Annotated in this window: 87 protein-coding genes and 2 tRNA genes (1 of these 89 running past the window's edge); 33 read left to right on the top strand and 56 right to left on the bottom strand. The window is 52.8% G+C overall.

Features of this window, described 5'->3' with window-relative positions; genetic code table 11:
* Positions 1-501 precede the first annotated feature (501 nt).
* On the bottom strand, positions 502-1,791 hold the full coding sequence (gene tyrS, locus ACKC9G_RS08930) for a tyrosine--tRNA ligase (protein WP_411404598.1): 1,290 nt from the start codon (positions 1,789-1,791) through the stop codon (positions 502-504).
* A 148-nt stretch (positions 1,792-1,939) separates the two neighbouring features.
* Between tyrS and ACKC9G_RS08925 the strand changes: the two genes are divergently transcribed.
* Together ACKC9G_RS08925 and ACKC9G_RS08920 are read left to right on the top strand one after the other, a co-directional pair.
* Entirely contained in the window at positions 1,940-3,655 is a 1,716-nt protein-coding gene (locus ACKC9G_RS08925) for a peptidoglycan DD-metalloendopeptidase family protein (RefSeq protein WP_411404597.1), read from the top strand.
* Positions 3,645-4,760: an anhydro-N-acetylmuramic acid kinase gene (locus ACKC9G_RS08920; protein ID WP_411404596.1), complete on the top strand. Its 1,116-nt coding sequence runs from the start codon at positions 3,645-3,647 to the stop codon at positions 4,758-4,760. Before ACKC9G_RS08925 ends, ACKC9G_RS08920 begins: the two co-directional genes overlap by 11 nt.
* A 37-nt stretch (positions 4,761-4,797) precedes the next feature.
* Here the strand turns inward: ACKC9G_RS08920 and ACKC9G_RS08915 are convergent, their stop codons facing one another.
* The 3 genes from ACKC9G_RS08915 to argC form a co-directional block, all read right to left on the bottom strand.
* Complete coding sequence (locus ACKC9G_RS08915; protein WP_411404595.1) at positions 4,798-5,241, bottom strand: hypothetical protein; 444 nt, start codon at positions 5,239-5,241, stop codon at positions 4,798-4,800.
* Between the two features lie 19 nt (positions 5,242-5,260).
* Entirely contained in the window at positions 5,261-5,608 is a 348-nt protein-coding gene (gene erpA / locus ACKC9G_RS08910) for an iron-sulfur cluster insertion protein ErpA (protein WP_411404594.1), read from the bottom strand.
* 124 nt (positions 5,609-5,732) lie between these two features.
* The gene (argC, locus tag ACKC9G_RS08905) at positions 5,733-6,767 is read right to left on the bottom strand and encodes an N-acetyl-gamma-glutamyl-phosphate reductase (protein WP_411404593.1); all 1,035 of its coding nucleotides are present in this window, start codon (positions 6,765-6,767) and stop codon (positions 5,733-5,735) included.
* 192 nt (positions 6,768-6,959) lie between these two features.
* On the opposite strand from argC, the gene ACKC9G_RS08900 reads away from it, so the two are divergent.
* Genes ACKC9G_RS08900 through ACKC9G_RS08885 form a run of 4 tightly spaced genes read left to right on the top strand, consistent with a single transcriptional unit; the run spans position 6,960 to position 11,292 of the window.
* Positions 6,960-8,690, top strand: coding sequence for a chloride channel protein (locus tag ACKC9G_RS08900; RefSeq protein WP_411404592.1), 1,731 nt, complete (start codon positions 6,960-6,962; stop codon positions 8,688-8,690).
* Positions 8,687-9,343: a thiamine phosphate synthase gene (thiE, locus tag ACKC9G_RS08895; RefSeq protein ID WP_411404591.1), complete on the top strand. Its 657-nt coding sequence runs from the start codon at positions 8,687-8,689 to the stop codon at positions 9,341-9,343. Before ACKC9G_RS08900 ends, thiE begins: the two co-directional genes overlap by 4 nt.
* Before the next feature lie 51 nt (positions 9,344-9,394).
* A complete protein-coding gene (gene hemL / locus ACKC9G_RS08890) occupies positions 9,395-10,675 on the top strand; it encodes a glutamate-1-semialdehyde 2,1-aminomutase (protein WP_411404590.1) in 1,281 nt (426 codons plus the stop codon).
* Entirely contained in the window at positions 10,672-11,292 is a 621-nt protein-coding gene (locus ACKC9G_RS08885) for a hypothetical protein (protein WP_411404589.1), read from the top strand. Before hemL ends, ACKC9G_RS08885 begins: the two co-directional genes overlap by 4 nt.
* A gap of 83 nt (positions 11,293-11,375) precedes the next feature.
* Here the strand turns inward: ACKC9G_RS08885 and ACKC9G_RS08880 are convergent, their stop codons facing one another.
* Positions 11,376-12,014, bottom strand: a complete 639-nt coding sequence (locus ACKC9G_RS08880) for a tetratricopeptide repeat protein (protein WP_411404588.1) — start codon at positions 12,012-12,014, stop codon at positions 11,376-11,378.
* 5 nt (positions 12,015-12,019) lie between these two features.
* Positions 12,020-14,410, bottom strand: coding sequence for a penicillin-binding protein 1B (mrcB, locus tag ACKC9G_RS08875; protein ID WP_411404587.1), 2,391 nt, complete (start codon positions 14,408-14,410; stop codon positions 12,020-12,022).
* Here mrcB and ACKC9G_RS08870 point away from each other — a divergent pair.
* Positions 14,409-14,789, top strand: a complete 381-nt coding sequence (locus ACKC9G_RS08870; RefSeq protein ID WP_411404586.1) for a Rieske (2Fe-2S) protein — start codon at positions 14,409-14,411, stop codon at positions 14,787-14,789. The genes mrcB and ACKC9G_RS08870 overlap by 2 nt on opposite strands.
* Here the strand turns inward: ACKC9G_RS08870 and sfsA are convergent.
* Complete coding sequence (gene sfsA, locus ACKC9G_RS08865) at positions 14,786-15,493, bottom strand: DNA/RNA nuclease SfsA (protein WP_411404585.1); 708 nt, start codon at positions 15,491-15,493, stop codon at positions 14,786-14,788. The genes ACKC9G_RS08870 and sfsA overlap by 4 nt on opposite strands.
* Positions 15,493-16,665 carry a pyridoxal phosphate-dependent aminotransferase gene (locus ACKC9G_RS08860; protein ID WP_411404584.1) on the bottom strand — a complete coding sequence of 391 codons (1,173 nt, stop codon included), beginning with the start codon at positions 16,663-16,665 and terminating at the stop codon, positions 15,493-15,495. Before ACKC9G_RS08860 ends, sfsA begins: the two co-directional genes overlap by 1 nt.
* Before the next feature lie 262 nt (positions 16,666-16,927).
* Here ACKC9G_RS08860 and dksA point away from each other — a divergent pair, with 262 nt between their 5' ends.
* From dksA to ACKC9G_RS08815, 9 genes are all read left to right on the top strand, one after another.
* Entirely contained in the window at positions 16,928-17,359 is a 432-nt protein-coding gene (dksA, locus tag ACKC9G_RS08855) for an RNA polymerase-binding protein DksA (protein ID WP_411404583.1), read from the top strand.
* Between the two features lie 66 nt (positions 17,360-17,425).
* The gene (gluQRS, locus tag ACKC9G_RS08850) at positions 17,426-18,316 is read left to right on the top strand and encodes a tRNA glutamyl-Q(34) synthetase GluQRS (RefSeq protein WP_411404582.1); all 891 of its coding nucleotides are present in this window, start codon (positions 17,426-17,428) and stop codon (positions 18,314-18,316) included.
* Between the two features lie 27 nt (positions 18,317-18,343).
* On the top strand, positions 18,344-21,298 hold the full coding sequence (locus ACKC9G_RS08845) for a sensor histidine kinase (RefSeq protein ID WP_411404581.1): 2,955 nt from the start codon (positions 18,344-18,346) through the stop codon (positions 21,296-21,298).
* A 2-nt stretch (positions 21,299-21,300) separates the two neighbouring features.
* Positions 21,301-22,716 carry a sigma-54-dependent transcriptional regulator gene (locus tag ACKC9G_RS08840; RefSeq protein WP_411404580.1) on the top strand — a complete coding sequence of 472 codons (1,416 nt, stop codon included), beginning with the start codon at positions 21,301-21,303 and terminating at the stop codon, positions 22,714-22,716.
* Positions 22,717-23,407: 691 nt separating this feature from the next.
* A complete protein-coding gene (gene pcnB, locus ACKC9G_RS08835) occupies positions 23,408-24,856 on the top strand; it encodes a polynucleotide adenylyltransferase PcnB (RefSeq protein ID WP_411404579.1) in 1,449 nt (482 codons plus the stop codon).
* Positions 24,849-25,376 carry a 2-amino-4-hydroxy-6-hydroxymethyldihydropteridine diphosphokinase gene (gene folK, locus ACKC9G_RS08830; protein WP_411404578.1) on the top strand — a complete coding sequence of 176 codons (528 nt, stop codon included), beginning with the start codon at positions 24,849-24,851 and terminating at the stop codon, positions 25,374-25,376. The genes pcnB and folK overlap by 8 nt, the downstream gene beginning before the upstream one ends.
* 116 nt (positions 25,377-25,492) lie before the next feature.
* Positions 25,493-26,287: a 3-methyl-2-oxobutanoate hydroxymethyltransferase gene (gene panB, locus ACKC9G_RS08825; RefSeq protein WP_411404577.1), complete on the top strand. Its 795-nt coding sequence runs from the start codon at positions 25,493-25,495 to the stop codon at positions 26,285-26,287.
* Positions 26,287-27,135 (top strand): pantoate--beta-alanine ligase, encoded by an 849-nt coding sequence (gene panC, locus ACKC9G_RS08820; RefSeq protein ID WP_411404576.1) that lies wholly within the window; start codon positions 26,287-26,289, stop codon positions 27,133-27,135. Before panB ends, panC begins: the two co-directional genes overlap by 1 nt.
* Positions 27,136-27,284: 149 nt before the next feature.
* On the top strand, positions 27,285-28,463 hold the full coding sequence (locus ACKC9G_RS08815) for an acetyl-CoA C-acetyltransferase (RefSeq protein WP_411404575.1): 1,179 nt from the start codon (positions 27,285-27,287) through the stop codon (positions 28,461-28,463).
* A gap of 71 nt (positions 28,464-28,534) precedes the next feature.
* Here the strand turns inward: ACKC9G_RS08815 and ACKC9G_RS08810 are convergent, their stop codons facing one another.
* The 15 genes from ACKC9G_RS08810 to rlmE form a co-directional block, all read right to left on the bottom strand.
* On the bottom strand, positions 28,535-28,996 hold the full coding sequence (locus tag ACKC9G_RS08810) for a c-type cytochrome (protein WP_411404574.1): 462 nt from the start codon (positions 28,994-28,996) through the stop codon (positions 28,535-28,537).
* Positions 28,997-29,105: 109 nt separating this feature from the next.
* Complete coding sequence (gene pnp, locus ACKC9G_RS08805) at positions 29,106-31,199, bottom strand: polyribonucleotide nucleotidyltransferase (protein WP_411404573.1); 2,094 nt, start codon at positions 31,197-31,199, stop codon at positions 29,106-29,108.
* A 198-nt stretch (positions 31,200-31,397) separates the two neighbouring features.
* Positions 31,398-31,667, bottom strand: coding sequence for a 30S ribosomal protein S15 (rpsO, locus tag ACKC9G_RS08800; protein WP_411404572.1), 270 nt, complete (start codon positions 31,665-31,667; stop codon positions 31,398-31,400).
* A 69-nt stretch (positions 31,668-31,736) separates the two neighbouring features.
* Positions 31,737-32,669, bottom strand: a complete 933-nt coding sequence (gene truB / locus ACKC9G_RS08795; RefSeq protein ID WP_411404571.1) for a tRNA pseudouridine(55) synthase TruB — start codon at positions 32,667-32,669, stop codon at positions 31,737-31,739.
* Complete coding sequence (gene rbfA, locus ACKC9G_RS08790; protein WP_411404570.1) at positions 32,656-33,063, bottom strand: 30S ribosome-binding factor RbfA; 408 nt, start codon at positions 33,061-33,063, stop codon at positions 32,656-32,658. The genes truB and rbfA overlap by 14 nt, the downstream gene beginning before the upstream one ends.
* A 21-nt stretch (positions 33,064-33,084) precedes the next feature.
* The gene (gene infB / locus ACKC9G_RS08785) at positions 33,085-35,613 is read right to left on the bottom strand and encodes a translation initiation factor IF-2 (protein WP_411404569.1); all 2,529 of its coding nucleotides are present in this window, start codon (positions 35,611-35,613) and stop codon (positions 33,085-33,087) included.
* A 25-nt stretch (positions 35,614-35,638) separates the two neighbouring features.
* On the bottom strand, positions 35,639-37,123 hold the full coding sequence (gene nusA, locus ACKC9G_RS08780; protein ID WP_411404568.1) for a transcription termination factor NusA: 1,485 nt from the start codon (positions 37,121-37,123) through the stop codon (positions 35,639-35,641).
* 37 nt (positions 37,124-37,160) lie between these two features.
* Complete coding sequence (gene rimP / locus ACKC9G_RS08775) at positions 37,161-37,616, bottom strand: ribosome maturation factor RimP (RefSeq protein ID WP_411404567.1); 456 nt, start codon at positions 37,614-37,616, stop codon at positions 37,161-37,163.
* Positions 37,617-37,745: 129 nt separating this feature from the next.
* A tRNA-Met gene (locus ACKC9G_RS08770) sits at positions 37,746-37,822 on the bottom strand.
* Between the two features lie 62 nt (positions 37,823-37,884).
* Positions 37,885-37,970 (bottom strand) — tRNA-Leu (locus ACKC9G_RS08765).
* Positions 37,971-37,990: 20 nt separating this feature from the next.
* On the bottom strand, positions 37,991-38,359 hold the full coding sequence (secG, locus tag ACKC9G_RS08760) for a preprotein translocase subunit SecG (RefSeq protein WP_411404566.1): 369 nt from the start codon (positions 38,357-38,359) through the stop codon (positions 37,991-37,993).
* A 223-nt stretch (positions 38,360-38,582) separates the two neighbouring features.
* Positions 38,583-39,929, bottom strand: a complete 1,347-nt coding sequence (gene glmM / locus ACKC9G_RS08755) for a phosphoglucosamine mutase (protein WP_411404565.1) — start codon at positions 39,927-39,929, stop codon at positions 38,583-38,585.
* Positions 39,930-39,935: 6 nt separating this feature from the next.
* The gene (gene folP, locus ACKC9G_RS08750; RefSeq protein ID WP_411404564.1) at positions 39,936-40,760 is read right to left on the bottom strand and encodes a dihydropteroate synthase; all 825 of its coding nucleotides are present in this window, start codon (positions 40,758-40,760) and stop codon (positions 39,936-39,938) included.
* Positions 40,761-40,834: 74 nt separating this feature from the next.
* On the bottom strand, positions 40,835-42,796 hold the full coding sequence (ftsH, locus tag ACKC9G_RS08745) for an ATP-dependent zinc metalloprotease FtsH (protein ID WP_411404563.1): 1,962 nt from the start codon (positions 42,794-42,796) through the stop codon (positions 40,835-40,837).
* Positions 42,797-42,846: 50 nt separating this feature from the next.
* A complete protein-coding gene (gene rlmE, locus ACKC9G_RS08740; protein ID WP_411404562.1) occupies positions 42,847-43,467 on the bottom strand; it encodes a 23S rRNA (uridine(2552)-2'-O)-methyltransferase RlmE in 621 nt (206 codons plus the stop codon).
* A gap of 99 nt (positions 43,468-43,566) precedes the next feature.
* Between rlmE and yhbY the strand changes: the two genes are divergently transcribed.
* Positions 43,567-43,875: a ribosome assembly RNA-binding protein YhbY gene (gene yhbY, locus ACKC9G_RS08735; protein WP_411404561.1), complete on the top strand. Its 309-nt coding sequence runs from the start codon at positions 43,567-43,569 to the stop codon at positions 43,873-43,875.
* 82 nt (positions 43,876-43,957) lie between these two features.
* On the opposite strand, the gene greA is transcribed toward yhbY, so the two are convergent.
* The 3 genes from greA to carA all read right to left on the bottom strand — a co-directional run bounded on the left by greA (position 43,958) and on the right by carA (position 48,856).
* Positions 43,958-44,437: a transcription elongation factor GreA gene (gene greA, locus ACKC9G_RS08730; protein ID WP_411404560.1), complete on the bottom strand. Its 480-nt coding sequence runs from the start codon at positions 44,435-44,437 to the stop codon at positions 43,958-43,960.
* The gene (gene carB / locus ACKC9G_RS08725; RefSeq protein WP_411404559.1) at positions 44,434-47,655 is read right to left on the bottom strand and encodes a carbamoyl-phosphate synthase large subunit; all 3,222 of its coding nucleotides are present in this window, start codon (positions 47,653-47,655) and stop codon (positions 44,434-44,436) included. Before carB ends, greA begins: the two co-directional genes overlap by 4 nt.
* 64 nt (positions 47,656-47,719) lie before the next feature.
* Positions 47,720-48,856 (bottom strand): glutamine-hydrolyzing carbamoyl-phosphate synthase small subunit, encoded by a 1,137-nt coding sequence (gene carA / locus ACKC9G_RS08720; protein ID WP_411404558.1) that lies wholly within the window; start codon positions 48,854-48,856, stop codon positions 47,720-47,722.
* Positions 48,857-49,266: 410 nt separating this feature from the next.
* Between carA and smpB the strand changes: the two genes are divergently transcribed.
* The gene (gene smpB, locus ACKC9G_RS08715) at positions 49,267-49,740 is read left to right on the top strand and encodes an SsrA-binding protein SmpB (RefSeq protein ID WP_411404557.1); all 474 of its coding nucleotides are present in this window, start codon (positions 49,267-49,269) and stop codon (positions 49,738-49,740) included.
* Positions 49,741-49,855: 115 nt separating this feature from the next.
* Here smpB and ACKC9G_RS08710 read toward each other — a convergent pair whose 3' ends face one another.
* The 5 genes from ACKC9G_RS08710 to murJ form a co-directional block, all read right to left on the bottom strand.
* Positions 49,856-50,305 (bottom strand): FKBP-type peptidyl-prolyl cis-trans isomerase, encoded by a 450-nt coding sequence (locus ACKC9G_RS08710; protein ID WP_411404556.1) that lies wholly within the window; start codon positions 50,303-50,305, stop codon positions 49,856-49,858.
* 24 nt (positions 50,306-50,329) lie between these two features.
* Positions 50,330-50,848, bottom strand: coding sequence for a signal peptidase II (gene lspA / locus ACKC9G_RS08705; RefSeq protein WP_411404555.1), 519 nt, complete (start codon positions 50,846-50,848; stop codon positions 50,330-50,332).
* 104 nt (positions 50,849-50,952) lie between these two features.
* On the bottom strand, positions 50,953-53,781 hold the full coding sequence (gene ileS, locus ACKC9G_RS08700) for an isoleucine--tRNA ligase (RefSeq protein ID WP_411404554.1): 2,829 nt from the start codon (positions 53,779-53,781) through the stop codon (positions 50,953-50,955).
* Between the two features lie 25 nt (positions 53,782-53,806).
* Positions 53,807-54,745 (bottom strand): bifunctional riboflavin kinase/FAD synthetase, encoded by a 939-nt coding sequence (ribF, locus tag ACKC9G_RS08695; protein ID WP_411404553.1) that lies wholly within the window; start codon positions 54,743-54,745, stop codon positions 53,807-53,809.
* Positions 54,746-54,815: 70 nt separating this feature from the next.
* On the bottom strand, positions 54,816-56,387 hold the full coding sequence (gene murJ, locus ACKC9G_RS08690; RefSeq protein ID WP_411404552.1) for a murein biosynthesis integral membrane protein MurJ: 1,572 nt from the start codon (positions 56,385-56,387) through the stop codon (positions 54,816-54,818).
* 223 nt (positions 56,388-56,610) lie between these two features.
* Here murJ and rpsT point away from each other — a divergent pair, with 223 nt between their 5' ends.
* On the top strand, positions 56,611-56,883 hold the full coding sequence (gene rpsT / locus ACKC9G_RS08685) for a 30S ribosomal protein S20 (protein ID WP_411404551.1): 273 nt from the start codon (positions 56,611-56,613) through the stop codon (positions 56,881-56,883).
* Positions 56,884-57,021: 138 nt separating this feature from the next.
* Here rpsT and proB read toward each other — a convergent pair whose 3' ends face one another.
* The 4 genes from proB to rplU form a co-directional block, all read right to left on the bottom strand.
* Positions 57,022-58,146, bottom strand: coding sequence for a glutamate 5-kinase (gene proB, locus ACKC9G_RS08680; RefSeq protein WP_411404600.1), 1,125 nt, complete (start codon positions 58,144-58,146; stop codon positions 57,022-57,024).
* 6 nt (positions 58,147-58,152) lie between these two features.
* On the bottom strand, positions 58,153-59,349 hold the full coding sequence (gene cgtA / locus ACKC9G_RS08675) for an Obg family GTPase CgtA (RefSeq protein ID WP_411404550.1): 1,197 nt from the start codon (positions 59,347-59,349) through the stop codon (positions 58,153-58,155).
* A gap of 90 nt (positions 59,350-59,439) precedes the next feature.
* The gene (gene rpmA / locus ACKC9G_RS08670) at positions 59,440-59,697 is read right to left on the bottom strand and encodes a 50S ribosomal protein L27 (RefSeq protein WP_411404549.1); all 258 of its coding nucleotides are present in this window, start codon (positions 59,695-59,697) and stop codon (positions 59,440-59,442) included.
* 25 nt (positions 59,698-59,722) lie between these two features.
* Positions 59,723-60,034, bottom strand: coding sequence for a 50S ribosomal protein L21 (gene rplU / locus ACKC9G_RS08665; RefSeq protein ID WP_411404548.1), 312 nt, complete (start codon positions 60,032-60,034; stop codon positions 59,723-59,725).
* A gap of 237 nt (positions 60,035-60,271) precedes the next feature.
* Here rplU and ispB point away from each other — a divergent pair, with 237 nt between their 5' ends.
* The 3 genes from ispB (at position 60,272) to fabB (ending at position 63,198) form a co-directional block, all read left to right on the top strand.
* Complete coding sequence (ispB, locus tag ACKC9G_RS08660; protein ID WP_411404547.1) at positions 60,272-61,240, top strand: octaprenyl diphosphate synthase; 969 nt, start codon at positions 60,272-60,274, stop codon at positions 61,238-61,240.
* A gap of 168 nt (positions 61,241-61,408) precedes the next feature.
* On the top strand, positions 61,409-61,924 hold the full coding sequence (gene fabA / locus ACKC9G_RS08655; protein WP_411404546.1) for a 3-hydroxyacyl-[acyl-carrier-protein] dehydratase FabA: 516 nt from the start codon (positions 61,409-61,411) through the stop codon (positions 61,922-61,924).
* Positions 61,925-61,980: 56 nt separating this feature from the next.
* The gene (gene fabB, locus ACKC9G_RS08650; protein WP_411404545.1) at positions 61,981-63,198 is read left to right on the top strand and encodes a beta-ketoacyl-ACP synthase I; all 1,218 of its coding nucleotides are present in this window, start codon (positions 61,981-61,983) and stop codon (positions 63,196-63,198) included.
* A gap of 93 nt (positions 63,199-63,291) precedes the next feature.
* Here fabB and ACKC9G_RS08645 read toward each other — a convergent pair whose 3' ends face one another.
* The gene (locus ACKC9G_RS08645) at positions 63,292-64,026 is read right to left on the bottom strand and encodes a lysophospholipid acyltransferase family protein (protein WP_411404544.1); all 735 of its coding nucleotides are present in this window, start codon (positions 64,024-64,026) and stop codon (positions 63,292-63,294) included.
* The gene (locus ACKC9G_RS08640; RefSeq protein WP_411404543.1) at positions 64,026-65,174 is read right to left on the bottom strand and encodes a 1-acyl-sn-glycerol-3-phosphate acyltransferase; all 1,149 of its coding nucleotides are present in this window, start codon (positions 65,172-65,174) and stop codon (positions 64,026-64,028) included. Before ACKC9G_RS08640 ends, ACKC9G_RS08645 begins: the two co-directional genes overlap by 1 nt.
* 206 nt (positions 65,175-65,380) lie before the next feature.
* Here ACKC9G_RS08640 and ACKC9G_RS08635 point away from each other — a divergent pair, with 206 nt between their 5' ends.
* Positions 65,381-65,764, top strand: coding sequence for a SirB2 family protein (locus ACKC9G_RS08635; RefSeq protein ID WP_411404542.1), 384 nt, complete (start codon positions 65,381-65,383; stop codon positions 65,762-65,764).
* On the opposite strand, the gene ACKC9G_RS08630 is transcribed toward ACKC9G_RS08635, so the two are convergent.
* The 6 genes from ACKC9G_RS08630 to ACKC9G_RS08605 form a co-directional block, all read right to left on the bottom strand.
* Complete coding sequence (locus ACKC9G_RS08630; protein WP_411404541.1) at positions 65,765-66,652, bottom strand: SDR family oxidoreductase; 888 nt, start codon at positions 66,650-66,652, stop codon at positions 65,765-65,767.
* A 38-nt stretch (positions 66,653-66,690) separates the two neighbouring features.
* Positions 66,691-67,317: a helix-turn-helix domain-containing protein gene (locus tag ACKC9G_RS08625; protein WP_411404540.1), complete on the bottom strand. Its 627-nt coding sequence runs from the start codon at positions 67,315-67,317 to the stop codon at positions 66,691-66,693.
* Positions 67,318-67,362: 45 nt separating this feature from the next.
* Positions 67,363-68,928 (bottom strand): methyl-accepting chemotaxis protein, encoded by a 1,566-nt coding sequence (locus ACKC9G_RS08620; RefSeq protein WP_411404539.1) that lies wholly within the window; start codon positions 68,926-68,928, stop codon positions 67,363-67,365.
* Positions 68,929-69,149: 221 nt separating this feature from the next.
* On the bottom strand, positions 69,150-70,736 hold the full coding sequence (locus ACKC9G_RS08615) for a peptide chain release factor 3 (RefSeq protein ID WP_411404538.1): 1,587 nt from the start codon (positions 70,734-70,736) through the stop codon (positions 69,150-69,152).
* 120 nt (positions 70,737-70,856) lie between these two features.
* A complete protein-coding gene (gene guaD, locus ACKC9G_RS08610) occupies positions 70,857-72,164 on the bottom strand; it encodes a guanine deaminase (RefSeq protein WP_411404537.1) in 1,308 nt (435 codons plus the stop codon).
* 139 nt (positions 72,165-72,303) lie between these two features.
* Positions 72,304-73,494, bottom strand: coding sequence for an N-acetylmuramoyl-L-alanine amidase (locus tag ACKC9G_RS08605; RefSeq protein ID WP_411404536.1), 1,191 nt, complete (start codon positions 73,492-73,494; stop codon positions 72,304-72,306).
* A gap of 400 nt (positions 73,495-73,894) precedes the next feature.
* Between ACKC9G_RS08605 and ACKC9G_RS08600 the strand changes: the two genes are divergently transcribed.
* The 3 genes from ACKC9G_RS08600 to ACKC9G_RS08590 all read left to right on the top strand — a co-directional run bounded on the left by ACKC9G_RS08600 (position 73,895) and on the right by ACKC9G_RS08590 (position 77,335).
* Positions 73,895-75,139, top strand: a complete 1,245-nt coding sequence (locus ACKC9G_RS08600; RefSeq protein ID WP_411404535.1) for an ATP-binding protein — start codon at positions 73,895-73,897, stop codon at positions 75,137-75,139.
* Positions 75,136-75,666, top strand: a complete 531-nt coding sequence (locus ACKC9G_RS08595; protein WP_411404534.1) for a response regulator transcription factor — start codon at positions 75,136-75,138, stop codon at positions 75,664-75,666. The genes ACKC9G_RS08600 and ACKC9G_RS08595 overlap by 4 nt, the downstream gene beginning before the upstream one ends.
* A gap of 148 nt (positions 75,667-75,814) precedes the next feature.
* Positions 75,815-77,335 carry a SulP family inorganic anion transporter gene (locus ACKC9G_RS08590; protein WP_411404533.1) on the top strand — a complete coding sequence of 507 codons (1,521 nt, stop codon included), beginning with the start codon at positions 75,815-75,817 and terminating at the stop codon, positions 77,333-77,335.
* 97 nt (positions 77,336-77,432) lie between these two features.
* Here ACKC9G_RS08590 and parC read toward each other — a convergent pair whose 3' ends face one another.
* From parC to ACKC9G_RS08575, 3 genes are all read right to left on the bottom strand, one after another.
* A complete protein-coding gene (parC, locus tag ACKC9G_RS08585) occupies positions 77,433-79,700 on the bottom strand; it encodes a DNA topoisomerase IV subunit A (RefSeq protein WP_411404532.1) in 2,268 nt (755 codons plus the stop codon).
* Positions 79,701-79,769: 69 nt separating this feature from the next.
* Positions 79,770-80,849: a putative zinc-binding metallopeptidase gene (locus tag ACKC9G_RS08580; RefSeq protein ID WP_411404531.1), complete on the bottom strand. Its 1,080-nt coding sequence runs from the start codon at positions 80,847-80,849 to the stop codon at positions 79,770-79,772.
* 4 nt (positions 80,850-80,853) lie between these two features.
* Positions 80,854-83,292, bottom strand: coding sequence for a putative bifunctional diguanylate cyclase/phosphodiesterase (locus tag ACKC9G_RS08575; protein ID WP_411404530.1), 2,439 nt, complete (start codon positions 83,290-83,292; stop codon positions 80,854-80,856).
* 306 nt (positions 83,293-83,598) lie between these two features.
* Here ACKC9G_RS08575 and ACKC9G_RS08570 point away from each other — a divergent pair, with 306 nt between their 5' ends.
* The gene (locus ACKC9G_RS08570; protein WP_411404529.1) at positions 83,599-85,578 is read left to right on the top strand and encodes an ATP-binding protein; all 1,980 of its coding nucleotides are present in this window, start codon (positions 83,599-83,601) and stop codon (positions 85,576-85,578) included.
* Positions 85,579-85,721: 143 nt separating this feature from the next.
* Positions 85,722-86,117, top strand: a complete 396-nt coding sequence (locus ACKC9G_RS08565) for a response regulator (RefSeq protein WP_411404528.1) — start codon at positions 85,722-85,724, stop codon at positions 86,115-86,117.
* A gap of 103 nt (positions 86,118-86,220) precedes the next feature.
* On the opposite strand, the gene parE is transcribed toward ACKC9G_RS08565, so the two are convergent.
* From parE to hemG, 7 genes are all read right to left on the bottom strand, one after another.
* Positions 86,221-88,128 carry a DNA topoisomerase IV subunit B gene (gene parE / locus ACKC9G_RS08560; protein ID WP_411404527.1) on the bottom strand — a complete coding sequence of 636 codons (1,908 nt, stop codon included), beginning with the start codon at positions 88,126-88,128 and terminating at the stop codon, positions 86,221-86,223.
* Between the two features lie 59 nt (positions 88,129-88,187).
* On the bottom strand, positions 88,188-88,757 hold the full coding sequence (locus ACKC9G_RS08555; protein ID WP_411404526.1) for a YqiA/YcfP family alpha/beta fold hydrolase: 570 nt from the start codon (positions 88,755-88,757) through the stop codon (positions 88,188-88,190).
* Positions 88,757-89,542, bottom strand: a complete 786-nt coding sequence (locus ACKC9G_RS08550) for a metallophosphoesterase (protein ID WP_411404525.1) — start codon at positions 89,540-89,542, stop codon at positions 88,757-88,759. The genes ACKC9G_RS08555 and ACKC9G_RS08550 overlap by 1 nt, the downstream gene beginning before the upstream one ends.
* 18 nt (positions 89,543-89,560) lie before the next feature.
* On the bottom strand, positions 89,561-90,013 hold the full coding sequence (locus tag ACKC9G_RS08545) for a DUF1249 domain-containing protein (RefSeq protein ID WP_411404524.1): 453 nt from the start codon (positions 90,011-90,013) through the stop codon (positions 89,561-89,563).
* Between the two features lie 168 nt (positions 90,014-90,181).
* On the bottom strand, positions 90,182-90,862 hold the full coding sequence (locus tag ACKC9G_RS08540; protein WP_411404523.1) for an NUDIX domain-containing protein: 681 nt from the start codon (positions 90,860-90,862) through the stop codon (positions 90,182-90,184).
* Positions 90,863-90,945: 83 nt separating this feature from the next.
* Positions 90,946-92,718, bottom strand: a complete 1,773-nt coding sequence (locus ACKC9G_RS08535) for a GGDEF domain-containing protein (protein WP_411404522.1) — start codon at positions 92,716-92,718, stop codon at positions 90,946-90,948.
* A 149-nt stretch (positions 92,719-92,867) separates the two neighbouring features.
* Complete coding sequence (gene hemG / locus ACKC9G_RS08530; RefSeq protein ID WP_411404521.1) at positions 92,868-94,247, bottom strand: protoporphyrinogen oxidase; 1,380 nt, start codon at positions 94,245-94,247, stop codon at positions 92,868-92,870.
* A gap of 316 nt (positions 94,248-94,563) precedes the next feature.
* On the opposite strand from hemG, the gene ACKC9G_RS08525 reads away from it, so the two are divergent.
* The 5 genes from ACKC9G_RS08525 (at position 94,564) to ACKC9G_RS08505 (ending at position 99,663) form a co-directional block, all read left to right on the top strand.
* Positions 94,564-95,055 (top strand): hypothetical protein, encoded by a 492-nt coding sequence (locus ACKC9G_RS08525; RefSeq protein WP_411404520.1) that lies wholly within the window; start codon positions 94,564-94,566, stop codon positions 95,053-95,055.
* Between the two features lie 5 nt (positions 95,056-95,060).
* The gene (locus ACKC9G_RS08520) at positions 95,061-95,843 is read left to right on the top strand and encodes an alpha/beta hydrolase (protein WP_411404519.1); all 783 of its coding nucleotides are present in this window, start codon (positions 95,061-95,063) and stop codon (positions 95,841-95,843) included.
* A 200-nt stretch (positions 95,844-96,043) separates the two neighbouring features.
* On the top strand, positions 96,044-96,559 hold the full coding sequence (locus ACKC9G_RS08515; RefSeq protein WP_411404518.1) for a CesT family type III secretion system chaperone: 516 nt from the start codon (positions 96,044-96,046) through the stop codon (positions 96,557-96,559).
* Complete coding sequence (locus ACKC9G_RS08510; protein ID WP_411404517.1) at positions 96,559-98,319, top strand: hypothetical protein; 1,761 nt, start codon at positions 96,559-96,561, stop codon at positions 98,317-98,319. The genes ACKC9G_RS08515 and ACKC9G_RS08510 overlap by 1 nt, the downstream gene beginning before the upstream one ends.
* Positions 98,320-98,442: 123 nt before the next feature.
* The gene (locus ACKC9G_RS08505; protein ID WP_411404516.1) at positions 98,443-99,663 is read left to right on the top strand and encodes a hypothetical protein; all 1,221 of its coding nucleotides are present in this window, start codon (positions 98,443-98,445) and stop codon (positions 99,661-99,663) included.
* 38 nt (positions 99,664-99,701) lie between these two features.
* Here the strand turns inward: ACKC9G_RS08505 and rimI are convergent, their stop codons facing one another.
* From rimI to ACKC9G_RS08490, 3 genes are all read right to left on the bottom strand, one after another.
* Entirely contained in the window at positions 99,702-100,160 is a 459-nt protein-coding gene (gene rimI, locus ACKC9G_RS08500) for a ribosomal protein S18-alanine N-acetyltransferase (protein ID WP_411404515.1), read from the bottom strand.
* Complete coding sequence (locus ACKC9G_RS08495; RefSeq protein ID WP_411404514.1) at positions 100,157-101,077, bottom strand: hypothetical protein; 921 nt, start codon at positions 101,075-101,077, stop codon at positions 100,157-100,159. Before ACKC9G_RS08495 ends, rimI begins: the two co-directional genes overlap by 4 nt.
* Before the next feature lie 111 nt (positions 101,078-101,188).
* Positions 101,189-101,633, bottom strand: the 3' portion of a protein-coding gene (locus tag ACKC9G_RS08490; RefSeq protein WP_411404513.1) for a DNA-3-methyladenine glycosylase. 236 nt of this gene lie beyond the right edge of the window; only the last 445 of its 681 coding nucleotides appear in the window; the start codon falls outside the window, past its right edge; its stop codon occupies positions 101,189-101,191.

The raw sequence follows: 101,633 nt of genomic DNA, 5'->3' as shown, positions 1-101,633 counted from the left end.
AGGTCTTGTCTCTGACTATCTTGTCGATACCCAGTACAAGCACCCACACGAATTATCCGATTCATTTTTAAAGAGCAAGCCGATCCGCGTTGCGTCTCAGCGATCAAGAGGTGCGCATTCTACCGAACCGCTCAAGTTTGTCAAGGAGTCTTTTGCGTTAGCGTTTTGACTCATTGAAGTAACTACAAAACTCGGTGATCACTCACTTCACTTCCAAGCAGCTACTTGCTTGATTTTACTCTTGTTTTTCCCGACTTGGCGGTGCGCCTCGTCGTTCAGTGGGGGCGCATTATAGACCTTTGAATGAGTCCGTCAAGGGGTAAAACCAAGAAAAACCAATTTCAGGCTCATGACGCCCGAAAACGCTCCAACGGGGGCTGAGAGCATTCAAAGGATGAGCTTCGCCGAACTGCGCGAAGCCAATAACTAAAAGCACAAACAGCAGATATAAAAAAGCAGCGGCCAAGGGCCGCTGCTTTTCAGTACAGCATTTGGGAATGCTTAACGCACAAACAAGTGATGCTTCTTCTTACCCAGCTTCACGAGGAAATACTTTCCAAAAAGAGCATTCGCAGAGTCGAAAACCCCTGCAGCAGCCATATTAGAATCCAACCCAAGCTCAGAGCCATTTACAACAACAGCATTGCGTTGCAACGCATCCTTTACCTGTTTTCCATTGGAAGCGATCTCAGCTTCAACCAACAGGGTAGTAAGCGGTTTATCAGCGAGTTCCAAAGGTAACACTGAACTGGGAAGACCATCCTGAGCCAACTGTTGGTAATCTGCTTCAGACAAACTGGACACATCACCAGAAAACAGCGCCTCTGTGATTCGCACCGCTGCATCCATCCCTTGTTTACCGTGCACAAGCTCAGTTACAGCTCGTGCAAGCACACGCTGAGCTTCAGGTTTACCCTCGCGCGCTTTATCCTCAGCCTCCAACTGGTCGATTTCGCCAACACTGATGAAGGTAAAATATTTCAGGAAACGATAAACATCAGCATCAGGCGTCTGAAGCCAGAATTGATAGAACGCATAAGGTGAAGTTTTGTTAGCTGCAAGCCAAACAGCACCGCCTTCAGTCTTGCCAAATTTGGTTCCATCAGACTTTGTGATCAGAGGAAGTGTCAGACCAAAAGTCTGCTCGCCATTCATACGACGCGTCAGATCAATCCCACCAGTAATATTTCCCCACTGATCAGAGCCACCGATCTGCATAGTACAACCGTACATTTTATTGAGCTGCTGGAAGTCATAAGACTGGAGGATCTGGTATGTAAACTCTGTGAAGGAAATCCCTGAGTCTTCACGTTCAATACGCTGTTTAACCGACTCCTTAGCAATCATTTTATTTACAGTAAAGTGCTTACCGATGTCGCGTAAAAACGTCAGCACATCAACATTGCCTGTCCAGTCAAAATTGTTGACCAGTAACGCTCCATCTTTATCGTTAAAGTCGATAAAACGTGAGATTTGCTCTTTAAGCCTCTCGCCCCATACTTTAACGATATCACTTGTCTGCAACTGACGTTCCTGAGCTTTGAAACTAGGATCGCCGATCAGTCCTGTAGCCCCACCAACCAGGGCAATTGGACGATGCCCATGCTCCTGAAAACGTTTAAGCATGAGCAAAGGAACCAGGTGACCCAGATGAAGGCTATCTGCAGTGGGGTCAAAGCCGCAATAAAGCACCCGAGAACCTGACGTCAGATGTTGCTCCAGTTCCGCTTCTGAGGTCATTTGGGCAATCAGCCCTCTGTCCTTGAGTTCTTGTAAAAGTGCTTTGCTCATTAGGCTTTCCCGTTATCACAAACTTTGAACAGCAGTCTATCGACAAAACGTGACTGCCGCCGTTATCAGACATGGCCGGAAATTCTAGCGAGAATGGCGCCTGCGGGGAAGAAAAGAGCGTGAAAAGAGTTCAACTAATAGATCTTTGATGTTATTTTTGACCACAAATTTTTATGCTTTTTCAGTTTCATCAATTCTGTTTTCTGTGAGTCATCGTTTAATGGTTTTTTATAAGATTCTCAGTCGCCTCCCAAAACTACACGTTGCGGCCATTTTTATGGTTGGCACGGTTGTAGGCGCGCTAATTTTTGTCCCTTCTGAAAATGTCTCTGCAACCCGCTCCCCTGACGCTGAGAAGAATTCTATCTCGCTCAACCTGGGGCAATCCCCCTCTGATAGCAATGACTCTGTCGTCACCAGCTCCAGTGATAGCGACGCTGAACTTGGCAGCATCCCGCTCGAGATCAATATGAACACTCAGGTGGCGCAGTCAAATGACTCATCCGATGCATCCGAGTCGGCAGATCCGTCTGTAAACATGACACTTTTCACACCCGATCAGAATGTCGACGAAAGCCAGGATGATAGTAACGAAGATTACGGCAGCGACGCAGATGATTTATCCGCGGAAATTGCTAAAAGCCAAAATGACATCGAAGACCTGACGCCCCAGGAACAGAAAGCCCTTGAGAACGAAGGCAAGATTGAAGAACCCACTGCGACGGAAGTTGCCAGCGATGATGATATGTCTCTGGCCAAAGAAGGTAGCAAAGTAGTCACCGTCGAGTCAGGCGACAATCTGACATCCGTTTTCCAACGCGCAGGCTTCACCATAGCCAAGGCTATTGAAGTAGACAACGCATTCAAGAAAGAGCGCCCCTTCCGCAATCTGCACCCTGGTGATGTGTTTACTTTTGAATCAAATGACGGCAGTGATCTACAAAAACTGCAATACAAACGTGGCGTATTTAGTACGGTTGTAGTTGAACACACAGACAAGGGTTACACCCTCACTCAGGAAGTAACTGCGCCCACTATCAAAGAGCGCATGGTAAAAATGACAGTCAAGGACTCCCTCTTCAACGCATCTAAAGAAGCCGGGGTTCCTTATCGCCTAATTGCCAACATGTCGACACTTTTCACTAACGATATTGACTTCCGTAGTGACGTGCGCAAAGGCGATACCTTCACTCTGATCTTTGAAGAGAAATACATTAAAAACCGCCTAGTTGGGATGGGTGACATTCTTGCTGCGCGCTATACCAATGCCGGTAAATCTTTTTATGCCATCCGCTATGAAGACAAAACCGGAGACGTTCACTACTACGATGAAAACGGCGAAGGAAAACAGAAAGCCTTCGATAGAACACCGGTTCCGGGAGCACGCATTTCTTCTCCATTCAGCCCCCGTCGCTATCATCCAAAACTTCACCGTTGGCGCGCCCATGAAGGTGTCGACCTTGCCGCTCCTTATGGGACACCTATCCATGCCACTGGTTACGGCAAGGTGATCTTTAAAGGTGTAAAAGGAGGTTACGGCAACGTGGTAGTACTGGCCCACAGCAACGGTATCAGCACACTTTATGCACACATGAAGGGCTTTGCCGCTGGCCTAAACAAAGGCGACAAGGTGAAACGGGGCCAAGTGATTGGTTATATTGGCACCACTGGCCTGTCTACCGGCCCTCATGTGCACTACGAAGTTCGACTGAACAATGTGCACAAAGACCCAATGAAGGTAGCACTACCGAAGTCTGACAGTTTAACCGGCCGTGCAAAAACAGCATTCATGGGCAGCGCGAAGAAAATAGTAGCAGCGATGAATGGCAAAACACCGCTTAATGTCGCCCTGAATGACAAGTAATAACGAGTATTATATTGGCCTAATGTCTGGCACCAGCATGGACGGTATTGATGCCGTCCTCGCTGAGATCTCTTCCCCAAACAGCCCACTTGCAATAAGAACAGTTTCCACAGCCTCAGCCCCCTTCTCCGCAGAGCTTTACAAGACCCTCGATAGCTTATCCCGCTCAGGTGAAGATGAGATATATCGATTAGGCCAAGCAGATATCCATCTGGCTCATACCTACGCATCCTTGGTAGAGAGTTTATTAACTAACAGCGGCATCCATCGTGATGAGATCATGGCTATAGGTAGTCATGGCCAGACCATACGCCATCATCCTGACATCGCAACACCCTTCACACTCCAGATTGGTGACCCTAATACGCTTGCTGAGCTTACAGATATCAATGTCGTAGGGGATTTTCGTCGAAGAGATATTGCCGCAGGAGGTGAAGGCGCACCCTTGGTCCCAGCATTCCATCAAGCACTTTTTGGCTCTACAGATGATTTTCGTATTCTGTTAAATATTGGCGGTATGGCCAACATCAGCATTTTGGGTCAGCAAGATCTCCTTGGCTACGATACCGGACCAGGCAACATACTGATGGACAGCTGGTGCAGACAGCACCTTGGCAAAGGCTTTGATCACAATGGCGAATGGGCAGCCTCGGGTAAAATAGATACTGCCTTACTTGACAGCCTACTTGGTGAAGCCTATTTTCACGCCCCCTTCCCAAAGAGCACTGGCAGAGAGTTATTCAATCTGACTTGGCTCAAAAGCCATACAGAAGACTTTTCTCTGTCTCCTGAAGATATTCAAGCAACGCTTACCGAGCTCACAGCAACTTCAATTGCCAACGAGATCTCCAAACACAACAGTGCAGGTGAGATTTATGTTTGCGGAGGCGGCGCTCTTAATAGCCACCTAATGAGTCGCTTAGCGAATGCTTTACCACGATGGAAAGTAAAAAGTACAACTGATCTGGGGGTAGATCCTCAGTGGATGGAAGCATTAGCGTTTGCCTGGCTTGCACGACAGCGAGTGCACAAACTTCCTGCCAATGCACCAACAGTCACCGGCGCTAAAGGTCTACGGATTTTAGGCGCACTCTACGAAGCCTGAAGTTAGATAAGGTTTGGATTTAGGAAAAACGACTAACCTAGAACTGCAAATAGCCTTGCTGCTCCAGGCGATCTTCTTCAGCCGGTCCATAAGGGACCGTTTCCACGAACGCGGGAAGCTCTGATCTCTTTACACCGTTATCTCGCATCCATGTTTCACAGATTTTTAGATCAATGACATGGAAAGCATCCAATCTAGCGGCAAGATCAACCAGCATTTTATTCGCCGGATAGTTCATCCGCGTAAAAAACCTCGCCTCATCTCCATGCAGAACAAGTGTCAACGGTGGATAATCAGGATAAACATCCATTCGATCCTGAAGCAGCACATCAGCTCGTTCGAGAATTAAGGTTAACTCGAAAGCATCGTGGCGAGTAATCGCAGCAAGATATCTTGGAGGAGAATTTTCATCAGACGCAAAGTCTTCAGAAAAGGCAAAGCTGGAAGCCATCATCAGCATCAAACCGAAAAAATAGCTCACCAGCTCCATTGGGGGAATGTTAGATACTGAAGCTGGAACCGCAGCCACAGGTAGTTGTGGCATTAGGGTTACTGACTAAAAACTGTGAGCCTTGCAGCCCTTCTTTATAGTCGACCACAGCACCAACAAGATACTGATAACTTAGCGGATCAACCAGCATAGTAACGCCGTCACTTTCTACGACGGTATCGTCCTCAGCTTTATCTTCATCAAAAGCAAAGCCATAAGAAAAACCGGAACAACCCCCTCCAGTAACAAAGACACGCAATTTAAGACCGGGATTCTCTTCTTCCTCGATCAGGCTACGCACTTTACGGGTGGCATTTTCAGTGATGCTGATGGGTGCAGCAAAGGCATCTTCTACCATTGCAGTAGATACTCCTTCAAAAAACCTAGCAATTTTGTAGGGTATAAGTGTACACCATGACTACACGATACGACAGCATAGCCATGGAAATAACTGTTATAAGATTACAACAGTTACAGCGCACTCAGGGCATGAGAGCCACAATATCCAGCCCCTGCTTTTCAGCAAATCCGAACATAATATTCATATTCTGAACTGCCTGCCCAGCAGCCCCTTTTACCAGGTTATCTATCGCAGAAAGGATAACAACTGTATCGTCATTTTGCGGCTGATGAATGGCGATTCGGCAAATATTAGAACCTTTCACCGAACGGGTTTCTGGATGCGACCCCGCGGGCAATACATCAACAAAAGCTTCATTGGCATAGCGATTTTCAAAAAGCTCCTGCAATTTTCCAACCGGGTCTTTCAGGCGTGCGTAGAGAGTGGCATGAATACCACGAATCATCGGTGTCAGATGCGGGACAAAAGTCAGCCCTACAGGTGAGTTGTTTGCCATCAACGCCAGACCCTGCCGAATTTCTGGCAAGTGTCGATGACCGGGCACACCATAGGCTTTCAGGCTTTCACTGGCTTCAGTCAACAAGGAAGGTACTTTAGCCCCCCGGCCGGCACCGCTGACACCAGACTTGCAGTCTGCAATCAGATAACGCCGGTCAATCAGATCATTCTCCAGTAATGGCATGAAACCCAGCTGAACAGCCGTCGGAAAGCATCCAGGATTCGCTACCAAACGTGCAGACTTAATCGCTTCACGATTCATTTCAGGCAAGCCATAGACCGCCTCTTCAAGCACCTTAGGACAAGCATGATCCATTCCGTACCATTTGGCCCAAAGCTGAGCATCGCGGATACGAAAGTCAGCCGCCAGATCGATAACTTTCACACCTGCAGCCAGTAATTCAGGCACTTGAGTCATCGCAACGCCGTTAGGTGTGGCAAAGAAAACCACATCACATTGTGATAGAGTGTCGACGTCAGGATTGGTGAAGACCAGATCTACGTGGCCACGCAGGTTGGGATACATTTCAGCCACGGGCATTCCGGCTTCAGATCGGGAAGTGATGACTTCCAGAGAAACTTCCGGATGCTTGGCCAGCAGTCTCAGGAGCTCTACACCTGTGTAGCCGGTGCCACCAACAATTCCTACCTTGATCACAGCAGTACCCTTTCGCATTAGTCAAATGACAATGTATTCACCCTTGAGCCCATCTTACAGGTTGCCTTGCTCCTAGATTAAAGGTTGCTCGACACCTGAAGCTCATCGGGAAGTATTACGTAATCATAAGGCTGAGAGTCCGGAGATAAAAGACGTGGCCCGCATTAGCTTGTCAGAGAGAGCCAATCTTCCATGTTGAGAGACGTGTTTACACTCAGCCACTTCCGTGGACGCCTGGCCCATGTAGAGGCTCTGCCACAGCTTGCCTTGCTGGGCTTGTTGTGCGGCATTGCTACCGGACTGGTCATGGCACTCTTTCGATGGGTTATTCAGCTGCCTCTAGAACAGCTACTAGGCGACCCGGAGGCCTTTGAAAAACTGACGCTGTGGGAGCGCGGTCTGTTTCCTCTTATCGGCGCGGTCGTCATCATCCTGATTTTTCTTCCCTTTCCCGCGTCACGCCGACGCGTGGGTATTGTCTATGTGCTGGAGCGACTCAACTTTCACCAGGGTTATCTTCATGGGAGAAATGCACTTATCCAGTTTTTTACTGGTGCCATTGCAGTTATCTCCGGGATGCCCGGAGGCAGGGAAGGCCCGGCGATTCACTTGGGTGCCGCAGTCAGCAGCCTAATGGGGCAGCGAATCAAAGTCCCCAATAACACCATGCGATTACTGATTGGATGCGGCTCTGCGGCGGCCATTTCAGCTTCATTCAATACGCCGCTGGCCGGGGTTCTCTTTGCGATGGAAGTGGTGCTCATGGAATACACCGTGAGCGGCTTCTTGCCCGTCATGATTGCGTCCGTCACGGCAGCCGTCATGAACTATTTGCTTTTCAGCTCCGAAGTCGCTTTTATCGTGCCCGAGCTGCGTTATCACTCATTGAGTGAACTGCCTTACATCATGTTGTTGGGCTGTGTCCTGGGTGCCCTTGCTGCGGCTTTCTGCAAGATTGTGACTTACTGCCAGCGCCTTCACCACTGGCCGATGGGCGTGCGTCTTCTTTGTGCCGGCGCTGCGGCGGCACTCGCCGGCATGCTGGCACCGCAGGTCATGGGGATTGGTTACGACACCATCAGTGATATTCTCCAGCCCAAGTTTCTTCTTTCGACTCTCCTTTTGATTACTTTGGTGAAGCTACTCGCCACCGCCATCTGCTTTGGACTCGGTATGCCTATGGGATGCATTGGCCCTATCCTTTTTATTGGCGCCGCCGCAGGAGGCTCATTGGGAATGATCGCCAATCTGATGAGTCATGAGGTCGGCGCGATTGGGTTTTATGCGATGCTCGGCATGGGTTCCATGATGAGCGCTGTCCTTCAGGCACCACTTGCCGCATTGACAGCACTCCTGGAGCTGACACACAACTCCAACATTATCTTTCCCGGGATGCTTGCCATCGTGGTGGCAAACCTGACCTGCGCTTATATTTTCAAGCAGAAATCTCTTTTCTGGTGCCTGCTATTGGCCGCCAACAAGTCCAGGAGTCACACCCCTCTAGCACTGGCACTGAGCCGTGAAAGCGTTGCGGTACTGATGCGTAGAGAAGTTCCACGTTTTCCTCATAAAGTGACTCCGGATATCACCCATGCGATGCTGGATTACAAAGGCCCCTGGTATCTGCTCGAGCGAGAGAGCGAGCCGGTCTGCCTGCTTTCCAGTACTGATTTCCGCAACTTTCTGGTGACAGATCACGCCCCCATTACTGAAGATGAACCACTCAATCTTTTAGCGATAGCCGCTGTGCGTAAGGATTTGAAACCGGTTTCCATCCAGGCAACCCTGAAAGAAGCCATGGACACACTGGACCAAACCGGAGTCGAAGCTCTTTACGTGACAGACTGGTATGGCAAGATTGCCGGCATTCTTACCCGGGATGATCTGCTCAACTACATGAACAGCAAGCAAACCATTCTATGAAAGCTGATTTTTTGCGTCAGGGCGGTCTTTACGCCATTACGTCTGTTTCAAGCGCCTGCACAGTAGCCTCTGTACTTGAGGATGTAACCTCGTTGCTGGAAGGCGGCTGCCAACTGTTGCAATACCGGGACAAGATCAGCTCCTCTGCCCGCCAGCAATCGCTGGCTCGCCAGCTCCTCGAACTCTGCCAGCAATCAAATTGTACTTTGCTGATCAATGATGACTGGCAACTTGCCGCCCGTATTGGCGCCCCCGGCGTGCATCTTGGACAGGGTGACGGCAACGTTGGCGATGCGAGAGCGGCGCTAGGCTCCGAGGCAATTATCGGCGTAACCTGCCATGACCAATTGACCCTGGCACAGAAAGCCGAACAGGAAGGTGCAGACTATGTCGCCTTCGGCGCCTTTTATCCTTCTCGCTCAAAGCCTGAGGCGAAACCCGCCCCTCTCTCCCTACTTTCGGAAGCACGCCAGCTCATTCATCTACCTGTCGTTGCCATCGGCGGCATCACTTTGGATAGAGCGCCCGAACTTTGGCAAGCCGGTGCGGACTGGGTGGCCGTCATTCAGGATCTTTTTGCTGCAGAGAATATTGGCGAAAAAGCCTCCGCTTACGCGACTCAGCACCAGCTACACCGACGCATAAGTCGCTGAGTTTTAATCCTATTTTTCACATCTGACACAGACAGCCTTGTGAGGTCTTCGATGAATCACTCAGAGTCCCTTTTCCAGGAAGCCCAGCAATACATTCCAGGAGGCGTGAACTCGCCTGTTCGGGCATTCAAGGCCGTTGGCGGCACGCCGATTTTCTTCAAACGCGCTAAAGGCGCTTACCTCTTTGATGTGGATGACAACGCTTACGTTGATTACGTTGGCTCATGGGGTCCCATGCTACTGGGCCATAATCATCCTGAGATCCTCGCCGCTGTGCGCGAAAGTATCGAGGATGGCCTGAGCTTCGGTGCTCCCTGTGCGGTTGAAGTCAGCATGGCCAAAAAAGTCTGTGAGCTGGTGCCATCCATGGAAATGGTGCGCATGGTGAACTCAGGCACAGAAGCCACCATGAGTGCTATTCGTCTGGCTCGAGGTTTTACCGGTCGCGACAAGATCGTCAAATTCGAAGGTTGCTACCACGGCCACTCTGACTCCTTATTGGTCAAGGCAGGCTCCGGCGCACTAACACTGGGTATCCCCAACTCTCCTGGCGTACCCGCGGCACTTGCCGAGCACACCATCACACTGACCTACAATGATCTGGATAACGTTCGCGAAGCCTTTGCCAGCGTCGGCGAGCAAATCGCCTGTATCATCGTTGAGCCGGTAGCGGGCAACATGAACTGCATTCCACCCAACGAAGGTTTCCTGCAAGGGCTTCGCGAGATCTGCGATAAATACGGCACCGTATTGATTTTCGATGAAGTCATGACCGGTTTTCGCGTAGCTCTGGGCGGTGCTCAGGCGCATTACAATGTCGTGCCCGATCTCACCACCTTGGGCAAAATCATTGGTGGCGGCATGCCCGTTGGCGCTTTCGGCGGCAAGCGCAGCATCATGGAATATATTGCCCCTCTTGGCCCGGTCTATCAGGCAGGCACCCTCTCAGGTAACCCTATTGCCATGACCGCCGGCTTGGCCATGCTTAATGCCCTGAGCAAGCCCGGCATTCATGCGGAACTGACGCGTAAAACCGAGCTTTTGACCCAAGGCCTTAATGCCTGCGCTCGCGAAGCAGGCGTTCCTTTCCTAACCAATCAGGCTGGCGCCATGTTCGGCCTCTTCTTCACTGAAGCCTCCAGCGTCACCTGCTATAACGATGTCATGGCGTGTGACAAAGACCGCTTCAATCATTTCTTCCATGGCATGCTTAGAAATGGCGTTTATCTGGCACCGGCTTTCTATGAAGCCTGCTTTATGTCGCTGGCGCATGACGACGAAGCCCTGGAAAAGACCCTTAACGCCGCAGCCAAAGTGATGGGAAGCCTGTGAACACGCCGCTGATTATCGCAATCGCCCTGCTCCAGGCACTCGTCGCCTGGCGGCTGAGCAAAGTCGACGTTGCCGCAGGCTGGGGGCCGACCCGAGCCGTTGCCCTGATGAGCCTGGGGCTGGGTATTATCTGCCCTCTGATTACCCTGAATCATTGGCCACAGTTCAACACCATTGCCGAGAATGCCTTTACCTATCTGGCGATTCCCTCGATGGCATTGGTGATGATTGCTTTGACGATTCCGCTGGCGATGTCCGGGCCTGCCTATGGCCGAATCATCATTGCATTTATGGCATTGTTCGAGCTGCTTCGGCGCTTACAGATGGCACCGCTATGGGGCCTGCTTCTGATCATGCTGACAGCCTTGATAGGCTTTGTGCTGGTCTGGCGCCTGATCAGTGATCAGAAGGCGCCATCTGAGCACATCAAAACTGTGATGGTGCTGGCCTCAGGCAGCATTGTTTTACTGCTCAGCCTGTGGGCAACGCTAATCAACCCGGACTCTGCGACAAATCCCTCACTCTGGGCAGACATTGGCCCAGGCATCTGGTGGTTAGCGGTAGGCATGTCGGTTTGCCGGATCCTCGAGAGCAAAAACCCCGCAGAAACAAAGTAAGTTCTGAGTCAGGCAGAACGACCTAAAAGACAAAACAAAAAGGGCCAAAAGGCCCTTTTTAGTTATTCGATATTATCGAAAGCTTACTGATTCAGATATGCCTGAAATGCCTGGCGCTCAGAAGCGGTCGTGGATACCGCCAGACCTCGCGTCGCCATGGCGCGAGCTTGCTGCGCATTACCGGCACGCTGATACAGATTCATCAGCTGCAGATAAATATTAGGGTCGCGTGAGTCCAGTCGCAGGGCACGCTCAGCACGGCTAATCGCCGCATTCAGCTGACCACTTCCAGCCATGGAAGAGGACTGATCAAGTAACGCCACTACCGCAGGAGTTGACTGCCGGCCGGTTGTCGTTGCCATGGATGAACCACTGCTGACCGAGCCACTCATACCACTGCTCGACATTGAGCCTGAGTTCATGGAGCCGCTGTCCATGGAGCTATTCCCCATCGTACCGCTGCCATCCGTGACACTGCCAGATACCCCGGTAGAAACAGAACCGCTAATGCCAGAACTGGTATCCAGCGGAGTCGACATCGCCTGACTTTGTTCCTGCACCGGCGTAACCGTGCGGTTGGGCTGTGTTCCCATACTGGTACTGGCATCTTCCACTGGCACTTGCCCGGTTTGTACCGAGGCACAACCTGCCATTACGGATGTCAAAAGCACGACCTGAAACGCCCGCGCCCAATTACCCTGCTGCCCATATGTGATGGCCATGCCCGTTAACCTCCGAATAATCGTTCAAGCCAACCTTTGAAACCACCACCCTGACTGGGCGCTGTCTCTCCGGCAGCATTACAGTCCTGTATTGTTGCAGGTTCTGATCCAGGAAGAAAAGGAATCTGACGTGCATCCGGACAGTTCTGAGCCGTGCGCGCACCCTGTCCGTTGACCCAGGCCGTTTCCAGTCCGCCAGCCAACGGCGGCTGCCAGGCAGCAGGCTGCAGGGTCTTCATCATATCAATCCAGACCTGCAATGCCCCGGTTGCCCCCGTCAGCGGTGTTGGCTGCGGATCGTCTTTGCCCAACCAGACCACGCCCAGATAGTTTTCGGTAAAACCGGCAAACCAACTGTCTTTCTGGTCATTGGTGGTACCTGTCTTGCCCGCTGCAAACACCGAGGGTGGCAGCACGGTACGAATCTGTCGCGACGTACCTTCGTTCACCACCTGCTCCATGCCGTAGGTCAAAAGCCCGATATAACGAGGATCAATAGCCTGCTTGGGCTGCAGGTGCAAAGAGTCAGCCTGTAGGGGCAGGCCCTTTTCATCAATCACCGCCGTCACTGCGCGAAGAGGCATATAGAAGCCTTGGGATGCGATGGTTTGGTACATCTGCGTCACCTCAAAGGGCGACAACGCCATCGATCCGAGCAGCATCGAAGGCACGGTATCAATATCACGCTTCAATCCCAGCTCATGCAGGGTATGGGTGATTTTGTCGAGGCCGACATCCATTCCCAGTCGCGCCGTCGCCTGATTAAGCGACTTGGCCAGCGCCTGCCAAAGCGGCAAGGTGCCGTGACTTTCATGGGAATAGTTCTGCGGCTTCCAGCGCGTACCATCGCCCGCCTTGATGTTGACTGGCGAATCATCAATCAACGTTGCCAGCGTGTAGCGTTTAGGATCTTCCAGTGCGGTCAGATATACCGCAGGTTTCACCAGCGAGCCGATCTGACGCCGCGCCTCGAGGGCACGGTTAAAGCCATTGAAGCGCGGGTCTTTACCGCCAACCACTGCCAACACCTCACCCGTATTCGGGCTGGTGACCATTACCGCGCCTTCGACATCCTCCACCTTTTTGCCATAGCGCTTGGCGAGTTTCTCTGTGGTGTCGACCAGCCCCTGCTCTGCCGCATGCTGAACATAAGGATCCAGCGTCGTGAAAACTTTAAGACCTGCGGTGGTCAGGGTTTCCGGATCGTAGTATTCCTGCAGCTGCTCACGCACCAGCTGCATAAAGGCAGGATAACCACCACGACTACGCAGTGGACGATCAGTCACACCCAGCGGCTGCTTTTCCCAGCCATCGGCATAGCTTTGTGGCATTACGCCTCGATCCGCCAGCACCTGCAGGACCACATCACGACGGGATTTGGCATTGTCGGGGTTGCGACGCGGGTTATACAGCGACGGCCCTTTAACCATTCCGACCAGCAAGGCAATCTGTGACGGATTCAGCTCATTCACAGGCTGCCCGAAATAGAAACGGCTCGCCTCACCAAAGCCATGAATCGAGTGAGCACCATCCTGACCGAGATAGACTTCATTCAGGTAAGCCTGAAGAATCTCCTGCTTGCTGTAATGCATCTCCAGCAGCAGTGCCATGGGCGCCTCGCGCAACTTACGCCACAAACTGCGGCTGTTGTCATCCAGATAGAAGTTTTTCACCAACTGCTGAGTCAGCGTGCTACCACCCTGCACAAAGCGGCCCGCACGGATGTTCGCCAGCATGGCGCGGGCAATACCGCGCGGAGAAATACCAAAGTGATGATAGAAATTACGATCCTCGACTTCCACCAGCGTTTTGATCAGTAGTGGCGGAACATCTTGCAAGGTGACCAGTTCGCGGTCTTCCTTCTGACTGGGGTAAAAGCCGCCAATATACTGCGGCTCCAGACGCATCAGCGGCACATCACGCCCCGCGGCATCCTTCATGCCATTAACACGTCCACCGTTAAGGCTGACTTTGACCAGGCGTGAAGGCTCTTTACCATCAGCAAACTCAAAGCTGCGCCCATAAATACTGAAGCCCCCGCCGGAGAGATGGCTTGCCTGACCCACCGTCTTAGCGGAGTCCACCAAACGATAGCCCAATGAGGACAGTTCCGCCGCCAGACGCTTTTCCGTCATGGCCAGACCCGAGTAAAGCTCCATGGGGCGGGCATAGACCTTGGCCGGAATCGCCCAGCGTTTACCCTCGAACTTTTTAACAATCTGGGCATCGAGATAGGCCATCACGCCGATCATGCAAACGACACCCACCAGCATGATCTTGCCGAGAATGCCTAGCCATGAACGTGAACGACGGCGACTGGTGGATTTCCGCGGACTGCGGCGGCTTGAGTTCGAACGGGTCGAACCGGAACGACGTGAAGGGGTTTTCTTGGCCATGGGGGAGGACGGGACTCGCTTCTTCCTTTATGCTGCAGCCTGGCATCATACCAGACCTGTCAGCAACGTCATGCGCTTACTCTGCTCCCTCGACAACCTCACCCAGCGGCAACCCACCTTTCTCCAGTCTTTTCTGGTGTATCGACAAGGTGAAGAAGTCAGTGTTTTTCGCAACCGCTGCCCTCATGCGGGCAAGGCTATCATCAGCAGTGATGCGGATATTCCACTGTCTGGCGAGCAACTCTGGCGCTGTTCCGCCCATGGCGCACTCTTTGATCCCGTGACTGGAGAAGGCCTGAGTCAGGTGTGTCTCAATGCGTTTCTGACACCTGTTACCCATCAAATCGATGAGCACTTGCAACTGTGGATTGATGATTAATCCAGTAACACCGGGACGTCTTCGGCCAGACAGACCTCCACCGTATTCATACTGACCTTCCAGGCCATCACCTCAACACCAGCATCAATAGCTTCGCGTAACTTGGCGGCATAAGCAGGATCAATGTGTGCGGCAGGCCTCACCTCATCAATGCCGGTATGCATCACGGCAAAGAGCAACACTGCACGATGCCCGGCCGTGATCATTTCCTCCAGCTCCTGTAAGTGACGAGTCGCACGAGAACTGACGGCATCCGGGAAATACCCCGTGCCGTTTTCTTTCAGGGTCACGCTTTTGACTTCCACGTAGCAGTCAGGCAAGCCTTCATGAGTAAGCAGAAAATCCACGCGACTGTTCTGACTGCCATACTTCACTTCCGCCTTTACGGCGGCATAGTCTGCCAGAGCAGGAATGCTGCCTGCAGACAGCGCTTCTTTCACCACCTGATTGGCTCGCTGGGTATTAATGCAGGCAAGTCCGCCGGGCTGGGTATCGACCAGTTCCCAGGTACAGGGCAATTTGCGTTTGGGGTCTTCAGAGTCCCAAAACCAGACTGTCGACCCTGCTTCACCACAGTTGCGCATGGAGCCGGTATTGGGGCAGTGAATCGTCAGAAAGCGCCCGTCACGGGTCTGAATGTCCGCCAGAAAACGTTTATAACGCTTGATGAGCACACCTTGCTGCAGAGGTACAGGCCACTTCATCAGGTGCCTGCCTCGATGAAGCGAGCGATACGGCTCACTGCTTCTTGCAAACGCTCAAGTGAGGTCGTGTAGGCAAAGCGAATATAACGCTCAGGGCTGGCATGACCGAAGTCAGCTCCCGGGGTAATGGCGACGCCTTCGGCTTCCAGCAGATCAAAGCAGAATCGGTAGCTGTCTGGGGTTATCGCAGAAACATCCGCGTAGATATAAAAAGCGCCTTGCGGCTCAAAAGGCACATTGAAACCAAGCTCACGAAGGGCTGGCAGCAGGAAATCACGACGCTTGGCAAAGGCCGCACGACGCTCCTCCAGCACAAGACGCGTTTCTGTTTCAAAGCAGGCAAGCGCAGCGTATTGAGCAATGCTTGGCGCTGAAATAAAGAGATTCTGAGCCAGACGCTCCAGAGGCTCGACAGCCCACTCAGGCGCCACAATCCAGCCCAGACGCCAGCCTGTCATACCGAAATACTTCGAGAAGCTATTAATGACAAAGGCCTGATCATTCACGGAAAGCGCCGTTGGCGCCTCCTGCCCATAACTGAGGCCGTGATAAATCTCATCGACAATAAAGTGCCCGCCTTTTGCCGATACGACTTCGCTGATCGCGGCCAACTCCTGCTGGCTCATCACATAACCTGTCGGATTAGCCGGAGATGCCAGCAGCAACCCGGTGACCTCTGCCGTCCAGTGCTTGTCGACCTGTTCGGGAGTTAACACAAAACCTTCTTCTGGTTTAGTCGCCACCATCTTGGCCTGGGCGCCCACCACGCGCAGGAACTGACGATTACAAGGATAGGCGGGATCGGCCATCATCCAGCTATCACCGGGGTTAGCGAGCAATGCGCTTAACAGCATCAGACCGCCAGAGCCTCCGGCCGTCACAATGATCCGCGAAGCAGGAATCTCAAGGCCATAGCTCTGCCGGTAGTGCTGGCTTATCGCCTCGCGCAGAGCGGGAATGCCCGGGGCTGGCGTATACTGAGTTTTTCCTGTCGCCAGCGCCTGCTGACCAGCCTCGACAATACTGGGCGCTGTCGTGAAGTCCGGCTCACCAATTTCCATGTGAATAACATCATGTCCGGAGGCTTCCAGCGTTTTCGCACGCTGCAGCAAATCCATAACCTTGAAGGATTCAATCTGGTCAACTCGGCGAGCCCAGGATGGCGATGTCATTCCCACTTCCTCACAGCAGACAATAAAAGCCCGGGATTCTATCACGGGGCCGTCACATTCGCCGGATATCCCGCCACCGTCAGGAGAATGAGGGCCAGTTAAGACTAAGATCGAATATGCAAAAAAACCTGTGGAGCCACATTAAATAATCTGGTAGGTTGTTTCGCCTTTGCGAGAGACCCCATTGTTTGCAGGCATTTAGTCTTTGTCGGCAGAAAAAACGATGGGTCTGTAACAGCTAAGTGATGAGTGAGGCTGTGTTATGCCCAATAGTAATTCCTCTTTTCTAAAAAACTTTCAGCCTTATCAGGCCAAAGCGGATGAGGAATATATGAACGAGGCCCAAAAGGCCCACTTCACCCAAATCCTGCTAGGCTGGAAACAAGAGCTGATGGAAGAGGTAGACCGTACGGTTCACCATCTTCAGGAAGAAGCGAACAACTTTGCTGACCCGAACGACCGTGCCAGCCAGGAAGAAGAATTCAGCCTGGAACTGCGCGCGCGCGATCGTGAACGCAAGCTGACCAAGAAAATCTCTGAAGCGCTGGAGCGTCTGGAAGAGGACGATTACGGCTACTGCGACTCCTGCGGTATCGAAATCGGTATCCGTCGACTGGAAGCACGCCCCACCGCAACTCTGTGCATCGACTGCAAAACACTTGCTGAGATGAAAGAGAAACAGATGGGCGGCTAAGCCCTGAACCGACAGCCCTTCACCCGAAGGGCTGTCGCTGTTTAGAACTCACCACAGGCAATCGACATGTCTGGTTATATCGGTCGCTTTGCCCCCTCCCCGACTGGGCTTTTACACTTCGGTTCACTTGTGGCGGCTATCGCCAGCTATCTTGATGCACACGCCAACAACGGCCTGTGGCTGGTTCGTATCGAAGATATTGACCCTCCCCGTGAAATGCCCGGCGCAGCCGATGAAATTCTCCGAACACTCGAAGCGTTTAGTCTGCATTGGGATGGTGCAGTGCTGTATCAAAGCCAGCGCTACGCACGTTACGAGTCAGCTCTGGATCAACTCCTTAGCCAGAAGCAAGCCTATCCCTGCCAGTGCTCCCGCACCCAGGTCAAACAACGAACAGAGCTCCTTTATGATGGCTACTGCCGGGCCTATCCGCCGGACAGCCCTAAAGACTGCGCCCTGCGTATTCACATGCCCGACGCCCCCTTCACGTTTGATGATGGCATTCTCGGTCAGCAACACGTGGCACTAGGCCTTTGCGGCGATGCCGTTATCAAGCGCAAGGATGGCCTTTATGCCTATCAGCTGGCCGTCGTTTGCGATGATGCCGACCAAGGTGTCACGCATATTGTGCGCGGCTCGGACCTTCTGGACTCAACCCCCTGGCAATATCAGCTGCAACGCAACCTTGGAATGCCGCATCCTCATTGGAGCCACATCCCGGTAATTTTGAGTGAAACCGGCCAGAAACTGAGCAAACAGAACCTGGCGCCCGCTCTGGATGCACACTCAAGCGCCCGACTTTTATCACAAGCGATTCGTTGTCTGGGGCAGCCGCTTCCTGCAACGCTTGCTAACGCTCCGGTTCAGGAGCAACTTAGCTGGGCAGTCGCACACTGGCAGCGCAAAGCTGTGCCTGCCCTGATGAGCCTGCCGCCGGTGGATACCAATAATTATTAATATGCCAACCTGATTCTTGAGAGCCACATGTCCCTGACCAGCATCAGCCTTTGCGGCTTACTTTATGTGCTCGGCCTGAGTTTTCTGGCCTGGAGCTGTGAGCGCGGCATGATTAGCCGTCGCTGGCTAAGTCATCCAGCCGTCTATGTGCTATCCCTTGGCGTATATGCCAGTGCATGGACGTTTTATGGCGCTGTCGGCCTGGCCAATAGCTTTGGCCTTGGCTTTCTGGCGGCTTACATCGGCGCCATGCTGGCCTTTGTGCTGGCTCCCGTCATTTTTATTCCGATCATGCGGCTATGTCGTAACTTCCAGTTCAGCTCAATGGCGGACCTGCTGGCTTTTCGTTTTCGCAGCAGAATGGCGGGTGTTCTCACCACTTTCTTTATGCTGGTGGCCTCTATTCCCTTGCTGGCCATCCAGATTCAGGCCGTAGCGGAGTCAACTCAGGTACTTGCGCCTCAGGTCTCAGGCAATTCGGTGGCGCAGATCTTCTGCCTGGCCCTGACACTCTTTGCCATCCTCTTTGGCGCTCGCCACCCTTCCATTCGCGACAAACAGGAAAGTCTGGTCTTCGCTCTGGCCATCAAGTCACTACTCAAGTTGATTGCCATGCTGGCCATTGGTGGCTACGTTCTTTTTAGTGTGTTCTCCGGCCCCAACGACCTTCAGGACTGGCTCGACATTGCCTCACTCACACAGCCCAAACTTCTGAATGATGATGCCTGGCGAACCCTGCTACTGGCCTTCTTTGCCAGCGTTATCGTTATGCCCCACATGTTCCACATCGCGTTCACAGAAAACCTGAACACCCGCGCATTTCGCCATGCGGCCTGGGGCATGCCCCTTTTTCTGGGCGTCCTCTGCCTCAGTATTCCGCTGGTGATCTGGGCAGGAATGAAGCTTGGGCTGAATCAGAACCCGGAATACCTGCTGCTATATCTTGGCCTGAACGGCTACCATCCGATTTTGACCATGCTCGCATTTCTCGGTGGGATCGCAGCAGCGAGCGGCCTTATGATTGTGAGCGTTCTGGCAATGGCGGCCATGGCACTTAACCACTTGTTGCTGCCGGTCTTTCAACCGAATCCCAATACAGACTTTTACCGTTTTCTGCTGTGGTCAAAGCGCGGGCTGATCATCTCTGTCATTCTGCTGTCCTATCTTTACTACAGCACCATCGGCTATCGCTTCCCGCTCTACCTTCAAGGTCTGGTCGCCTTCATTGCCTTTTTACAGTTTCTGCCAGGACTGCTGGCGACATTATTCTGGCCACGAGGCCACCGGCTTGGATTTCTCTGGGGCCTTCTCACCGGGATGGCCTACTGGCTATTCGGCATGCTCTTCCCGCTGATTGGCGGTAATGTTGATGCCCCCAGCCTCAGCCTCTATACCAGCAACTGGCATGAAACCGCACTGTGGTCACTGACGCTGAATATCGGCATTTTTGGACTCTTGTCGGTGTACTGTAAACCCACCAGCAAGGAGCAACAGGTAGCGCATATTTGCGCCCTAAACGCCCTGCCAAGCACAGCATCTAAACAGGTACTCGTGACCAACTGTCAGGACTTTATTCTTTGCCTGACCCCTCACCTTGGTTACCGTACGGCAGAAAAAGAAGTGCTACAGGCGTTGGCGGATCTGAATCTTGAACCCACTGATCGTCGCCCGGCCAGCCTCAGGCGTTTACGCGAGCGGCTCGCTACCAACCTCTCAGGCCTGTTAGGCCCGACAGAAGCAGAGGAAATTCTGGATGCGTCCATTCCTTCTCAGGGAGATGACTCGCTCTATAAAGCCACCGATATTCACGTGATCGAAAACCAGCTGACGCAATACAAGTCTCAGCTGACCGGACTGGCTGGCGAACTGGACAGCCTTAGACGCTTCCACCGGAATATTCTGCTGCATCTCCCTATTGGCGTTTGCGCCCTGGGCGAGAACCAGGAAATTGCCATGTGGAATAATTCGATGGTGACGTATACCGGCCTTGCTGCTGAAGACGTTCTTGGCAATACCCTGGAGGATCTGCCAACACCCTGGCGCGGATTACTCAGTGACTTTATTCACAGTGATGAAGTCCGACTTAGCTCCACCCAGCTCAGCGTTCATCAACATATGCGCTGGTTTAGCCTTCAACGCATGGAGATTCAGGCAGAAACCGACGAGGCTCCGGTTGGCGAGCACACCGTTATTCTTCTTGAGGACGAAACAGAAACCAAACTGCTGGATGACCGTCTTGCTCACAGCGAACGACTAATTTCGGTAGGACGCCTCGCCGCGGGGGTCGCCCATGAAATTGGTAACCCGGTCACTGCGATAGCCTGTCTGGCGCAGAACCTTAAATATGAGACTGACAAGCCAGAACTCCTTGAGATTGCAGGGCATCAACTGCATCAAACTGACCGTATCAGTCGTATCGTGCAATCTTTACTGAGTTTTTCCCACTCAGGTCAATACGCTGATCTGGAGCGCTATGAGCCGCTGGATCTGAACGACTGTATTGATGAAGCCATTCATCTGGTCGGCTTTGATCACCGCGGTAAACAGATTCCATTTCAAAATGGCTGCCAGCGGCCACTGTGCATCTCCGGTGATGCTCAACGCCTGATTCAGGTGTTTGTGAACCTGTTCAACAATGCCAGAGACGCTTCTCCTGATGGCGCTCCCATCATTCTGCAAAGCCGGATGGATGACTTTTCCGTGCAGATTGATGTGATCGACCAAGGTAAGGGAATTCCTTCAGAAGCACTCGAACACCTCTTCGAGCCTTTCTTTACGACGAAGGAGCCGGGTAAGGGAACAGGTCTGGGCCTTTCTTTGGTCTACAGCATCATCGAAGAACATTATGGTAAGATTGAGGTTCGCAGCCGTACGGCTGACAGCATCACGGCCGATGAGAAAACCGCTGAGGTTCACTCAGGTACCTGTATCACCTTAACGCTTCCCCGGGCCACTCCCGCGGAAGACAGCAGTATAGGTTAGCTATGCGACGCATCTTGATTGTCGAAGATGAAGCCATCATCCGTCAGGCTCTGAAAAAACTTCTCGAACGTAACGATTACCAGGTCGATGATGCTGGATGCGTGGATGACGCCTTAAAGTTTTCATTGGAAAACTATGACCTGGTCATCAGCGACTTACGGCTTCCCGGTCGTCCTGGTACGGATCTGATCCGCGAAGTTAAGCATTGCCCCGTGCTTATTATGACCAGCTATGCCAGCCTGCGCTCTGCTGTGGATGCCATGCGCGAGGGGGCTGTAGACTACATTGCCAAGCCCTTTGATCACGATGAGATGCTCGCCAGTGTCAAACGTATCATCAAGCAACAGGATGAGCGTCAGGCCAATGCAGGTAGCGATGTGATACCCATGACTCGCCGCTCCGCACGCTCAGATAACTCCGCTCCACGCTCACGCATGATCGGTAGTTGCGAGGCGATGCAGATGCTGTTTCGTCGCATCGCCAAAGTGGCAGGCACCGATGTCACGGTACTTATTCAGGGTGAGTCAGGCACGGGTAAAGAACTCGCTGCACGCGCCATTCACGAGCAAAGCTCTCGTGGTGATCGCCCGATGATCTCAGTGAATTGTGCGGCTATTCCTGAAAGTCTAATCGAATCTGAGCTTTTCGGTCATGAGAAAGGCGCTTTTACCGGTGCCGTTGCTGCACGAAGCGGCCTGATTGAAGCCGCAGACACCGGCACACTCTTTCTGGATGAGGTCGGAGAACTGCCTTTGGAAGCCCAGGCACGCCTGCTTCGTGTCCTTCAGGAAAGCGAGATCCGCCGCGTCGGTTCGATTCAGTCCAAGAAAGTCGATATTCGCCTGATTACAGCAACCCACCGCAATCTTCGTGAGATGGTAAAGGAAGGCAAGTTCCGTGAGGACCTGTTCTACCGACTCTACGTCATGGACATTCGTATGCCAGCATTGCGTGAGCGAGGCGATGACATCATTGAGATTGCGGATGTTCTGCTTGAGCGCTCCAGCCGTAAGCTTGGTCGTGAGGACCTCGTATTCAGTACGGATGCCTTACATACCCTCAAGCGCCACCCCTGGCCGGGCAACGTACGTGAACTTGAAAATGCCATCGAGCGCGCAGTGATTCTTGTCGATGACGCAGTGATTACCCCCGACCTGCTGGGAATACCGCTGGAAGACGATGAGCTTGATCAAATTGAAGCTCGCCTGAGTGCAACCAGCAGTAATACGCGGCAGCGCATTGCGCCTCTGGGAGCACGAGCCGTAAAAGAGAATCTGTCACTGGATGACTACTTTCTGCGCTTTGTTCTCGAGCATCAGGAAGAGATGAGCGAAACCGAGCTTGCCCAAAAGCTCGGGGTTAGCCGTAAATGCCTGTGGGAAAAGCGACAAAAGCTCGGAATCCCGCGCAAGAAATAGCCATCAGAGCCGGCATAAGCCGGCTTTTTTGTACCAAAGCAGTGCGTCACTTTTCTCACCTAGGTGTTACCAGAGTAACTAAAACCTGTCCCCTGAGGTAACACATCCCTGTTACCGCCTTTCCAAAAAACATAAATATTCTTTAAAAACAGCAACTTAAAAAACTGGCACAAGGAATGCTTTATACTGGAGCAAAGAAGAAAGCTTCTGCACCGGTTTGCAACAATAAAAATAAAAAACGTCGAACCTGAGCAGAGACCCGTAAAATAAAAATAACATCGGGTAGAGAAAGCTAATCGCTTTAGACCTCCGGCCTTTTTATCGGTCGAGATCACGGAAACAGCAGGAACAACAAGCCAACAATAAAAATAAAACCGGCAAAGAATACCTACTGTTTCACTCATCAAGGTGCATGACTGTACCGGATGTCTAAAGCGATTTGTTTATACCGGACTCGAACATGCCCTGTCTGGCTGCCGCCGCAATAACAACAAGAGGGCGGCACTTCATAGAATATCTCCCCCCCCTTATTCAAGTACGCCTTTGATACCATCTATTTTATGCCTTAATGATGTTCTAATTTTTACCTTAGAGCCGTCGATGGTATTATCCGCATTCCTTTAATGCCTGATGCGCAACGCAATAATGCTGCGTTTCATGACGATCATCTTCTAAGCCTATGGAATATCAGGTGAACCTATATTATCTGATTGGTTTTGCAGTCATCATTGGTCTGGCCGTGGTGATCGCTCGCCTCTTCAGCCGTCCTCAACCTTCAGGAAGCGCCATGACGGCCATTGAATCCGAACAATCCATGCACGTCATCTCTCGTGATGAGCACAACATTTCCCGTAAAAATATCAGTCAGAATGCCTTGAAGGTTCTCTACCGTCTTGGCGATGCGGGTTTTGATGCTTACATTGTCGGCGGCGGCGTGCGTGACTTGCTGCTGGGGCGCTCTCCAAAAGACTTTGATGTCGCCACCAATGCCAGCCCTGAAGAAGTTCACCGCCTATTCCGCAATTCTCGTCTGATTGGCCGACGCTTCAAGATTGTGCATGTCCAGTTTGGTCGAGAGATTATCGAGGTAGCGACATTCCGTGCTCATCACCCGCAAAGCGAAGAAGAAAACGCTTCGGATCACAGCCGTCAGGCGGAGAGCGGCATGCTGCTTCGGGATAACGTTTACGGCACGCTTGAAGAAGATGTAGAGCGCAGGGACTTCACCATTAACGCTCTGTACTACACGGTTAAAGATTTCTGTATCTACGATTACCACAATGGCCTGAATGATCTCGAGCAGCGCCGCATTCGCATGATTGGCAACCCGCAAGACCGCTATCGTGAAGATCCGGTACGCATGCTCAGAGCAGTTCGCTTCGCGGGCAAACTCGACTTTGAACTGGAAGAAGCCACAGCAGCCCCCATTCTGGAGCTTGCCCCCCTGCTGAAAGACGTCTCGAATGCCCGTCTTTTTGATGAAGTATTAAAGTTATTAAGCGCAGGTCAGGGAGCACCAACCTGGCACCTGATGTGCCAATACCAACTGGTTGAGCCCATTCTTCCCATGACTTATCGCAGCCTGAGCGGTGACGACGAAACCACCGCTATGCAGCGCAGACTGGTAGAACATGCACTGGCCAATACCGATCGTCGTATTGCGGAAGAGAAACCTGTAACTCCCGCCTTCCTCTATGCAGTACTGCTTTGGGCTCCATTGTTGGAAGAGCTGGCACGGCTTCAGGAACAGGAGCGCATGCCACTGATCCCGGCTCTTCATGAAGCAGCACAGCGCATCATGGAGCGTCAGGTTCGCCACATTGCGATTCCGCGTCGTATCAGCAGCATCATGAAAGAGATCTGGGAGCTGCAGTTCCGTTTACCTCGCCGCCAGGGCAAACGCGCTGAGCAGCTCCTGGGACATCCTCGCTTCCGTGCTGCTTATGACTTCCTGCGACTTCGGGAAATCGCTGGAGAGGATCTTGATGGTTTGGGCCAATGGTGGGAAGACTATCAACAGCTTGAAGGAAATGACCGCCGCGAAATGAACCGTGAGACCGCTGCGGAAGAAGGCGGTGATACGCCCAGACCCCGTCGTCGACGCCCACGTAATCGAAAGCGAAAAAGTGCGGATGAATAGACATCAGTTCCCACTTGCCTGGATTGGTCTTGGCAGCAATCTTGAGCAGCCACTGCAGCAAGTAAAAGAGGCACTGGAAGCACTTCGACAGCTGCCAGATTCCCAGCTGCTGGCACATTCCGGCCTATACAGAAGCGATCCTGTCGGACCTCCTGGCCAGCCTGACTATATCAATGCCGTAGCCCTTATCGCTACGGCACTCGACCCCCATACACTGCTGGACGAAATGCAGCGTATAGAGAACGCTCATCAGCGGGTACGAAAAGAGCGCTGGGGACCACGAACGCTGGACCTTGACCTGTTACTTTTCGGACAAGAAGTCATACAAACCGAGCGTCTAAGCGTTCCTCATCCTTACCTTCACGAACGCAGCTTCGTCCTGTATCCATTGGCAGAAATCAGCCCTGCCCTGGAGATACCCGGCAAGGGGCCATTGTTCAGCCTTTTAAGCCAGTGCCCAATGGCTAGCCTGAGCAGGCTTCCCTCCAGCCACTGGCAAGCGTCTGAATCTTCAGACTGAACACACGACACTTAAAAACGCTAAACCAAAGCCATAATTACAGTAAAAGACGGCCTTAAGGTCGCATCATGCCCATAATAGAGAGCTTCAGGCTCTTGTGACACAAGGTAACCCGAATGAAAAAGGTCACCCTCAATACGCTGTCCAAACTGAAAGCGGACGGTGAGAAATTCAGCTGCCTGACAGCCTACGATGCCATTTTTTCACACCTGCAAAACTGTGCAGGCGTGGAAGTGATTCTGGTCGGCGATTCTCTCGGCATGGTACTTCAGGGTCATGACAGCACATTACCTGTCAGCGTCGATGACATGGTCTATCACACCAAAGCGGTTAGTCAGGGTAACTCCAGCGCCCTGATTATGGCTGACTTACCCTTTATGTCCTATGCCACGCCTGAACAGGCCATGCACAACGCCGGACGGCTCATGCAGGCAGGCGCTCATGTCATCAAGATAGAAGGCGGCGCCTGGCTGGCGGATACCATCAGACTGCTGGCTGAACGCGGCGTTCCGGTATGCGCTCATTTAGGTCTTACTCCTCAGACAGTGAACGTCATGGGAGGCTTCAAAGTGCAGGGAAAAACCCCCGAAGCGGCCCAGGTTCTGCTGGATGATGCTGCTTTGCTGGAAGCCAATGGCGCAAGCTTGATTCTGCTGGAATGTGTACCTCGATCTCTGGCAAAAAACCTGGCGGAAAAAGCTCATGTACCAGTAATTGGCATTGGCGCGGGAGCGGATACCGATGGACAGGTTCTGGTCATGCACGACATGTTAGGTATGAATACCGGGTACGTTCCACGCTTCGTCAAAAACTTCCTGGCAGAGAGTGATGATATCCAGAGTGCTTTTAGCAACTATGTGAAAGCGGTCAAAGATGGCACCTTCCCAGCTGACGAACACGGGTTTGACTGATGCTGATTTTCGATAAAGTTGCCGACCTTCGTGCACACCTACGCAAAGCACGCCTTTGCGAGCAGCGTATTGGCTTTGTACCCACAATGGGTAACTTGCATGACGGACACATTTCCTTAATTCACAAAGCTCGCGAAACCGCAGATGTGGTCGTCGCCAGTATTTTTGTGAACCCACTGCAGTTTGGGCCAACTGAGGACCTGGAGCGCTACCCCCGGACATTTGAGGAAGATTGCGCCAAGCTCCGCGAAAGCGGCTGTGATGTACTTTTTGCTCCCGACGTGAAAGAGATGTATCCAGAAGGCTCTGGCAGCCAGACGCTGGTCAATGTACCTGAACTGGCCAATATTCACTGTGGTGCCAGCCGCCCGGGGCACTTTCAGGGCGTCGCCACAGTGGTGGCCAAACTCTTCGGCATTGTCCAGCCGGATACCGCGATTTTCGGTCTGAAGGACTTTCAGCAGCTGGCTGTGATACGCCAAATGGTAAATGACCTGTGTATGCCGGTCACCATTATTGGTGCGCCTATTGCCCGTGCAGATAATGGCTTGGCACTGAGCTCACGAAATGGCTATTTGACGACTGAAGAGCTTGCTACCGCTCCTGCCATCTCACGCATTTTGAATGAAACCATTAGCCTCATCCAGAATGGCAATCGCCAATACCGACAGCTTGAGAATGAGGCCAAGGCCAAGCTGGAAGCAGCAGGACTCAAACCTGACTACTTCTCAATTTGTGATCAGCAGAAACTTCAGCCGGCATCTCCCGAGTCAGAAATACCCCTTGTGATTCTTGCCGCAGCCTACCTTGGCAAGGCGCGTCTAATCGACAATATTCGCCTCGATTAATCTCTCCTCACCGGGCAATGGTGACATTGCCCATTTATTGATTTCCTTCATATTTTGCTGCTTTGCAACATATGTGAACTGGCGCATTTGCCAATTTATCACCTATGATGATTTGGCCCCTCTCACTACATCATTAAGGGAGATATGTAATGCGTGACGTTGTCATAGTTGCAGCAGGAAGATCAGCAATAGGTAGTTTTGGAGGAGGACTGGCCTCCCTGAGTGCAGCAGAAATCGGAAGTCAGGTTATCAAGTCGCTGCTGGAAAAATCCGGCATCGCCCCAGAGCATGTTGATGAAGTTATTCTCGGACAGGTGCTAACTGCAGGTTGTGGCCAGAATCCCGCACGTCAAACCACGATTCATGCAGGACTGGCAGAAACTGTCCCAGCCATGACCATCAATAAAGTCTGCGGCTCAGGCCTAAAGGCCGTTCATCTTGCAACTCAATCCATCCTCTGTGGCGATGCGGATCTGGTTATCGCCGGTGGACAGGAGAGTATGAGTCAAAGCCCACACGTTTTACCCAAGTCACGTGATGGCCAGAAGATGGGCGACTGGAAGCTCGTCGATACCATGGTGAATGACGGACTATGGGATGCATTCAATGATTACCACATGGGCATCACAGCAGAAAATATCGTCTCCAAGTATGGCTTTACACGCGAAGCGCAGGATGAATTTGCTGCGGCGTCTCAAGCCAAGGCAGAGGCAGCCATGGCCTCTGGTCGTTTTGCTGACGAAATCATTCCTATCAGCGTTCCCCAACGTAAGGGCGACCCTCTGATTGTTGATAAAGATGAGCAGCCGCGTCCCGGCACTACTGCTGACAAGCTTGCCAAACTACGCCCGGCATTCAAGAAAGACGGTAGTGTCACTGCCGGTAATGCTTCTTCATTGAATGACGGTGCGGCCGTTGTGATTCTTGCCAGCGCAGAGAAAGCTAAAGAATTAGGACTGCCTGTGCTAGCTACAATCAAAGGCTACTCAAGCGTAGGGGTTTCCCCTGAAATTATGGGCACCGGCCCCATTGATGCGACGAAGCTCTGCCTGAAGAAGGCAGGTTGGAGCATTAGCGATCTTGATCTTGTTGAGGCGAACGAAGCCTTCGCCGCCCAGGCGATGTCAGTGAACACCTCACTGGAATGGGATACCAGCAAGGTCAACGTCAATGGCGGTGCTATTGCTCTTGGGCATCCTATCGGCGCTTCTGGGTGCCGAATCCTGGTCACTCTGCTACATGAGATGACTAAGCAGGACGCCAAGAAAGGGCTGGCCACGCTGTGTATTGGTGGCGGCATGGGTGTGGCGCTAGCTATCGAGCGATAATCTTGCAAAGCAACTGTCTATAAAGAAAAAGCCATCCTCAGGATGGCTTTTTTTGTAGATGAAAACTGTGATTATTCGCGATAGCTACTATGACAACCCTTGCAGGAACCACCCAGCTCGCCGACAGCCGCCGTTAAAGCATCACTATCACGAGCATCTGCTGCTGCTGAGACTTTACCTAGCGCATCATGAAACTTACCCTGGGCCGCTTTAAAGCCGTCTGGATCTTGCCAAATCTTTTTGGACGCTTCGCTATCCGCCACACCAGCTTCAGTACCCGGCACAAAGGATGAAAACGCGCGGTCACTAGCAGCCTCAAGCGCAGCAACATATTCCTTAGCCTTGGTCTGGTCCACAGCACCACTCTTTGCCAATGACCGAAGGTTACCCGCGTTATCCTTGATCTGATGGAAAGCCTGATGGCGATGCTTGATGATTTGTTCAGGAGACATGCTACTCAAATCGTCAGCCGCCATAGCGGCACCAGAGAATAGCAAGGTTAAAGAAGCAGCAATCACGGATGACTTAATCATTATCCTTCCCTTGAGAGAATGTGTTATCAGCACCTCAAGCATAGGACAGAAAAGGGGGCCATAGGCCCCCTTCACTTGTAACAGAATGTGTGGGCGATCTGTCGCCAGATTACGCTTCTGTCACATCCTTCATGGTCAGCTTGATACGACCACGTTGATCAACATCCAGTACGCGAACCAGGACTTCGTCACCTTCGTTCACATAGTCAGAGACATTGTTAACACGCTCCTGACTGATCTGGGAAATGTGCACCAGACCATCTTTACCAGGCAGGATATTAACAAAGGCACCAAACTCAGCCAGACGTACCACCTTACCTTTGTAAACCTGACCAATTTCAGCTTCACAAACAATGGCTTCGATACGATCTTTGGCCGCGTCTGCAGCTGCACGGGTATCCGCATAAACACGTACGGATCCATCATCTTCGATATCGATGGAAGCGCCAGTCTCTTCACAGATAGAACGGATGGTTGCACCGCCCTTACCGATAACATCACGAATCTTGTCTGCAGCAATCTTCATGGTCAGCATGCTTGGTGCATTAGGCGACACTTCAGGGCGCGCATAACCAATGACAGTGGCCATCTCACGCAGAATGTGCAAACGAGCATCACGCGCCTGCTCAAGAGCGATTTCCATGATTTCTTCAGTGATACCCTGAATCTTGATATCCATCTGCAGTGCAGTGATACCACTTTCGGAGCCAGCCACTTTGAAGTCCATATCGCCCAGGTGATCTTCATCACCCAGAATGTCGGTCAGTACAGCGAAACCGGAAGTCTCTTTAACCAGACCCATCGCAATACCAGCGACCGCCTTCTTCACAGGTACACCTGCATCCATCAGTGCCAAACTGGCAGCACAGACAGAAGCCATAGAACTTGATCCGTTAGATTCTGTGATCTCGGAAACGATACGAATGGTGTAAGGGAAGTCCTCTTCTTTTGGCAGCATGGCTTCAACACCACGACGCGCCAGACGACCATGACCGATCTCACGACGTCCTGGAGGACCCATACGTCCACACTCACCTACAGAGTATGAAGGGAAGTTGTAATGGAACAGGAAGCGATCTTTACGCTCACCTTCCAGCGCATCAATGATCTGCGCATCACGCATGGTACCCAGAGTACAAGTCGCCAGCGCCTGAGTCTCTCCACGAGTAAAGAGCGCAGAACCGTGGGTCTTGGACAGCTTGCCGATCTGTACATTCAGAGCACGAACGGTTTTGTTATCACGACCATCAATACGCGGCTCACCACGAATGATACGACCACGAACAATTTCTTTCTCAAGGCTGGAGAACAGATCACCAACGTGCTCGGCATCTGTTGTTGCCGCATCACCTTCGGCCATAGTACTCATCGCCTGAGAACGCAGTGCATCGATAGCGTCACGACGAGCAGTTTTGTCGGAAACGGTATAGGCCTGAGCCAATGCCTCGCCGACCAAACCTTTCAGCTGATCTTTCAGCTCGGTGTTAGTTGCCTCTGGCTTCCAATCCCAAGCAGGCTTGCCAGCTTCAGCAGCAAACGCCTTAATGGCTTCGATCGCAGTCTGCATCTCCTGATGACCGAACAGTACAGCACCCAGCATTTCGTCTTCGGTCAATTCCTGAGCCTCAGACTCAACCATCAGAACTGCTTCATCAGTACCGGCAACCACCATGTCGAGCATAGAGCTTTTCAGCTGCTCGAAAGTGGGGTTCAGCAGGTAACCTTCTTCTTCACTGAAGCCAACACGTGCTGCACCAATAGGACCAGCGAAGGGGATACCGGAGATGGTCAGCGCTGCAGAAGCACCCAGCATTGCAGCAATATCAGGATCATTAATCTTGTCGGTGGAAACGACTGTACAGATCACCTGAACTTCGTTTTTGAAGCCCTTAGGAAACAGTGGGCGAATTGGGCGATCAATAAGACGAGAGGTCAGAGTCTCTTTCTCAGAAGCTTTAGCTTCACGCTTGAAGAATCCACCAGGAATCTTACCGGCAGAGTAAGTTTTTTCCTGATAGTGAACAGTCAGGGGAAAGAAATCCTGACCGGCTTTGGCTTCACGAGCGCCAACCACAGTACAGAGTACCTGGATATCACCCATGGTAACCATAACTGCACCCGTTGCCTGACGAGCAACTTCACCAGTTTCCAAGCGAATCTCATGACCGCCATACTGGAAGCTTTTAACCACTTTATTGAACATAATTTTTTCCTAGCAAGAACGCTTGGCGAGGATCCCGCGCATTCAGACAAAGCCAGTACTGCACTGGACTCGGGAATAAACCCAGAGCAGTACAGGCTCAACGCGCGTCAGAATTCCTCAAAACGTTATGGATGACAAAAAGCACACCCTTTCTACATGAAAAAACGCCGCGACAAAAGCCGCGGCGCTTCAGTTACCTTAGCGGCGCAGGCCAAGGCGACCGATCAGCTGGGTGTAACGCTGAACGTCTTTCTTCTTCAGGTAATCCAGCAGCTTACGACGCTGGTTAACCATACGGATCAGACCACGACGTGAGTGGTGATCTTTAGCGTTGGCTTTGAAGTGACCCTGCAGGCTGTTGATGTTATGAGTCAGCAGCGCAACCTGAACTTCAGGAGAGCCAGTGTCATTTGCAGACTGACCAAACTCTTTCAGGATCTCAGCTTTCTGTTCTACGGACAGTGCCATTGTTTTTTCTCCGATTAATATGCCATTAACAAACGCTATCCGTGCATATTTACAGATAACGCGCCCCCATCAGGAGGTTTTAAGCAAGCGACGAGCCTTTAACAGCCCATTCGCTTCGATATCCGCCAAGCCCAGAAAAATCTGATCTTCACGGTAGATCCGAACAAGACCTTCGCCATCTCCGGAATTCAATTCCACAGACTGGCCATTAGTGATTTTGCCAGCCTGCAAAGCGCTCAATTCTACCTTATCGAGGTGAAGAACGGCAGTATCTACTGCCAATAAATGCGCTTTGAGCGGATTAGCACCTGCATCAGGATTAGCCATATCCTGACACTGCTCTAGCGTATGAGCCTGATCGAGCCGATAAGGACCAGCTTGGGTGCGTCTAAGAACGCTAACATGTGCGCCACAACCGAGGATCTCACCAATATCTTCCACTAGGGAACGTATATAGGTCCCTTTTGAACAACAAACCTCAAGACGCAAAGTCGTTGAAGTACGCCCCAAAAGCTCCAGCTTATGAATTGTCACCTCTCGACGTTTACTCGACATATCCACTTCCTTGCCCTCTCGAGCAAGTTTGTAGACAGGCTGACCATCGATTTTCAATGCTGAATACTTTGGTGGAGTCTGCTCAATAAGACCGCGAAACTTTTGTAGGACCGATTCGACCATCTCATCTGTCAGCTCAGGCACTGAAGCAACCTTGAGAATTGTTCCTTCAGCATCCCCTGTGTCTGTGATAACACCCAACGTCGCCTCAGTGATGTAAGTTTTATCACTGTCCAACAACATCTGAGAGAATTTCGTTCCTTCACCAAAGCACAAGGGCAGTACGCCTGTTGCCAGAGGATCCAGCGCACCGGTATGACCTGCTTTAGCTGCTCTCAAAAGATGACGGATACGTTGCAGGGCTGAGTTTGAGGTTAACCCTTGGGGCTTATCCAGCACCAGAATACCGTTAACCTCTTGCCAGTAAGAAGATTTATTCTTGGTCATTGGAATCATCAGAAGAGCGTTGGCGAGCGCTGTCTTCACGCACCGCTTGCGTAATTAACGCGCTCAGATGATTACCTCGATTGAGGGTGTGATCATAATGAAAACGCAGAGAAGGAATCACACGCATACTCTTAAGTCCACGTGCCAACTCAGTACGAAGAAAACCCGCCGCCTGATTCAGCAGTTTCTGGGCTTCTTTGTAACCTTCCTCGGAATCATCCGTATTAAGCACAGTGAAATACACGTCAGCGTAGTTAATATCTTTAGAGATACGAACATCACTGACTGTCACAATACCCAATCGGGGATCTTTCATTTCCAGCTGAATGATACGGGCCAGATCCTTTTGGATCTGGTCCGCAACACGCTGGGTACGACTATACTCTTTAGGCATACCTGAGCTCTTGATTCAGGGTTACAGGCTGCGCTCTACGGTCAGCACATCGAATACTTCGATCTGATCACCAACGCGGACATCGTTGTAGTTTTTCACACCGATACCACATTCCATACCCTGACGTACATCGTTGACGTTTTCCTTGAAGCGACGCAGAGAGTCCAACTCACCACCTTCAAAGATAACCACGTTATCACGCAGCACACGCAGTTTCTTACCACGCTGGACGTTACCTTCAATCACCATACAGCCTGCAACCAGACCGAACTTCGGCGAACGGAAGACATCACGCACTTCAGCAGTGCCTAGAATTTGCTCATGGAACTCTGGTGCCAGCATACCAGACAGTGCTTTCTTAACATCATCAATGATGTCGTAGATCACACTGTAGTAACGCATGTCGATACCTTCACGCTCAACGATAGTTTTTGCACCACTATCAGCACGAACGTTAAAGCCGAACACCACGGCACTGGATGCCAGTGCAAGGTTAGCATCAGACTCGGAAATACCACCTACACCACTAGACACGATAGTGACTTTCACTTCGTCATTCGACAGATCAACCAGAGCTGAAGAAAGCGCCTCCAGAGAGCCACGAACATCCGTCTTAAGAACGATATTCAGGTTAGCTACCTTATCAGCACCCATATTCTCAAACAGGTTATCCAGTTTTGCTGCCTGCTGACGAGCCAGTTTCACATCACGGTATTTACCTTGACGGAATAGAGCCACTTCACGAGCTTTCTTCTCGTTAGCCAATACAGTGAAATCATCACCAGCATCAGGTGCACCATCGAGACCCAGGATCTCAACGGGAATTGCGGGACCCGCTTCATCGATCTGATTACCGTCTTCGTCAAGCATAGCTCGGACTCGACCGTAATACATACCAGCCAGAACAACGTCACCACGGCGCAGGGTACCATTTTGAACCAGCAGTGTAGCCACTGTGCCACGACCTTTATCCAGTCGAGACTCAACAACAACACCGCGCCCGGGAATGTTGGAGGCCGCTTTAAGTTCAAGAATCTCTGCAACAAGCAGAACAGTCTCAAGCAGCTCATCAATACCCTGACCACTTTTGGCGGAAACATGAACGAATTCAGTTTCTCCACCCCAACTGGTTGGCACTACACCACGTGCAGCCAGCTCGCTGGTAACGCGATCTGGATCTGCAGCTTCTTTATCGATTTTGTTGATAGCCACAACAAGAGGCACACCCGCTGCTTTCGCATGCTGGATTGCTTCTTCGGTCTGCGGCATTACACCATCATCTGCTGCAACAACAAGAATAACGACGTCAGTTACCTTGGCACCACGAGCACGCATTGCAGTAAAGGCCGCGTGTCCAGGAGTATCCAGGAAAGTCACCATGCCACGATCAGTGTTTACATGATAAGCACCGATATGCTGGGTAATACCACCAGACTCGCCAGCAGCTACACGTGAGCGGCGGATATAGTCGAGCAGGGAAGTTTTACCATGGTCAACGTGACCCATAACGGTAACAACCGGTGCACGATCCTGATAATCGCCTTCTTCAGCGTTTGCCTGCTCTACCAGATTATCTTCCAGCTCATTTTCGTTCAGCAGTTTGACCTTGTGGCCCATCTCCTCAACAACAATGACTGCAGTATCCTGGTCAATCACTTGGTTAATGGTCGCCATTGCGCCCATTTTGAACATAACCTTGATGACTTCTGCAGCTTTTACTGCCATGCGCTCAGCCAGCTCGGCTACAGTGATTGTTTCAGGGATAGAAACTTCACGAACGATAGGAGCTGTAGGCTTCTCAAAGCCATGCTGGTTCGAGGAAGATTTCGCTCCACGCTTGGCTTTCAGAGGTTTGCGCGCACCACCTTTACGGGCACCAAACTCATCATCACCACCGCCTGCAGCACGACGAACACCAACTTTAGCCTTACCAGGCGCACGACGGCTTTCGTCATCATCACGCTCGCTACGACCTTTGCCAGCCTTTCCGGCTTTGTCCTTAGCGGCTTTGCGCTTTTTCTCAGCTTCACTATTCTCTGCTGCCTGAACATCAGCGATAGAAGCAACGGGAGCGGAACTGTCCTCTCTCGTTTTCTTCTTCGGTGCAGCAGCTGGAGCTCCTGCCGGAGCCTTAGTTACTTCAGGAGCTGCCTGTGGAGCCTCCTGCGTAGCAGCTCGCACATCTTCAACCGGTGCAACGGCTTCTTCCTGTTCAGCCTCGGCATTTGCCGCAGCTTCATCACGCTTGACGTAAGTACGCTTCTTACGAACTTCGATGTTTACAGTTTTCTTCTTACCAGAAGAGTTGCTGACTTTCAGCTGACTGGTGGTTTTACGCTTTAAAGTGATTTTCTTGGGAGTAGCATCGCTATTCTCCTCATCACCACCATGGCTCTTCTTCAAAAAAGTCAGCAGAGTCATACGTTCCTTTTCAGAAACGATATCACCGGATTTAGCGTGCTGAAGTCCTGCTTCTTGCATTTGAGTTAACAAACGCTCGACAGGAACTCCAACCACCTCGGCCAGTTGCTGAACGGTAACTTCTGCCATTATGGGTCTCCTCTATCCGCTGCGTTTACTCTTGAGCAAACCAAGGAGCTCGCGCGGTCATAATCAGCTCGGCAGCCCTTTCTTCGGTCATGCCGTCAATTTCCATAAGCTCGTCAATCGACTGTTCGGCCAGATCTTCCATTGTCACAACACCCTTGCTTGCCAGAACAAACGCAAGGTGACGATCCATACCATCCATCGAAAGCAAGTCTTCTGCTGGCTCACCATCAAGCTTCTCTTCTGAAGCGATGGCCATATTCAGCAGGACATCTTTGGCACGACCACGCAGCTCTTCTACCAGTTCTTCGTCGAGTTCTTCGATTTCCATCAGCTCTTCTTTAGGCACATAGGCAACCTCCTCGAGGGTGGTAAAACCTTGCTCCACAAGAAGAACAGCAAAATCTTCATCAACGTCCAGCTGCTCCATAAACAGGGAGACAAGCTTGCCGCTCTCTTCCTGTTGTTTGGCATCAGCGTCCTCTTCGCTCATTACATTGAGCTCCCAGCCAGTAAGCTCACTTGCCAGACGAACATTCTGTCCGCTACGGCCAATGGCTTGGGCCAGATGATCTTCTGCAACGGCGACATCCATCATGTGAGCGTCCTCATCAACAACAATGGAAGCCACATCCGCAGGTGCCATTGCGTTAATAACGTACTGCGCTGAGTTATCGTCCCAAAGGACGATATCGATACGCTCACCTTTCAATTCAGTCGACACAGCCTGTACACGAGCACCACGCATACCAACACAGGCACCCACAGGATCGATACGACCATCATTGGTTTTTACAGCGATTTTTGCGCGTGAACCGGGATCGCGTGCAGCGCCCTTGATCTCAATTACTTCTTCAGCGATCTCAGGCACTTCAATTCGGAAAAGCTCAATGAGCATTTCCGGACACGTACGGCTAAGAACAAGCTGGGGACCTCGACCGTCAGTACGAACTTCTTTCAACAAAGCTCGAACTCGGTCACCAGTTCGGTATGCTTCGCGAGGAATCAACTGATCTCGCGGCAATACAGCTTCTGCGTTATTACCAAGATCTACGATGATATTGTCGCGGGTTACTTTCTTGACAGTAGCGGTGATCAGATCCCCCAGGCGGTCACGATAAGCATCAACGACCTTCGCACGTTCTGCTTCACGGACTTTCTGAATAATAACCTGGCGAGCAGTCTGCGCTGCGATACGACCGAAAGCGATTGATTCAATCTGCTCCTCGTATTCATCGCCTGGTTGAAGGGCTGTATCAATTTCATGCGCTTCCTGCAGCGTTAACTCAGTACCGAGTGCAGGAACGACCTCGTTAGACATTACCAACCAACGACGGAAGGTGTCGTAGTCACCCGTCTTACGATTAATCGCGACGCGAATATCAACTTCTTCTTCGAAACGTTTTTTGGTAGCGGTTGCCAGGGCAATCTCAATGGCCTCGAAAATCACTTCCTTGGACACATCTTTCTCGTTAGAAAGAGCTTCCACCACGTTCAGAATTTCTTTGTTCATGCCTATGCCTCGCCTTGTAGCTCGTCGCTGACAATCCTCAGAATTCCGGTTCTACATTTGCCTTATCGATCAGATCGAAAGGCAACAGATACTCGGTTTCTTCTACCTGCAATGCGATGTTTTCATCGTTCACCGCGCTGAGGCGCCCAATAAACTTGCGCCGCCCTTCAAAAGGCATACGCAAACGTAACTTCACCAACGATCCTGTATATGCAGAAAACTGCTCCAGGTTATAAAGTGGCCGATCCAAACCTGGAGAGGAAACTTCTAATACATATTCACCAGAGATAGGATCCTCAACATCAAGTAAGGCGCTTGCCTGACGACTCACACTGGCACAGTCATCCACACCAACGCCGGACTCACTATCGATATAAACACGCAAAACACTGCGGCGACCTTGCGCCAGAAACTCGACTCCCCATAACTGAAAACCAAGTCCGGACACCACAGGGGCCAGCATTTCATAAAGCGCAGCTTCTTTACCTGTCACTCGGGAAACCTCTCTGACGCAAAAACAAAAAATGGGTCAAAGACCCATTTCCTCTCCCCAGTTAAAACGGGGAATCCTCTCCACAAGTAACAAAAAACCCCTTCTGGAGGGGTTTTCTGGAGAAAATGATGGTTGCGGGGGCCGGATTTGAACCAACGACCTTCGGGTTATGAGCCCGACGAGCTACCAGACTGCTCCACCCCGCGTCAAAATCGCAATTATCTTACATGATAACCAGACTTTACTTCAAGAGATCACATCTCAGATATGGTGCCGAAGGCGGGACTCGAACCCGCACGACCATAGGTCACTACCCCCTCAAGATAGCGTGTCTACCAATTCCACCACTTCGGCAATTCTTTATTACTAGCGGGTTACTTTGAATCTTCACCGACACTAGGCAAGTCATTTACTTCGGCATCATTTACAGACTTCGAAGGAGCAGATGTATTTTGCTCAACTTGCTTGATAACGTCCGCAGAAGGCATACCAACAGCAGACACATCAGAAACTTTTTCTTTGGCAAAATAAGCCAAAGCAAAACTGGTTACAAAAAACGCTGCAGCAAGCCCAGCTGTCATTTTCACTAAAAAAGAGCCTGAACCCTGACTACCAAATACAGTCTGGGAAGCCCCGGAGCCGAATGCAGCACCTGCATCTGCACCTTTGCCCTGTTGCAGCAAAACCAGTGCAATCACACTGACAGCCAAAGCAACATGAACAACAATAACTAGAGTTTCCATTAGCACTTACACCTGCTGTCGCGCACGACAGATCGCAAAAGAAGGATAAAGTTTACTTTACTGATTTTGCCCGGCTTAGTACTTATGCTCTACGCAAGAGCTTTCCAAAACCTCTAGCAGACCAGCATTAAGGTAATTCAACTGGCCGCCTCAACTCACAGAAATACACTGAACGTTTTGAAGCGGCGCCAATACTACTCGTCTAATCAGTCACTTACAAGCCCTAGACAAGCTTAGCGTAAATATTTTCGACCTTAGAAGCCAACTCTTGCCCCAAACTCTCTACGACTTCAAGGCTCTCGTGTTCCAGGGTGACGCGAATTTTTGGCTCTGTACCCGACGCTCGCAGTAAAACCCGCCCCTTCCCATCCAACCGAGTCTCCACTTCAGAAAGCGCAGCGACCAGTTCAGGTATACTCGCCGGGTCCTTCTTAGCAGCTACCCGAACGTTCGTCGTCACCTGTGGCACCTTGCAAATCGCACTACACGCCTGCTGTAGCGTCTGATTATTCCGAACCAATGCCGCCAAGACTTGCAATGCAGCAATGATACCGTCGCCGGTTGAATGCAGATAACGGCAGACAATATGGCCTGAAGCCTCACCCCCCAGCCACCAGCCGCGACTAATGAGCTGCTCCATCACATAACGGTCACCAACTCCCGCCCTGATGAACGGAATACTCTCAGCCGCAAGAGCCTGCTCGAATCCAAAGTTAGACATCAGAGTGCCGACAACCCCCCCTTCAAGTAACCCCTGGGTTTTAAGGTCTTTGGCTATCAGATAAAGAATCTCATCACCATCAACGACTCTTCCAACCTGATCCACCATGACAACACGATCACCATCTCCATCGAAAGCGATTCCAAGATCAGCATTGACTTCTTTTACTTTTGCACACAACGCATCTGGCTCGGTAGAGCCAACGCCTGCATTGATATTCATGCCGTTAGGAGAGCACCCCATTGTTGTCACTTGAGCACCTAGCTCCGAGAACACACTGGGCGCGACATGATAAGTAGCACCATGCGCACAATCCAACACAATCGAGAGCCCTTCCAGACTCAGGTGTCCACCTAATGAGCTTTTACAGAACTCGATATAACGGCCAGCAGCATCTTCTATACGTCTCGCCTTACCCAGCTTTGCAGGCTCAACCATATCCATTGGCTGATCAAGCAACGCCTCAATTTTCTCCTCTACCACATCAGGCAACTTCTCCCCCTGTGCAGAGAAAAACTTAATCCCATTATCTTCAAAGGGATTATGCGAGGCGCTAATAACAATGCCTGCAGCACATTTAAAAGTTCTTGCAAGGTAGGCAATCGCCGGCGTAGGCATTGGCCCTAACAACAAAACATCAACCCCCGCCGCGGATAGACCTGCCTCTAAAGCAGACTCAAACATGTATCCAGATAGGCGAGTATCTTTGCCAATGACGATCCGGCTTCGCCCTTCTTTAGCAAAAACCTTTCCTGCAGCCCAGCCAAGCTTCATGACAAATTCTGGAGTAATGGGAAACTCCCCAACGCGACCACGAATTCCATCAGTGCCAAAATAACGCTTAGACATTCCCATTTATCCTTTTAACACGTGAAAAGCCGTCTTAACGGCATCAGCAGTTTCAGCAACATCATGCACACGAACAATCCATGCCCCCATACTCACTGCAAGTACAGCAAGCCCAACGCTGCCAGCCATGCGCTGATCTACAGGCTTACCCAGGATATCGCCTACCATCGTTTTACGAGATACGCCTACTAATAAAGGACACCCCTCAACACCCAGGCGCGGCAACCCCCTAAACAGCGTTGAGTTATGCCCAAGGGTTTTGCCAAAACCAAAACCGGGATCAAGAATAATGCGACTTTTATCAATCCCATGAAGAACACAGTCATTTATCGCGAAGGTCAGACAATCCAAAACTTCTGAGACGACATCTTCATAGACTGGCGCATTTTGCATTTGCCGAGGCTCACCCTTCATATGCATCAGGCATACTGCAACATCCGACTCACTAACGACAGCCAAAGCCCCTGGACGCGAGAGCGAGCGAACATCATTAATCAAATGTGCTCCAGCACTAATAGCCCCCGCCATCACTTTTGCAGAACTGGTATCGACAGAAATCGCGACATCTAAACGAGAACGGATCGCTTCCACCACAGGAACCACACGATCATACTCTTCAGCTTCAGCAACGTCGGCAGCTCCAGGACGAGTTGATTCACCACCGACATCAATAATACTGGCACCGTTGGCCAGCATTTCTTCTGCCAAGAACAGGGCTTTATCAATTGATTTATAGGCCCGCCCTCCATCAGAAAATGAATCTGGAGTGACATTCAGAATCCCCATAATTTGCGGGCAATCCGATGAAAGCTCACGCTCACGCAGTTTCATCAAGCACTTTCCTTAAACACAAAAAATAAAGGCCGTATGCAACGGCCTTTTTAATATTTGATTACACGGAAATCCTAGTGAGAAGGATGAGCTCCAGGAGCCTCATCGGCACCTTTATCACCATTCTCATCAGAAGAGTCCATTTTTTCATCAGCTTTAGACTCTTCTTCTGCACTGGCACCACCACTACCAGATGCAGGCGGTTCATTATGAGAGTCAGTCCAACCATCTGGTGGAGTAACAGGTTTACGCGACATTAACTCATCAATCTGACCTGAATCGATAGTCTCATACTTCATCAAAGCCTCAGCCATAGCCTCCAGAATATCGCGGTTATCGACGAGAATCTGCTTAGCCTGCTCATAGCATGAGTCGATAATTTGCCGAACTTCCTGATCAATCAACTTAGCCGTTTCAGGTGAATATCCCTTTGCAGCACCACCGGCACCACGACCAAAGGGATCTGCATCATCCTCTGCATAGAGTAGTGGCCCCAATTTTTCAGAAAGCCCCCAGCGAGTCACCATATTATGAGCAAGATGAGTAGCACGCTGGATGTCATTAGAAGCGCCCGTGGTTACTCCCTCTTTACCCAGAGTCATTTCTTCAGCAAGACGTCCACCATACAGACTACAGATAGAACTGATAATTCCCTGACGGCTATGGCTGTAACGATCTTCCTCGGGCAGGAACATTGTCACCCCCAGCGCACGCCCACGCGGAATAATAGTAACTTTGTAAACCGGGTCATGCTCAGGCACTAAACGCCCAATGATTGCGTGCCCTGCTTCGTGATAAGCAGTGTTAAGACGCTCTTTATAAGACATCACCATAGAGCGGCGTTCAGCTCCCATCATGATTTTGTCTTTCGCCTTTTCCAGCAAGCGCATATCAACAAGACGCTTGCCTTCCCGAGCTGCAAATAACGCAGCCTCATTTACAAGGTTTGCGAGATCAGCACCAGAAAAACCTGGCGTACCACGAGCAATCAAATCCGCACGCACATCATCAGCACGAGGCACTTTTCGCAAATGCACTTTCATGATGGCTTCACGGCCGCGAATATCGGGAAGGCCTACATGCACTTGACGATCAAAACGCCCAGGACGCAGCAATGCCGAGTCCAGCACATCAACACGGTTAGTCGCAGCGATAACAATGATACCTTCGTTACCCTCAAAACCATCCATCTCTACGAGTAGCTGGTTCAGAGTCTGTTCGCGCTCATCATGACCCCCGCCCATGCCACTACCACGGTGACGACCAACCGCATCAATCTCATCGATAAATATGATACAGGGCGCTTGCTTTTTAGCTTGCTCAAACATATCTCGAACACGAGATGCGCCCACACCCACAAACATTTCGACGAAGTCGGAACCTGAGATAGAGAAGAAAGGAACTTTGGCTTCACCCGCAATAGCGCGGGCAAGCAATGTTTTACCCGTACCCGGAGGCCCAGCCATCAAAACACCACGGGGAATTTTCCCCCCCAGACGCTGAAACTTGCCGGGATCACGAAGAAAGTCGACAAGCTCACCAACCTCCTCTTTCGCCTCCTCAACACCTGCCACATCAGCAAAAGTTGTTTTGATCTGATCTTCACTCAACAGGCGAGCACGACTTTTACCAAAAGACATTGGCCCACCTTTGCCACCACCGCCTTGCATCTGTCGCATAAAGAACATGAATACAGCAATGATGACCAGAATTGGGAAACTCGCTACCAGAAGTTGCGTCCAGATACTTTGTTGCTCAGGCATTTTGCCTTCGATCGTGACTTTATGATCTAAAAGATCATCCACCAATTTGGGATCCTGCAGCGCCGGACGAATGGTTTCAAAATGATCGCCATCAACACGAGTTCCTTGGATCGTGTAACCATCAATCACAACGCGACTCACACGCCCAGCCTGAACTTCAGAGACAAAATCTGAATAGCTGACACGCTGCCCTTCAGACTCAACACTGAAGTTGTTGAAGACCGTCAGCAGCACTGCGGCAATAATCAGCCAAAGCACCAAGTTTTTTGCCATATCGTTCAAGAGCCCACCCTCTTCAACCTTATTATCTTTCCTGAACTAACTCAGGCACGAAACCCTAAACCCACAAGATAAACTTCACGAGATCTTGCACGGGAAGCATCTGGCTTTCGGGTCAGCACTCGATCAAACGAGCTTCTAAGCTCTTGCATGTATTCCTGGAATCCTTCTCCTTGGAACACTTTTGCGACAAAGTTACCATCAGGCACTAGCACAGTTCTAGCCAAGTCTAAGGCTAGCTCTACCAGATACATGGCTGCCGGCTGATCAATATTGGAATTACCACTCATATTGGGGGCCATGTCCGATATTACAAGATCAGCTCGCTGCCCGTTCATGCGCTCTAAGATCGCATTGTAGACCTCTTCAGAGGTGAAATCGCCCTGAATAAAGTCGACACCTGCAATTGAGTCCATTGGCAGAATATCAGAGGCGATAACCGTACCATGATCTCCAACCAAAGACGCTGCGACTTGTGACCACCCACCTGGAGCAGCGCCTAAATCTATCACACGCATTCCGGGCCTAAATAGCCGATCCTTGTCATTTATTTCCATCAGTTTGTAACTTGCGCGACTGCGATAGCCATCCTGACGAGATTTTTTGACATACTGATCGGCAAAATGCTCCTGAAGCCAGCGTCCACTACTTTTAGATCGAGCCAAAACTACTAACTCCTCACGGATACCTACTCAAAACCAGCACGATTAAGTACAATTTCCGTTTTGGCAGATGCCACCTGAATAGAAAACGAAACGGATATTATGAGCTTAACCACTGAAGAAAAAAAGCGCCTGCGCGGCATCGGCCACCATCTCAAACCCGTAGTCACCGTTTCTGACCGCGGACTCTCTGAAGGTGTCGTACAGGAAATGGATCGCGCCCTGGAGGATCACGAACTCATAAAAGTGAAGTTCAGTATTCCGGACCGCGAGGAAAAGCGTGAAGTTATGGCTGACTTGGCGCAAGTCTGCGAGGCAGAACTTATCCATATCATTGGAAACATTGGCCTCTACCTGCGTAAAGCAACTAAGCCTAACCCAAAGCTTTCCAATTTAAAGCGCTTCCAATAAAAACTGCGTACAGACAATCTCTGTACTTATATTGAAGACAAAAAAAGAGCCGCATACGCGGCTCTTTTCATTAGTGCAGTTGTCAGATTATGTGCTCGACAGCACCAACCTCATATTCCACATCACCCTTGGGCGTCTTAACGACAACCACTTCACCTTCCTCTTTGCCAATTAAAGCTCGAGCAATCGGGGAGTTAACTGAGATTTTACCTGATTTCAGATCAGCTTCATCATCACCAACAATCCGATAGGTAACGGTAGTGTCATTTTCAAGATTGAACAACTCAACAGTTGTTCCAAAAATCACCTTACCGGAGTGAGGCAGCTTGGAAACATCAATAACCTGGGCATTCGCCAGCTTAGATTCAATCTCCTTAATACGCCCTTCACAAAATCCCTGCTGCTCGCGCGCAGCATGATATTCAGCGTTTTCCTTCAGGTCTCCGTGCTCTCTGGCTTCCGCAATCGCTGCAATAATACGCGGACGATCTTCGGACTTCAGGCGAGAAAGCTCCTCACGAAGCATTTTCTCGCCCTGCACTGTCATCGGGATCCTACTCATACGTCAATTCCTGCATGCAGTTCCTGGAGGCGACGTACTGTACTCAGCTCGCCGAAGCTACGTGCCATACAAACTGCATGAGCACCCGCCAGGGTTGTCGTGTAAGGCACTTTATGCTGTAGCGCGGAACGACGAATCAGAGAAGAATCCTCAATCGCCTGACGTCCCTCAGTTGTGTTGACAACATAGGCGATCTCGCCATTTTTAATCATATCAACAACATTAGGACGACCTTCGGTCACTTTGTTCACACGCTCAGCGTCAACACCCGCGTCAGTCAGCGCCTGATGAGTACCGCCTGTGGCGATAATAGTGAAGCCCTGCGCGATCAGGTTTTGCGCCAGAGTGATAGCTTCCGGCTTATCCGCATCACGAACACTGATAAAGGCTTTACCCACTTGAGGCAAACGCTCACCGGCACCAAGGCTCGCTTTGGCAAAGGCCTCCGAGAAGCTCTCACCTACTCCCATTACTTCACCCGTTGACTTCATTTCAGGGCTAAGAATGGGATCCACGCCCTGGAACTTGGCAAACGGGAAGACTGACTCTTTGACACTGTAATAAGGAGGTACGATTTCCTTAGTAAAGTTTTGAGCACCCAAGGTAACGCCGGCCATTGCACGCGCAGCGACTTTTGCCAGCGAGGTACCAATGCACTTTGAAACGAAAGGCACGGTACGCGAAGCACGCGGATTAACTTCGATGACATAGATTTCGCCATCCTGCCACGCTAACTGGACGTTCATCAGGCCCTTTACGCCCAGCTCAATCGCCATGCGCTTAACCTGGTCACGCATCTGGTCCTGAACATCTGCAGGCAGACTGTACGGTGGCAGTGAGCAGGCAGAGTCACCAGAGTGAACACCACACTGCTCGATATGCTGCATGATGGCACCAATCACAACCGTTTCGCCATCAGAAACCGCATCAATATCGACTTCAACAGCTTTGTGCAGGAATCGATCCAGCAGCACAGGGGCGTCATTGGACACTTTAACTGCATTGTTCATGTAACGACGCAATTCGTCTTCTTTATGAACAATCTCCATTGCACGACCACCCAAAACATAAGAAGGACGCACAACTAATGGATAGCCAATTTGCTCAGCGCAGCGAACAGCTTCTTCGATGCTTCGAACGGTGGCATTAGCAGGCTGCTTAAGTTCAAGCTTCTGCAACATGCGCTGGAAGCGCTCGCGATCTTCTGCACGATCAATAGCATCCGGTGTTGTGCCGATAATGGGCACACCTGCTTCTTCCAGAGCAACAGCCAATTTAAGAGGCGTTTGTCCGCCGAACTGCACAATCACGCCTACTGGCTTTTCGATGCGGACGATCTCAAGAACATCCTCCAGTGTCACCGGCTCGAAATAGAGACGATCGGATGTGTCATAGTCGGTAGAAACTGTCTCAGGGTTACAGTTAACCATGATAGTTTCGTAACCATCTTCACGCATTGCCAATGCTGCGTGCACACAGCAGTAGTCAAACTCGATGCCCTGGCCGATACGGTTAGGACCACCACCCAGCACCATAATCTTATTACGATCAGAAGGGTTTGCTTCACACTCTTCCTCATAGGTCGAGTACATGTAAGCCGTATCAGTGGAGAACTCAGCCGCACAAGTGTCCACACGCTTATAGACAGGGTGAACTCCCAAAGCCCAACGACGCTTACGGAACTCTTTCTCGCTGACCCCCATAAGCTCTGCCATGCGGTCATCAGAGAAACCTTTACGCTTGGCACGGTAAAGGGTGTCTTTATCCAGTTCAGAAACTGCCAGTTTGGACAGTTTATCTTCCGTTTCCACCAGGTCTTTCACCTGAACAAGGAACCAAGGATCAATGCCGGACATTTTGTAGCATTCTTCAAGCGACATACCATGTCGGAAGGCATCAGCTAGGAACCAGATGCGATCCGCGCCGGGCAGCGTCAGCTCACGTACCAACAGGTCGCGAACCTCTGGATCATTATGATCCACCACTGAGTTAAGGCCGGTTTTACCCACTTCCAGACCACGCAGCGCTTTTTGCAACGACTCCTGGAAAGTACGACCAATGGCCATAACTTCACCAACAGACTTCATCTGCGTCGTCAGACGGTCATTAGCCTGTGGGAATTTTTCAAAAGTAAAACGAGGGATCTTAGTTACAACGTAATCGATAGAAGGCTCGAAAGACGCCGGTGTTTTACCGCCAGTGATGTCGTTCTGCAGCTCATCCAGCGTATAGCCGACAGCCAGCTTGGCAGCCACTTTAGCAATCGGGAATCCCGTTGCCTTGGAAGCCAGAGCAGAGGAGCGGGAAACACGGGGATTCATCTCAATAACAACCATACGGCCGTCTTGTGGATTGATACCAAACTGAACGTTAGACCCGCCTGTTTCTACACCGATTTCACGCAGTACAGCCAGAGAGGCATTACGCATCAGCTGATACTCTTTATCAGTTAGCGTTTGCGCAGGAGCCACTGTAATAGAGTCGCCGGTGTGAACGCCCATGGCGTCAAAGTTTTCGATGGCACAGATGATGATACAGTTGTCATTCTTGTCACGGACAACCTCCATCTCATACTCTTTCCAGCCGATCAGCGACTCATCGATCAGCAGCTCGCGCGTTGGAGAGAGATCCAAGCCACGCTGGCAGATTTCTTCAAACTCTTCCTTGTTGTAAGCGATACCACCGCCTGAACCGCCCATGGTAAAGGAAGGACGAATAATACAAGGGAAACCGATATCAGCCTGAACATTCCACGCTTCGTCCATGCTGTGAGCAATCGACGCACGCGGACACTCAAGCCCAATCTTCTTCATTGCCACATCAAAGCGATCACGGTTTTCCGCTTTGTCGATGGTATCTGCGTTAGCGCCAATCATCTCAACGCCAAACTTTTCCAGCACACCGTGACGTTCAAGGTCCAGCGCACAGTTCAGTGCTGTCTGACCGCCCATGGTAGGCAATACTGCATCAGGACGTTCTTTTTCGATAATACGGGCAACCGTTTCCCACTGAATTGGCTCGATGTAAGTCGCATCAGCCATAGCAGGGTCAGTCATGATGGTGGCTGGGTTGGAGTTAACCAGAATGACGCGGTAGCCTTCTTCACGCAGAGCCTTACAAGCTTGGGCACCGGAATAGTCAAACTCACAGGCCTGGCCGATAACAATAGGGCCAGCGCCGATAATCAAAATACTGCTTAAATCTGTACGTTTTGGCATGTCTCTCTACCACTTAGCAAGCGGGTGACTGGCTGCCCAAGCAGGCAGCCGCTCTGGCTCCAAATCAGCGATTGGCCTTATATTCACCAATTTCACGAATGAAACGGTCGAACAGTGGCGCTACATCGTGCGGGCCGGGGCTTGCCTCAGGATGTCCCTGGAAGCTAAATGCTGAACAATCAGTGCGCTCGATACCTTGCAGCGTCCCATCAAACAAGGACTTGTGGGTTGCACGCAGGTTGGCAGGCAAGCTGGATTCATCTACGGCGAAACCGTGGTTCTGGCTGGTAATCATTACCACACCGGTATCCAGGTTCTGAACAGGGTGGTTAGCACCATGATGACCGAACTTCATCTTCACGGTTTTGGCGCCACTTGCCAGAGCCAGCAACTGATGACCAAGACAGATACCAAACACAGGCACACGTGCTTCGATAACCTCACGAATTGCCTGAATAGCATAATCACAAGGCTCGGGATCACCAGGTCCGTTGGACAGGAATACGCCATCCGGATTCAAAGCCAGCACTTCAGCAGCAGAAGTTTTTGCAGGCACTACAGTCAGGCGGCAACCACGTTCAGAAAGCATACGCAGAATGTTGGTTTTAACGCCGTAATCAAAGGCAACAACGTGGAAAGGCTGATTTTCAGGCGTTTTATGCCCTGCACCCAACGCCCATACACCTTCGGTCCATTCATACTGCTCTTCGACAGTGACTTCTTTCGCCAGATCCATTCCCTTGAGACCGGGGAAAGCACGCGCTGCCTCAATGGCTGCATTTTCATCAATGTTGTCGCCCGCAACCAAACAACCGTTCTGTGAGCCTTTTTCGCTCAGCAGACGAGTCAGCTTACGCGTATCAATGTCGGCAATACCCACAATGTTACGCTGACGCAGATAGTCATCCAGAGCCTGCTCATTTCGGAAGTTGCTTGCCAGCATGGGTAAATCACGAATGACCAGTCCAGCAGCATGAACCTGTGAGGACTCCTGGTCTTCGGAATTGGTTCCAGTATTACCGATGTGAGGATAAGTGAGAGTAACGATTTGGCGAGAATAAGAAGGATCAGTCAAAATTTCCTGATATCCGGTCATGGACGTGTTGAACACGACCTCCCCGACTGATTGACCATCAGCGCCAATCGCAACACCCCGGAATACGGTGCCATCTTCAAGGGCAAGAATGGCTGGCTTAAGCAATTTAACCTCCCGGCATGAGCACATAAGATAAGAACTTCATTGGGCGATGCTGATTGATAGTTGCAAAAAAGCGAGATAAAACATCTTGGTTTCATCTCGCTTTCAAGAAAAGGCTATCACCATTTCGGATTCCTCGTCCTTCAAGCCCTCAGGCGTTGAACTTCGCGAGTCCTAGGCTGTAAGCTGCTCGCATCTACTGCAGCTAAATCCCGTCTATGATAAACATGCGACCCTAAGCTGTCTACCGCTTTGGTCTTAGATGGCAGATAAACTTGCCAGATGCCTGTTTTGCAGTAAAACCTGTTGCAACTCTACCCCCGAAGCCCCATTACCCTTCTCTGTTTCAGCAATTCATCGCATAATGCCTGACAAATCAGGCTGTAATGCATGCAAACGCTTTCGGAAGACGGATGAGCAAGAAGAAAAAGACCAGTTCTGACAACTTGATTGCCCAGAACAAACGTGCCCGACATGACTACCATATCGAAGAGCGCTTCGAGGCCGGACTTGTACTCATGGGCTGGGAAGTCAAAAGCCTTCGTGCAGGTAAAGGATCTCTGGCAGATGCCTACGTCATCATCAAGGACGGCTATGCCAGCATCGTTGGCACCCATATTTCTCCGCTGCTAACAGCATCCAGCCATGTAGTTTGCAACCCAACTCGAGAGCGATCACTGCTGCTGCACCAGCGCGAAATTGACAGCCTTGAGGATGCTATAAACCAGAAAGGCTATACCTGCGTACCTCTTTCACTGTACTGGAAAGGCCATCTGGTTAAATGCGACATCGCGTTAGTGAAGGGCAAAAAACTTTATGACAAACGAGATGCCGAGAAAGATCGAGACTGGGCAAGACAGAAAGAACGCCTGATGAAGCTTAACTAGGCATGTATACATCGAAGAGAAATAAAAAAGCCGGCGTTTTGCCGGCTTTTTTATAAGTGCTTTTTTCAACCAGCAAAGCCACCGCTCACACGACAACTTGCTCAATATCCTTGTACTAGACAGGCGGTTGCACTTGATAGAGCTTAGCCTTGAAGATAATGGCTTTTCCCGCCAATGGATGATTAAAGTCAACCGTGACACGATCAGGCTCAATCGCTGAGACGACTCCCGGCAACTCAGAGTTAATCGCATCACTAAAGGAAATCACCATCCCCTCTTCCAATATCATTTCCTGGTCAAACTGATCTGGTTTGAAGTATTGAATATTGGCAGGATTCCATTGACCAAAAGCATGTTCAGGCTCCAGAATCACTTCAACTTCAGCACCTTCCGGCCGACCAAGAAGCGCCCTCTCAAACCCCTCGAGTAAGCTGCCATCACCCACAACAAAAGATGCTGGCTCTCGGTCAAAATTGGAGTCAACCAACTCGCCAGTCTGAAGCGTTAAAGAAAAATGCAGGGTAACCCGCGCATGCAATGCAACTTCTGCCGCAGAGTTTGTCATCTCTAAAACCTGATCCAGTCAATCTCAGCTGCGCTTATCGGCCGCAGCATCAGTGTCACTTTTTTTCCACCCGAGCATCTCCGGGATCAGCATCAGCGCTCCTAACGTAATGCCTACATCCGCGATATTAAATGCCGGGAAATACCAATCGGCGTAATGGAAAGAAAGAAAATCCACCACATAGCCGTGAATCATACGGTCATAAAGGTTACCCAGAGCACCGCCGAGCACCAGACACAAGGCAACTGTCTGCCAACGCTGTTCCTGACGAAGCACCAATAGCCAGCGAACTATAACCACTGCGACGATGATTGCCAGCGCAGCAAAGAACCACCGCTGCCACCCCCCAGCAGCTGCCAGAAAACTGAATGCAGCCCCGGTATTGTGCAATAACGTTAGATTAAACACCGGCAGCACATAGACTGGGTCAGCATAGTCGAGAGCACCTGAAGCCATGGATTTTGTCCACAGATCCAGAATCAACACCAGCAAAGTAATCCACAACCAGACAAGATTTTTTGGATACATCACCGTATTAGCCATCAGAAAGCTCTCATCTATCCAGATCCTATAACCGGGCTTCGGTATAAAGCCCTCTAAACAAAAGCGCCCTAAGGCGCTTTTGTCATATTGCTCACTGAACACCATCAGGCAAACTGACGGACTTCACCTTGGCCATCTACGTTTTCAACACAACGACCACAGAGATCATCATGCCCGGCATGCTGACCAACATCAGGACGATGGTGCCAGCAGCGGCCGCATTTTGCGTACTCAGAAGCATGAACTTCTACTTTGAGACCTTTTAGCTCACTTTGAACCGCTTCGGCGGGAGCCGAAGCAAGCTCAGCAACGCTCGCCTCTGACGTCAGAGTGACAAAGCGCAGTTCAGACCCCAGTACTGACAGCGCCTGCAACAAATCACCCTCACAGAACAGCGCCACCTCAGCAGACAAACCATTCTTGATCAGCCCTTGATTACGGGCATTTTCCAGCTCTTTGTTGACCGCCTGCTTGGCCTCAAGAATCAGCTCCCACTGAGCAGGAGTAATAGTATCCTGCTCACTTAAGCGGAAGAGCCCCTGATACCAGCTTTCAAGATGCACAGACTCGCCACGCTGACCAGGCATTAGCTGCCAGATTTCCTCTGCTGTGAAGCTCAGGATAGGAGCAACCCAACGCACTAGCGCTTCTGCAATATGGAACAAAGCAGTCTGGGCAGAGCGACGCGCCAACGAGTCCGCCTGCGTGGTGTACTGGCGATCCTTAATGATATCCAGATAAAAGGAGCCCAGATCCAGCGAGCAGAAGTGATGCACTTTTTGGTAAATGTTCAGGAACTGATACTGCTCATAGGCCTGATGCACTTCATCCTGCAGCTGAGCAGCACGATCCACCACCCAACGGTCCAGCGCCAGCATGGACTCAGAGTCAACCAGATGCTGATCAGGCTCAAAACCAGCCAGGTTAGCCAGCAGGAAACGCGCCGTGTTACGGATACGACGATAGGAGTCAGCGGTACGCTTCAGAATCTCCTCAGACACCGCCATGTCACCGCTGTAGTCAGTTGCAGACACCCACAAGCGCAGAATATCCGCACCATACTTATTCATTACATCCTGAGGAGATACCGTATTCCCCAGAGATTTAGACATCTTGCGGCCATCCTGATCCACGGTAAAACCATGGGTCAACAGCGCTTTATAAGGAGCGTGACCATCAATAGCACACCCAGTCAGCAATGAGGAATGGAACCAGCCACGATGCTGATCCGACCCTTCCAGATACAGGTCTGCGCGTGGCCCCTGATCATGACCCAGCGGGTGCGAGCCCCGCAGCACATGCCAGTGAGTAGTCCCTGAGTCGAACCAGACATCCAGAGTATCGGAAATCTTGTCGTACTGAGCAGCCTCTTCACCCAGAAGCTCTTGCGCCTCCAGCTTAAACCAGCCCTCAATACCCTCTTTTTCCACACGCTGCGCAACCAGCTCCATCAACTCCGTAGTGCGAGGATGAAGCTCGCCCGTTTCCTTATGCAGGAAAAATGGAATAGGCACACCCCAATTTCGCTGACGGGAAATACACCAGTCCGGACGATTGGCAATCATGCTTTGCAGGCGGGGCTTACCCCAGGAAGGCACAAACTGAGTTTGTTCAATAGCGGACAGCGCGCGCTCACGAAGGGTATCCCCCTCTGTTGAGTCCTTATCCATACCGATAAACCACTGTGCCGTTGCACGGTAGATCACGGGAGACTTATGACGCCAACAATGCATGTAACTGTGCGTAATAGTTTTATGCGCCAGTAGCGCACCCACTTCCTGCAGCTTTTCAACGATCACTGGATTCGCTTTCCAGATCATCATTCCGCCAAAGAAAGGTAACGACTCAACATACACCCCATTCCCCTGTACCGGATTAAGGATGTCATCATTAGTCATGCCGTAACGCTTACAGGAATGGAAGTCATCCTCGCCATAGGCCGGCGCAGAGTGAACAATACCGGTACCCGCATCCACCTCAACATAATCAGCCAGATACATCGGCGATTGACGATCATAGAAAGGATGGCTGAATTTGATCAGCTCCAGCGCCTCACCCTTACAGCTGGCCACAGCCTGCCCCTCAAGACTGTACCGCTCAAGGCAGCTTTCAATCAGCGCCGTTGCCAGCAGCAGATATTTTTCGCCCACATCCACCAGCGAGTAGCTGTGTTCAGGATGCGCATTCAGCGCCTGGTTGGCAGGAATGGTCCAGGGCGTAGTTGTCCAGATAACCACCTGAACCGGCTTGTCCAGGGATACACCAAAAGCAGCCTCCAGCTTCTCCGGCTCAGCGCAAACGAAACCAACGTCGATAGTGGTCGACTTCTTGTCCGCGTACTCAACCTCAGCCTCAGCCAGAGCAGACCCACAGTCAAAACACCAGTTAACCGGCTTTAGGCCTTTGAAGACCATCCCGTTATCTACGATACGAGATAGCGCACGAATCTCATTGGCCTCGTTGGAGAAATCCATGGTTTTGTAGGGACGTTCCCATTCGCCAAAAACTCCCAGACGAATGAAATCTTTTTTCTGACCTTCGATCTGCTCGGAAGCGTATTCACGGCAAAGCTCACGCGCCTTATCAGCGGCCAAATGCTTGCCATGAGTAGTTTCAACCTTGTGCTCAATCGGCAACCCATGACAATCCCAGCCAGGCACATAAGGAGCATCAAACCCCATCATGGTCCGGGACTTGATAATCATATCCTTCAGGATCTTATTGACCGCATGCCCGATATGAATATTACCGTTCGCATAAGGAGGGCCATCATGCAGAATAAAACGGTCACGACCTTCGCTAATCGCACGAATCTTGCCGTACAGATCAATCGTCTGCCAGCGCTCCAGCATTTCAGGCTCACGCTGAGCCAGGCCTGCTTTCATCGGAAACTTGGTTTCCGGAAGATTCAGTGTGCTTTTATAGTCAGTCATTGGGCATTTTACTCAGGCTGAAAGTCTATTTCGTGCTTCCATGGCACTCAAACCAAGAACGGGCTTGAGCGATATCCAGTGAAATCTGTGTTTTCAGGGCATCCAGACCATCAAATCGCTGCTCTGAACGCAAAAAGTGGCGAAACACAACATTAATGTGACGCCCATACAGGTTGCCGGTGTAATCCAGCAAATGAACTTCGAGAGAGGCATGCTGACCATTCACGGTAGGACGCGTACCAATGTTGGCAACGCCCTGCACCCACTCCCCGTTGATGTCAGCTTCAACAGCATATACGCCAACCAAGGCAGGCTTTTTGCCTTTGAGCCCAACATTCGCAGTTGGCACGCCAATGGTTCTTCCCAGCTGGCGGCCATATTCGACACGCCCACTGATACTGTAATCCCGCCCCAGTAAGCGAGCGGCCTCACCCAACTCACCCAAGGCAAGCAGTTCTCGAATTCTGGAGCTACTTACGCGAGCAGCCGACTGAGTGAAAGTATCGGTACTAACCACCTCGAAGCCGCGAGAATCGCCAACCTGCTTGAGAAGTGAAAAGTCACCCGCGCGATCACAACCAAAACGGAAGTCGTCACCAACAACGAAGTGCCTGACCGACAACCCTTCCAGTAATACCGCATTTACAAAGGCTAATGCAGGTAATGCTTGTAAACGAGGATTAAAAGGCAGACATAAAATCGCATCCATACCTGCAGAGTCCAGATAACGGACTTTATCTCGCAGGCGGCTCAGACGAGCAGGTGCAGTCTCTGGAGCAAAAAACTCTCTTGGCTGTGGTTCAAACACAATAACCAGCGATGGAACATGCAACCGGCTTGCCGCCGCCTTAACATGCGCCAATACCTGCTGATGCCCGAGATGAACGCCATCGAAATTACCGATTGTCGCAGCACATCCACGAAAGCGATCAGACAAATTATGTAAGCCGCGGATTAACTCCATTGTGTGAGGAACTACCACCCAGTTCTGCAAAGCCACGCATTATATAGCAGCTTGACACAGCAAACCATGACTAGGCTGAGGCTCGAAGATGCCGTACCCGCAATCCCGACGCAAAAACCACTACCAGATAGAGAACAACCGCTACCACGATAATCAAAGCCATATGCCAAATTCGCTGCACTGTAGACCAGCCAAACCAGTTGTTTTCAGCAGGAACAAGGAAATACAAAAATGCTATTAGCGCTACATTCGCCATCAACAGCATAAAGCCGCGCTTAAACCAGCCCTCATGACGATGAAGCACACCAGCCTTCTTCAACCCCCAGGCAAGCAAACCTGCATTAAGAAACGCAGATATGGAAGTTGCCAAGGCCAATCCTGCATGAGCCATAGGCCCAATCAACAGCAGATTAAGCACCATATTAGAAATCATTGCCACCATGCCAATCTTCACCGGCGTTTTCGTATCCTGCCGGGCATAAAATCCTGGTGCCAACACCTTAATCAGCATGAAGGCCAGCAGCCCGACGCTATAAGCGCGAAGACTCTGCGCACTCATAGCAATGTCATGCTCGGTCAGCGCACCGTAATGGAATAGAGTAATAAGCAGAGGCTCTGCCAGCATCCCCAAAGCCAGCGCTGCCGGAATACCAATCAGCAGCACCATAAAGATCGCCCAGTCCAGCGTTCGTGAGAATTGCTCCGCTGACTTGCCAGCATGATGGCGAGAGAGGCTCGGCAGAATCACCGTAGCAATGGCAATACCAAAAACACCTAAAGGCAGTTCGGACAACCGGTCCGAATAATAAAGCCAGGACACACTGCCTGTTTGCAGAAAAGAAGCCAGCACCGTATCCAGCAGCAGATTAATCTGACTCACCGAGACACCAAAAAGCGCCGGGAGCATTAGCCGCAGGATTTTGATAACACCGCTGTGTTTAAAATCAACAACAGGCACAGGCAACAGACCCAGACGATAAAGAAACGGCATCTGGAAAGTGAATTGCACAATACCTGCGACCAACACCCCCCATGCCAGAGCCATGACAGGCTCATTCAAACGCGGAGCCAGCCATAAGGCAGTGGCTATCATCACCAGATTTAACCAAATTGGCGTAAACGCAGGCACTGCAAAACGTTTATAGGCATTAAGAATACTGCCCGCGAAGGCCGTCAGAGAAATAAGTAATAAATACGGAAAGGTAATTCGCAGCATACTGACCGCGAGATCAAACTTGTCTGGCTCAGCATGAAAACCCGGAGCAAACACCCAAGCCACAAAACGAGCACCTCCTATGGCAAACAACGTAACCACCAGCAAAGAGACACCCAGAACACCTGAAACAGCATTGATAAGGCGCTTAACCTCTTCTTTGGTCGCGTTGGTCTGATAGTCCGCAAGCACAGGAACAAAAGCCTGATTAAATGCACCTTCAGCAAAGAGGCGGCGTAAGAAGTTGGGAATTTTGAAGGCAACAAAAAACGCATCAGCACCCGCTCCGGCACCAAAAGCACTGGCAATGACAATATCCCTGATAAGCCCCATTACTCGGGACAGTAATGTCATTACGCTGACGACGGCACTGCTGCGTAACAACCCAACAACTTTCGCCTCTTTAGTGCCAGACTCTGCTTTTCCCATAGCAACCTTCAAAAAACCCTGTATTATCGTCACCGTCCTGACGGAGCTAAGCCCCGGACGACACGACAGGCATCATACGCCAACGCGAAATAAATAGGATGTCTGACACACAAAGAAAAATGAGCCCGAAAGTGGTTGACTTCTAAACAGTCACCAAGGATAATTTCGGGCCTTCAAATTGGCATAAATACACCCTTTTCTTGAATTCTCGAGGAGCCGGATTGTGGCAAATTCCGCAGGATCTAAAAAGCGTGCACGTCAGGCCGAGAAGCATCGTCAGCACAACGCTAGCATGCGCTCCATGGCACGCACCTATCTGAAGAAAGTAACCAAAGCTATCGAAGCGGGCGACACCGAAGGCGCCAAAGCCGCCTATCAGGTTGCTATCCCCGTTCTGGATCGCGCTGCTGACAAAGGCCTGTTCCACAAGAACAAAGCTGCACGTCATAAGAGCCGTCTGAATGCAGCAATCAAGAACCTGGCTGTAGCAGCCTAAGTTCTGATCAAGCATTAAGATCTCGTAATAAAACCGGCTAATGCCGGTTTTATTGTTTCTGGCAAAAGCAACTTGCATAACGCCAGACACAAAAAAGCCCGATTTCTATCGGGCTTTTTTCATATACCACGCAACAAACTAAGCCAATACAAGATTATCCCGATGCACTAACTCAGGCTCCGCACTGTAGCCCAACACATCCAGAATCTCCCGCGTCGAATGACCAATAATCTGCCTTGCCTCATCGGCAGAATAACCCACCAACCCTCGCGCCACGACATCTCCCTGCTCATTAACACAGAGAACCATCTCCCCCCGCGAGAAGTCGCCATCCACCGCCTTAACCCCAACAGGCAAGAGACTCACGCCATCATTACGAAGGGCAACCACCGCTCCCGGATCCAAGACAAGCTTGCCACGCGCTTGAAGATGACCCGCCAACCACTGCTTTCGAGCCGCCTGTGGAGACTGATCAGAGACCAGCATTGTCCCCAAACCTTCACCCTTGCGTAAACGAAGCAAAACATCCGACTCTCGCCCGCTAACAATCACCGTGGCCGCTCCGGAACGAGCCGCCACCTTCGCAGCACGCACCTTGGTCAACATACCACCACGCCCAAGGCGACCACCGCCACCAGCAATCATCTCAAGACTTTCATCACCCGCCATCGCCTCACTAATCAGCGTTGCCGAGGGATCCTTGCGCGGATCAGCAGTAAACAACCCCTTCTGATCCGTCAAAATAATGAGCACATCAGCCACGATCAGGTTAGCAACCAGCGCTCCGAGCGTATCATTATCCCCAAAGGCAATCTCACTGGTGATAACAGTGTCATTCTCATTCACTACCGGCACCACACCCCAATCAACAAGACCACGCAGCGTACTGCGCGCATTGAGATAGCGAGTACGATGGGATAAGTCATCATGAGTCATCAATACCTGAGCAGTATGCAAACCATGGCGCGCAAAGCTGGACTCCCACACCTGCACCAAGCCCATCTGCCCTACAGCAGCCGCAGCCTGAAGCTGGAAAAGCTCACGCGGTCGCTCCTTGAGACCAAGGCGACTCATTCCAGCCGCAACAGCGCCGGACGACACCAGCACCACTTCGATACCTTCTTTCTTTAACGCTGCCAGCTGATCAACCCAGCCATTAATCGCCACCTCATCAAGGCCACGACCATCATTCGTCAATAAAGAGCTACCGATCTTGACCACCCAACGCTTAGACCGGGCGAGCTTACCGCGCTTATCCACTATGACTCCTTAACGCACATACTCCACTTCGACGTCGTAATCATCATCATCGAAGTCATCATCATCGAAGTCATCATCAACCACATCCTGCTTACGCTTACGGCGCAGAGCATCAATGCGCTGACGCGCTTCGCTTTCAACCTGAACTCGCTCTTCTGCTCGCTGCTGAACCAGCTCAGGCTGCTCATCCTCCAGCAGATTCTGCTCGTCAATCCAACTCATAATGTCATGAGTGAGCGGCGAAGTTCCGTCTGCATTCACCGCCGAAATACGATAGACAGGGCCCTGCCAATCAAGCGCCTCAACGACGGCACGACAGCGCTCATCACGCTCTTCAGCAGGCACCATATCGAGCTTATTCAACACCAACCAGCGCTCACGCTGAGCCAGTGTCGGGCTAAACTTTCCGAGCTCACTGACAATAACCTGCGCAGCCTCAGCCGGAGTCTGCTCATCCCAGGGCGCCATGTCCACGATATGCAAAAGCAAACGGGTACGCGCCAGATGCTTAAGAAAGCGAATACCAAGACCCGCCCCCTCTGAAGCCCCTTCGATCAAGCCAGGAATATCAGCAATAACGAAACTGCGATGTTTCTGAATACGAACCACACCCAGATTCGGTACCAGCGTGGTAAAGGGATAGTCAGCCACTTTCGGCTTAGCAGCAGACACAGAGCGAATAAAGGTCGACTTACCCGCATTGGGCAACCCTAGCAAACCAACGTCCGCGAGCACTTTAAGCTCCAGCTTGACGTTACGACTCTCACCCGGCGTGCCATTAGTTGTCTGACGCGGAGCCTGATTCACACTGGACTTGAAGCGAGCATTACCCAGCCCGCGATAACCACCCTGAACCACCTTGATACGGTCACCATGACGCACCAGGTCACCCAGCACCTCTTCAGTGTCCTCATCAATAATCGAAGTCCCCACAGGCACCCTGATTACCAGGTCATCACCCGCCTTACCTGTACAATCCTTACCCTGACCAGGTTGACCATTCTCCGCCTTGTACTGACGCACAAAACGAAAATCCACCAGCGTGTTCAGGTTGTCATCAGCCTCCATCCAGACTGACCCACCATGACCACCATCACCCCCATCAGGACCACCGTTGGGAATAAACTTCTCCCGACGAAAGCTCATACAGCCATTACCGCCCTTTCCGGCCTCGACGACGATGCTGGCTTCATCTACGAATTTCATGTCTCACCTCTATCAGTAACCCACCGCTTATGCGAAGAAAAAAAAAGCCCCGCCAATGGCAGAGCTTTTTTCCGTCCGCAGAGCGGGCTATCAAGCAGCCACGATAGAAACGTATTTACGTTTCTTAGGACCCTTGACTTCAAATTTGACCACACCATCCGCCTTAGCGAACAGAGTAAAGTCTTTACCACAACCAACGTTCTCACCTGGGTGGAACTGGGTGCCACGCTGACGAACAATGATGTTGCCTGCGTCTACCAGCTGACCACCAAAGCGCTTGACGCCAAGGCGTTTACTTTCGGAATCGCGACCGTTACGCGAACTACCAGCGGCCTTCTTGTGAGCCATATTTCAATCCTCCGATAATCAGCGCTTAGGCGTTGATGCCAGTGATTTTCACCTCAGTGAACCACTGACGGTGACCGATGCGCTTCATGTGATGCTTACGGCGGCGGAACTTGATAGAAGTTACCTTCTCGCCACGACCGTGAGATACGACTTCAGCGCTAACTACAGCGCCGCCAACAACCGGAGCACCGATTTTGACGTCGTCGCCATTGGCAACCAGCAGCACTTTATCAAACTCGATATTAGCACCAACTTCAGCAGTCAGTTTTTCGAGTTTCAGAGTTTCACCGGCTTGTACCCGGTACTGTTTGCCGCCGCTTACGATAACTGCGTACATTGCTTTCTCCATGGTTAGCCTACCCGGCTACTAAGGGAAACCTACTTCTAATGGAAACACCATATGGTAGGGAGCGATTTCGGGCAGGTTTAAGGCGCAGAATTTTACGCAATCAGCCGTTTTTACGCAAGCGAAGTTTCAAACTCGCAAAAACTTTCTTTCCCACGCCAGACGCGGCTTGACAGGGTATGACCCCCTTCCTAGCATGAGGTCAATTTTTGGGACCGACCAACACACATGCAATCTCAACCTTTACACGCTGTTGTTGCGGACGACTTTAGCGCCGTCAACCAGTGCATACTTGAGCACCTCCACTCCGATGTGGCATTGGTTCAGACCATTGGCCATTACATCATCAATAGCGGCGGCAAGCGTGTGCGCCCGCTTCTGGCCCTGCTGACAGCGAAAGCCCTTAACTATGCAGGCGACCAGCACATCCCCATGGCGGCGGTTATTGAGTTTATCCATACCGCGACACTACTCCACGACGATGTCGTTGACACTTCCGAGATGCGCCGTGGCCGCCCTACCGCCAATGCAGAGTGGGGGAACGCTCCAAGCGTACTGGTCGGAGACTTCCTATATTCACGCTCATTCCAGATGCTGGTCGCGATTGGCGACATGGATGTGATGCGCACACTGTCCCACGCCACCAATATTATTGCCGAAGGCGAAGTACTGCAGCTTTTAAACTGCAACAACCCGGATACAACGGAAGAGGATTACATGCGCGTAATCCACGGCAAGACAGCCATGCTGTTTGAGGCCAGCTCTTTATCTGCAGCTTATCTGGCTAACGCCACTCCTGAATGCCGTGAGGCAATGGCCCTGTATGGTCGCCACATTGGCGCCGCCTTCCAACTTGCCGACGATCTTCTGGACTACACCGGTAACGCTGAGGAAATGGGCAAGAACGTTGGTGATGATCTTGCCGAAGGCAAACCCACTTTGCCGTTGATTTATGCGATTGCCAATGCACCTGAAGCACAGGCAAAGCTTATTCGCGAAGCCATTGAGCATGGCGGACTTGATCATCTTGAGGAGATCACCGCCTGCGTTCGCGATTGCGGCGCTCTCGACTACACCATCCAAAAGGCTGAACAGGAGAGCGATGCTGCGATCGCCTGCCTGACACACCTCCCCGACTCCCCTTACAAGAATGCCATGCGCGAACTGGCTATTGCCGCTGTCAAACGCAGCAAGTAATCCAGCTGCAGACCGCGCCGCGGTCTGCAACTTTAGGCAATGTTCAGCACCTGCCCCTGCCATCCAAGCCATGAGATGTATATAATGGCCGATTAATTGTGGTTCAGCGCGGCCAGAGTGCTGCGATTCTCCACCGATTTTGTTGCCAGGAATGGATAGATAACTTCGATGACAAGACCCTCCTCCTTTACTCGTGAAGAGCTGCTGCAGTGTGGCTACGGTGAAATGTTTGGCCCAGGCAATGCACAGCTGCCCGTCGGAAATATGCTGATGCTGGATCGCATCACCCATATCTCTGAAGTGGGTGGTGAATACGGCAAGGGCGAGATTGTTGCCGAACTCGATATCAGTCCTGACCAGTGGTTCTTCCAGTGCCATTTCCCTGGCGATCCTGTTATGCCTGGCTGCCTGGGTCTGGATGCCATGTGGCAAATCGTTGGCTTCTTCCTCGCCTGGAAAGGCAACCCCGGTCGCGGTCGCGCTCTGGGCGCCGGTGAAGTCCGCTTCTCGGGCCAGGTTCTGCCAACTGCAAAAACAGTAACCTATCGCCTGAACCTGAAGCGCGTTATTGAGCGCAAGCTGGTAATGGGTATTGCTGATGGCACCATGTATGTTGATGGTCGTGAGATTTACTCTGCAAAGGATTTGCGCGTCGGCCTGTTTACCACTACAGACCAATTTTAAGATTCTGATCCGATTGCGTTCGGACTAAGTTCATTGACTTTAAAGAGGGCACTCTGATGCGACGCGTTGTTGTCACCGGAATGGGTATCGTGTCCTGCCTCGGGAACGATAAGGCTACAGTCCTGGAATCACTTCGCCAGGGCCGTTCCGGTATTAGCTTTCAACCTGACTACGCTGAGCGCGGCTTTCGCAGCCATGTTGCCGGCGATCCTCAGGTTAACCTTGATGAAGCCATTGATCGCAAGCTTCGCCGCTTTATGGGCGATGCTGCGGGCTACAGTTATCTGGCAATGGCTCAGGCCATTGAAGACGCTGGTCTGGCACCCGAGCTGGTTTCCAGCGACCGCACAGGTCTGATCGCAGGATCGGGCGGCGCCTCCTCTGCAAACATTGTTGAGTCTGCAGACCTCGCTCGCGAGAAAGGTGTTCGTAAGGTTGGCCCCTATCGTGTCACTCGCACCATGGGCAGTACGGTGTCCGCTTGTCTTGCGACCCCGTTCAAGATTCGTGGCGTGAACTATTCTATTACCTCTGCCTGTGCGACCAGCGCGCACTGCATTGGTAATGCGATGGAGCTGATCCAACTTGGCAAGCAGGATGTGATTTTTGCTGGCGGTGGCGAAGAGTTGAACTGGGCTCAGACGGTTCTGTTTGATGCCATGGGCGCGCTTTCCACCAAATATAACGAAACTCCGGAGAAAGCCTCCCGCGCTTACGATAGCGAGCGTGATGGTTTTGTTATCGCCGGTGGCGGCGGCATGCTGGTTCTAGAAGAACTGGAGCACGCCAAGGCCCGCGGCGCAAAAATCTATGCAGAAGTGGTTGGCTATGGCGCAACTTCTGATGGCTACGATATGGTTGCTCCTTCTGGCGAAGGCGCACAACGCTGTATGCGCATGGCCATGCAGGATCTGACCGACGAGATTGACTACATCAACGCTCACGGCACCAGCACTCCTGTTGGCGACGTTGCCGAGATGAAGGCCGTACTGGAAGTGTTCGGAGACAAGATGCCTCCTGTCACCTCAACCAAATCACTGTCTGGACATTCTCTTGGCGCCGCTGGCGTTCAGGAAGCAATCTATAGCCTGCTGATGATGGAAAACAACTTTATCACTGGCAGCGCCAATATTGATGAAGTGGACCCGCAGCTCGCCGCTGCCAATATCCCTACCCAGCGTATTGATAACGCCAAGGTAGACTGCGTGATGTCTAACAGCTTTGGCTTTGGTGGCACCAACGCAACTCTGATCTTCCGTCGCTTTAATGGCTAATTAAGCTCAGAGTGATCATAAAAAAGGACAGCAAATGCTGTCCTTTTTTTATTTCGCCTTCCTGATCAGCCGCAACTATCCGCCTTTGCAAAGTTAACCAGGCAACTTCTGAGGCTGTTTCTCCATTTCAACCTGAACCCAGCTTACCGCCTCGGCGTGCACTTCGTCCGTCTTACGGCCCTCTGTAGCAATAGGCTGCCCGAAGCTTACGTAAATCGTTCCTGGGTATTTGATAAATCTTTTATTTGGCCAACAACTACCGGCATTGTGAGCAACGGGAATCAATGCTGCTGCGCTATTACACGCCAGCACCGTACCACTTTTGGAAAAGGTTCCCAGCTCGCCCGGATCCAACCGTGTTCCCTGAGGAAAAATTAGCAAACCCTCACCCTGCTCAAGACGCACCTTACCCTGTTTTAAAATCTGCTTCAGAGCGTTGGCTTTCTGGCTTCTATCAATTGCAATTGGACGCAACAAGCGCAACGCCCAGCCGAAGAAAGGGATGTTCAACAACTCTTTCTTGAGCACAGTCACCAGCGGTCGCTTCAACGTTTGCAGGTAGAAAGTCTCCCATTGGCTTTGATGGTTAGCCACCAACACGAAGGGACCATTATCAGGAATATTTTCCTGCCCCTGCACCACATAGCGCACACCACAACTCAATCGTAACCAGCGAATAAAAAACCGGTTAAACAAAACCACGAGTGGATGGCGATGCTTGTAAGGCACCCAGCAAAAACAGGTAACACAAATCAGCGAATAGCTGATGACGGAGGGAAAGTACACCAGATAAAACAAACACGTCCGCAAAAAGGCGATGAACTTCATTACGAGGCGGACTCCTTGGCTTCCAGCGCAGCAAGACGTCGTACCGGCGCCGCATACATTTCAAGAAAATACGCACGCTGAGCTTCATTCAAGGAAGACATACGCTCATCAAACTGCTGCTCCTGTGCAGCATCAACCTTACAGTCAACCTCCAGCCCAAGACGTCGTGCCGCCACATAGTTGGAGTCATGCAGCTGATACTGGCGCAGGATTTTTTCATCCAACAGCTCTGCTAATGCTTCAGCATTTTCAGGCGGCTCGGCAATCGGCTCACCGAAGGCAACCCGCACATGACCTTTATAGCCAACAATGCCGCGAACAATGCTCTGAATATCCTCAAACTGAGACTTTTCATAAGAACCATGCTCAGCCACGGCATGAAGCTCGCGCGCCATTTGCTGATCACAAGGGTTGTACTCATAGGAAATGCTGACAGGAACGATATGCAGCTTCTTCATGGCATCCGGGAACGCCATTTTTTCTTTTTTGCGGAACATGTAGAACATTTTGATGATGGCCGGATCCGTCACATCCTGCCCATCCTTGGCGCGACCTTCACGCTGAGCAATCCAGATGGAGTGGCCTTCACTAATTGATGTATCAATGTAATGACTCAGGGTCAGATAGGTAGCCATCATCTCACGCACGCCTTTCGCCGAGCGCTTGACGATAAAGCTCTTATTAAGGCGCATCAGGTCACTGACGTATTCTTTACGCAGCAGGTTATCACCAATGGCAATACGCACCGTCTCGTGGCCATTATGCCAAAGTGCAAAATTGACAAATGCCGGATCCATCGCAATATCACGATGATTGGAGACAAAGAGGTAGGCCTGATTAGGGTCCAGCTTATCGATACCGGTAATTTCCAGCCCACGAGTACTGTTATGGATCATCTTGTCCATGTAGTCCTCGACGACCTGCTGGAAGTCTTTGACAGAATCGATGCCACGCACCTGACGCTTCAGAGCAAAAGAAACCAGCGGGCGTAACGCCCAGCCAAAACTTCCATGAAGTCGGGGAAACTTGAAACGCACAATCGCATCAGTAAATTCACGATCGGACAGGATATGACTAAGAACACCCCTTACCTCGGCGTCTTCGTACGGACGAATATCCTGGAAGGCGTCATTCGACGATGAAGTCATCTTGCTCCTCATTAGTGTTTAACCGGCGCAGCTAGGCATCTCGCAGAATACCTGTCTTTGCGAAGGCGGCATTTTAAAGCAAAGCCCGGTTGAAGGCAGCCCCGTGATAGCGATCACCCCGGTTTTTGTTATTATCAGGCCACTTCAATGGCAGACAACTTCCATCAGAATGATGCTGCCATCTAACGATACCGCCGGGAGACTCTATGCTTTATCTTGCGTTCAAGCACATTCACGTCACTTTTGTGGCCCTGAGTATTGTGCTCTTCACCTTACGAGGCATTTGGATGCTGGCAGACTCTGCCGCATTGCAGAAGAAGTGGGTGCGCATTCTGCCCCACATCATTGATACCGGCTTACTGGTCAGCGCTATCGCCCTGCTCTTTATCATGAGCATCAACCCCTTTAGCGTGGGCTGGCTAACCGCCAAGATTATCGGTCTGGTGGTTTATATCGTACTTGGCACCATCGCACTGAAGCGCGGCAAAACCAAGCAGGTACGTGTATTTGCACTGGCACTCTGCTGGCTGGATCTGGCCTATATCGTTAGTGTGGCCATCACCAAAAACCCACTACCTTTTATCAGCTGATCAGATTACCGGGTCACACATTTCGGTCAGCATACCCTGCAGATACTGCCTCCAGGGACGCTGACCGATACCAAACACATAGCGAATTTTGCGACAGTCCAGCCGCGCCTGATTGGGTCTTGCCGGGATCGCACCAGGCTCCTGTGCAGCCTCGGCACCGATCAATTCATCGCAGGCAATCGCAATGTATTGTCGAGCCTGCGCCAGGATCGCCTCATAGAAACCATACTTACTGGTGTATTCGGCACTGGCGTAGTGGTAAGTACCCCACTCTTGCACGCCACAGGAAAGCTGCTGAAGAATTGCCGTTACTACCCGCGCCAGGTCTGAAACCGCAGTAGGCTGGCCAATGTGATCTACCAGCGCACGAATTTGCGGCTCAGTACGCGCCATTTGCAGAACCCGCGCAACTTCGCCCTGCTCATGGCCGCTAAACAGCCAGTGGGTACGCAGAATGATATGTCGCTGACAGTGACGACGAACACCTTCCTCACCCAACCACTTACTCTCTCCCAAGCGCCCCACAGGGCGAATCGGATCATCTTCTTTATACGGGCTGCTCTGCATGCCATCAAAAACCCAGCCACAGGAAAGGTGCAGTAAACCGATGCCGCGTGCTTGAGCAGCCGTCGCAAGGAAAGCCGGACCTTCCTGATTCACACGCCGGCAACGATCAGGAGACTGCTCTGAACTCGCCAGATCCGCCACGCCCGCAGCATTAACAATAAACGCAGGCTGAACGCGATCAAGCATGGCCTCAATCTGGGACAGATCGGCAATATCCAGCATCCGGTGCGATGCGGCCTCAACCACAAAACCCTGCTGCTTTAACTGGGAGACGATAGCGCTACCGGCCTGACCATAGGCCCCTGTGACTAGAACCTTCACTCACACTCCTCGGGAAGACCTGAACAACGAGACGACCTTCAGGATGAACACACCGACAAAATTACCGCATCATCCTCACTCAGCGAAACCACTGCGTGACCCATGCTGCTATCAAAATACAGACTGTCGCCAGTGGTTAACGCCAGAGGCTCATAGAACTCTGTATAAAGCATGATATCGCCGGACATGACCAGCAAAAATTCTTCGCCATCGTGCCGAACCCATTCACTGAAGTCTTCAAAGGCACGAGCGTGAACGATGGTTTTGAAAGGAATCATGCGCTTATTGGCAAACTCGGTGCACAGCAGCTCGTGCTCATAGGTGGTCGTCGGATGAGACTTCCCTTCGCCAAGGCGTGTCATATCACGACGCCCCATGGGCTTTTCCTTGCGCTTTGGTGTCGCAAAAAGCTGAGGCAGATCAATACCCAAACCCGCGGACAGCTTCTGTACCGCTGTAAAGGTTGGGGAAATCTGCTCATTCTCGATCTTTGAAAGCGTCGAGCGTGCCAATCCAGTACGCTGGCTCACATCCTCCAACGTCCAGTTATTACTCAAGCGAATGTCTTTTAAACGCTGCCCAAGCCGCATGGGCTCAACGAAGGGCTTTCGTCCTGAGGCAATTCGCAACGCCGGATCCTGTTGCCTGGCGCCTACTTCTGTCATGAATCTTTCCTGAAAATTTACGAAGCCGAAAGCTCAGCTCGTCAGCTAGGACAACCGCTCAGCCAGCTGACTTTGCTGACCAGCCTGTTCACGCACCCGCTCGACCGAGTCGGCAGTCAGGTTAGCCTGTTGTTGCATATTTTCTGCGGCGCGGGTAATCACACTCACATTATCGTTAATCGTACCTGCAACGGTACTTTGCTGCTCAGCAGCCGTGGCAATCTGCTCTGTGCGACGGTGAATATCCGTCATTCCATCACTAATACGAGAAAGCGCATCGCCGGCATTTTGCACCTGACTGACACTCGCTTCCGTGCCCTCACGACTGCGGCTGATGGCAGCAACAGCATTCTCGGACTCATTCTGCAATGCGCTGATGATTTCCTGAATCTGCTCTGTGGCTTCCTGGGTACGAATAGCCAGACTTCGCACTTCATCAGCCACTACAGCAAAACCACGCCCCTGCTCACCGGCACGAGCGGCTTCAATCGCCGCATTTAATGCCAGCAGATTCGTCTGATCCGCAATGCCATGAATCGCACTGACGAAACTGCCAATCTCATTGGATTGCGTTGCCAGCCGCGACACCACTTCCGCCGTGTTCTGCACACTTTGGTTCAGATTCTGAATCGTACCAATAGTCTGATCCAGTACCTTGCGACTGTCTCTTGCCTGCTGATCAACCGACACGGTCACATCCGCAGATTCCCTGGCATGGCGGGCCACATCAGCAATGGATTCTGCCATCTGCGCCATCGCCGTTGCCAGCTCGGTCGCCTGATGCTGTTGATGACCAATACCCGTACAAACATCCTTGACCAGTGCCTGTGAATCCAGCGCTTCGCGAGACACCACGCGCGCACTGGATGAGAGGCGCTGAACCACCGCACGGGCCCGACTCTTCAGTGCATAGACAGATGTCGCCATATCGGTAAAAGCATTCACTCTCCCCTGATACATGAAGCTCGCCAGCGGATTGTGGAACACTTTTCGCGCCTGCCCAAGCGAGGCATTCAGAGGTTTTTTGATCAGGTAATAAACACCGGCACTGGAGAGCAGGATCACCAGAATATTCAGCCCCCAGGCAAGCGCATGACTTGGAACAAGCTCACGAATGAGCATCCCCAGGACGCCGGTAATAAAGGTAAAGATGACCGGCCACCACAGAGGCGAAAAGCGCTCAGCAAAAGTCAGCGCTGACTTGCCATCATTAAGACGGCCGTAAAGTAACTCAGCGCGTTTGATCTGGGCAGCACTGGCAGGATGACGAACGGACTCATAACCGACAACCCGGCCCTGATCCATGATCGGAGTGATATACGCATCGACCCAGTAGTGATCGCCGTTTTTAGCACGGTTTTTGACGATTCCCATCCAGCTGTCGCCGCGCTTGAGACTGCTCCAGAGATCCGCATAAACCGCGGGTGGCACATCCGGGTGACGCACCACATTATGATTATGCCCGATGAGTTCGTCGCGACTAAAGCCACTGACCTTAACGAACTCGTCGTTACAGTAGGTCATGGCGCCTTTGAGGTCGGTACCGGAAATCAGTACCTGATCAGCCTGCAGAGGGATGTTTTTCTGTGTTACCGGAAAATTCTTTTTCATGGGTACAGTCTATCCACGGCTCGGTTGGAACATAGCCAGAGGATGAATCTGGCACAGTCCAGGGACGAATAGGCAAACGTACTAAACGGTTAACGCGCTGAGAAGTCTTACTGCTGTATACCCCAGAGGCCAAGGCGTTTACAACCCATGGGCTGAGGAGACATTTGCACCCTCCGGCTGAGGATACAATACCGACGGTTTGCACCGCCGGTGGGATACACTTAGTGCTCGCGGGTCGCGCGGAACACCACATCAGGATAACGCTCCTGAGACAGGCTCAGGTTCACTCGGGTCGGCGCCAGATAGGTCAGCAAACCACCGCCATCAATCGCCAGATTCTCAGAGCACTTACGCTTGAACTCTTCAAACTTCTTATCATCCGGGCAATCCACCCAACGGGCAGTGGAGACGTTCACAGGCTCATAAATACACTCGACCTTGTATTCATCCTTCAGTCGGAATGCGACAACCTCGAACTGCAGCACACCGACCGCACCGAGAATCAGATCATTCTTGTCGATCGGCTGGAATACCTGAGTCGCGCCTTCTTCAGACAGCTGCTGCAGACCTTTCTGCAGCTGCTTCATTTTCAGCGGATCCTTAAGACGCACGCGGCGGAACAGTTCAGGCGCGAAGTGTGGAATACCGGTGTATTTCAGCACTTCACCTTCAGTGAAAGTATCACCAATCTGAATCGTGCCGTGGTTATGCAGACCAATAATATCGCCCGCCCACGCGGTTTCTACCGCTTCACGCTCACCGGCAATAAAGGTGACCGCATCCGCGATACGAACATCTTTATTGATACGGCAATGACGAAGCTTCATGCCCTGCTCATATTTACCGGAGCAGATACGCAGGAAGGCAATACGGTCGCGGTGTTTAGGGTCCATGTTCGCCTGAATTTTAAAGACGAAACCACTGAACTTCTCCTCACCCGGTTCAACCTGACGGCTTTCAGTCGCTCGGGGAATCGGCGCTGGGGCCCATTCGACAAAACCATCCAGCATTTCACGCACACCAAAGTTGCCCAATGCCGTACCAAAGAAAACCGGGGTCAGTTTGCCGGAAAGGTAATCCTCAAGATTAAACTCGTGACTGGCACCACGCACCAGTTCGATTTCATCGGCAAAGTTTTCCCACAGGTCACCCAGGTAATCTTTCGCTTCCTGACTCTCCAGACCCTCGATACGAATATCATCTTGCAGAGTGTGGCCCTGGCCCGGCGTGAAGACATGGATAGTGTCGGTGTAGAGGTTATAAACCCCTTTGAAGAACTGCCCCATGTCGATAGGCCAGTTGATCGGTGCCGCCTGAATTTTCAGAACTTCTTCGATTTCATCCAGCAGGCTGATGGGGTCGCGAATGTCGCGGTCCATCTTGTTGACGAAGGACAGAATCGGCGTGTCACGCAGACGACAAACTTCCATCAGCTTGATGGTACGTTCCTCGACACCCTTGGCGCCGTCGACGATCATCAGCGCCGAGTCAACGGCGGTCAGCGTACGGTAGGTATCTTCCGAGAAGTCTTCGTGCCCCGGTGTATCCAGCAGGTTGACGATGCGCTCTTTGTAGGGGAACTGCATCACGGAGGAGGTGATCGAGATACCACGCTCCTGCTCCATGCTCATCCAGTCCGAAGTTGCGTGCTTGTCGCCCTTGCGTCCTTTAACAGAACCGGCCTGCTGAATAATCTGACCGATCAGCAGCAACTTCTCAGTGATGGTGGTCTTACCGGCGTCAGGGTGCGAAATAATCGCAAAAGTGCGCCGCTTGGCGATATCAGCCGGCATGCGGGAAGTGGACATGAGTCTTTATCTTCTGAACGTTGGGCTTCTGCCAAAACTTCGGCGAAGCAGGTTATGACTTAAACGGGAAATTGGCGCTATTTTGGCCGAAATACCCTGATTAAACAATCAAAGCCTCAGTTAACTGCACACTTCACGCTGATACTGCGACTGGCCATTGGCATAGGTCGCACGAATGGCCCGGTCATCCCCCAGCATCATGTAAACGAAGAGCTGCTCTTCCAGCGAGGCGGCCTTGGCCATACGCTGGCTCATCAGACGCGTACCTCTGGCATCCAACACGACGAAATCCGCTTCATGACCTGCTGCCAGACTGCCGATACGATCCTGCAGATGCAGTGCTCGCGCTCCCCCAAGGGTTGCCAGATAGAAGGCTTCATAAGGATGCAGTTTGTCACCACGCAGCTGCTGAACTTTGTAGCCTTCATTCAATGTTTGCAGTAAAGAGAAGCTGGTGCCGCCACCCACATCGGTCGCAAGGCCGACTTCCACTCCCTCCTCTTTAGCCCCTCGCAGATTGAAGAGCCCACTACCAAGAAAGAGGTTGGAGGTCGGGCAGAAGGCAATGGCCGATCCTGTTTCAGCGAGCCGTCGAAATTCAGCCTGATCAAGGTGGATACCATGAGCAAAAACGGCGCGGGGACGAAGCAGCGCAAAACGGTCGTAAACATCCAGATAGCCTGAAGCTGCCGGGAACAGCTCACTCACCCAACGCACTTCATCCAGGTTTTCAGCCAGATGTGTGTGCAGATACACATCAGGAAATTCTTCCAGAAGCTTTCCCGCCAGCGTCAGCTGTTCATCACTACTGGTGGGTGCAAAACGAGGTGTAACGGCATAACTGAGACGCCCGCGGTTATGCCAGCGCTTGATGAGCTCCCGGCTGTCCTTATCACCCTGCTCAGGAGTGTCGCGCAGAAAATCAGGCGCATGACGATCCATCAGCACTTTGCCCGCAATCATGCGAAGGCCACGCGCTTCTGCTGCCGTAAAGAAAGCATCCACTGACTGAGGATGAACCGTCCCAAACACCAGCGCTGTCGTCGTACCGTTAGCCATCAGCTCATCCAGAAAGGATTCGGCGATCTGCTGGCAGTGCCCGGCATCGGCAAACTTTCCTTCGGCAGGGAAGGTGTAATGCTCCAGCCAGTCAAGCAGCTGCTCGCCGTAAGAAGCAATGACGTCCATCTGTGGATAATGAATATGGGTATCGATAAAACCCGGCATGATCAGCGCATCAGCGAAGGTGATCACCTCAGTTCCGGCGGGGAGCGTAGGAAGAAGGGTTTCCACCTTACCTGACGCAATGATTTTGCCTTCCTCAACCACCAGCAGGCCATCAGGCTCATAAACCATTGCCTGATCCGGGCTGACTTTGGAGGGGTCCTCCAGACAATAAACAAAGGCGCTTCGGTACGCGGTCGCCATGGAGACTTCTCCCATCCCGGGGGTAATAAGGACGCTGAATCAGTACGCGGCCCTTGCGGGGCACGCTTATGACTCTAAACCTTCGGGACTCTAGGAAGCTACTCCGGCAGTGTCAACAAATTCCAACCAAGAGGTTTAATTAGGTAAGAAAGCGGTTAATACCACCACTGATCGCCTTGGCAATCTTATGCTGAAAGCTGTCACTGCTGAGCATACGCTCTTCTTCAAGATTGGTAATAAAGGACGTTTCCACCAGAACAGAGGGAACATCCGGCGATTTGAGTACCGCAAAGGCGGCATGTTCCAGATGGCGGCTGTGCATATGATGCACCTGCTTGATGGAGCCAACGAGAAAATCCCCTAACTCCATGCTCTCTTTTCGCGTATTGGTGTGAACCAGATCCAGCAAGGTGCGGGCCAAAGCATCGTTATCTTTGGAGTATTTGATCCCGGCGATCTCATCCACCGCATTTTCTTTTTCTGCGAGGAAGCGTGCCATGGTACTGCTGGCGCCCCGCTCGGAAAGGGTGAAAACGGAGGCACCGTTGGCTTTTGGATCAGTAAAGCCATCAGCATGCAGCGAGACAAAAAGACGCGCTTTACGGTCACGGGCAAAGTCCCGGCGATCAGGTAGCGGGATAAAGATATCGCGGTCACGGGTAAAGACGATGTCAATGTTACTGCGCCCTTTAAACTGCTCACGAACACGCTCAGCAATTTCCAGGACGACATGTTTCTCTTTCGTCCCACGACTGCCTACAGCGCCGGGGTCAATGCCACCATGACCGGGATCGAGGACAATAATTTCTTTGCGTTGCTTACGTACTTCTTTTTTTGCAACGACAGCACCTGCTCCCTTCGATGGCACCAGATTGACGACCTCCTTGCCGCCGGCGAGGGTTTGGCGGGTAAAGGAGGCTGCGCCCGTAAACTCCAGCACCAGACGAAACTTACCCTGATGACTGGGATTAAAGCGCCAGGTCGAGAGCCATGGCAGGCTCTTCAAACGTTGCAACTCATGGGAGATCGCAGTTGAGGTCATGCTGTCTGCGGGACCATCAATCACCAAGCGATCCGGCCCCTTCAGGCTGAACACCTTAAAGGAACGAGCAGGTCCCACCAGTGTAATCTGCAGCCCTTCACCCTGCTCCCGAACGGTGACAGCCTGAGCCGCAGCTTTCGCTACCGAGCTGACCGTTGCCAGCGCAATACCCGCGGCCAAAAAGTGTCGACGGCTTAACCCCTTGCCTGACGAGACCTCCGCATCTTGCGAGTCCGTTGGCTGAGTTGTGGAAACCGGATTGTTATAAGACGAATCTTGAGAAGACATGGTGCGCTCGTACTGACTGAGAGGCGGCAAAACCGTCCTTTTTGGCCTTGCCCTGCTGTCGCCACTAACGGGGACAGTCCTGCAAATCGTTCTTTTTCATCGTATTTTCAGGCAATTACGTTGCTGCGAAAAACAATGTGTGCAGAAGAATGCTACAAGGTAACAATACAATGGAATGACGCTGTACACGATTCCCCCAAACAACTTGAAACAGCTTTAACATTTGCTTCACAAGCTGCGAAGTTGGCCAGTATTCGACGAAAACATGGTCAAAAAACGATCAAACCCTCCGGCGTATGTAACAAGCCTCACTCTCGTGTTGGCTTAAGTGAAGGCCTGTAGTTCTGTATACTGCTGCCATCATTCGCAGCGCCGTTTGATACCCGGCAGTTAAGGAATCATGGCTTTGACAGTAACTCAGGCGAACCAGCAACACTCCCGCACCCTCTTGCGGGATATGATTCTGATGCGCCTGGGTTTTATGGCGGGACAGGTTGTGGTGCTGCTGGCTGCCGATTTCTATCTGCATCTGACCCTTTCCTGGCCAGGCCTGATCGTCACCTTACTGATGCTGGGAATTCTGGAAGCCTACTCGGTGTACCGCTATCGTCAGGGAGGCGATATTGATCAGCCTGAACTGCTGCTGCAGTTACTCTCGGACCTGGTGCTGACGGCGCTGATCTTCTATCAAAGTGGCGGGCCGAGTAACCCCTTTGTCTCTTATCTGCTGGTGCCTGTCGCGTTTTCAGCACTGCTGCTTCCCTTGCCTTACACCGCGACGCTCACCTGTGTTGCCACCCTGATTTATACCCTGCTGATTATCTTTCCCGCACATCTACCTCCCGATCCCCATGCCCCGGTCAGTCTGATCAATGTGCATATTTGGGGAATGTGGCTGAACTTTCTGGTCATCAGCAGTTTTTTGCTGGTGTTTATCAGTCGATTGGCGCGCACCCTTCATCAGCAACAGCAGGCCCTGCAAGTGGCGCGGGAATATGGCCTTAGAAATGCGCATCTGCTGAATCTGGCCAGTGAAGCGGCAGGGCTGGCCCATGAGCTGGGAACACCTCTGGGTACGATCCAGCTACTGACCGATGAAGTCAGAGAGCGTCATCGGGACACGGCGACACAGGAAGATCTGGACCTGCTGGAGCAGCAGCTGAGAATTTGTAAAGACAACCTGCTGGCAATGGTCAAGCGTAGCGAGCAAGCTCCACCCCAGCCTGAAGCCTTCGGCAATTGGCTAGAAAGTATCGTCAAACGCTGGCACCTGATGCGCCCCGATGCCCGCTGCACGATTCGCGATGTTGTAGCCGAGGAAGACTTTACAGCCAGCGCACCACCCTCGTTGGCGCTGGCCATCCTGAATGTGCTGAACAATGCGGCGGATGCCAGCGATGAAGGCTCGCCCGTTGAACTGAGCTGGTCACGGCAATCTGCACAAGGACAACTTCAGATTCATATCATTAATCAGCCCGGTAACACGACGGATGCTCAGGAGTATCGCCGTGGTGGTTTGGGCATTGGTCTCTTTCTGACTCTGACGACACTTGAGCAGCTGGGCGGCACCGTCACGCTGGAGAACATTGATGAGGGCCGAACCTGCTGTACGCTGTCCTGCAGTTTGGAGGCGCTAAGCCCATGAACTCACGCTGGCTGATCGTTGAAGATGATGACCTGTACGCCTCTCTTATAAAGCGGGGTCTGGAGCGTGAGGGTTATCAGGTCGATGTGGCGCATCAGGAAGAGCAGGCGCTCGCGCTACTGCATCGACAGCACTATGACTTTGCCACACTGGATCTCAATCTGGATGAGCGCTCAGGGCTGAAGCTGTTGCCAGACTTGTTGGCACTACAGCCTGATCTGGCCATTCTGGTGCTCACGGGATACGCCAGCATTGCCACCTGCGTGGAAGCGATCAAGCTTGGGGCACGTAACTATCTGCCAAAACCTGCACGAGTCGCTGATATCATCCGGGCCCTTGATGCCACAGAATCCGGCCTGGAGCAGCCCCTCGAACAGGCGCCATTATCACCCGCTCGGCTAGAGTGGGAACATATCCAGCAGGTGCTACAACAGCATGACGGCAACATCTCTGCCACCGCACGCGCCCTGAACATGCACAGACGCACACTGCAACGAAAGCTGCAAAAGCGTCCTGTGCAGCGCTAGAACCCGCAATTCCCTTGGAACTCAGTAGGTTAAGAACACACCTAGGAGAGTATCAGGGGTATAATTCCGCGCCGCGCAACAGCCCGTCGCTTGAGCTGATTACAGCCTCTGCTCTAGAATCCGATTTCGCTCTCAGGGATGCAACACCATGCTAGCTACGCTAACACGAGGGAGCCAGCGGGCCGGTTTCGACCTTCTGGCGGGAATTGCCCTCGCTATAACGATGGTCCCCGAAGCCATGACCCTCGCCTTCGCCGCAGGCTTTGCGCCCCTGACAGGCCTGTATACCGCCATTATGATGCTGGTGGTTGTCTCCCTTCTGGGTGGACGTCCTGCCATGGCGGCCATGACAACCCCTGCACTGGTCGTCGTTGTCGCTCATCTCGGCGCAAATTACGGCCTGCGTTACGTCTTCACCTGTCTGATGCTCATGGGACTTTTCCAGCTGATTGCCTGGGGCCTCAAACTCGGCAAGTTCATCCGCATGCTGCCGCAGCCGGTGATTCTCGGATCCATTTGCGGTCTGGCGATCGAAATATTCCGCCAGCAGCTCAACCTCTTTCGTAACCCCGATAATCTTTCCCACTGGCTGACAGGCGAGCCGCTCTTCACCCTGATGGGCGTTGTGCTGGCGACCTTACTGATCCTGCGCTACTTGCCTTTTTACCTGCCAAAAGTCCCTGCGGCGCTGTTCGCACTCGTGGTTGTCAGTGGTGTGCTCTATCTGATCGGCATGGATGTCACGACCCTTGGTGATGTGACCGCCTGGACCGGCAGCGTACCGCGCCTCAAGGTGCCGGAACTGCCACTGGATACCGAAAGCCTCAGCATCGTGCTGCCTTATGCCTTACTGCTGGCAATTACCGGCCTGAGTGAAAGCCTCTTTGTGCTGAACATGACCGATGATATGACCAACACCCGCGGGCGCAGTAATCAGGAATGTCTCGCCCAGGGAATCGGTAACCTCATCAGCAGTTGCTTTGGCGGACTACCCGCCAGCGGTCACTTCGGCCAGACCTTGCTTAATCTGCAAAGTGGCGGCCGTTCCCGCTTTTCCACCCTGACGGCTGCCGTATTACTGATTCTGATAGTGATCCGCGGCGAGGCTTGGCTGAGCTATATTCCGCTTGGCGTGGTGCTCGGCATCATGCTGATGGTGGCGTTCACGGCGTTTGAGTCATCCCTGATTCGGCTGATTCGCAAAGTGCCAAGGACTGAACAGCTGGTAGCGCTTCTGGTCATGCTGATGACGCTCTTTTTCGATCTGGCGCTGGCCATGGCTGCAGGGGTGGTGGTGTCCGCACTGGGGTTTGCCTGGGAGCACGCCAAGCATGTTCGCGTACTGACTCATGACGAAGGCGATGCCCGGGTGTATGTATTGCACGGCCCCCTGTTTTTTGGCTCGGCCCGCTCTTTCCAGAGCCTGTTTCACCCCGCCACGGATCCCATGCGCATTGTGCTCGATTTCCGCTATTCACGGGTTTATGACCACTCGGGGCTCGAAGCCATTGAGCATTTGGTCGAGCGCTACGAGCAGGCAGGAAAGCAGCTGCACCTGCGCCACCTGAGCACTAAGTGCAAGACCCTGCTCAACAAGAAGGCGCAGTCGCTGGTGGAAGTAAACCTGATTGAAGACCCTTACTATCAGGTCGCCAGTGACCACAACTAAAAGCAGCAGCCCGCTCTCTGACGCGAAATCTCCATTACGGACAATAAAAAACGCAGCCTGAGCTGCGTTTTTTATTGGAGCGTCTATCTGACTCGGCCTAGCTTTCCCAGGACAAGCCATCAACACGCTGGAAGCCACGAGGCAACAGGCTGCCGCGACGGCCACGCTCACCACGATAGTGATCAAGATCATCCGCTTTAATGCGCATATCGCGCTTGCCGCTACTGACCACCAGACCAGCACTGCGAGGCATCACCACCATGGCCGACATAAACTCCTCACGGTTACGGGCACGTGCTGAGGGAATATTGATCATCTTGTTGCCCTTACCTTTCGCCAGCTCCGGCAACTCTGCCAGCGGAAATACCAGCAAACGGCCTTCATTACTGACCACCACCACTTGCAGCTCGTCATCGGTGGCGGGAATCATCGCAGGTGCCACTAACTGCGCTTTTTCCGGCAGACTCAACACCACCTTACCGGCACGGTTCTTACCCACCAGTTCGGCAATTTTGGTCACGAAACCGTAGCCGGCATCACTGGCAAGCAGCACACGCTGCTGTTCATCGCCCAGGCAGGCATTAACGATCTGCGCCCCGCTTTGCAGGTTAATGCGCCCTGTTAATGGCTCGCCTTGCCCACGGGCAGAAGGCAGTGTATGCGTGGCCAGCGTATAAGCCCGCCCTGCACTGTCGAGCAGTACCGTTGGCTGGTTACTGCGTCCTTTCACCGCCAGCATAAAGCTGTCGCCGGACTTATAACTCAGGCCTTCGGCATCCACATCATGGCCTTTCGCGGAACGAATCCAGCCCTGCTTGGAGAGCACCACCGTGACTGCTTCATTGCTGAGCAGATCGGTTTCGCTGAAGGCTTTGGCTTCCTGACGCTCACAAATGGGAGAGCGGCGCTCGTCACCGAACTTCTCGGCATCCGCGGTCAGCTCATCCTTGATGAGGTTACGCAGTGCCGCCTGGTCACCAAGCAAATGCTCAAGGTGCTTGCGCTCCGCTTCCAACTCATCCTGCTCGCCACGAATCTGCATCTCTTCAAGCTTGGCCAGATGACGCAAGCGCAGGTTGAGAATCGCTTCGGCCTGAATATCAGACAGCGAGAAGCGGGCAATCAGCTCAGCCTTGGGTTCATCTTCCTCACGGATAATGCGGATCACTTCATCAATATTGAGATAGGCAACCAGCAAACCTTCAAGGATATGCAGACGATCAATGACCTTGTCTAGGCGATACTGCAAACGGCGCCGCACCGTGATTTCACGGAAGCTCAGCCATTCCACAAGAATAGTACGCAGGTCTTTGACCTGAGGACGGCCATCCAGACCGATCATATTGAGATTGACGCGATAGCTCTTCTCAAGATCCGTGGTGGCAAACAGGTGGATCATCAGGGCTTCAAGATCCACGCGGTTAGAGCGGGGAATCACTACCAGGCGGGTCGGGTTTTCATGATCCGACTCATCGCGCAGATCCGCGACCATAGGTAGCTTTTTGGCCTGCATTTGCTGAGCGATCTGCTCCAGCACTTTGGCGCCTGATACCTGATGAGGCAGCGCGGTGATGACGATATCACCGTCTTCCACCACGTAATGGGCGCGCAGTTTCACACTACCACGGCCAGTACGGTAGATGTCTTTCAGCTCTTTGCGCGGAGTGACGATTTCCGCTTCGGTCGGATAATCCGGCCCCTGCACATGCTCAAGCAGATGCTCCAACGTCGCTTCGGGCTGATCCAGCAGGCGAATACAGGCCGAGGTTACTTCTCGCGCATTGTGCGGGGGAATGTCTGTCGCCATACCCACGGCAATACCGGTTGTACCGTTAAGCAGGACGCCGGGCAGCCGGTTCGGCAGAACCAGGGGCTCATCCATGGTACCGTCAAAGTTCGGGCCCCAATCCACTGTGCCCTGACCCAGTTCGCCCAGGTACAGGTCTGCAAACGCTGCCAGTCGCGCTTCGGTATAACGCATGGCGGCGAAGGATTTGGGATCATCCGCCGAGCCCCAGTTGCCCTGACCATCCACCAGCGGGTAGCGGTAGGAGAAAGGCTGAGCCATCAGCACCATCGCTTCGTAACAGGCGCTGTCACCGTGGGGGTGATATTTACCCAGCACGTCACCAATGGTTCGGGCCGATTTCTTGTACTTGGCGGAGTTACGCAGCCCAAGCTCGGACATCGCATAAATAATGCGCCGCTGTACCGGCTTCAGACCATCGCCGATATGCGGCAGTGCGCGGTCCAGAATGACGTACATGGAATAGTCCAGATAGGCCTTTTCCGTGTACACCTTGAGGGGCAGACGCTCGAAGCCGCCGTTATCAAAAGAGCGATTATCGGTCGTAGTGTCAGTCATAGAATCCTTCACTGCCGGACTTTCACGAAAGGGGCATTGTATAGCGACTACTGTAAGAATGCACAGTCTTTAGACCAGCTCCTGCCGCGCGCGGGCACGTCGGGTTTCGCGAATCAGGTCGTGAATAAAGCGAAGCTTTTCAAGGACTTTGGGCGCAACCACGAAGGGATAGAGATCAGGTTGTCCCATACTGCGGTTGAGGCTGTTCACCGCAAAGGTCAGAGGTAGCCAGTCCTCAAACAGCTCATCAAATTCCGGGGTGCGGTAAGGATCAAGACGGATATCGGTTTCGCTTTCATCCTCATCGGCGACCTGCGGCTCGACACTCACACCAAAGACATGGGCCGTCTCCAGCGTATCGATCATGTGCAGATAGTGCGCCCAGGTTTCAGCCCAGTCTTCCCAGGGATGAGCACTGGCATAGGCGCTGATCCAGGTATTTTCCCACCCCGCAGGAGTACCGTTTTCATAATGTCGATTCAGGGCCTGGCCATAATCCTCGCGCTCATCGCCAAACAGGGCACGAAAAGCATCACGACGCTCTTCGGTCTGGAGCAATTCATCCCAGTAGAAGTGACCAATTTCATGACGAAGATGGCCAAGCAGTGTGCGATAGGGCTCTGCCATTTGCTGTCGCATTTGCTCACGACTGGCGGAGTCGGCTTCTTCAATATTGAGGGTGATCAGACCGTTCGCATGCCCGGTCATCACCGGCGCTTCAGCATCAGGGGCCAGAAAATCAAACTCCAGCGCATGATCCTCAAGGCTACTCTCCAGCGGTAACCCCAGACGAATCAGACCGTAGACCAGACGGTGCTTCGCCATCTCAATGGCTTTCCAGCGCTCATGATGGGCGGGCACGGAAAGATCAGGGATCGTCCGGTTCAGGGCGCACGCCGGACAGAATTCTTCCGCCTGACTCTCCGGAACCAGCCAGTTACAGACACCTTGCTGGTGGTTTGAGCAGAAACGCCACGCCACCCCCTGAGGCTCATCGACCACATGAAAACTGCCCGCCATCTCGGCAGGAGCCAGCGCCACCAAACGAGAGCGTGAGGGGATAAAGCCCAGCGTCGCACCACACTGCTCACAATGGGTGTTTTCAAAATAAAGCCGCTGACCACAGCACTGGCACTGGAAAATTTTCATATCCCTATATATTCCTGTTGATGTCCAAAGGCTCGGCTATGGATAGCTGTCGGCAGTACTGTACAAAGGTGGAAGGCGCCAGAGGTTTGGCAAAAAGGTAGCCCTGCCCCATGTCACAACCGCAGGCGCGCAGGAAGTCCCGCTGAGCAGGTTCCTCGATGCCTTCGGCAACCACATTCAAACCCATACTGCCGGTCATGGCGATCATGCCGCGAATAATGGTTTCAGCCGTTGAGGATATGCCAATCTCGCGCACAAAGGAGGTATCAATTTTTACCACTTGTACCGGCCAGTCTTTCAACATGGATAAAGAGGAGTAGCCGGTGCCGAAATCATCGAGCGCGAGACCAATGCCCAGCTTGCGAAGGGTCGCAATATTTTCCCGTACCTGTTCACCGGGCTGCATCAGTGCGGTCTCTGTGATTTCCACCTCAATGCGTTGAGGGTCAATACCGTAACGGCAAATCAGCTCATAAAGACGATCCGCCACCGGAATACGCTGTAACTGTGCGGCGGAGAAATTAATCGACAGCCGCGGTAGGACAATATGCTGCTGATCCAGCGCGCATAAGGCCTTGAGCGATTCTTCCATGATCCAGTCGCCCAGCGTCAGGATAAGATCACTGCCCTCGGCCAGAGGCACAAACTCCCCCGGACTGGCTTCTTCCCAGCGCACCAGCACTTCCGCTCCCACCAGCTCGCCTGTCTCGAGACTGAGCTGCGGCTGCAGGGTAATCCACAGACCACGGCCCTCATGCTCCAGCGCCTGACGCAATTTCTGCTCAAGATAATTCTTGCGCTTGAGACGTTCACTCAGACTGACATCAAAGAAGGCATAGCCGCTGCGACTTTCCTTGGCGTTGTACATGGCCAGTTCGGCGGCCTGCACCAGCATGGCAGCATCCATATCCGGTGCGCTGCACACAACGCCAAGGCTGGCGCTGATCGACAGTTGCTGATGGTGCCAGTAGCTCGGCTCGCGGATCACCTGCAGTAGCTGTGAGGCCATTACCGCCAGTTCATTTTCATCCCGACAGGAACGAACGATAAAGGCAAACTCATCACCCCCCAGCCTCGCCAGCAAATCACCTCCGGGCAAAATGGCACGAAAGCGGTTAGCCAGCGTTATAAGTAAAGCATCCCCCGCCGGGTGGCCGAGACTGTCATTCACTTCCTTGAAGCGATCAAGATCCAGATAGATAAGCCCCAGATGGTCACTGGTTTCCAGCGCCTCCTGCAGCAGTTCATGAAACCAGTGCCGGTTCGGCAAATGGGTCAGAGTATCGTGGCGGGCAAGATAGAGCGCACGCTGCTCGGTGCGCTTTTGCTCAGTGATGTTCTCATGGATGGCGACATAGTAACGCGGCTGATGCTGGCTATTGAGCAGCGGAGTAACGGTCTGATTGACGGTGATCAGCTCGCCTTCATGGGTTTTGTTGACCACCTCTCCCTGCCAGACTTCGCCCTTGGCAATGGTCGTCCAGAAGCGCTGATAGAAATGGGTGCTTTGCTTGCCCGAATTAAGAATCGACGGTTCTTTACCCACAGCAAACTCACGGGTGTAGCCCGTCAGTTTCTCAAAGGCCCGGTTCACCCAGATAATCCGTCCGCGCCAGTCAGTAATAAACACGGCATTGGCTGCCGCACTCAACGCCGCCACCAGCAATCGGCGCTGATGCTCACTACGGTGCCCCATTACCAACAACACCAACAGCCCCAGCAACACGACCGTCAGCAACACCAGGGCGTACCCGGGCAGAAGCAGTAATGACGAAGACGGGGCGGCATCCTGAAGACCCATCACTTCCAGCCCCTGTAACGCTTCATCTGTCAGGGTATAGACCAGACTCAGCGGTGCACTCTCACCATTGAACTGGGTTTCTCCCTGTTGAGCTCGCTGATAACGCTTCAACAGTTCTCGCTGCTCATCGCGCTGAGCGTCAGAGTGAGTGGCCATGCCCAGCCAGCTATCACTGGTGTAACCCCTCACATGAAGACCTATCAACAGTGTTGGAGAGGCCGAACCCCGATCATCGCCGGTAACACCTTCAAGCACCTCCTCCACGGAGAACTGAGCCGAACGAATCGCCTCAGGGGAACCAAACTCACACAACGTCAGAACATCTTGCTGCAGAACAATCGCAAAGGGCGCCGAGTGTTGTCGCGCCTGAGTACAACGCTGACTGATCGGCGCACTGGCCACCAGCCATTGGGAGCGCTCATGCCAGCCACTGCTGATCCGTCGCGCCACCACCTCAAGAGGGAGAGTCTGAGCCGCCAATGCAGGCGCAGACTCATCATCTGCAGCGTGCCAGTGGTAAGTGGCTGTTGCCAGCAGTAGGGTCACCAGCACGACCAATAACGAAATAATCAGCAAGCGCGGGCTTTGAAGGCTGTAGAGAGCCTGAATCGGCGAGACCGATTCCTGCGTTGAAGTGCTCATTAAGAAGACTCTGTAATTGGAGGTTATACGTACTATAGTGCATTGTTATTAAAGCCTATCTTTCAGGCAAACCCGTTAAAGGCCAGCGCTGAAGGGTTACGGCGACAAGCGAATTGATCTGGATCAAGTATCGCCGACTTAGCCTCTCAGCCCATGCAACGCAGTATTCAGCAAATACAACGACGCAGTCTGGCACCCTGTCCGACGCCAACACCTCCATGGCAGGTTTGGCACTTAACGCCACAGGCTAACTATACTGAAACCAGTCTCTGTCACTGCAGACCGTTTCCATCACAGGAGCAGCGAATGCCGCTACGCCAGCAGTCCAACTTAGCCAACGAGAAGCCATCGCGCCTGCTGGGAGTCTGGCAGGCTGTGCTGGTGCTATTGCTGGCGTTGGTGCTGGGCGAGGCCTTCCTCCTGCAGGAGCGCTCACGCAGCGAGAGTCAGTACCAGCAGGAGCTGCAAGCCAAGCTGGGGCAGGTTCGCACACTGGTTGATGCCGAGCTGAGTGCGACCCTGCATCTGGCCACCGCACTGGTCTCTTACATTCAGGCGCAGCATGGTGAGCTGGATATCAACGAGCTCAAACCCTGGATGGAAGGACTGCTGAAGCAGGGGCGGCTTATCCGCAACATCGGCCTCGCACCGGGCAACCGCATCAGCTACATCTACCCCATGAAAGGCAACGAGGCGGCACTGGGGCTGTATTACCCGGAACAACCCCAGCAGTGGCCCAGCGTTAAACGCTCCATACAGGAGCATCGCCCGACTCTGGCAGGCCCCCTCAATTTGAAGCAAGGCGGCATCGGCCTGATCTATCGGGTACCCGTATTCCTCAATGATGGCCGCTACTGGGGCCTGGTCAGTACGGTCATCAATGCGGATTTATTCAGTGAGATTCTTAAGCGCCGTGCCGACAGCCTGAAAATCGGTGTGGATCTGGTCAATCTTGAGGACGAAGAGGCGCACTCTCTGCACATCAACCCGGTGGAAAACCCTTCAATCCGGCTGGAAACCAGCATCATTTCCGCCAACACCCACTGGTCTTTAAGCGTCTTTCCGAAGGCACCACAAGACGCCGAATTTATGGCGCTCTCCCATTTGATCGTCGTGGTTACCGCCTCCATGCTGGCGCTGCTGACCTTTGGCCTGATCCGCAGTAATCGTGCCCAGCAGAATATGACCCTCGCCCTGCAGGACAGTCAGGAGCAGTTCGTCAGGGTCTTTGAAACGGCACCTCAGGGAATCGCGGTCATTGAACTGGATGGCAATTGGCGCATCGCCAACCCGGCATTTTGTGCGCTTTTGCAACGCAGCCCTGAAGAACTGAACCACCTTCCATTAACCAGGCTCAGTCATTCCGAAGACCAGCATCAGTTCCTCAAGCTGCTTTCCAGCATCATCTCCGGCGAGCAACGCAACTATGAAATGGAACGGCGCTACCGCCTGCCCAATGAAGAATGGCTCTATGTCTGGGAAAGTGGCGCGCTACTGGAGTCCATGGGCGGCAAAGCCTATCTGCTGGTGCAGGTCCAGGATCTGTCAGAGCTGAAACGCGTTGAGAGCATGAAGCGCGACTTTGTCTCCACCGTCAGTCATGAACTGCGCACACCGCTCACTTCCATCAGCGGTAGCCTTGGCTTAATTCAGGGCGGCGCAGTAGGGCCGATTCCGGAAGCAATGGAGCCGCTGCTGCGTATTGCCCATGAGAACAGCCTGCGCCTTGGGGAACTCATTAATGACCTGCTGGATATGGAAAAACTGCTGGCAGGCAAGATGCAATTCCGCCTTGAAGCGGTCTCGATCCCGGAGGCATTGCGCAAAGCGGTGGAAAGCACCCAGGCTTATGCCACTCAGCATCAGGTCACGCTCAAGGTCACCGATGTGGCCAATGTCGAGGCTGAAGTCGACCGTAGTCGTCTGCAGCAGATTCTCGCCAACTACCTCTCCAATGCCTCAAAGTTTTCCCCCGCAGGCAGTGACGTTCAGGTGCATGCCCGGCTGGAAGGGGAATATGTACGCATCAGCGTGACCGACCAGGGGCCGGGCATCCCTGCCGAGTTTCAGGACAAGGTTTTCTCCAAGTTTTCTCAGGCTGATTCCTCCAGCACCCGCAACAAGGGAGGTACCGGACTGGGCCTGTCGATCTGCCGGGAACTGGCCGAGCGGATGTATGGCTCTGTCGGTTATGACACCGTCATCGGCGAAGGCACCACTTTCTGGGTGTCCCTCCCTGTAGCGCTTGAGCGACGCACTCGGGCCACGCTAAAAACCAGCTCCTGAAACCTTGGCTCAGCGCCTGTCAGGCGGCATATAAAAAGGTGTGCTAGGCTGGATTAACAGCCCACGTCATCAGAAGCAGTAGCCTATGACAATCATCGACGACTAAGCCGGTAGCTCCGTCTGCGAGCTATGGAGGACACGGAATGCATCAGCTCACCAAGATCATGCACATTGAAGATGATCCTTCGATTCAGGCCGTCGCCCGCGTGGCCCTGTGCAATGTCGGTGGTTTTGAAGTCATGACCTGCAGTTCCGGTCAGGAGGCGCTGAGTAAAGTACGGGATTACCAGCCAGACTTTATTCTGCTGGATGTCATGATGCCCGGTATTGATGGCCCGGCCACATTAGAGAAGCTCAAGGCACTGGTTGATCTGAATGAAATTCCGGTGGCCTTTATGACCGCCAAGGTTCAGCCGCAGGAAGTCGAGTCCTATCAGGAACTGGGGGCCGCGGGTGTTATCATCAAGCCCTTCAACCCCATGGAGCTGGCGAACCAGATTCGAAGCCTCTGGTCAGAACATCTGAGCATGACTCACTGAGCCAATAACGGCGAAGTCGCTTGGCAAAAAAAAGTCCCTGCCAACCTCTGACAGGGACTTTTCATAAACAACGAATCACGAACAGCCTAAGTAAGGCATCAGGTTAAACGGCGATATCCGCCAGGTTACCCTTGGACTCAAGCCAGCTCTTACGGTCCGAAGAACGTTTTTTCGCCAAAAGCATATCCATCACTTCAGCGGTCTCATCGCCCTCTTCCAGATACAGCTGCACCAGACGGCGGGTATCCCGTGCCATCGTGGTTTCACGCAGCTGCAGAGGGTTCATTTCACCCAGACCTTTAAAGCGCGTCACTTGCACCTGACCACGCTTTTTCTCAGCCTTGATGCGATCAAGAATGCCATCACGCTCGGCTTCATCGAGAGCATAAAATACCTCTTTACCAAGGTCGACCCGGTAAAGCGGAGGCATGGCGACAAACACATGTCCTGCCTTCACCAGCGCCGGGAAGTGCTTCACAAAGAGGGCGCAGAGTAACGTCGCGATGTGCAGACCATCGGAGTCCGCATCGGCAAGAATACAGACTTTGCCATAGCGCAGGCTGCCAAGATCCTCCACACCGGGATCAACACCGATGGCGACGGCAATATCATGCACTTCCTGAGAGGCAAGAATCTCACCGGAATCAACTTCCCAAGTATTCAGAATTTTCCCGCGCAGTGGCATCACCGCCTGAAACTCACGGTCTCGCGCCTGCTTGGCCGAACCACCCGCTGAGTCCCCTTCCACCAGAAAGAGTTCCGAGGCCAGAGCATCATTACCGGAGCAGTCCGCCAGCTTACCGGGCAACGCAGGCCCCTGAGTCACCTTCTTGCGAACGACCTTCTTAGCCGCCTTCATACGACTCTGAGCATGGCTGATACAGAGTTCCGCCAACTTCTCGGCCTGCTCGATATGTTTGTTCAGCCACAGACTGAACGCATCCTTGACCACACCCGAGACAAAGGGAGCACACTGCCGGGAACTGAGGCGTTCCTTGGTCTGTCCGGCAAACTGCGGATCATGCATTTTTACCGACAGCACATAGGCACACTGATTCCAGATATCTTCCGGCGTCAGCTTCATGCCGCGGGGTAGCAAATTGCGGAATTCACAGAACTCGCGCATCGCCTCCAGCAAGCCAGTACGAAAACCATTCACGTGAGTACCGCCCTGAATAGTCGGGATCAGGTTCACGTAGGATTCGGTCAGCAAGTCACCGCCTTCCGGCAACCAGTGCACCGCCCATTCAACGGCTTCCTGCTCGCCGGCAAACTGGCCCACAAAGGGTTCCTCCGGCAGGGTCACAAACTCGCTGGCGGCCTGAGCAAGATAGTCCGTCAGACCATCCTGATAACACCACTCAAAACGCTCCTCCTGAGTCTCACCTTTGGTTTGGTCAATCAGGACGATCTTAAGCCCGGAGCAAAGCACTGCTTTCGCCCGCAACAGGTGCTTCAAACGGCTAATGCTGTATTTGGCCGAGTCAAAATAGCTGGCATCCGGCAGGAAGCGTACCTTGGTGCCGGTATTACGCACGCCGCAGGTACCGATTTCCTCCAGCTCGCTGAGCTTGTGGCCATCGGCAAAAGTAATGCGATACACCTTACCGCCGCGTTTGATTTCCACTTCCAGATGTTTGGACAGGGCATTCACGACAGAGACACCCACACCGTGCAAACCACCGGAGAACTGGTAGTTGCCCTGAGAGAATTTCCCCCCGGCATGGAGTTTAGTGAGGATCAGTTCAACGCCGCTGACACCATGCTCAGGATGGATATCCACCGGCATGCCGCGGCCATTATCCGTGACACTCAGTGCGCCATCGGCATAGACCGTCACTTCAATCTGATCAGCATGACCGGCCAGCGCCTCGTCCACTGAGTTGTCGATAACCTCCTGCGCCAAATGGTTTGGGCGGTCGGTTTCGGTATACATGCCGGGACGTTTACGAACGGGATCAAGACCGCTGAGAACTTCGATCGCCTGGGCGTTGTAATCCTTATTGCTCATCCACGTAATCTTCTTCTGAAATGGGTACAGAACCCGTGGTAATCAGACAGGCGAGACGCCTATCGCCGGGCGAATTCAAGAATAGCAGGACAATGGTCCGGGAAACCTTCAAAGCGGTGATTGCCACCCTCTTCGACCACCAGAGTGGCTCCAGCGTAATAGGTTTCTGCCTTGCGGTAGTCCAGGGTTTCATCACCCGTTTGCAGCAGCACCATCAGATGCTCGCTGGGCGGTGTCTCAAGCTGAATGGCGCGCAACTCTTCCACATGTTGCGAGTCCAGAATGTAGCTGTCGCGAGTGTAAGGGTTGACCACTTCGATGCCGATACGCGGCCTCATCAGTGCTGGCGCATCAACGGCCGGGTTAATCAGCACCGCTTTCAGCTGATAGCGCTGCGCCAGCCAGGTCGCGTAGTAACCACCAAGAGAACTGCCGACCAGCACAGGCGGTGTAACGGCCGACTCAATCAGCTGACTCACTGTCGCTATGGCTTTGGCGGGACGGTGGTGCAACTCCGGAACCACTGCCGCTGGCAGCTGCCGGGACGCCAGAAAGGCCTGTAATTCGGCCGCTTTTGCCGCCTTGGGACCACTGTTAAAACCGTGAAGATAGATAAAGTGAGGCGTCATCAGCCGTGCATTTCCCTGAATCTATATACAGTGGTTTGAATGCTACCATCCTCATGCAGGTGAAGCCAGCGCGCCGCCGGCAGCCCCTGCAGCGCACGGTGCTCAATGGCAAAACCACCCGCATGGGGTAAAAACTGTCCGGATACAGCCGGTGTCGACCAGTAATTGATGGCCCCGACACGCCAGTGATGCGCCTGGTGCACATGACCACAGACCACACCACGCAACTGCTGACCCTGAGCGAAGTGCGCAAGCAATGACCGGCTGTTTTCCGCCATGACCTCATCCTGCCACTGATTAAACACCGGCAGCACCGGATGATGCATGATCACCAGCTGATGATGCTTCTCAGGCTCCGCGAGCGCTTGAGCCAACCCGGCGAGGGCAGATTCATCCACCGCGCCACGGCCTTTGCCGTCAGGTCGGGCAGTGCTATCAAGCAACAGGAGCTGCCAGTTACCGAGGCAACGCTGGCTTGGCAGGCGCTCGGCCAGGGCATCATGAATCCAGCTGGCTTCATCGTGATTACCAGGTACAGCAACCCAGTCGACACCCAGAGGTTCCAGACTCTCAGCCATGCGCTGGTAGACCTCAACCCCCTCAGGGTGATGCACAAGGTCACCACCCAACACCACCAGATCAGGGTGAGGCACCTGCCGAGTATCAATATGCTTATGAAGAGTATTCAGCACCTGCTGCCAGCGTTGCCATGGGTCAACCCCCAGATGCAACTGTCCCGGCAGGGTCAGGTGAAGATCCGTGAGATGAAGCAGATGCTGAGGCAAGAGAGAAACCGGTTAGCGCTAGAGTCGAATCACATCGACGCGTTCCGGACTTAAGCCGTAGTCGATGCAATGGTTCAGCCATTCGGCCAGAAAGGTATTGAGCTGGGCTTTTTCATCCGGCGCTTTCATTCCCGGATTGGGGTAGACATAGACCCCGGACAGCATGCGCCCCTTGGGCGCGATAACCTCGGCAATTCGCGCATCATGGTAAAGACGCACATGCAGGCGCGGCGCCTTGAGCCAGGGCGAGCTGCCAAGGGACTGCTCGACCTCTATGGCTGTTGTGTAGGCAAAACTGTCAGTCACACGCAGGGAAATCTCCCCCTGATGACCGTCCGGCAAATGCAGGCCATACCGATACGACGCCCCTTCTTCAAGGGACGGCAGCAGCTTCATCAGACGGCGGTAGTTAGCTTCACCCTCCGCCATGATGCGCGCCAGATCCGGTACATACTTGCGTTTAATTGCCATTCCACCAACCTAAACTTCTTGAGTACAAAGACTCTCTTTAAACTTTCTATACGATCCCTCACGGGAGTGCCAGAGCGGGCACTTCACCGATAGCGCCATAAAAGCACGCATTCTCAGTGCTGCCAGCCAGACAAGCGAACGGCTTTGGATGTGGGGGCAAGAGAAGGCTCAAACAAGCCCCTGAGCTTTCCAGTTCGCCATGACCTTGTCACGGTAAAGCTGGAACCACTGCACACCCAGCAGTGTCGCTGCATTATCTATACGGCCATCGGCACAGGCTTCACAGGCCTCAGCAAAAGGCACCACATGAACCTGAATATCCTCGCCTTCGGTTTCAAGACCGTGAACGCCGCCCAGCGATGAGGAATCCACCCAGGCGCAATAAATTCCGACGCGCTCATTGGTACCGCCCGGTGACACCAGATAATCCAGCATCGGATAAAAGCCCCTGGCTACTGCGCCGGCTTCCTCCTCGGCTTCGCGACCAGCGACATCCACATCGCTTTCACCTTCCTCAACAATCCCAGCCACCAGCTCCAGCTGCCAGGCATGAGTCGGACGAACCTGGCCATCAAGACGGGCATCCGGCGCCATTAGCGCTCCGGTGCGAAACTGTTCAACCAGAATGATGGCTTCCGCAGCAGGATCAAATAACAACACCGCCACGGCACGACCACGCTCGAATAATTCCCGGGTGATTGTCATCTCTCCACCCTGAAAACGCGGATGGTTGACGGTCAGGGTTCGCATGCGAAAAAAGCCCTGAAAGGACACCTCGTTCTTCACTAACGAGACGTCATCCCGTGAAAAGCGGACGGAGGGAAAACCTTTCGACGCAGAACCTGACATAGCACACTCCTTGTAGAACCCGCTGCAGACACCGGCCAACGCTCCCGGAGCATCAACCGCAGCAAAAGGCGGAGTATAGCTGCTCAGGCCCGAAGTTGATAATGAGGCGGGAGATGGACGCGGGACTCGATCAGGCAGTTACTGCCCTTTTCCTTGGCTTCGTGCTTGGCGACCGCCGCCAGTTCACCGACATCTTTATAGCTGGCACAAACCATCGGATCAGGATGAACCACGGCGATAGCCAGGCTCAGGGTGCTAAAGAAACGCTGCTGACCTTCGCGATCCACACCGGGAATACCACCGGCCATCAGATCCTGGGAATCATAGAAGTTCTCGATGTCCCGGGCGAAATGATCGAGGGCTTTTTGCAGAGTGCTTTGCCAGCCGTTGTCGCGGAAGATGACAATAAAGTCATCGCCACCGATGTGACCCACCAGCGTGTCGCGCCCCTGACAGAACCGCACCAGCAAATCGCCGACAAAGCGAATCACTTCATCGCCACGGGCAAAGCCGTAGTGGTCATTGAAGGGTTTGAAGTTATTCAAATCGCAATAAGCGATACGGAAATCCGTGCCGGTACGCAGCAGGTTCTCCACTTCCTGACTGATCACCACATTACCCGGCAACTGAGTCAGAGGATTGGCATAGCGGGCATGCTGCACCTGCAGATCGGTCATCTTGCGAAGTACATCACGAACACTACCCAGACCGGAGTAATAGCCTTTCTCGGTAATGATAAAGCTGTCGCCGATATCCACTTTAACCGCTTCAGTCAGTGCCTGACTGACTTTCTCAAGCGGCAGGCTCGCCTCAACAATCAGTGGTGTGGAATCCATAAAGCGTTTGACCGGCTTGTTTTCATAGAGCGCCCGCCCGTACTGAGTTGAGAACGTCTCCATCAGCACCGTGCGCTTGACCAGTCCAACTGGCTTGCCCTGCTGAACTACCGGTAGCGCAGAGATTTGCGGATGCTCCTGAAAATAGCTGGCGACACTGCCAAGAATGGTGTCCGGCAGAATCGGGTCGACTGTGGTTTGTACACTGGCGGCAGAATCACTGCTACGAGAAGCCATGGTACGCGGCGTATAACTTTCACCGACGATGCGTTCCTGACTCAGTAATAAATGCGGTTTAGGATGAGGACGGCCCATTAAGAAACCCTGCCCGACGCCAATCCCCATCGACTGAATTGAACGCAGCTCATCCAGGGTTTCGATGCCTTCCGCCACCAGCGTGGCATTCACGCCCTGAGCAATGGCGACCATTGCCTTAACGAACTCGCGTTTGACCGGCTGGGTATCGATGCCATGAACAAAGTGCTTGTCGAGCTTGACGTAATCCGGCGCCATCTCAAGCCAGAGACGCAGGCCGGAATAGCCGCTGCCGATATCATCAATAGCAATACGAAACCCCATGTTGCGGTAATGATTGACCACCTGACGGGCCAGCGCATAGTCCTCGAAGGGATGCTGTTCGGAAAGCTCCATAACGATACGTTCAGGAGCCAGTCCCAACTGATTAATCAGCGCCAGCGTCAAACCACTCGGATATTCCGGGTCCATCAGTAACTCAGCGCTGACATTCAGGAAGAGGCGTGCCCCCAGATTCAGGGACACATAGGACTCAATACTGAGGCGACGGCACAGAAGCTCCAGCTCCTGTAATCGGCCAGCCGCCCGAGCAACACTAAAAAGCTTGTCCGGCATCGCCAGTGGGCTGTCCACAGGCCCGCGAATCAGCGCTTCGTAGCCATAAATATCACCCGTGGCAAGATCAACCAGCGGCTGGAAATGCGGAAAAAGCCGCTTTTCGCTTAGCAGCAGCTCAAGCTCGCTATGAAGGGCGACATCAGACATCGTAGGAATCTGCCGTGAACATGGAGGTATCCGCACAGGATATGACCAAGTTATGACAGTTAGGTGACAATCATTCCTTAAGGAAAAAGTTGTCGTTTGGTGAAGGCATCAAAAAAAAACCGTCTGCGCCAGACCAGACCCTGAAAGGTTCAGAGGCGCTCCGCCAGCAATGCCGCCTGCTGAATACAGTCCGCCACCGAAATACCATCGCGCCAGTTACTGCGAAGATACAGTCCCGGCAACTCAGCCAGTGCGGTTTCAATCTCGGCCAGCCGCTCAAGATGCCCTACTTCATACTGAGGAATCGCCTGCGGCCAACGAGTCACCCAGGTGTGTTCAGGCTGCCCAACAATGCCAAGCAGCGGAGCAATATCGGCCAGTACCTGACGGCTGAGTTGCTGATCCGACAGTTCCGCAACCTGCGGATTTAATCTGCCGCCAATAAAGGACGTTAGCAACACTTTGCCTGCGGGAGCTCGCCCCGTAAAAATACTGGAGGGAAATAAGGTGCCCAGGGTTTTCACCCCTTCACAGCGTGGAATCAGCATGCCAAACCCATCCAGCGCGTGAGCCACCTGCTGTCGGTCAAACGCCATGCTGATACTCAGGACTTCCGGATACTCGATATTCTCCAGCGCGCTGGAGGCTTCAGGCGCCTGTGATTCAAGTAGTCTGGCGGTCACGTGTGCCGGGGTTGCCAGTACAACGGCATCGGCATTGATGCGCTCATCATTGAATGCCACGCTCCAGCCTGAGCGGGTTTGCTCTACTGCGGCGACGTTGGCATGAGTGCGAACATGACAGTGGGGATGATTTTCCAGTTGCTGCACCAGCGCTCTGGCCAGCTGCCCCAAACCGCCACGAAAGCTGGTCAGGGTTCCGCTGGGGCCGGTTTCGAGGGTTTTGCTTTTTCGTGCTTTCATTAATGACCACGCACCTTTAAGCAAGGAGCCATGGCTTTTCTCCAGCTCATACACCCGAGCGGTCGCGGCCTGCACCGACAGCTTTTCAGGATCGCCTGCGTACACACCGCTGACAAAGGGGTTAATGGCGTAATCCAGAAACTCCTTACCGAGTCTTCGGCGCACAAATGCGGCAATCGTCTCTTCATGGGCCGCCTTACCAATAAAAGGCTCCAGCCCCAGACGCAGCTTGGCTTTCCAGCTAAAGAGCGGTGTAGAAAGAAAACCCTGGGGCGATCCGGGTAACGCCACCAGCTTGCCATCACGCACCACAAAGCGGCGCTTGGCTGCAGAACTGGGCGCCAGACGCTCATCGGCCAGTCCCAAATGATCAATAAGCTCGCCTAATGCCGGGCGATTATCCAGCGTGGAGTTCGGTCCTCGCTCAATCAGAAAACCAGCCTCTTCCAATGTCGCCAGATTTCCCCCCAACGACCCCTTGGACTCAAGCAGCGTCACAATGTGGCCCCGATGTTGCAAGAACCATGCTGAAGCCAGGCCAGAGATGCCGCCTCCGACAACAATAATGCGCTTTGACGTCTGTTGTGGGGCAGCAGGTTGTGCCATGGATGCCTTGCTCCTTATTATTAGCAGGTTGTGTCGGAAGGATGTCCCGGGCGCGGGTCTGACACTGTCTGCACAGGTCGCAGCAGTAAGGGACCCTATTGTGTCGGGACAGTTTATCGCAAACAATGCCGTCCGGCTGGAGACAGATCAATCTGGACAGCCTTTTAACGGCAACAAAATTTTTAGGATACGGGATACCCTTGATGTTACCCCGGTTGTTACTCCTGCACTCAGTGTAGCAACACCGGCAGCGTTGCCCGCGGCAACGTCTGAATCAGACGGGGACTCCGTCAAGGAGCCTTTGTCGAGGTGCGGTTTGACCGAATCACTACCCATAATTCTGGACATTGAAGCCTCTGGCTTCGGCTCAGGCAGCTATCCCATCGAGATCGGTGTGGCGCTGCCTGATGGCACCAGTGAAAGCTTTCTTATTCGCCCGGAAGAGGACTGGACTCACTGGAGCGAAGAGGCTGCTGCCATTCACCGGATCTCCCGGGAAATGCTGCAACAGGAAGGCTTGCCGGTGGCACTTGTGGCCAGGCGACTCAATACTCTGCTGGCAGGACAAAAAGTCTACAGCGACGCCTGGGGATTCGACTCAACCTGGCTTTCCCTGTTATTTTATTACGCTGGCGTCAATCAGCACTTCCGGCTAGATTCACTTCGAGTACTACTTACTGAAAAGCAGGCAACCTACTGGGGAGCCATCAAGGATCAGGTCAGCCGCAACTTTAAACTGACACGCCACCGGGCAGGTGATGATGCTCGGCTTCTTCAGCTGGCTTTGAGGCAGGTAGGAACATTCTGAACACTATGAATGCGCAGATTTCTTCGCGCCCCGCTCATGCCGAGCTGCCGCCATTAATGGATTTGGCTGCTCGCGATGGTGAAACACTCTACTTCAGGCAATACAGTGACGGTCAGGATATTGATCTCATCCTGTTACCGGATCTGGGCTGCAATTCGGCCAGTGTCGCGTCTCTGGCCAAAACGCTGTTGCCCTTTGCCAATGTATTCACTCCCGAATTGCGAGGCCATCAAGGCAAGTGGGGCGATCTGGATTACCCCCGTCAGCTGGAAGATGACCTGGCGGATCTTTGCCTTGAGTTGCGCCGCCATGACCCGATCAAACGCCCTATCGTACTGGTCGGTGTTGGCACTGGCGGTGCCTTGGCATTGCGCTTCGCCAGCGGCCCCAATCAGCAGGCGATTCAGGGTGCAACTCTGCTCAACCCGCGTTTTATTAACCTGCCGCTGGCACGCTATCTTCCCGGACTCAAAGTCCGCCGCTGGCTGACGGCACCCTTGTGGCTACTCGGTCCGCTGGGCCTGCCGCTGCAACGGGGTTTATGGGCAGCCACCACAGAGAACGGCTTTCGCTGCAGCTATGCCATGCTGGCCGCATTTGGCCTGCCGCGCTTTCTTGATACTGATCTGCCGGTCTTCAGTGTTGGTCAGGCAGAAGGTCGTGCGCCGCTCTCTTTGCCGATGGAACGCCCTAACCTCAAGCCGGATCAGCTCCTGCAATCCACAGGTCTGCAAAAGCGCCTGCAGGACTGGTTAAAAACGCTTTCCCAGCAGCCGGAAGCCCTCTAGCGTTACGCTTGGTAAAGATTACTCATCTCATTAAGGAAACGCCCTGTTGCTCTGTCTTCAGGGCGTTTTTGCAAGGAACCGGCGTTCACTTAACTCCACTTAGACTACAACCGGTTTCTTTTTCAAAACCTCAATCTTTCATTGAGTCAAACGTCTGGCTGCCATCAGACTTCTGACCTGTCAGAGATATAAGGCCACACATGTCATCCTTATCCTCACCTGTCGCCAAGGTTAATCAGCTCCTCAAGGAACTCGCGGAGCGCTGTGGACTGCCGGAGCTGGCGCTGGACGAAAATCAGGTGTGCGGCATCCAGGCCCCTGGCACCGAGGAAGATATCGTTCTGACCCTCTTCATGCCTGAACCCAAAACCCACCTCATGGTATTGGCAGAGGTCATCGAACTCTCCCGTGACAACCCCGGTGATTTGCAGGTGCTGTACAGCTTATTGCAAATGAGCTTTCCCGGTATTACCAACCGTGGCTGCGTTTTCAGTATTGATGAGCGCAGCAACCAACTGGTGCTGTCTTATCAGGAGTCGCTGGAGGCGCTATCCAGCGAGTTACTGGAAAGCCTGATCGCCAATCTTCTGCAACTGGTACGTTACTTCCGGCACAAGGCGCGTGAACTGCAAAAAAGCCAGCAACGCAACGCCGCCCCCGCTAGCCGTCCGGAGCTCAACCCTCTATCTGGCAGGCTGGGCAGGAATCCGTTCTGATGCGTAACGATATCAACCGCGTTGGCGGAGGCTTTAATACCTACCCCACACAGCCACAGGAGGGAGGCCATCGGGCACGCCACCATCCACGTGGAACGCTCTCGCTCATTCCGGAAGAGCATGGCCAATCCGCCAGCATGAGTGAGCCTGCCAAACTGTTTTCCCAGACCACACCTCATTCGATTAATGCAGGCCCCGGCCAGCATTACATGCTGAAGATTAACCGCCGCGATGCACAAAACGCGGACGCCCAGCGCGCGCCGGAAGCCGCTGGCAAGCGGGCGTATGTCGGCCTTGAGCGCATGAACCAGGCTCTGCGCTGGTTTTCTTCCGTAGGCCTTCGCTCGGCTTATCAGGCCGTGGAAGTTCAGGCAACGGTGCATTCAGGCAAGCTTTACATTACCTCTAACCAGAACTCGAATGAGCTCAAAGATGCCCTCGCCCGAGGTCTGGACAAGAATCTCAATTTTGAGCGCAGCTTTCGCCATCAGCAGGAAATCAAAGACTTCCTGATCAGTGAAAAAGGCTTCAAGGCCTTTCGTGAACAGGCACTAAAAGAGTTTGATGAAAACCCTCCCGCGGAGGATGCAGCCAACCAGCGACATCAGCTGGGCGAAATTCTGGATATTCTGCACGATGCGGCCAAGGCGCTGGCCAGCAAGGACCCCTCGCAAATTGATGCCTATCTTGAGGTGGTGCCTAATGATGTTTACCCGGGTTCAAAAGCCATCTCGTTTGGCAAGGATACCAAGGTCAGCATGCATGCAGAGCAAATGCTCTATGAAGACATTGGCCGTCGCAAAGACGATGTACTGGAGCAGACCCGCAAAAGCTATGGTTTGAAGGAAGATCAGCCGGTATTGATTCCGATTGCAGGCGCCCGTCGTCCCTGCGGCATTTGCGATCATATCGAGCAGGAGTTGAAGACCAACGAAAACTCCATTTTCAATGACTCGACCGGTCCGTTCCGTCTTATCCGCTCCAGCCAGCGCCCGGGCAACACCTTCCCCGGCGCGCAGGTGATTACTTCGGCGCCTTTCGGCGGACAGCAAAATATTGGCGGCATTCTGGATACGCTGAAGAATTCCTACCGGGCCGCTGAGCTACCCAAGATCGACAGTTTCTATGATACGGACTCCGATAACGGCAGTCTGGCAGGCAGCCCGGTGCTGGAACGTAACGAGTCCGCAGGGCATGCCAACCGGTTCTTCGAGAATCAGAGACAACAGAATGCTGGCCGGACGCAGGGAAATGGCCGCGACCGCAGCCAGAGTAACTCCCGCAATAACAACGACCGCCCGGTGTTCAACAACCCCCAATGGCAGGAGCGCCAGCAGTCATGGCAGCGACAGGGGGCGCAGGGACGGCCACGCTATTCACGCGCGGAGAGTGATAACCAGACCAGCACTTCCCAGCCTCGTCAGCGGCCACCCATACAAAACCGCCGGCAATCGGAAGATGTGAATAACTTCCGCCGCCGTGACAGCTTCCGTGGTAATGACAATTATCGCGGCAACGACAACAGCCGCGGGCCAAACCGCCCCAATGATGACGGCCAGCCTCAGCGTTTTCGTGGCGCCGATTTTAATCGCCCCCCCACCGGGCCACGTCATGGCGGGCAGCGGCCAGGCTTGCAGCGCTCTCGCAGCGACCAGCCTCAAAGTCACAGTGCCGACCGTTTTGCTCCCGCGTTCAAACGAGAACGTGACGAGGAGGATGACAGGGCTCGTAAGCGCACCCGTCAGGATGAAGGCGCCTGAGCCAGTCTGGCGTGAAAGCATCCCGGTATTAGCAGTCGCCACAACACGATCAGCCACTTTTCAGGTGGTCAGGGACGAGGCTGTGGCAGAAAGATCACGATCAGTTTGAGATAACCTCCAGCCATGCCTATTCATGCTCCAGGACAATCACCCCGGATTGGTGTCAATGCTCCCCTCACGTCACAGGAGCCTATTCCCTCTATTCGCTTGCCTGAAGGAACGTTGGTACTGGATGCCTCCAGCCTCCCGGAAACCCAGACAATGGCCGACCCCCAGCGCTTGCTGAGCAATAGCCGTTTGCTCAGCTCTGATATTCAGGGCCGTCAGCATCAGTTTCTGGATATCCCCAAGGCAGATAGCGTCGCGGCGAATGCGCTTCGTCCCTCGGAGTCGCTGGGTACCAAACCCTATTCAGGTTTCGAACGCTCTCATCAGGCCTTACGCTGGTTCGCCAGTGTGGCGTACTCAGGCACCGTGGGTGTGGGTGAGGTTCAGGCCACGGTGTATGACCACCAGATTCAGCTGACCGGCAACCGTAACACCAACAATCTTCTTAAAGGCGCACTCAAAGGACTCCTCAAAGCCAATGAAGGTCAACCACGGGCAGCCCGCTTGCTAAAAGCCTTCAACGAGCATCTGGTGGATGCCAAAGGCTTTGCGAACTTCAAAGCGCTGGCGCTTAAAGAGCTGGACGAGCAACCCGCCTCCAGCCGTCTGCCGGAAGATGCCAGGCAGCTCAGCAGCATTCTGGATACCCTGCATCACGCGGCCATTGCCCTCGGCAGTCGGGATAAGAACGTGATTGATAACTTTGTGCGTTTTGTCCCCAGCGAAGTCTATCCGGGCAATAAACGCAGCCTGATGGAAGGCCAGCCTCATGCCTCAATGCATGCCGAAATGACGCTGTATGATGATATTACGGTGGATGCCGAGGCCCATGCGGCAGCAACACGCGCTCACCGGGGTCTGGCTGAGGATACTCCCATTCTGATCCCCATTGCGGGTACTCGTCGTCCCTGTGGCATCTGCGATCATATCGAGAGCGAGCTTAAGAACCCGGAGCAGACCTTCTCGGTCTTCAATGAAAACATCGGCCCCTTCCGCTTGCTGCGCGCCAGCCAGCGCCCGGGCGATGTTTTTCCCGGGCTTCAGGCACTCCCCACCCATGCGTTGGGCAATCGATCAGAAGATGCAATGTCAGCGCTGCTTGGCACCATGCAATCCCGACTGAGCGCACTGCGCTCACCGCGCGTGGGCGATAGCTATTTTGATACGGATTCTGAGCATTTGTCAGAGCGTGACTCCTCGCCCAGCAATGCCAGCGAGAAAGACGAGGACAACTGATCGTCGCAGAGAAGATGGTGGGTAAGTTGCAGTCGCGGTCAGGCAGGCTGTTCAGTGAGCAATAAACTCATCAGCAACGCATCTTCGGCAGGTCCGCCGTCTTCACCGGGGTAATAGCCTTTGCGGCGGCCATCCTCCACAAAGCCCCACTTGCGATAGAGGGCGAGGGCCGCATGATTGCCGGAGCGCACTTCCAGCATGAGCCGAGCCATGTGCTGCTCTCGTAAGCGAGCAATCACCTGTTTCAGCATGGCGGAGCCTATTCCCCGTCCCTGCGCCGCAGGTTCGACCGCAATCGTCAGGATCTCGGCTTCATCCAGCACCTGACTGATCACCACATGCCCGAGCATGCGCTCTTCAGATTGCCAGATTGCCAGCCAGTGCCCTGACTCGGCGCTGCCGGCAAACTGCTTTTCAGTCCAGGGATGGGAAAAAGCCCGCGCAGCCTGTTCTGCCAGCAGCGTCGCTGAAGAAGCATCAACACTGATCAGACTCATGATGCGGCTTCCGGCGAAGTCTCCGGGCTGACACGGGCTTTCAATGCGCGCACCATCGGCTGTAAATGCTGCCAGGTATCCCGCTTTAATTCAGGCAGGTTGAGCAGGGCATGCAGACCATGGGTAATCCCCACCCCCTGCCAGCCTGCGTACTCATGCAGGCGATCAAAGGCAGGTTCTTCTGAGCCAGGCAGAATCTGCTCGATGGCTTTCTCACCCATCACAATCAGGTAATCCTGGCTTTCCTGCTGGCGCTGCACCGGCAACCAGCGCGCCAGTGTCTGCTGCGCCACTCGCGCAGTCTGATCAACGCCCTGGGTTTTCACCATCGGCCAGAAAAAATACTTCACGGTTGCCATAGATTCCTTCTGGCCCGTCACCGCGCTCAGCATCGCCGTCAGCAACTGGATATGTTCCTGACTGAGGCGTTTCATGCGTGTTGGCATATCGGTGAGGACAATACCGCGGGAAAAGGCCATGGCTGCCAGATGAAACACCGGCACGACTTCTGTGCTGGCACGGGTATCAGCAACGGGCTCCTGTGCACTGCTCGTCACAGGCTTCGCGGGTGCAGGTTTGGCCACCGGGTTCACTGCCGGCGTCTGATTCTCGGGTGCGGCTGGCTCCAGAGGTTTACCCAATGTCTGCGAAGCCAATGCCTGCAACTCGGCTTTGGCATCGGCAGGTGCCCGCGATGTCAGCGGCGGAGTGATCGTGGTTGCTGCCGGAGCGGCAGAAGCATGCTCTCTTTCGGCCGGAGCCAGCGCATCCCACTCGAAATAGTCACTCGGGTGGGCACCGGCTAACACAGTGGTCGGCATCCACACATCAATCCCCATGGCCTCAAGATAGGCCTGACGCTGGGTCTCATCGATGGCAAGGTCGCCGAAGGCTGTGTTATGGGTCTCGGATGACATAGGGTCTCTGGGGATGGATTATCCGCAAAATGGGAAAGCAGCATACCACAGGCCATCGACTGAAAGGACGCCTCCCGGCGATTTCACCGGGCCGACTGCGGACAGTGATGATCAGCCTGGCTCGCTGATCACACTCGGCATGGCAGCGGTAAGTTCATGACAAGGAATCTGCGGACGCGTCAGAGGGTTTTGCGTACAGGAACGCACGTCACTGGCATCAATAAAGCGCCAGAGCAGGTGTTCATCCCGGCCACTGGGAATGCCCAGGCGCGGCGCCTGCAGAATCCGCTCCGGCTGATAGCCGATATCTTCGACACGCAATCGCTGCGGGTCCTGTGGCTGCTGATCCCACTCACTCACTTTTAACCCCAGCGCCTTACACACCAGCGTTTGTCCTGAACACAGCTTATGAAGCGGACGCGCCGTGCCATCGGTCTTAGGGTTCAGGGCCTGCATCATTCTCAGTGAAGCCGCTTCGCTGAGGCTATCCTGCCAGGGAATGGCTGACTTGATCAGTACACCATTGCCCTCACCCTCGGCACTGAAGTTCAGCGAA

Origin of the sequence: Pokkaliibacter sp. CJK22405, assembly GCF_046614695.1 — a bacterium.
In the GTDB taxonomy this organism is placed as follows: Bacteria; Pseudomonadota; Gammaproteobacteria; order Pseudomonadales; family Balneatricaceae; genus Pokkaliibacter.
Note: the sequence above shows the minus strand (reverse complement) of the source record. Positions and strands in the feature narration are given on the sequence as shown.

Coding starts and splice junctions, on each gene's coding strand:
- tyrS (WP_411404598.1), bottom strand. CDS start 1,791: ATGAGCAAAGCACTTTTACAAGAACTCAAGGACAGAGGGCTGATTGCC.
- ACKC9G_RS08925 (WP_411404597.1), top strand. CDS start 1,940: ATGTTATTTTTGACCACAAATTTTTATGCTTTTTCAGTTTCATCAATT.
- ACKC9G_RS08920 (WP_411404596.1), top strand. CDS start 3,645: ATGACAAGTAATAACGAGTATTATATTGGCCTAATGTCTGGCACCAGC.
- erpA (WP_411404594.1), bottom strand. CDS start 5,608: ATGGTAGAAGATGCCTTTGCTGCACCCATCAGCATCACTGAAAATGCC.
- ACKC9G_RS08900 (WP_411404592.1), top strand. CDS start 6,960: ATGTTGAGAGACGTGTTTACACTCAGCCACTTCCGTGGACGCCTGGCC.
- thiE (WP_411404591.1), top strand. CDS start 8,687: ATGAAAGCTGATTTTTTGCGTCAGGGCGGTCTTTACGCCATTACGTCT.
- hemL (WP_411404590.1), top strand. CDS start 9,395: ATGAATCACTCAGAGTCCCTTTTCCAGGAAGCCCAGCAATACATTCCA.
- ACKC9G_RS08880 (WP_411404588.1), bottom strand. CDS start 12,014: ATGGCCATCACATATGGGCAGCAGGGTAATTGGGCGCGGGCGTTTCAG.
- ACKC9G_RS08870 (WP_411404586.1), top strand. CDS start 14,409: ATGGGGGAGGACGGGACTCGCTTCTTCCTTTATGCTGCAGCCTGGCAT.
- mrcB (WP_411404587.1), bottom strand. CDS start 14,410: ATGGCCAAGAAAACCCCTTCACGTCGTTCCGGTTCGACCCGTTCGAAC.
- sfsA (WP_411404585.1), bottom strand. CDS start 15,493: ATGAAGTGGCCTGTACCTCTGCAGCAAGGTGTGCTCATCAAGCGTTAT.
- ACKC9G_RS08860 (WP_411404584.1), bottom strand. CDS start 16,665: ATGACATCGCCATCCTGGGCTCGCCGAGTTGACCAGATTGAATCCTTC.
- dksA (WP_411404583.1), top strand. CDS start 16,928: ATGCCCAATAGTAATTCCTCTTTTCTAAAAAACTTTCAGCCTTATCAG.
- gluQRS (WP_411404582.1), top strand. CDS start 17,426: ATGTCTGGTTATATCGGTCGCTTTGCCCCCTCCCCGACTGGGCTTTTA.
- ACKC9G_RS08845 (WP_411404581.1), top strand. CDS start 18,344: ATGTCCCTGACCAGCATCAGCCTTTGCGGCTTACTTTATGTGCTCGGC.
- ACKC9G_RS08840 (WP_411404580.1), top strand. CDS start 21,301: ATGCGACGCATCTTGATTGTCGAAGATGAAGCCATCATCCGTCAGGCT.
- folK (WP_411404578.1), top strand. CDS start 24,849: ATGAATAGACATCAGTTCCCACTTGCCTGGATTGGTCTTGGCAGCAAT.
- panB (WP_411404577.1), top strand. CDS start 25,493: ATGAAAAAGGTCACCCTCAATACGCTGTCCAAACTGAAAGCGGACGGT.
- panC (WP_411404576.1), top strand. CDS start 26,287: ATGCTGATTTTCGATAAAGTTGCCGACCTTCGTGCACACCTACGCAAA.
- ACKC9G_RS08815 (WP_411404575.1), top strand. CDS start 27,285: ATGCGTGACGTTGTCATAGTTGCAGCAGGAAGATCAGCAATAGGTAGT.
- ACKC9G_RS08810 (WP_411404574.1), bottom strand. CDS start 28,996: ATGATTAAGTCATCCGTGATTGCTGCTTCTTTAACCTTGCTATTCTCT.
- pnp (WP_411404573.1), bottom strand. CDS start 31,199: ATGTTCAATAAAGTGGTTAAAAGCTTCCAGTATGGCGGTCATGAGATT.
- rpsO (WP_411404572.1), bottom strand. CDS start 31,667: ATGGCACTGTCCGTAGAACAGAAAGCTGAGATCCTGAAAGAGTTTGGT.
- truB (WP_411404571.1), bottom strand. CDS start 32,669: ATGACCAAGAATAAATCTTCTTACTGGCAAGAGGTTAACGGTATTCTG.
- rbfA (WP_411404570.1), bottom strand. CDS start 33,063: ATGCCTAAAGAGTATAGTCGTACCCAGCGTGTTGCGGACCAGATCCAA.
- infB (WP_411404569.1), bottom strand. CDS start 35,613: ATGGCAGAAGTTACCGTTCAGCAACTGGCCGAGGTGGTTGGAGTTCCT.
- nusA (WP_411404568.1), bottom strand. CDS start 37,123: ATGAACAAAGAAATTCTGAACGTGGTGGAAGCTCTTTCTAACGAGAAA.
- secG (WP_411404566.1), bottom strand. CDS start 38,359: ATGGAAACTCTAGTTATTGTTGTTCATGTTGCTTTGGCTGTCAGTGTG.
- glmM (WP_411404565.1), bottom strand. CDS start 39,929: ATGTCTAAGCGTTATTTTGGCACTGATGGAATTCGTGGTCGCGTTGGG.
- folP (WP_411404564.1), bottom strand. CDS start 40,760: ATGAAACTGCGTGAGCGTGAGCTTTCATCGGATTGCCCGCAAATTATG.
- ftsH (WP_411404563.1), bottom strand. CDS start 42,796: ATGGCAAAAAACTTGGTGCTTTGGCTGATTATTGCCGCAGTGCTGCTG.
- yhbY (WP_411404561.1), top strand. CDS start 43,567: ATGAGCTTAACCACTGAAGAAAAAAAGCGCCTGCGCGGCATCGGCCAC.
- greA (WP_411404560.1), bottom strand. CDS start 44,437: ATGAGTAGGATCCCGATGACAGTGCAGGGCGAGAAAATGCTTCGTGAG.
- carB (WP_411404559.1), bottom strand. CDS start 47,655: ATGCCAAAACGTACAGATTTAAGCAGTATTTTGATTATCGGCGCTGGC.
- smpB (WP_411404557.1), top strand. CDS start 49,267: ATGAGCAAGAAGAAAAAGACCAGTTCTGACAACTTGATTGCCCAGAAC.
- ACKC9G_RS08710 (WP_411404556.1), bottom strand. CDS start 50,305: ATGACAAACTCTGCGGCAGAAGTTGCATTGCATGCGCGGGTTACCCTG.
- lspA (WP_411404555.1), bottom strand. CDS start 50,848: ATGGCTAATACGGTGATGTATCCAAAAAATCTTGTCTGGTTGTGGATT.
- ileS (WP_411404554.1), bottom strand. CDS start 53,781: ATGACTGACTATAAAAGCACACTGAATCTTCCGGAAACCAAGTTTCCG.
- ribF (WP_411404553.1), bottom strand. CDS start 54,745: ATGGAGTTAATCCGCGGCTTACATAATTTGTCTGATCGCTTTCGTGGA.
- murJ (WP_411404552.1), bottom strand. CDS start 56,387: ATGGGAAAAGCAGAGTCTGGCACTAAAGAGGCGAAAGTTGTTGGGTTG.
- cgtA (WP_411404550.1), bottom strand. CDS start 59,349: ATGAAATTCGTAGATGAAGCCAGCATCGTCGTCGAGGCCGGAAAGGGC.
- rpmA (WP_411404549.1), bottom strand. CDS start 59,697: ATGGCTCACAAGAAGGCCGCTGGTAGTTCGCGTAACGGTCGCGATTCC.
- rplU (WP_411404548.1), bottom strand. CDS start 60,034: ATGTACGCAGTTATCGTAAGCGGCGGCAAACAGTACCGGGTACAAGCC.
- ispB (WP_411404547.1), top strand. CDS start 60,272: ATGCAATCTCAACCTTTACACGCTGTTGTTGCGGACGACTTTAGCGCC.
- fabA (WP_411404546.1), top strand. CDS start 61,409: ATGACAAGACCCTCCTCCTTTACTCGTGAAGAGCTGCTGCAGTGTGGC.
- fabB (WP_411404545.1), top strand. CDS start 61,981: ATGCGACGCGTTGTTGTCACCGGAATGGGTATCGTGTCCTGCCTCGGG.
- ACKC9G_RS08645 (WP_411404544.1), bottom strand. CDS start 64,026: ATGAAGTTCATCGCCTTTTTGCGGACGTGTTTGTTTTATCTGGTGTAC.
- ACKC9G_RS08640 (WP_411404543.1), bottom strand. CDS start 65,174: ATGACTTCATCGTCGAATGACGCCTTCCAGGATATTCGTCCGTACGAA.
- ACKC9G_RS08635 (WP_411404542.1), top strand. CDS start 65,381: ATGCTTTATCTTGCGTTCAAGCACATTCACGTCACTTTTGTGGCCCTG.
- ACKC9G_RS08625 (WP_411404540.1), bottom strand. CDS start 67,317: ATGACAGAAGTAGGCGCCAGGCAACAGGATCCGGCGTTGCGAATTGCC.
- ACKC9G_RS08620 (WP_411404539.1), bottom strand. CDS start 68,928: ATGAAAAAGAATTTTCCGGTAACACAGAAAAACATCCCTCTGCAGGCT.
- ACKC9G_RS08615 (WP_411404538.1), bottom strand. CDS start 70,736: ATGTCCACTTCCCGCATGCCGGCTGATATCGCCAAGCGGCGCACTTTT.
- guaD (WP_411404537.1), bottom strand. CDS start 72,164: ATGGCGACCGCGTACCGAAGCGCCTTTGTTTATTGTCTGGAGGACCCC.
- ACKC9G_RS08605 (WP_411404536.1), bottom strand. CDS start 73,494: ATGTCTTCTCAAGATTCGTCTTATAACAATCCGGTTTCCACAACTCAG.
- ACKC9G_RS08600 (WP_411404535.1), top strand. CDS start 73,895: ATGGCTTTGACAGTAACTCAGGCGAACCAGCAACACTCCCGCACCCTC.
- ACKC9G_RS08595 (WP_411404534.1), top strand. CDS start 75,136: ATGAACTCACGCTGGCTGATCGTTGAAGATGATGACCTGTACGCCTCT.
- ACKC9G_RS08590 (WP_411404533.1), top strand. CDS start 75,815: ATGCTAGCTACGCTAACACGAGGGAGCCAGCGGGCCGGTTTCGACCTT.
- parC (WP_411404532.1), bottom strand. CDS start 79,700: ATGACTGACACTACGACCGATAATCGCTCTTTTGATAACGGCGGCTTC.
- ACKC9G_RS08580 (WP_411404531.1), bottom strand. CDS start 80,849: ATGAAAATTTTCCAGTGCCAGTGCTGTGGTCAGCGGCTTTATTTTGAA.
- ACKC9G_RS08575 (WP_411404530.1), bottom strand. CDS start 83,292: ATGAGCACTTCAACGCAGGAATCGGTCTCGCCGATTCAGGCTCTCTAC.
- ACKC9G_RS08570 (WP_411404529.1), top strand. CDS start 83,599: ATGCCGCTACGCCAGCAGTCCAACTTAGCCAACGAGAAGCCATCGCGC.
- ACKC9G_RS08565 (WP_411404528.1), top strand. CDS start 85,722: ATGCATCAGCTCACCAAGATCATGCACATTGAAGATGATCCTTCGATT.
- parE (WP_411404527.1), bottom strand. CDS start 88,128: ATGAGCAATAAGGATTACAACGCCCAGGCGATCGAAGTTCTCAGCGGT.
- ACKC9G_RS08555 (WP_411404526.1), bottom strand. CDS start 88,757: ATGACGCCTCACTTTATCTATCTTCACGGTTTTAACAGTGGTCCCAAG.
- ACKC9G_RS08545 (WP_411404524.1), bottom strand. CDS start 90,013: ATGGCAATTAAACGCAAGTATGTACCGGATCTGGCGCGCATCATGGCG.
- ACKC9G_RS08540 (WP_411404523.1), bottom strand. CDS start 90,862: ATGTCAGGTTCTGCGTCGAAAGGTTTTCCCTCCGTCCGCTTTTCACGG.
- ACKC9G_RS08535 (WP_411404522.1), bottom strand. CDS start 92,718: ATGTCTGATGTCGCCCTTCATAGCGAGCTTGAGCTGCTGCTAAGCGAA.
- hemG (WP_411404521.1), bottom strand. CDS start 94,247: ATGGCACAACCTGCTGCCCCACAACAGACGTCAAAGCGCATTATTGTT.
- ACKC9G_RS08520 (WP_411404519.1), top strand. CDS start 95,061: ATGAATGCGCAGATTTCTTCGCGCCCCGCTCATGCCGAGCTGCCGCCA.
- ACKC9G_RS08515 (WP_411404518.1), top strand. CDS start 96,044: ATGTCATCCTTATCCTCACCTGTCGCCAAGGTTAATCAGCTCCTCAAG.
- ACKC9G_RS08510 (WP_411404517.1), top strand. CDS start 96,559: ATGCGTAACGATATCAACCGCGTTGGCGGAGGCTTTAATACCTACCCC.
- ACKC9G_RS08505 (WP_411404516.1), top strand. CDS start 98,443: ATGCCTATTCATGCTCCAGGACAATCACCCCGGATTGGTGTCAATGCT.
- rimI (WP_411404515.1), bottom strand. CDS start 100,160: ATGAGTCTGATCAGTGTTGATGCTTCTTCAGCGACGCTGCTGGCAGAA.
- ACKC9G_RS08495 (WP_411404514.1), bottom strand. CDS start 101,077: ATGTCATCCGAGACCCATAACACAGCCTTCGGCGACCTTGCCATCGAT.